Annotated in this window: 92 protein-coding genes, 4 tRNA genes and 1 pseudogene (2 of these 97 cut by a window edge); 53 read left to right on the top strand and 44 right to left on the bottom strand. The window is 64.4% G+C overall.

The features are described 5' to 3' along the window. Window positions 1-7513: the 3' portion of a BapA/Bap/LapF family large adhesin gene (locus tag GFD32_RS05790; protein WP_163575619.1), read on the top strand. It extends 1820 nt beyond the left edge of the window; only the last 7513 of its 9333 coding nucleotides appear in the window; its start codon lies off the left edge, out of view; the stop codon is at window positions 7511-7513. 90 nt (window positions 7514-7603) lie between these two features. Further along, window positions 7604-7936 (top strand): tryptophan synthase subunit beta like protein, encoded by a 333-nt coding sequence (locus GFD32_RS05795; protein ID WP_089686246.1) that lies wholly within the window; start codon window positions 7604-7606, stop codon window positions 7934-7936. A gap of 204 nt (window positions 7937-8140) precedes the next feature. Here GFD32_RS05795 and GFD32_RS05800 read toward each other — a convergent pair whose 3' ends face one another. The 4 genes from GFD32_RS05800 to GFD32_RS05815 all read right to left on the bottom strand — a co-directional run bounded on the left by GFD32_RS05800 (window position 8141) and on the right by GFD32_RS05815 (window position 13077). Next, complete coding sequence (locus GFD32_RS05800; RefSeq protein ID WP_163575620.1) at window positions 8141-10048, bottom strand: EAL domain-containing protein; 1908 nt, start codon at window positions 10046-10048, stop codon at window positions 8141-8143. 40 nt (window positions 10049-10088) lie between these two features. Beyond that, on the bottom strand, window positions 10089-10796 hold the full coding sequence (locus GFD32_RS05805) for a transglutaminase-like cysteine peptidase (RefSeq protein WP_407081071.1): 708 nt from the start codon (window positions 10794-10796) through the stop codon (window positions 10089-10091). Window positions 10797-10948: 152 nt separating this feature from the next. Continuing rightward, window positions 10949-12118 (bottom strand): 1-acyl-sn-glycerol-3-phosphate acyltransferase, encoded by a 1170-nt coding sequence (locus GFD32_RS05810; protein ID WP_163575621.1) that lies wholly within the window; start codon window positions 12116-12118, stop codon window positions 10949-10951. Then, window positions 12115-13077 (bottom strand): recombination-associated protein RdgC, encoded by a 963-nt coding sequence (locus tag GFD32_RS05815; RefSeq protein ID WP_163575622.1) that lies wholly within the window; start codon window positions 13075-13077, stop codon window positions 12115-12117. Before GFD32_RS05815 ends, GFD32_RS05810 begins: the two co-directional genes overlap by 4 nt. 250 nt (window positions 13078-13327) lie before the next feature. Here GFD32_RS05815 and GFD32_RS05820 point away from each other — a divergent pair, with 250 nt between their 5' ends. From GFD32_RS05820 to GFD32_RS05860, 9 genes are all read left to right on the top strand, one after another. Beyond that, a complete protein-coding gene (locus GFD32_RS05820; protein WP_163575623.1) occupies window positions 13328-13753 on the top strand; it encodes an acyl-CoA thioesterase in 426 nt (141 codons plus the stop codon). Window positions 13754-13866: 113 nt separating this feature from the next. After that, window positions 13867-16551 carry a DNA gyrase subunit A gene (gene gyrA, locus GFD32_RS05825; protein WP_163575624.1) on the top strand — a complete coding sequence of 895 codons (2685 nt, stop codon included), beginning with the start codon at window positions 13867-13869 and terminating at the stop codon, window positions 16549-16551. Between the two features lie 284 nt (window positions 16552-16835). Continuing rightward, a complete protein-coding gene (gene serC / locus GFD32_RS05830) occupies window positions 16836-17939 on the top strand; it encodes a 3-phosphoserine/phosphohydroxythreonine transaminase (RefSeq protein ID WP_163575625.1) in 1104 nt (367 codons plus the stop codon). Between the two features lie 3 nt (window positions 17940-17942). Continuing rightward, on the top strand, window positions 17943-19034 hold the full coding sequence (gene pheA, locus GFD32_RS05835) for a prephenate dehydratase (protein ID WP_163575626.1): 1092 nt from the start codon (window positions 17943-17945) through the stop codon (window positions 19032-19034). A 4-nt stretch (window positions 19035-19038) separates the two neighbouring features. Beyond that, window positions 19039-21306: a bifunctional prephenate dehydrogenase/3-phosphoshikimate 1-carboxyvinyltransferase gene (locus GFD32_RS05840; RefSeq protein WP_163575627.1), complete on the top strand. Its 2268-nt coding sequence runs from the start codon at window positions 19039-19041 to the stop codon at window positions 21304-21306. After that, window positions 21303-21992, top strand: a complete 690-nt coding sequence (gene cmk, locus GFD32_RS05845) for a (d)CMP kinase (RefSeq protein ID WP_163575628.1) — start codon at window positions 21303-21305, stop codon at window positions 21990-21992. The genes GFD32_RS05840 and cmk overlap by 4 nt, the downstream gene beginning before the upstream one ends. A 173-nt stretch (window positions 21993-22165) precedes the next feature. Next, window positions 22166-23842: a 30S ribosomal protein S1 gene (rpsA, locus tag GFD32_RS05850; RefSeq protein WP_163575629.1), complete on the top strand. Its 1677-nt coding sequence runs from the start codon at window positions 22166-22168 to the stop codon at window positions 23840-23842. A gap of 140 nt (window positions 23843-23982) precedes the next feature. Continuing rightward, a complete protein-coding gene (locus GFD32_RS05855; protein ID WP_163575630.1) occupies window positions 23983-24393 on the top strand; it encodes an SRPBCC family protein in 411 nt (136 codons plus the stop codon). Next, a complete protein-coding gene (locus GFD32_RS05860; RefSeq protein ID WP_240455558.1) occupies window positions 24390-25073 on the top strand; it encodes a TVP38/TMEM64 family protein in 684 nt (227 codons plus the stop codon). The genes GFD32_RS05855 and GFD32_RS05860 overlap by 4 nt, the downstream gene beginning before the upstream one ends. 207 nt (window positions 25074-25280) lie before the next feature. On the opposite strand, the gene GFD32_RS05865 is transcribed toward GFD32_RS05860, so the two are convergent. The 8 genes and pseudogenes from GFD32_RS05865 to GFD32_RS05900 all read right to left on the bottom strand — a co-directional run bounded on the left by GFD32_RS05865 (window position 25281) and on the right by GFD32_RS05900 (window position 33738). Next, window positions 25281-25517: a DUF2789 domain-containing protein gene (locus tag GFD32_RS05865; RefSeq protein ID WP_163575631.1), complete on the bottom strand. Its 237-nt coding sequence runs from the start codon at window positions 25515-25517 to the stop codon at window positions 25281-25283. A gap of 88 nt (window positions 25518-25605) precedes the next feature. Further along, on the bottom strand, window positions 25606-26652 hold the full coding sequence (locus GFD32_RS05870; RefSeq protein ID WP_163575632.1) for an asparaginase: 1047 nt from the start codon (window positions 26650-26652) through the stop codon (window positions 25606-25608). A gap of 91 nt (window positions 26653-26743) precedes the next feature. Beyond that, window positions 26744-27901: an MFS transporter gene (locus tag GFD32_RS05875; RefSeq protein WP_163576059.1), complete on the bottom strand. Its 1158-nt coding sequence runs from the start codon at window positions 27899-27901 to the stop codon at window positions 26744-26746. A 37-nt stretch (window positions 27902-27938) separates the two neighbouring features. Further along, entirely contained in the window at window positions 27939-28490 is a 552-nt protein-coding gene (locus GFD32_RS05880) for a hypothetical protein (RefSeq protein ID WP_163575633.1), read from the bottom strand. A 120-nt stretch (window positions 28491-28610) separates the two neighbouring features. Then, window positions 28611-29912, bottom strand: coding sequence for a DEAD/DEAH box helicase (locus GFD32_RS05885; protein WP_163575634.1), 1302 nt, complete (start codon window positions 29910-29912; stop codon window positions 28611-28613). A gap of 176 nt (window positions 29913-30088) precedes the next feature. After that, window positions 30089-30685 carry a PqiC family protein gene (locus GFD32_RS05890; RefSeq protein ID WP_163575635.1) on the bottom strand — a complete coding sequence of 199 codons (597 nt, stop codon included), beginning with the start codon at window positions 30683-30685 and terminating at the stop codon, window positions 30089-30091. 21 nt (window positions 30686-30706) lie between these two features. Next, window positions 30707-32344: pseudogene (pqiB, locus tag GFD32_RS05895) on the bottom strand (intermembrane transport protein PqiB). 35 nt (window positions 32345-32379) lie between these two features. Continuing rightward, window positions 32380-33738, bottom strand: a complete 1359-nt coding sequence (locus tag GFD32_RS05900; protein ID WP_407081072.1) for a PqiA/YebS family transporter subunit — start codon at window positions 33736-33738, stop codon at window positions 32380-32382. Between the two features lie 142 nt (window positions 33739-33880). Here GFD32_RS05900 and GFD32_RS05905 point away from each other — a divergent pair, with 142 nt between their 5' ends. From GFD32_RS05905 to GFD32_RS05930, 6 genes are all read left to right on the top strand, one after another. Further along, window positions 33881-34864, top strand: coding sequence for a calcium/sodium antiporter (locus GFD32_RS05905; protein ID WP_163575637.1), 984 nt, complete (start codon window positions 33881-33883; stop codon window positions 34862-34864). Between the two features lie 292 nt (window positions 34865-35156). Continuing rightward, entirely contained in the window at window positions 35157-36566 is a 1410-nt protein-coding gene (locus GFD32_RS05910; RefSeq protein WP_163575638.1) for a cytochrome ubiquinol oxidase subunit I, read from the top strand. Window positions 36567-36569: 3 nt separating this feature from the next. Continuing rightward, window positions 36570-37571: a cytochrome d ubiquinol oxidase subunit II gene (cydB, locus tag GFD32_RS05915; protein WP_163575639.1), complete on the top strand. Its 1002-nt coding sequence runs from the start codon at window positions 36570-36572 to the stop codon at window positions 37569-37571. A 4-nt stretch (window positions 37572-37575) separates the two neighbouring features. After that, window positions 37576-39252 (top strand): thiol reductant ABC exporter subunit CydD, encoded by a 1677-nt coding sequence (gene cydD, locus GFD32_RS05920; RefSeq protein WP_163575640.1) that lies wholly within the window; start codon window positions 37576-37578, stop codon window positions 39250-39252. Next, window positions 39245-41011 (top strand): thiol reductant ABC exporter subunit CydC, encoded by a 1767-nt coding sequence (gene cydC / locus GFD32_RS05925; protein WP_163575641.1) that lies wholly within the window; start codon window positions 39245-39247, stop codon window positions 41009-41011. Before cydD ends, cydC begins: the two co-directional genes overlap by 8 nt. Then, on the top strand, window positions 41004-41999 hold the full coding sequence (locus GFD32_RS05930; RefSeq protein WP_163575642.1) for an adenosine deaminase: 996 nt from the start codon (window positions 41004-41006) through the stop codon (window positions 41997-41999). Before cydC ends, GFD32_RS05930 begins: the two co-directional genes overlap by 8 nt. 78 nt (window positions 42000-42077) lie before the next feature. Here the strand turns inward: GFD32_RS05930 and GFD32_RS05935 are convergent, their stop codons facing one another. Then, entirely contained in the window at window positions 42078-43082 is a 1005-nt protein-coding gene (locus tag GFD32_RS05935) for a cytochrome-c peroxidase (protein WP_163575643.1), read from the bottom strand. A gap of 246 nt (window positions 43083-43328) precedes the next feature. Here GFD32_RS05935 and msrP point away from each other — a divergent pair, with 246 nt between their 5' ends. The 3 genes from msrP to GFD32_RS05950 all read left to right on the top strand — a co-directional run bounded on the left by msrP (window position 43329) and on the right by GFD32_RS05950 (window position 46719). Beyond that, on the top strand, window positions 43329-44294 hold the full coding sequence (gene msrP, locus GFD32_RS05940) for a protein-methionine-sulfoxide reductase catalytic subunit MsrP (RefSeq protein WP_163575644.1): 966 nt from the start codon (window positions 43329-43331) through the stop codon (window positions 44292-44294). Window positions 44295-44329: 35 nt separating this feature from the next. After that, a complete protein-coding gene (locus tag GFD32_RS05945; RefSeq protein ID WP_163575645.1) occupies window positions 44330-44929 on the top strand; it encodes a protein-methionine-sulfoxide reductase heme-binding subunit MsrQ in 600 nt (199 codons plus the stop codon). Between the two features lie 101 nt (window positions 44930-45030). Then, entirely contained in the window at window positions 45031-46719 is a 1689-nt protein-coding gene (locus GFD32_RS05950) for a sensor domain-containing diguanylate cyclase (protein ID WP_163575646.1), read from the top strand. Between the two features lie 21 nt (window positions 46720-46740). Here GFD32_RS05950 and GFD32_RS05955 read toward each other — a convergent pair whose 3' ends face one another. The 5 genes from GFD32_RS05955 to xdhA all read right to left on the bottom strand — a co-directional run bounded on the left by GFD32_RS05955 (window position 46741) and on the right by xdhA (window position 54688). After that, the gene (locus GFD32_RS05955) at window positions 46741-48108 is read right to left on the bottom strand and encodes an NCS2 family permease (protein WP_163575647.1); all 1368 of its coding nucleotides are present in this window, start codon (window positions 48106-48108) and stop codon (window positions 46741-46743) included. 295 nt (window positions 48109-48403) lie between these two features. Continuing rightward, window positions 48404-49723 (bottom strand): guanine deaminase, encoded by a 1320-nt coding sequence (guaD, locus tag GFD32_RS05960; RefSeq protein ID WP_163575648.1) that lies wholly within the window; start codon window positions 49721-49723, stop codon window positions 48404-48406. Between the two features lie 177 nt (window positions 49724-49900). After that, window positions 49901-50749, bottom strand: a complete 849-nt coding sequence (xdhC, locus tag GFD32_RS05965; protein ID WP_163575649.1) for a xanthine dehydrogenase accessory protein XdhC — start codon at window positions 50747-50749, stop codon at window positions 49901-49903. Continuing rightward, window positions 50746-53247, bottom strand: coding sequence for a xanthine dehydrogenase molybdopterin binding subunit (gene xdhB / locus GFD32_RS05970; protein WP_163575650.1), 2502 nt, complete (start codon window positions 53245-53247; stop codon window positions 50746-50748). Before xdhB ends, xdhC begins: the two co-directional genes overlap by 4 nt. After that, window positions 53231-54688, bottom strand: a complete 1458-nt coding sequence (xdhA, locus tag GFD32_RS05975) for a xanthine dehydrogenase small subunit (RefSeq protein ID WP_163575651.1) — start codon at window positions 54686-54688, stop codon at window positions 53231-53233. Before xdhA ends, xdhB begins: the two co-directional genes overlap by 17 nt. Before the next feature lie 225 nt (window positions 54689-54913). Here xdhA and GFD32_RS05980 point away from each other — a divergent pair, with 225 nt between their 5' ends. Further along, complete coding sequence (locus GFD32_RS05980) at window positions 54914-55594, top strand: TetR/AcrR family transcriptional regulator (protein WP_163575652.1); 681 nt, start codon at window positions 54914-54916, stop codon at window positions 55592-55594. A 10-nt stretch (window positions 55595-55604) separates the two neighbouring features. Then, window positions 55605-58046 (top strand): ATP-dependent helicase HrpB, encoded by a 2442-nt coding sequence (gene hrpB / locus GFD32_RS05985; RefSeq protein WP_163575653.1) that lies wholly within the window; start codon window positions 55605-55607, stop codon window positions 58044-58046. A gap of 17 nt (window positions 58047-58063) precedes the next feature. On the opposite strand, the gene GFD32_RS05990 is transcribed toward hrpB, so the two are convergent. Continuing rightward, complete coding sequence (locus GFD32_RS05990) at window positions 58064-60835, bottom strand: HAD-IC family P-type ATPase (RefSeq protein WP_163575654.1); 2772 nt, start codon at window positions 60833-60835, stop codon at window positions 58064-58066. 174 nt (window positions 60836-61009) lie between these two features. Beyond that, the gene (locus GFD32_RS05995) at window positions 61010-62356 is read right to left on the bottom strand and encodes a Na+/H+ antiporter family protein (protein ID WP_163575655.1); all 1347 of its coding nucleotides are present in this window, start codon (window positions 62354-62356) and stop codon (window positions 61010-61012) included. 320 nt (window positions 62357-62676) lie between these two features. Here GFD32_RS05995 and GFD32_RS06000 point away from each other — a divergent pair, with 320 nt between their 5' ends. Beyond that, window positions 62677-63147 carry a hypothetical protein gene (locus tag GFD32_RS06000; RefSeq protein WP_163575656.1) on the top strand — a complete coding sequence of 157 codons (471 nt, stop codon included), beginning with the start codon at window positions 62677-62679 and terminating at the stop codon, window positions 63145-63147. A gap of 151 nt (window positions 63148-63298) precedes the next feature. After that, window positions 63299-63925 carry a DUF938 domain-containing protein gene (locus GFD32_RS06005; protein WP_163575657.1) on the top strand — a complete coding sequence of 209 codons (627 nt, stop codon included), beginning with the start codon at window positions 63299-63301 and terminating at the stop codon, window positions 63923-63925. 5 nt (window positions 63926-63930) lie between these two features. On the opposite strand, the gene GFD32_RS06010 is transcribed toward GFD32_RS06005, so the two are convergent. The 4 genes from GFD32_RS06010 to GFD32_RS06025 form a co-directional block, all read right to left on the bottom strand. Continuing rightward, entirely contained in the window at window positions 63931-64125 is a 195-nt protein-coding gene (locus tag GFD32_RS06010; protein WP_163575658.1) for a hypothetical protein, read from the bottom strand. A gap of 89 nt (window positions 64126-64214) precedes the next feature. Then, complete coding sequence (locus tag GFD32_RS06015; protein WP_163575659.1) at window positions 64215-65474, bottom strand: TRAP transporter large permease; 1260 nt, start codon at window positions 65472-65474, stop codon at window positions 64215-64217. Further along, window positions 65471-65998, bottom strand: coding sequence for a TRAP transporter small permease (locus GFD32_RS06020; protein WP_163575660.1), 528 nt, complete (start codon window positions 65996-65998; stop codon window positions 65471-65473). Before GFD32_RS06020 ends, GFD32_RS06015 begins: the two co-directional genes overlap by 4 nt. Window positions 65999-66010: 12 nt before the next feature. Beyond that, the gene (locus GFD32_RS06025) at window positions 66011-67006 is read right to left on the bottom strand and encodes a TRAP transporter substrate-binding protein (RefSeq protein WP_163575661.1); all 996 of its coding nucleotides are present in this window, start codon (window positions 67004-67006) and stop codon (window positions 66011-66013) included. Between the two features lie 212 nt (window positions 67007-67218). On the opposite strand from GFD32_RS06025, the gene GFD32_RS06030 reads away from it, so the two are divergent. Beyond that, on the top strand, window positions 67219-67956 hold the full coding sequence (locus GFD32_RS06030) for a PAS domain S-box protein (protein ID WP_163575662.1): 738 nt from the start codon (window positions 67219-67221) through the stop codon (window positions 67954-67956). An 18-nt stretch (window positions 67957-67974) separates the two neighbouring features. On the opposite strand, the gene GFD32_RS06035 is transcribed toward GFD32_RS06030, so the two are convergent. From GFD32_RS06035 to GFD32_RS06065, 7 genes are all read right to left on the bottom strand, one after another. Next, window positions 67975-69081 carry a pyridoxal phosphate-dependent aminotransferase gene (locus GFD32_RS06035; protein ID WP_163575663.1) on the bottom strand — a complete coding sequence of 369 codons (1107 nt, stop codon included), beginning with the start codon at window positions 69079-69081 and terminating at the stop codon, window positions 67975-67977. A 63-nt stretch (window positions 69082-69144) separates the two neighbouring features. After that, window positions 69145-69591 (bottom strand): GNAT family N-acetyltransferase, encoded by a 447-nt coding sequence (locus GFD32_RS06040; protein WP_163575664.1) that lies wholly within the window; start codon window positions 69589-69591, stop codon window positions 69145-69147. Further along, the gene (locus tag GFD32_RS06045) at window positions 69588-70991 is read right to left on the bottom strand and encodes an FAD-binding oxidoreductase (protein ID WP_163575665.1); all 1404 of its coding nucleotides are present in this window, start codon (window positions 70989-70991) and stop codon (window positions 69588-69590) included. The genes GFD32_RS06040 and GFD32_RS06045 overlap by 4 nt, the downstream gene beginning before the upstream one ends. A 26-nt stretch (window positions 70992-71017) precedes the next feature. Continuing rightward, on the bottom strand, window positions 71018-72631 hold the full coding sequence (locus GFD32_RS06050; RefSeq protein WP_163575666.1) for an ABC transporter ATP-binding protein: 1614 nt from the start codon (window positions 72629-72631) through the stop codon (window positions 71018-71020). A gap of 20 nt (window positions 72632-72651) precedes the next feature. Next, on the bottom strand, window positions 72652-73488 hold the full coding sequence (locus GFD32_RS06055; RefSeq protein WP_163575667.1) for an ABC transporter permease: 837 nt from the start codon (window positions 73486-73488) through the stop codon (window positions 72652-72654). After that, window positions 73485-74462: an ABC transporter permease gene (locus GFD32_RS06060; RefSeq protein WP_163575668.1), complete on the bottom strand. Its 978-nt coding sequence runs from the start codon at window positions 74460-74462 to the stop codon at window positions 73485-73487. The genes GFD32_RS06055 and GFD32_RS06060 overlap by 4 nt, the downstream gene beginning before the upstream one ends. Before the next feature lie 72 nt (window positions 74463-74534). Continuing rightward, a complete protein-coding gene (locus tag GFD32_RS06065; protein ID WP_163575669.1) occupies window positions 74535-76091 on the bottom strand; it encodes an ABC transporter substrate-binding protein in 1557 nt (518 codons plus the stop codon). 195 nt (window positions 76092-76286) lie between these two features. Here GFD32_RS06065 and GFD32_RS06070 point away from each other — a divergent pair, with 195 nt between their 5' ends. The 3 genes from GFD32_RS06070 (at window position 76287) to GFD32_RS06080 (ending at window position 78931) form a co-directional block, all read left to right on the top strand. Beyond that, the gene (locus GFD32_RS06070) at window positions 76287-76979 is read left to right on the top strand and encodes a GntR family transcriptional regulator (RefSeq protein ID WP_163575670.1); all 693 of its coding nucleotides are present in this window, start codon (window positions 76287-76289) and stop codon (window positions 76977-76979) included. Between the two features lie 58 nt (window positions 76980-77037). Next, entirely contained in the window at window positions 77038-77496 is a 459-nt protein-coding gene (locus GFD32_RS06075; RefSeq protein ID WP_163575671.1) for a tellurite resistance TerB family protein, read from the top strand. A 190-nt stretch (window positions 77497-77686) separates the two neighbouring features. Further along, a complete protein-coding gene (locus tag GFD32_RS06080) occupies window positions 77687-78931 on the top strand; it encodes an NAD(P)/FAD-dependent oxidoreductase (RefSeq protein WP_163575672.1) in 1245 nt (414 codons plus the stop codon). 18 nt (window positions 78932-78949) lie between these two features. Here the strand turns inward: GFD32_RS06080 and GFD32_RS06085 are convergent, their stop codons facing one another. Continuing rightward, window positions 78950-79369, bottom strand: a complete 420-nt coding sequence (locus GFD32_RS06085; protein ID WP_163575673.1) for a hypothetical protein — start codon at window positions 79367-79369, stop codon at window positions 78950-78952. Window positions 79370-79529: 160 nt separating this feature from the next. Here GFD32_RS06085 and pyrC point away from each other — a divergent pair, with 160 nt between their 5' ends. Continuing rightward, entirely contained in the window at window positions 79530-80567 is a 1038-nt protein-coding gene (gene pyrC / locus GFD32_RS06090) for a dihydroorotase (RefSeq protein ID WP_163575674.1), read from the top strand. A 73-nt stretch (window positions 80568-80640) separates the two neighbouring features. On the opposite strand, the gene mtnN is transcribed toward pyrC, so the two are convergent. Genes mtnN through folD form a run of 3 tightly spaced genes read right to left on the bottom strand, consistent with a single transcriptional unit; the run spans window position 80641 to window position 82822 of the window. Continuing rightward, window positions 80641-81381 carry a 5'-methylthioadenosine/S-adenosylhomocysteine nucleosidase gene (mtnN, locus tag GFD32_RS06095; RefSeq protein WP_163575675.1) on the bottom strand — a complete coding sequence of 247 codons (741 nt, stop codon included), beginning with the start codon at window positions 81379-81381 and terminating at the stop codon, window positions 80641-80643. A gap of 35 nt (window positions 81382-81416) precedes the next feature. Next, window positions 81417-81890 (bottom strand): S-ribosylhomocysteine lyase, encoded by a 474-nt coding sequence (locus GFD32_RS06100; RefSeq protein ID WP_089686133.1) that lies wholly within the window; start codon window positions 81888-81890, stop codon window positions 81417-81419. Between the two features lie 59 nt (window positions 81891-81949). After that, window positions 81950-82822, bottom strand: a complete 873-nt coding sequence (gene folD, locus GFD32_RS06105; RefSeq protein WP_163575676.1) for a bifunctional methylenetetrahydrofolate dehydrogenase/methenyltetrahydrofolate cyclohydrolase FolD — start codon at window positions 82820-82822, stop codon at window positions 81950-81952. Between the two features lie 217 nt (window positions 82823-83039). On the opposite strand from folD, the gene GFD32_RS06110 reads away from it, so the two are divergent. The 11 genes from GFD32_RS06110 (at window position 83040) to GFD32_RS06160 (ending at window position 93392) form a co-directional block, all read left to right on the top strand. After that, window positions 83040-83116 (top strand) — tRNA-Pro (locus GFD32_RS06110). Between the two features lie 67 nt (window positions 83117-83183). After that, window positions 83184-83260: transfer RNA gene (locus tag GFD32_RS06115), tRNA-Arg, on the top strand. Window positions 83261-83307: 47 nt separating this feature from the next. Next, a tRNA-His gene (locus GFD32_RS06120) sits at window positions 83308-83382 on the top strand. Window positions 83383-83413: 31 nt separating this feature from the next. After that, window positions 83414-83488: transfer RNA gene (locus tag GFD32_RS06125), tRNA-His, on the top strand. Window positions 83489-83745: 257 nt separating this feature from the next. Beyond that, window positions 83746-85107: a trigger factor gene (gene tig / locus GFD32_RS06130; RefSeq protein WP_163575677.1), complete on the top strand. Its 1362-nt coding sequence runs from the start codon at window positions 83746-83748 to the stop codon at window positions 85105-85107. 81 nt (window positions 85108-85188) lie between these two features. After that, window positions 85189-85809, top strand: a complete 621-nt coding sequence (gene clpP / locus GFD32_RS06135; protein ID WP_163575678.1) for an ATP-dependent Clp endopeptidase proteolytic subunit ClpP — start codon at window positions 85189-85191, stop codon at window positions 85807-85809. Between the two features lie 74 nt (window positions 85810-85883). Beyond that, the gene (clpX, locus tag GFD32_RS06140; RefSeq protein WP_163575679.1) at window positions 85884-87167 is read left to right on the top strand and encodes an ATP-dependent Clp protease ATP-binding subunit ClpX; all 1284 of its coding nucleotides are present in this window, start codon (window positions 85884-85886) and stop codon (window positions 87165-87167) included. Between the two features lie 153 nt (window positions 87168-87320). Beyond that, a complete protein-coding gene (gene lon / locus GFD32_RS06145; protein WP_163575680.1) occupies window positions 87321-89729 on the top strand; it encodes an endopeptidase La in 2409 nt (802 codons plus the stop codon). 175 nt (window positions 89730-89904) lie between these two features. After that, window positions 89905-90177 (top strand): HU family DNA-binding protein, encoded by a 273-nt coding sequence (locus tag GFD32_RS06150; protein WP_163575681.1) that lies wholly within the window; start codon window positions 89905-89907, stop codon window positions 90175-90177. Window positions 90178-90348: 171 nt separating this feature from the next. Further along, window positions 90349-92166: a SurA N-terminal domain-containing protein gene (locus tag GFD32_RS06155; protein ID WP_163575682.1), complete on the top strand. Its 1818-nt coding sequence runs from the start codon at window positions 90349-90351 to the stop codon at window positions 92164-92166. A 188-nt stretch (window positions 92167-92354) separates the two neighbouring features. After that, window positions 92355-93392: a CobW family GTP-binding protein gene (locus GFD32_RS06160; protein ID WP_163575683.1), complete on the top strand. Its 1038-nt coding sequence runs from the start codon at window positions 92355-92357 to the stop codon at window positions 93390-93392. Between the two features lie 75 nt (window positions 93393-93467). Here the strand turns inward: GFD32_RS06160 and GFD32_RS06165 are convergent, their stop codons facing one another. Beyond that, a complete protein-coding gene (locus tag GFD32_RS06165; protein ID WP_163575684.1) occupies window positions 93468-94226 on the bottom strand; it encodes a UDP-2,3-diacylglucosamine diphosphatase in 759 nt (252 codons plus the stop codon). Window positions 94227-94309: 83 nt separating this feature from the next. Then, complete coding sequence (locus tag GFD32_RS06170; protein ID WP_163575685.1) at window positions 94310-94813, bottom strand: peptidylprolyl isomerase; 504 nt, start codon at window positions 94811-94813, stop codon at window positions 94310-94312. Window positions 94814-94976: 163 nt separating this feature from the next. Here GFD32_RS06170 and GFD32_RS06175 point away from each other — a divergent pair, with 163 nt between their 5' ends. Together GFD32_RS06175 and cysS are read left to right on the top strand one after the other, a co-directional pair. Continuing rightward, complete coding sequence (locus GFD32_RS06175; protein WP_163575686.1) at window positions 94977-96656, top strand: glutamine--tRNA ligase/YqeY domain fusion protein; 1680 nt, start codon at window positions 94977-94979, stop codon at window positions 96654-96656. Between the two features lie 14 nt (window positions 96657-96670). After that, entirely contained in the window at window positions 96671-98071 is a 1401-nt protein-coding gene (cysS, locus tag GFD32_RS06180) for a cysteine--tRNA ligase (protein ID WP_163576060.1), read from the top strand. A 17-nt stretch (window positions 98072-98088) separates the two neighbouring features. Here cysS and GFD32_RS06185 read toward each other — a convergent pair whose 3' ends face one another. After that, on the bottom strand, window positions 98089-99057 hold the full coding sequence (locus GFD32_RS06185) for a DUF1853 family protein (RefSeq protein ID WP_163575687.1): 969 nt from the start codon (window positions 99055-99057) through the stop codon (window positions 98089-98091). Between the two features lie 92 nt (window positions 99058-99149). Here GFD32_RS06185 and osmF point away from each other — a divergent pair, with 92 nt between their 5' ends. From osmF to GFD32_RS06225, 8 genes are all read left to right on the top strand, one after another. After that, a complete protein-coding gene (gene osmF / locus GFD32_RS06190) occupies window positions 99150-100067 on the top strand; it encodes a glycine betaine ABC transporter substrate-binding protein OsmF (protein ID WP_163575688.1) in 918 nt (305 codons plus the stop codon). Between the two features lie 3 nt (window positions 100068-100070). Beyond that, window positions 100071-101225 carry an ABC transporter permease gene (locus GFD32_RS06195; protein ID WP_240455559.1) on the top strand — a complete coding sequence of 385 codons (1155 nt, stop codon included), beginning with the start codon at window positions 100071-100073 and terminating at the stop codon, window positions 101223-101225. Continuing rightward, window positions 101222-102160, top strand: coding sequence for an ABC transporter ATP-binding protein (locus GFD32_RS06200; RefSeq protein WP_163575689.1), 939 nt, complete (start codon window positions 101222-101224; stop codon window positions 102158-102160). The genes GFD32_RS06195 and GFD32_RS06200 overlap by 4 nt, the downstream gene beginning before the upstream one ends. Continuing rightward, window positions 102157-102921, top strand: coding sequence for an ABC transporter permease (locus tag GFD32_RS06205; protein ID WP_240455560.1), 765 nt, complete (start codon window positions 102157-102159; stop codon window positions 102919-102921). Before GFD32_RS06200 ends, GFD32_RS06205 begins: the two co-directional genes overlap by 4 nt. Window positions 102922-103084: 163 nt before the next feature. Further along, window positions 103085-104320 carry a thiamine pyrophosphate-dependent dehydrogenase E1 component subunit alpha gene (locus GFD32_RS06210; protein WP_163575690.1) on the top strand — a complete coding sequence of 412 codons (1236 nt, stop codon included), beginning with the start codon at window positions 103085-103087 and terminating at the stop codon, window positions 104318-104320. Between the two features lies 1 nt (window position 104321). Next, window positions 104322-105299: an alpha-ketoacid dehydrogenase subunit beta gene (locus GFD32_RS06215; RefSeq protein WP_163575691.1), complete on the top strand. Its 978-nt coding sequence runs from the start codon at window positions 104322-104324 to the stop codon at window positions 105297-105299. 28 nt (window positions 105300-105327) lie between these two features. Next, entirely contained in the window at window positions 105328-106929 is a 1602-nt protein-coding gene (locus GFD32_RS06220; RefSeq protein WP_163575692.1) for a dihydrolipoyllysine-residue acetyltransferase, read from the top strand. A 9-nt stretch (window positions 106930-106938) separates the two neighbouring features. Then, window positions 106939-108795, top strand: a complete 1857-nt coding sequence (locus GFD32_RS06225; RefSeq protein WP_163575693.1) for a protein kinase domain-containing protein — start codon at window positions 106939-106941, stop codon at window positions 108793-108795. 11 nt (window positions 108796-108806) lie between these two features. On the opposite strand, the gene GFD32_RS06230 is transcribed toward GFD32_RS06225, so the two are convergent. From GFD32_RS06230 to GFD32_RS06245, 4 genes are read right to left on the bottom strand one after another with little or no spacing between them, the layout of a single operon-like run. Further along, on the bottom strand, window positions 108807-109343 hold the full coding sequence (locus GFD32_RS06230; protein WP_163575694.1) for a winged helix DNA-binding protein: 537 nt from the start codon (window positions 109341-109343) through the stop codon (window positions 108807-108809). Beyond that, window positions 109343-110641 (bottom strand): TRAP transporter large permease, encoded by a 1299-nt coding sequence (locus GFD32_RS06235; protein ID WP_163575695.1) that lies wholly within the window; start codon window positions 110639-110641, stop codon window positions 109343-109345. Before GFD32_RS06235 ends, GFD32_RS06230 begins: the two co-directional genes overlap by 1 nt. A 16-nt stretch (window positions 110642-110657) precedes the next feature. After that, window positions 110658-111209, bottom strand: coding sequence for a TRAP transporter small permease (locus GFD32_RS06240; protein WP_163575696.1), 552 nt, complete (start codon window positions 111207-111209; stop codon window positions 110658-110660). Window positions 111210-111269: 60 nt separating this feature from the next. Continuing rightward, window positions 111270-112268 carry a TRAP transporter substrate-binding protein gene (locus GFD32_RS06245; RefSeq protein WP_163575697.1) on the bottom strand — a complete coding sequence of 333 codons (999 nt, stop codon included), beginning with the start codon at window positions 112266-112268 and terminating at the stop codon, window positions 111270-111272. 182 nt (window positions 112269-112450) lie between these two features. Between GFD32_RS06245 and GFD32_RS06250 the strand changes: the two genes are divergently transcribed. The 3 genes from GFD32_RS06250 to GFD32_RS06260 are packed head-to-tail and all read left to right on the top strand — an operon-like array spanning window position 112451 to window position 114869. Next, window positions 112451-113209: a 5-oxoprolinase subunit PxpA gene (locus tag GFD32_RS06250; protein ID WP_163575698.1), complete on the top strand. Its 759-nt coding sequence runs from the start codon at window positions 112451-112453 to the stop codon at window positions 113207-113209. After that, window positions 113209-113928: a 5-oxoprolinase subunit PxpB gene (pxpB, locus tag GFD32_RS06255; RefSeq protein ID WP_163575699.1), complete on the top strand. Its 720-nt coding sequence runs from the start codon at window positions 113209-113211 to the stop codon at window positions 113926-113928. The genes GFD32_RS06250 and pxpB overlap by 1 nt, the downstream gene beginning before the upstream one ends. After that, the gene (locus GFD32_RS06260; protein ID WP_205599056.1) at window positions 113928-114869 is read left to right on the top strand and encodes a 5-oxoprolinase subunit C family protein; all 942 of its coding nucleotides are present in this window, start codon (window positions 113928-113930) and stop codon (window positions 114867-114869) included. Before pxpB ends, GFD32_RS06260 begins: the two co-directional genes overlap by 1 nt. 18 nt (window positions 114870-114887) lie before the next feature. Here the strand turns inward: GFD32_RS06260 and GFD32_RS06265 are convergent, their stop codons facing one another. After that, window positions 114888-115106, bottom strand: a complete 219-nt coding sequence (locus GFD32_RS06265; RefSeq protein WP_163575700.1) for a hypothetical protein — start codon at window positions 115104-115106, stop codon at window positions 114888-114890. A 151-nt stretch (window positions 115107-115257) separates the two neighbouring features. Next, a protein-coding gene (gene csiR / locus GFD32_RS06270) for a DNA-binding transcriptional regulator CsiR (RefSeq protein WP_163575701.1) crosses the window boundary here: on the bottom strand, window positions 115258-115343 show its end. 601 nt of this gene lie beyond the right edge of the window; 86 of the gene's 687 nt are visible here — the last part of the coding sequence; its start codon lies beyond the right edge, outside the window — the gene reads right to left on this strand; it ends in the stop codon at window positions 115258-115260.

A 115343-nucleotide genomic window follows, 5' to 3' on the forward strand; every position in this document is an offset into this window, starting at 1 on the left:
CAACGCCGGTGATGAAACGAACGCCGACGACAGCGAGGCCATCGGCTATGCCACCCTGACCGGTGACGAGTTGTTTAATATCGATGTCGATGGCGGCGCTGACGGCGAGAACGTCGGTGCTCGGAGCTTCGCCCTGAACCTGGCGCTGGGCGAAGAAGCCAGTAGCGTCGATTCCGGACTGGATGCCACTGGCGGCGGCGACATCCTGCTCTCCATGGATGGCAGCGATGTGGTGGGCCGGGACAGCGAGAGCGAGTCCGAAGTGTTCCGCATCGAGATCAATGCCGAGACCGGTGCGGTCACCGTGACTCAGTACCAGGCCATCGATCACGGCGAGGACGGCAACGATCACGATGCCGGCCTGTCCATCGATCCGGAGCTGCTCAGTGCCGAGCTGACCATTGAGGATAACGACGGCGACAGCGATAGCCAGAGCGTGGAGCTGGGCAGCCTGATCACCTTCGAGGACGACGGCCCGAGCGTCGAGGCGCAACCCGAGGCCAGGGACGACATTGACGCCCTGCAGACTGCCGATGCCCTGGTCGGCGAAGCGGACAACACCGACAGCCTGACGCTGAGCAGTCTGTTCAGTGTGGCGTCCAGCAGCTACGGCGCCGACGGCGAGGCCGGTAGTGACGCCGAGAGCTGGAGCTACAGCCTCAACCTGCTGGCTGAGGCCGGCAGCGTGGCCACCAGCCAGGCGGGTGGCAACCTGCAGAGTGGCGATGCCGACGTCCGGCTGTTCCAGCTGGCCAACGGCAGCATCGTCGGCAGCACGGCTGCCGAAGGGGCCGATGACGCAACGGTCACCGACAACCAGGTGTTCACGCTGCGCCTCGAAGACGGCGAACTGGTGCTGGAGCAGCACGCTGCGCTCGATCACAGCGACAGCGACAGCGACGACTACAGCGATGACGTGCTGAACCTGGCCGAGGAGCTGGTCGAGCTGAGCGGCACGGTCACCGTCACCGACGGTGACGGCGACACCGCCGAAGACACCACCCAGATCGATCTGGGCGGTCTGGTCGGCTTCAGCGACGACGGTCCGAGCGTCGAGGCGCAACCCGAGGCCAGGGACGACATTGACGCGCTGCAGACTGCCGATGCCCTGGTCGGCGAAGCGGACAACACCGACAGCCTGACGCTGAGCAGTCTGTTCAGTGTGGCGTCCAGCAGCTACGGCGCCGACGGCGAGGCCGGGAGTGACGCCGAGAGCTGGAGCTACAGCCTCAACCTGCTGGCTGAGGCCGGCAGCGTGGCCACGAGCCAGGCGGGTGGCAACCTGCAGAGTGGCGATGCCGACGTCCGGCTGTTCCAACTGGCCAACGGCAGCATCGTCGGTAGCACGGCTGCCGAAGACGCCGATGACGCAACGGTCACCGACAACCAGGTGTTCACGCTGCGCCTCGAAGACGGCGAACTGGTGCTGGAGCAGCACGCTGCGCTCGATCACAGCGACAGCGATAGCGACGACTACAGCGATGAAGTGCTGAACCTGGCCAAGGAGCTAGTCGAGCTGAGCGGCACGGTCACCGTCACCGACGGTGATGGCGACACTGCCGAAGACACCACCCAGATCGATCTGGGCGGTTTGGTCGGCTTCAGCGACGACGGTCCGAGCGTCGAGGCGCAACCCGAGGCCAGGGACGACATTGATGCGCTGCAGACTGCCGATGCCCTGGTCGGCGAAGCGGACAACACCGACAGCCTGACGCTGAGCAGTCTGTTCAGCGTGGCGTCCAGCAGCTACGGCGCTGACGGCGAGGCCGGGAGTGACGCCGAGAGCTGGAGCTACAGCCTCAACCTGCTGGCTGAGGCCGGCAGCGTGGCCACGAGCCAGGCGGGTGGCAACCTGCAGAGTGGCGATGCCGACGTCCGGCTGTTCCAGCTGGCCAACGGCAGCATCGTCGGTAGCACGGCCGCCGAAGACGCCGATGACGCAACGGTCACCGACAACCAGGTGTTCACGCTGCGCCTCGAAGACGGCGAACTGGTGCTGGAGCAGCACGCTGCGCTCGATCACAGCGACAGCGATAGCGACGACTACAGCGATGAAGTGCTGAACCTGGCCAAGGAGCTAGTCGAGCTGAGCGGCACGGTCACCGTCACCGACGGTGACGGCGACACCGCTGAAGACACCACCCAGATCGATCTGGGCGGTTTGGTCGGCTTCAGCGACGACGGGCCCAGCATTGAGGCTACCCAGCCTACAGGCCATGAAGTCACCATAGAAAACCTGGGTAGTTCCGAAGGCGTTGGCTACAACAATAGCTTTGGCTATTACGTCAAGGGTGAAGACGGTCAGCCGACGACAGGGCGTGTCATCTGGTCCAACGTCAAGGACGATGTGGGTGATACCCAAGTCATCGAAGGATATGCACCCGACGATATCGGCTACTTCATCATTCCGGATGGCTCCAGGCTGAACCCTGAGCTTGGCAATGACACGGAAGTGACGTTCGAGAAAGTCGACGGTGCCTGGGTTGCTACCATTGACGGCGAAAGTGTGCCGCTGGAAGGCAAGGATTCCGATGCGCCGGTTCTCTTCAGTGACCCGGCTTTGCAACCCGATGGCGCTTCTCATGTAGAGAACAATGCCGAGGATGGGCATCTCAACTGGGAGGATATCTACGGAACGGGAAGCGATCGGGATTACAACGACGTCAATGTCAACGTGGATTGGGCACCTGCCAATCTCACTGTCGATGAAGCGAACCTCGATAGTGATGCCCAGTATGACTTCTCTGGTTACTTCGATACCGATTACGGTGCCGATGGCTCGGGAAGCGCTGAATACAGCATGAGCATCGTCGAGGACGGTGCCGATACCGGCCTCGTCGACACTCAGTCGGGCGAAGCGGTTAAAGTCAAGATGGCGGGCGATGGTAGCGTTACCGGCTACTTCGAAAATGCTGGCGACGAAGTGCCTGTGTTCACCCTGTCTGTGGACGACAACGGCGTCGTGACTCTGGATCAGATCCGTGCGGTTTCCCATCCGGGGCAGGATCTCGTGGGCGAGAGCGATCCCGTCCACCTGGCCAGTGACGTTGTATTCCTCGACAAGGAAGTGTTCGATAGCGATGGCGACAGTGCAACGGCGTCGATTGACGTGGGTGGTGTCGTCTACTTCCTGGACGACGGTCCGACGGAAAACGATGACGACTCCGCAGAACTGGGTGTATCGGTCAGCGAGATTGACGATAGCTTTGTCGATGGCGACGGCGTGCCGGTAAACCAGCCAGTGTCAGCCTCTGATTCGTTTACTGCCGATTGGGGTGCCGATGGCCCAGCCGCTGAGGATGCCATTCAGTTCCAGGCCAATGGTGGCACGCTGAAAGGCTTTGCCGACGGTGCGACCGAGCTGACCATTGACGGCACCTACGGCACCTTGATGGTCACTGACGAGGGTGATGGTAACTACAGCTATACTTACACGCTGAACGCGGATGGCGGTGAGGCCCTGCTGGAAGCCGAGACTCCGGAAGACGTCTTCACCTACATGCTCACCGACGGTGACGGTGATAGCACCACTACCGAACTGACCTTCGATATCGCCGCCGAGTTGTTCGAATACGATCCTCCGTCGATCGGTGGCCTGGAAGGCGAAGGTGGCGATGCCACCGTCTACGAAGCCTTCCTGGAAGACGGTACTCAAAAAGGCCCTGCCGATGCCGGCACCACTGATGGTGGGCAGTTCACCATCACTGCTGCTGCCGGGGTGGCCAGTCTGGCCTTCAGTGGTGAGGGCTTCAGCGAGACGTTCGACATCGATGCTCTCGAAGGCGCCTCTGAGTCCGAGCCGCTGACCGTCAGCACCACCAAGGGGGAACTCAGCATCACCGATTTCACCGATGAAGGTGATGGCGAGTACAACGTCGACTACAACTACACCCTGAATGAGACGGCCGAGCACGATGAGCAGGGCCGTGATGAGCTACTCAAGGATGGCATCACGGTGACGGTCGAAGACCTGGCGGGCCGCGATGCTGCCGATAGCATCGACGTCACCATCGTGGATGACGTGCCGGAATTCGATGAAGAAGGCATTGAGGACGTTTCTCTCAGCACTGCTGAAGACAGTGAGGTCACCGGCGATCTCAACCTCGAGATCGGTGCGGACCTGGAAGGTGCGCAAATCGACGATGCCACGCTCAAGCAAGATGACGACGGCTACATCCAGGTGGAGTACCAGGAGGGAGGCGATACGCATGCCGCTTTCCTGACCTCGGGCGGTAGCAAGCTGCAATACGAGTTCGATCAGGATAGCCAGCAGTTGATTGCCTTCAAGCAGGGCGATAGCAGCAGCAACCCTGTCTTTACCATCGATTTCGATGTCGCCAACGACAGCTATGAAATCAATGTGATCGAAGAACTCGATCCGCTAACCTCTGGCTTCGACGAAACCAGTATCAGCTCGAACGGCGGTGGAACTGCCTACGCGCTCGAGCTGGGCGGTTCCGATCTCAATGCCCTGTTCACCATGCAGGGCGGTGGTAACGTCAACTGGTCCAATACTGGGATCGGCGGCTCACCCAACAACCTGATAGGCAACGGTGAAGTTCTCGAGGCCCAATTCGATCAGGTTCTCACGGAGCTGAGCTTCACGGCCAGTCGTGGAAATGGAAATCCGCAAACCGCCGAATGGGAAGTCTATCGCGACGGCCAGAAGGTCGGCGATGGCACCGGTAACAGTATCGAGGGCATCGAAGGCGGCTTCGATGAAGTGCATTTCATCGGACACGGTGGCGCCAATGATCAGTATCGCGTCAACGACTTCAGCGGCCGTTACCAAGACTCTGGTATCAACTACCAGCTGCCGGTCGAGGTAGGCGCCGTCGACGGCGATGGCGACGCTGCGGATTCTGGATTCATCATCGGTCTCGATCCCGTGCCCTCTTCCATCGACCTGCCCGATCCCGAAGATCCCGCCGCGCCTTCGATCACCGGCGGTGAAGCGTTCATCGATGAGGCCTGGCTGTCCGGCGGCACCCGCGAGGGCCAGGGAGATACGACGCAGGAGGGAAGCATCCAGTTGGATGCCGAAGGGGGCATTGCTTCCCTGACGGTTGGAGACGAGTCTCTCGACTTCGCCGCACTGCAAGAACTCGACAATAGCCCGGTATCGATACAGATCGACGGTATCGGCACGCTGAGCCTGACCGGTTTCAAGGGCTCGGTGACCGGCGGAACCCTGAGCTACGAGCTCACGCTCGATGGTCCCGTGGATCACGACGACCTTCAGGGCAGGAATGACGAAGATCTCGGCATCGACTTGGGCCTCGTCGACTTCAATGGCGAATCGGATAGCGGAACGCTGGATCTCGTCATTCAGGACGATGTGCCGGAGGAGGGCGAGTCCGACACCATTAACCTCGATGTCGTGGTCGATGAGTTCGGTATTGACGATATCGATGGAAGCTGGGTCAACGCCTCAGGCGGCAATTCTTCACCGGTAAACCATCTGGTGTCGAATGGTATCGGCATCGTCTGGGGTGGTAGCAACTTCAACGATGCCTCAGGCTACAAGTTCGAGTATGCCGGCAATCTCGATGCGGGAAACAGCGTCGTACCCGGTGACTCCGTCTCTCTCGGTACCTTCACCCATGTGAACAATCCGATCGACTCCGGTACCGCGATCGATGAGGTCACGTTGTCATTGACGGTCGATACGATGCTCAATGGAGAGACCTATTCGGTGCCGGTCGAGGTCGTGTTGGAGCATAACGAAACTCCGAATGATAAGAATCCTGATGCTCATCATAAAAATGATGATGAAATAACTATCAAGGAGTTTAATGTTGATCAGGCTGTCATAGCCCAGTTGGCGGAAGCCGGGTACGAATTCAGTATTGATGGCTTCAAGGATGAAGACGGCAATCTCGTCAACTTTGTCAGCACGACTGAGACGGAGTCCACCTCATTCGAGTTGTTCGCGTCCGTCCAGTATGTAGGCGAGCCGGTGACTGCCGAAGGCAGCATCAGCGCTGATTGGGGCGCCGATGGACCGGCTGAGGATGATCCCATTGTCGTCGAGCATGCCAATGGCGACAGCGAAGGCCTGGATTCCTCCGGACAAGCCGTGATCGAGGGCGAATACGGCACCTTGACGCTGAATGACGAGGGCAACGGCGAGTTCGCTTACTCCTTTGAGCTGAACCAGGCGGGTCGCCAGGCGTTGAAGTCGGATGGCAGCCTCACCGAGAGTTTCGGCTATACGCTCAAGGATGCCGACGGCGATGAGGTGAGTCGCGATATCACGCTCAACCTGACCGGTGTGGCCGCGCCCATCGAACTGGTGGACAGCAGCGCAGATGCCTTCATAGACATGGTTGATCATGTCAGTGATCCCGAGCCAGTCATGTCCGGTTTTGAGGAGGCAGGTAATGTAAAATTGACATTTCTTGGCTTTGTGGTGAAAGATCAAGCTAAGACTGAGCATAAGGACTTCACCTTAAATAGTGGTGAATCTGGTTTGATCAGCTTTGATGTAACTACAACCGGTAGTAGTTATGTAGTATGGAGTCTCATTGATGAGTCTGATCAGGTTGTTCACGCTGATAACAGGAACGATGATGGGCAAGTAGATATTCCTGTGCCGGAGGAAGGCGATTACCGACTGGAAGTTACTGCTGTAGGCAGTGGCTGGGGAGGGGTCTTAACGCCCGGAAAAGCTTTGGTTGGCAATATCGGGTTGGTTAAATATTCGCAGGCACCGGAGTCTCTGCCAACAGATGAGAGAAATCTTTTTGCGGAGGACGGTGTGTCACTGGGCAGCAACGACACCCAGCTCAAGGTCGAGACCGATGACGGTTTCGAGGATGTCACGGATGGCATGCAGGTGACCGGCAAGTACGGCACGCTGACCTTGGACTCGGACGGTTCCTATACCTACGAGCCCGAGGCGGATACGGAGAACCTGGGGCATATCGACCTCTTCACTTATCTGGTCGAGAACGCCCATGGCGATTCCGAAACCGCGACGCTCTCCATCCGGCTGGATAGCAATACGGAGAACGTGGAGTTCGGTACCGAGGGTGCCGATACCCTGGAGGGGACTGCCGAGGATGACATCCTGGTCGGTGGAGCCGGTGACGATATCCTGATCGGCAACGATGGAGCCGATACCTTCATGTGGAACCAAGGCGATCAGGGAGCCGAAAACGCCCCCGCCGAGGACATCGTCAAGGACTTCACCGTGGTGGGCGATACCGACGACGGCCAGTTCGGCGACGCGGGCGAGCCGAATGCCGACCGCTTGGATCTCGCCGATCTCCTGCAGGGTGAAGACGAAGACAGCATTGGCGACTACATCTTTGCCGAGGAGGAGGGCGACAACGTCGTGCTGCATATCAGCTCGGATGGCTCTCTGAATGGCGGCAGCAGCAAGGAGAATGCCGACCAGAAGATCACCCTGGAAGGCAAGTCGTTCTCCGACTTCGGTGGCGATGTCAGCGACAGTGCGGGTCTGATCCAGCAGATGATCGACAGCGGCCAGTTGAACATCGACCAATAAGCGTCGTTCGTTCGATCCGCGTTTGCCCTGTCCGGTTCGTCCGGGCAGGGCGTTTTGCTATGCTGCCCAAAACGCCGAGGAAGCGAGACCATGTACGTCAAACGCAACGAGACAGGCCAGATCGTTCAGGCGGCCCGCGAGCCTTCGGCGGAGTGCCGGGAGTTCGTACCGCCCTGTGCGCCGGATCTGCAGGCCTTCATGGCCGAGGACGAGGAGTTCGAGGGCATCGACCTCTCCAAGACCGATCTCGCCTTCATCCGCGTGCTGGAAGACCTGCTGGAGGTGCTGATGGACAAGGGGGTGATCAGCTTCACCGACCTGCCGGAACCCGCTCAGCAGAAGGTGATGGAGCGCCAGTCGCTGCGCCAGCGATTGAATAGCGTGGATTTGATGGGGGAGGAGGATGACGGCGGCATCATCTGAGAGGCCGTTTACAAACTACTGCGCTCGCCCATGCTGCGTTGGAATCAGCCTCGTGCGCGAGCCCGGTCCTTTTTTCGGCTGATTCCGCCTTGCCTGGCCATCGCTCGTGACTTTTGTAAACACCCTCTGAGCCGATAGCCATCCCCCACATGCAGACGGGCCGAGCGGACGATCGTCCGCTCGGCCCGGCTGTGTGCGGTTCCGTTAGCCTTCCTGTCGCACGCCGGGGCCCGTCACGCCGTCCATGCCGAGCTGGAAGAGCAGTTCGGCCTGCTCCTGGCGTCGTACGCCTTCGGCAATGGTGAGAATGCCCAGCGAGTGAGCGAGGGTGTTGATGCCGCGCAGCAGGCTCTGCCGATCCGGATTTCCCTCGATCTCGTGGCTGAGCGAGCCATCCACCTTGAGGTAGGCGAGCCCCAGGTCGTGCACGCTGTCGATTTCGCCGAAACGGGTCGTGACGTGCTCGAGCCCCATGCGGCAGCCCAGCGAATGGAGTTCGCGGCATAGGCTGCGGAAGCCTTCAGGGTTGTGCATGGCGATGAGCTCGGGGACTTCGAACCACAGCCGTGGCGCCAGGTCGGGCCGGGCGCGCAGGCGGGCGATCAGTTCGCTGACGAAGTTGACGTCGCGTAGCGAGCGCGGCGAGAGGTTGATGCCTACGGCCTGGCCGCTTGCCGCCGTATCCTCGAGGGCGGCGGAAACGACGGCCAGGTCCAGCTCCGGAGCCATTTCCAGGCGCGAGACCCATGGCAGGAAACGTCCCGCCGGGCGCCATTCGCCAGCCAGGTGCAGCCGCGAGGGCACCTCGTGGTGCAGCAGTTCGCCCTGGCGGTTCAGCACCGGGTAGTGGGCCAGCTGCACGCCGTCCTGCAGGGCCGCTTCCAGCGCACTGCGCCATTCGGCATGACTGGTGAACAGGGCGTCCTGCTCGGCGCTTTCGACGATGACCTGTCCGTGTTCGTCGCGATCCTCGGCGCTGGCCAGGGCGCCGTCGAGGCTGGCCAGCAGCGTTTGGCGAGTCATGCCGGGGGCGTACTCGACGAGCGCCGAGGGCAGCGTCAGAGCCGCTTCCGGATGGCGGCTGGCGAGGTCTCGTAGCCGCTGCTTCAGCTCATCGCCCAGGGCTTCCAGGTCGTGGGCGCGAGGCAGCACCAGAGCGAAGTCGCTGCCGTTGAGGCGCGCCACGCGGCCGTCGCCGTTGAGGGTGTTGAGCTGCTCGAGTTCGTTTACCAGCGCGGCCAGCAGGGCGTCGGTGGTCGGATGCCCCAGCTGCTGGTTGAGCTGCGCCAGGTCGGCGACGCGGACCAGGGCGAGCACGCCGCTGGCATCGTCGCCGTCGCTGTGTAGGTGGCCTTCCAGGCGGGCCAGGAACGGCTCCCGCTGGAGCGCATTGGTCACCGGGTCGTGCTCCAGGCGGCGGCGCAGCTGATCGAGCTTTTCGCTTTCTTGGCCCAGCATCGTGCTGACCGCCGAGGAGAGGCGGTTCATGGCCTGCACGACCTGGCGCAGCTCGAGGGTGCGAGGCTCGGGCGAGGTGACGAAGCGCCGCTCGCCGATGGCTTCGGCCTGGGAGACCACATGGTCCAGCGGGCGGCGTACCGTTCGCACGATCCACACCGCCAGCAGCAGGCTGATCAACCCTGCCACGGCGAACCAGCCGGCGAGGTTCAACGTGTTTTGCCACAGCGAACGGTAGGCGTAGCTGTGCTGACTTTCCAGAGTGAGGGTGCCGAACTGTCGCCAGCCGTCCTGGATCACGGCTTCGCCGGCGGGTACCTCGAAGCGTATCAGGTCGACGAACCAGCCCGGCACGTCTTCGATGTGCTCGCCCGCTTCACGCTGCTCGATGATGTCTCCCTCGGCATCGCGCAGTTCGATGCGCCGGTAGTGTCCGGTGTCGAACTGGGCGGCGATCAGCAGTTCCAGGGTGACCGGATCCTTTTCCAGCTGGCTCATCGACAGTGCCAGTGCGTTGGCGTTGTCGCTGTTCTTGATGCGAACTTCCTGTTCGATGTAGTGGCGGCTGGTACTCACGCTCACCGCCAGACTGCCCACGAAGGCCAGCAGCAGCACTACCACGATGGTCAGCCAGAGCTGTTTGATCAGTGACATCTCGGTGCTCCCTGGGGCATGCATGCCCATGTTCGTAACGTCAGACGAATCCGTGTTCCTGCATACGGCTGATGGCGTTCCGCCAGCGCGACAGACGGGCCACGGGGTCGGCCTGGGACTGCGTCGAACTGCCGGTCCATAGCCCGGTACTGTTGAAACTGAAGACGGGGTCGAGGTCGGTACGCTGTGAACCGGGGCGGATCGACTTGACCAGGTTGTCGAGGATGCGCGGGTCCGCGCTGGGCGTTTCGTAGTAGCCCAGCACCATGTGCGCCTGGGTGAGATTGCCGCGACCCAGGCGGGCCTTTACGTAGATCATGCGCAGCCGGTCGCCGGGCACGCCCAGTTCCTTGAGGGTGACGTACTTGGCGATGGAGTAGTCCTCGCAGTCGCCTTCGCGCTTGCCCATGGTTTCCAGCGGGGTGGCCCAGTAGTCTTCCTGGCCCCAGATGTCGATGTCGTCGAGCCAGCGCACGCGGCGGTTGAAGAAGTCGTTGACGTCGCGCAGTTGGACATTCAGGTCGGCCCCGTCGAGCCGGTCCAGCAGGTCGAACCACTCTTCCAGTGTGCTCAGGCCTCGCGAGCCGTAGAGGCGCCGCATGCTGTCGCGCAGGCGCGCACGGTCGATGCCGGCGTGCAGGCGTGGCGCGGAAATGCCGAGCCCGGCGGCGAGCAGCAGTCCGCCCAGCCCCGCCAGGAAACGGCGGCGCCCGATGAGCGGAGGTGGCTGGGCCGGCATGGCAGACATCGGTTTCCTGGCCTGACTGAATGAGCGATCACTGAAGTTTAGAAGCCAGCGATGAGGATGGCGAGAGTCGGTCGCGGTGGGGACGGACTCCTTACGCCTTTTGGCTGATGGGCATCATGCACGATCGGTCACGGAGCGCGACGTCGGCGAGTTCAGGTCAGCCGGCCCGCACGGTTGCGAACCGGATTGGCGTACTGGGCCAGCCACCACTCCTGCAGCTCGCCGGGAACCTTGGCCAGGCGCTGCTGAAAGCGGCTGCGGTCGGCATCCGTGACGTCGCTCAGGTCGACCAGCTCGGGGGCGTCGCCCAGCGCCTCGAGCGCCAGGTAGTGGCTGGGGAAGAGGTGATAGCCGTCGACGACCTGGCGGTCGATCTCTTCCGCGGCGGCTTCCGGGGTGTCGAAGCGGCTATCCAGCGCCTCGCCGAAGTGCAGTTGGACGCGCCCCTTGTGGCCGGTGATGCCGGTCACGATCGAGCCGATGTCTTCGAACTCGCTCTTCTCGTACTGACCCCGGGTGTGGATCGCATGCAGTTCCCGGGCTTTTTGCAGGTCGCAAGGGTCGTATTCGTAGCTGATCGACACGGGGACGATGCGCAACTCGGCAATGGCCTTGCCGATGGAAGCCTGGCGCTCCTCCCGGCGACGCGCCATGGTCAGCATCTTGATGATCGCCGGGTCGGTGCGGTCGATGCCGTCCTTGGCGCGCCCCTCGCGCTGGGCCATCCAGATCGAGTGATTGTCGACCAGAATCGAATGGCGGATGTACTCCGAGAGCAGTTGATAGGCGGCCAGCATGGCGCGTTTGCCGCGCAGCGCGCGCGGCACGATGAAGCTCTTGTTGAGCCGCATCAGGTCGGTGACGTAGGGCTTCTTGAGCAGGTTGTCGCCGATGGCGATGCGTACCGTGTCGCGGCCGGCGGTGTGCAAGGCGTAGTTGACGAAGGCCGGGTCCAGCGAGATGTCGCGATGGTTGCCGATGAACAGGTAGGCGGTATCCGGCGCCAGGCGTTCGAGGCCGTCGACGCGAAAGTCATCGGTGGAGGTGCGGATCATGCGTGCCATGTAGTAGGCCACGCGCTGCTGAAAGTCGCGCACGCTGTTCACGTCGCGGGTTTCGCGGCGAATGGCGAAGGCGGCCACGGCCCGCGCCAAGGGAGGCGCCAGGCGGCTGAGACGCGGCAGGCGGTAGCGTGTCAGGGCATCCAGCAGTTCGCGGTTGCCGGCAAGCCGGGCCAGCACCTCGGCCACTTCGTCATCCTGGTAGGGGCGGATGTCGGCCCAGGGATCCTGTGAGTCGATTGCCATCGCGGTGTCGGTCATTGCGGGTCTTGGTTGCCTGGGTCGGTCGTGGAAGTGGAAGAAGAGGCGGCCGCCTCGGCCTCGCCGCCGAGCCAGTTTATCAGCTGTTCGATATGTTCGCTCAGAGCCTGGGTCATGAGCAGGAAGTCGGCCTCCAGTCGCACCAGGGCATCGCCGTCGTCCTCGGTCTGGTTGGCTTCGTCGATCAGTGCATCGCCGAAGCGTAGCGATTTCAACGCCAGGTCGTCATGCAGCACGAAGCTCAGCCGTCCTTCGATTTCCACGGCCAATTTGCTGGCCTGACGGCCGCTGGCCAGGAGCTGCTGTATCTCGTCGCTGTCCAGATCGACCTGACGCGCTCGCAGTACGCCATCGTCGCCCTTGGCCTTGAGTTCCACCTGATCGCCGAGCTGCAGGTCGGCGGGGCGCTCTTGCGGTTCGGTCAGCCAGTGGGTCATGGCTCGCGGGGGCAGGGTGCGGGTGGCCAGCGGCGTGACCTTGAGGCTGCCTAGGGTGTCGCGCAGCAAGTCCAGCACTTCCTCGGCGCGCTGTCGCGAACTGGCGTTGACGCCGATCAGGCCGCGGCGGGTGTCCCACCACAGGTCGAGCCGCTGGCGGCGCACGAAGGCGCGGGGCAGCAGTTCTTCCAGCACCTGTTCCTTGAGGCTCTGCTTCTCCTGGCGGCGCAGCTTGCGACCTTCGCGGGCTTCGATGTCGGCACTGCGCTCTTCGACCTCCTCGCGAACCACGGAGGCCGGCAGCAACCGCTCCTGGCGGAGTGCCGTGACGAGACGATGGCCTTCCAGCTCATGCAGCAGGTCGACACCGGCACGGCCTGCCGGTGGACACCAGCCCAGGCGACGCGCCTCGTTGCCGCCGGGTGCGCGTGCGGCGCGCTCGGCCATGGCCGCTTCCAGGTCGGCTGCGGCGAGACGCGGAGCCCCGTGCAAGCGATACAGGTGCAAGTGCTTGAACCACATGATGCATTCTCGAGCCAAAAAAGGAGGCACATTATGGCCAAGCGGGCGGTAGGGTTCCAGTGGCCCTTCGGTCAGCCGTGACGACTCTGCATTCAAACAGTGGTTTGAATGCGGGTTGCGCCAAGCCTAGAATCGAGAGGTTTCAGGCTGTCGCAGGCGAGCATGGCAGGGAGACCTGGCCGTGGGCGTTGCCGGCGTCAAGCTCGCTGCGAGCGCCGTTGGATTTTTCATTCGATCGTTGGAGTACTGCATGGATTCCCGCCAGTCCCTTACCACGCTGCGCGTGCGCGGCTACCATCTCGATGGCTACGGCCACGTCAACAATGCGCGCTACCTGGAGTTTCTCGAGGAGGGGCGCTGGGGCTACTTCGACGACCGCCCGGAGGTGGCGTCGCTGTTCGCTTCGGGCAAGTACGCTTTCGTTGCCGTCAACCTCAACATCGACTATCGCCGCGCCGCCGTGGCCGGTGACGATCTGGAGGTGATCACCCAAGTGGCCGAGCTGGGGTCGCGCAGTGCCCGCATGCATCAAACGATTCGTCGCAGCCGTGACGGCAGGAGCGTGGCCGAGGCGGATCTCACCTTCGTGCTGCTCGATGTGGCCGCCAATCGGGCGGTGGCCATCGAGGGATCCATCCGCGAGGCGCTGCTGCCGCTGGTGATGCCCGCCGAGTGACACTCCCTGCCTTTGCTCGCCACGCGGTGGTATGATGGCAGGCTGTTGCGGCGAGCCATGCGCCCTGCGTGGTGACACGCCAACCTGTTGCAGTGCAAAGGATTCGACGACCCATGGGTGACATCGCCAGAGAGATTCTGCCAGTCAACATCGAGGACGAACTCAAGCAGTCGTATCTCGACTACGCGATGAGCGTGATCATCGGCCGGGCGCTGCCCGACGTGCGCGATGGCTTGAAGCCGGTTCACCGGCGTGTGCTGTTCGCCATGCACGAACTGGGCAATGACTGGAACAAGCCTTACAAGAAGTCCGCCCGCGTCGTGGGCGATGTCATCGGTAAGTATCACCCCCACGGTGACAGCGCCGTCTACGACACCATCGTGCGCATGGCCCAGGACTTCTCCATGCGCCACGTGCTGGTCGACGGCCAGGGCAATTTCGGCTCCATCGACGGCGACAACGCCGCGGCCATGCGTTACACCGAGGTGCGTATGGCGCGGCTTGCCCACGAGCTGCTGGCCGACCTGGAAAAGGACACCGTCGACTGGGTCGACAACTACGACGGCACCGAGCGCATCCCCGAGGTGTTGCCCACCAAGGTGCCCAACCTGCTGATCAACGGCTCCTCGGGCATTGCCGTGGGCATGGCCACCAACATTCCGCCGCATAACATGGTGGAGGTGATCGACGGCTGCCTGGCGCTGATCGACGACTACACCCTCTCCGTCGACGACCTGATGGAGTACATCCCCGGCCCGGATTTCCCCACCGGCGGCATCATCAACGGCCGTGCGGGCATCCTCGAGGCCTACCGCACCGGGCGCGGCCGCATCTACGTGCGCGCCTGCCACACCATCGAGCATGACGACAAGTCGGGCCGCGACCACATCATCGTCACCGAGCTGCCCTACCAGGTGAACAAGGCGCGGCTGATCGAGAAGATTGCCGAACTCGTCAAGGACAAGAAGATCGACGGCATCGCCGAGCTGCGCGACGAGTCCGACAAGGAAGGCCTGCGCGTGGTGATCGAGGTCAAGCGCGGCGAGTCCGGTGAGGTGGTGGTCAACAACCTGTTCGCCCAGACCCAGCTGCAGAACGTCTTCGGCATCAACATGGTGGCGCTGGAGGATGGGCAGCCGAAGATCCTCAACCTCAAGGAGGTGCTCGAGGCCTTCATTCGCCACCGTCGTGAGGTGGTCACCCGGCGTACGCTCTTCGAGCTGAAGAAGGCCCGCGAGCGTGGCCACATCCTCGAAGGTCTGGCCGTTGCCATCTCCAACATCGACGAGGTGATCGAGCTGATCAAGGCCTCGCCCAGCGCTGCCGAGGCCAAGGAGAAGCTGCTGGCACGCAGCTGGCAGCCCGGCCAGGTCACCGGCATGCTCGAGCGGGCCGGTGCCACTTCGTGCAAGCCCGAGGATCTGGAGGAGGGCTTTGGCCTGAATCAGGCCGGCAGCGAATACCGTCTGTCGCCGGCCCAGGCCCAGGCGATCCTCGAGCTGCGCCTGCATCGCCTCACCGGGCTGGAAACCGAGAAGCTGCTCAACGAATACTTGGGCATTCTCGAGAAGATCGCCGAGCTCACGGCGATTCTCGCCTCTGCCGATCGACTGCTGGAGGTGATCCGCGAAGAGCTGACGGCGGTGCGCGACCAGTTCGGCAACTCACGCAAGACCGAGATCCAGGCCAGCCATCTTGATCTCTCCATCGAGGACCTGATCGCCGAGGAGGACATGGTGGTGACGGTCTCGCGGACCGGGTATGCCAAGACCCAGCCGCTCTCCGACTACCAGGCGCAGCGCCGCGGCGGACGGGGCAAGTCGGCCACGGCCATGAAAGACGAGGACGTCATCGAGCACCTGCTGGTGGCCTCCACCCACGACACCGTGCTGTTGTTCTCCAATCGTGGCAAGGTCTACTGGCTGAAAGTCTACGAGATGCCGGTCGCCAGCCGCGGCTCGCGGGGCAAACCGCTGGTCAACATGCTGCCCCTCGACGAGGGCGAGGCGATCAACGCCATTCTGCCAGTGCGCGACTACGACGCGAACAGCTACATCCTGTTCGCCACCGCCAAGGGCACCGTCAAGCGCACCAGCCTCGAGCAGTTCTCGCGGCCGCGCAGCGTGGGCCTGATCGCCATCGACCTGGATGAGGACGACCGTTTGGTGGGGGCCGCCATCACCACCGGCACCGACCATGTGATGCTGCTGTCGTCCAACGGCAAGGCGATCCGCTTCGAGGAAACCGACGTGCGCGCCATGGGCCGCACCGCCCGCGGCGTGCGCGGCATGCGCCTGAAGAACGCTGCCGAGGTGATCAGCCTGATCATCCCCCAGAGCCAGCAGATCGATGCCGAGGCCGACAACGAGGTCGAGGGGGAAGAGAGCGCCGTGCTCGAGAACGGCAACGGCGGCCAGATCTATATCCTCACCGCCAGCGAGAACGGTTATGGCAAGCGCACGCGGCTGGAGGAGTTTCCGCTGCGCGGCCGCGGGGGTCAGGGCGTGATCGCCATGCAGACCAGCGAGCGCAACGGTGCCCTGGTGGCGGCGATGCAGGTCTATTCGACCGACGAGATGATGCTGATCACCGACCGCGGTACCCTGGTTCGTACCCGGGTCGACGAGGTCTCGATCACGTCGCGCAACACCCAGGGCGTGATGCTGATCCGTCTGGGCAACGACGAGAAGCTGGTCAAAACGGTGCGCATCGACGAGCCTGAATCTGGGAATGAGCCGCAGGAGGAACTGGACGCGGACGACAATGGCAGCGTTGACGAGACGCCGAACGACGACTGAGGCTTGCTGCCACATGCCGAGCGATGAGCGCCGGGGACGAGGTGAAGCGAGGGTCTTTTGCCAGGGGTGAGGCGGAATCAGAAGAACATGTTCTTCCCGCCGAACGGGTTGGCCATGGATGGCCAACCCAGGCCCTGCAAGCGGTGCAGGATGCAAGAGCGCCGCAGGGCAAAAATAGCGCCCAGGGATGGGTTTACAGCGCCCTCGCGAAGGCTCGTCGCCGGAACAGCTCGTCGCGTGCCGGTCCAGTAAAACGCTTGAGCTGAGACGGAACCACCACGCTGATGACACGCCACTACAATTTCTGCGCCGGCCCTGCGGCCCTGCCCACTCCGGTGCTCGAACGTGCCCGCGAAGAACTCCTCGACTACCAGGGGCTCGGCCTCTCGGTGATGGAAATGAGCCATCGCAGCCCCGAGTTCGTGGCCATTGCCGAGCGGGCCGAGTCGGACCTGCGCGAACTGCTGGCCATTCCCGACGATTATCGGGTGCTCTTCCTGCAGGGCGGGGCGAGCCTGCAGTTCGCCATGCTGCCGATGAACCTGCTGGGGAGCGGCGGCAGCGCCAACTTCCTGCATACCGGCATCTGGGCCAAGAAGGCCATCGCCGAGGCCAAGCACCTTGGCTACCCGGTGCACGTGGCGGCGAGCAGCGAGGCTAACGGGCACGTGCGCGTGCCGCGCCAGGAGGAGATCGCTCTCTCGCCCGATGCGGCCTACCTGCACTACACCGCCAACGAGACCATCGGCGGGCTCGCCTTCGACTACGTTCCCCAGGCGCGCAGACCCGATGGCAGCGAGGTGCCGCTGGTTTGCGACATGTCCTCGTCGATTCTTTCCGGCCCCATCGACGTCAGTCGCTTCGGTGTGATCTACGCCGGCGCGCAGAAGAACGTCGGTCCCGCCGGCCTGACGCTGGTCATCGTGCGCGAGGATCTGCTCGGCACGGCGGCGCCGGCTACGCCCACGCTGTTCGACTACCGAGCGCTGGCCGATGCCGGCTCCATGGTCAACACGCCGCCGACCTTCGCCTGGTACCTGGCTGGGCTCGTCTTTCAATGGCTCAAGCACGACATTGGTGGTCTCGAGGCGATGGCGGCCATCAATGGGGGCAAGGCCGGAGCGCTCTATTCGGCCATCGACGCCAGCGGCTTCTACAGCAACCCGATCGCCGTGCCCAACCGCTCGTCGATGAACGTACCCTTCGTGCTGGCCGACGAGCGGTTGAACGAGACCTTCCTCGCCGAGGCCGACCGGGCCGGATTGCTCAACCTCAAGGGCCACCGCAGCGTGGGCGGCATGCGTGCCAGCCTCTACAATGCGGTACCGGAGGCCGGTGTTGATGCTCTGGTCGACTTCATGACCGATTTCGAACACAGAAGGGGCTGACGGATGAGCGATACCCCCACCAATCTCGACGAATTGCGCGAGCGCATCGACAGTCTCGACAACGATATCCTGCGGCTGATCAGCGAGCGGGCCAGCTGTGCCCAGGAGGTTGCCGAGGTCAAGACCGAAAGGGAGCCGGGCGCCGTTTTCTATCGACCGGAACGCGAAGCTCAGGTGCTGCGTCGCATCATGGAGCTCAACCCGGGGCCACTCAACAGCGAGGAGATGGCCCGGCTGTTCCGCGAGATCATGTCGGCCTGCCTGGCCCTGGAACAGCCGGTCAAGGTGGCCTATCTGGGCCCCGAGGGGACCTTTACCCAGCAGGCGGCGCTCAAGCACTTCGGCGAGAGCGCGGTGAGCCTGCCCATGGCCGCCATCGACGAGGTGTTCCGCGAGGTGGAAGCCGGTGCGGTCAACTACGGCGTGGTGCCGGTGGAGAATTCCACCGAGGGCGTGATCAGCCATACCCTCGACTCCTTCATCGACTCGTCCATTCGCATCTGCGGCGAGGTGGTGCTGCGCATCCATCATCACCTATTGGTGGCCGATACCACCCTGCGCGACAAGATTTCGCGGGTTTACTCCCACCCCCAGTCGTTCGCCCAGTGCCGCAAGTGGCTCGATGCCCACTTTCCGCGTGCCGAGCGCGTACCGGTCTCTTCCAACGCCGAGGCGGCGCGGATGGTCAAGGGCGAGTGGCACAGCGCCGCCATTGCCGGCGACATGGCGGCCAAGCTCTACGATCTGGAGCGCGTGGCGGAAAAGATCGAGGATCGCCCCGACAACTCCACGCGCTTCCTGATCATCGGTACCCAGCACGTACCGATGTCGGGCGCCGACAAGACCTCCGTGGTGGTGGCCATGCGCAACCAGCCGGGGGCGCTGCATGAGCTTCTCGAGCCATTCCATCGTCATCAGATCGATCTGACGCGTCTCGAGACGCGCCCCTCGCGTAGCGGGGTGTGGAACTACGTCTTCTTCATCGACTTCAAGGGGCACGTCGACGAACCCAAGGTGGCGGCGGTGCTCGAAGAGGTACGGTTGCGCGCCTCCGAGCTCAAGGTGCTCGGCTCTTATCCCATCGGCGTGCTGTGACCCCATGACGTCCCGTGAAGTGAGCGAAGCGCGCCTGCTGATCGTTGGTCTGGGGCTGATCGGGGGCTCGCTGGCGGCGGCACTGCGGGCCAGTGGACATCGTGGCGAGATAGTGGCCTGCGACCCGGATGCCCGCGAGGTCGCCTGCGGTATCGAGATGGGGTTGATCGATCGCGGCGATACGCAGTTGGCACCGCTGGTCGAAGACGCTTCGCTGGTGGTTCTGGCGGTGCCGGTGTTGGCGATGGAGTCGGTGATGGCCGAGCTGGCCGAGGCCTTGCCCCAGGCCGCCGCCGACGTGGTCGTCACTGACGTGGGCAGCACCAAGGCCGCCATCCGCGAGGCAGCCATGCGCGTGTTCGGGGAGCTGCCCGCCAACCTGGTGCTGGGCCACCCCATTGCCGGTTCGGAGAAGAGCGGCGTGGCAGCGGCGAACGCCGAGCTCTACGTACGTCACAAGGTGATTCTCACGCCCACGGCGAATACCGACCCGGCTGCCGTGGCGCGAGTTCGCCGACTGTGGGCGACGTGCGGGGCCGACGTGCTGGAGATGACGGTCGAACGTCACGACCAGGTGTTGGCCAGGACCAGCCACCTGCCGCATCTGCTCGCCTTCTCGCTGGTCGATACGCTGGCGAGACAGGACGAACGGCTCGACATCTTTCGCTATGCCGCTGGCGGCTTTCGCGACTTCACTCGCATCGCCGGCAGCGACCCGGTGATGTGGCGCGACATCTTCCTCGCCAACCGCGACGCCGTGCTCGCTTCGCTGGATGACTTCGAGGCCGGCGTGGCGCGGTTGCGCCATGCAGTGGAACAAGGCGACGGCGATGGCCTGCTGGCTACCTTCGACCGTGCCAGCCACGCGCGCCATTACTTCGAATCCCTGCTCAACCAGAGCAGTTATCAGGCGGAATACCAGATGCAACAGCAAGGCAAACTGACCTTCAGGGCTGCGCCCGGTGGCCATGTCGTCGGGCGCATCCGCGTGCCCGGCGACAAGTCGATTTCCCACCGCTCCATCATGCTCGGCGCGCTCGCCGAGGGCGTCACCGAGATCAAGGGCTTCCTCGAAGGGGAAGACAGCCTGGCCACCCTGCAAGCCTTTCGCGAGATGGGCGTGGCCATCGAGGGGCCGCACCAGGGGCGGGTGACCGTGCACGGCGTGGGCATGCACGGCCTCCAGGCGCCCAGCGGACCGCTTTACGTGGGTAACGCCGGTACGGCAATGCGCCTGTTTGCCGGGCTGTTGGCCGGCCAAGCCTTCGATACCGAGCTCACCGGCGATGTCTCGCTGACCAAGCGCCCCATGGGCCGGGTGGCCGACCCCCTGCGGGAGATGGGAGCCGAGATCGACACCGCCGAGGGCGGGCGTCCTCCGCTCAGGATCAAGGGTGGTCGCCGGCTGCGCGGCATCGATTACGACATGCCCATGGCCAGTGCCCAGGTGAAATCTTGCCTGCTGCTCGCCGGCCTCTACGCCGAGGGTGAAACGCGGGTGCGCGAACCGGCGCCGACGCGCGATCACACCGAGCGCATGCTCGCCGGTTTCGGTTATCGCGTGCATCGCGAGGGCGACACCTGCTGGCTACAGGGGGGCGGCAAGCTCACTGCGGCGCCCATCGACGTGCCCAGCGATATTTCCTCGGCGGCGTTTTTCCTGGTGGCGGCGGCGATCACGCCGGGATCGGATCTCGTTCTCGAGCACGTCGGCATCAATCCCACGCGAATCGGGGTGATCAACATTCTGCAGGCCATGGGTGCCGACCTGCGCCTGGAGAACGAGCGCGAGGTGGGCGGCGAGCCGGTGGCCGACCTGCACGTGCGCTACGCGCCGCTGCACGGCATCGACATTCCCGCGGATCAGGTACCGTTGGCCATCGACGAGTTCCCGGCGCTGTTCGTTGCGGCGGCGAATGCCGAAGGAACCACTCGGCTCAGAGGGGCCGAAGAACTGCGCGTGAAGGAGTCCGACCGCTTGCAGGCCATGGCCGATGGCCTGGCTGCCATCGGGGTCGAACACGAGCTGCTGCCGGATGGTATCGACATCCTGGGTAGCGCAACGCGGGAGGCGGCCAGCTATGGCGGCGGACGCGTCGACAGTCTCGGCGACCACCGCATCGCTATGGCGTTCGCGGTAGCGGCGCTGCGTGCCAGCGACGCCATCGTCATCGACGACTGCGCCAACGTGGCGACGTCGTTCCCCGGTTTCGTGGAGCTGGCGGCGCAGGTCGGCCTGACGATATCGCAGAACGATGAGGAAGAAGGATGAGCGAGAGCGTTCCCGTCGTCACCCTCGACGGCCCCGGAGGCGCCGGCAAGGGCACCATCAGTCGCCTGATCGCCGAGCGCTTGGGCTGGCACCTGCTGGACAGCGGCGCCCTGTATCGACTCGCGGCTCTGGCCGCGCTGCGTCACGGTACGGAGCTCGACGATGCCGAAGCGTTGGCCGAACTGGCGCGTCATCTCGACGTCGCCTTTCTCGCCGAGGACGAAGCGACCCGGGTATTGCTCGAAGGCGACGACGTGAGCCGGGATATCCGTACGGAGCGAACCGGGGACGCCGCCTCTCAGGTGGCTGCCGTGCCGGCGGTGCGCGAAGCGCTGCTCCAGCGCCAGAGAGACTTCCGCAAGCCGCCCGGCCTGGTGGCCGATGGCCGCGACATGGGTACCGTGGTGTTCGCGGATGCGCCGCTCAAGGTGTTTCTCACCGCGAGTGCCGAGGAGCGGGCGCGACGGCGTTACCTTCAGTTGCAGGAATCGGGTGTGGATGCTAGTCTATCGAGTCTTTTGAAGGAGATTCAGGCACGCGATGCTCGCGACATGCAACGCAGCGTGGCTCCGCTCAAGCCGGCCGATGACGCCATCACGCTTGACACCACGCGCCTGACGATACCGGAAGTGGTGGATCGGCTGACGGAGTGGCTGACCGAACGCGGTCTGACTTCCGCCACCTGAACTCCCTTGCGGCGCTCCCGTACGGATGTCATGAGCTGATCGAGCCACACAGGGAAGCTCGGTCAGGTCGAACCAGCGTCAACATCCCCGGGGGCTTGGTGAATTAGGCCCGCACTCGCTGGTGGTGCGGAGAAGGCGGCGACGCCTCTAACCGTTGATCACGTAGGAAAATCATGAGCGAAAGCTTTGCTGAACTTTTCGAGCAGTCACTTCAGGACATCAACATGGAGCCGGGCGCCATCGTCATGGCGTCCGTCGTCGACATCGATGGTGACTGGGTCACCGTCAATGCCGGCCTGAAGTCCGAGGGTCAGATCCCCGCGGCGCAGTTCCGCGATGAAAACGGCGAGTTGACCATCGCCGTCGGCGACGAAGTCAAGGTCGCCCTGGAAGCCGTCGAGGACGGTTTCGGCGCGACACGCCTGTCCCGCGAGAAGGCCAAGCGCGCTGAGGCCTGGAAAGTGCTGGAAGCCGCCTTCGAGAAGGAAGAGATCGTCAAGGGCGTGATCAACGGCAAGGTCAAGGGTGGTTTCACCGTCGATGTCGACTCGATTCGTGCATTCCTGCCCGGTTCGCTGGTCGATGTGCGCCCGGTGCGCGACACCACGCACCTCGAGAACAAGGAACTCGACTTCAAGGTCATCAAGCTCGACCCCAAGCGCAACAACGTGGTGGTGTCGCGTCGGGCCGTGCTCGAGGCCGAGAACAGCGCCGAGCGTGAAGCGCTGCTCGCCACCCTGCAGGAAGGTCAGCAGATCGTGGGGATCGTCAAGAACCTCACCGATTACGGCGCCTTCGTCGACCTGGGCGGCGTCGATGGCCTGCTGCACATCACCGATATGGCCTGGAAGCGTATCAAGCATCCCAGCGAGATCGTTGCCGTGGGCGACGAGATCACCGTCAAGGTGCTGAAGTTCGACCGCGAGCGCAACCGCGTATCGCTGGGCCTCAAGCAGCTCGGTGAGGATCCGTGGGTCAACATCAAGGATCGCTACCCCGAGGGCACCGTGGTCACGGCCCAGGTCACCAACCTCACCGACTACGGCTGCTTTGCCGAGCTGGAAGAGGGTGTCGAGGGCTTGGTTCACGTCTCCGAGATGGACTGGACCAACAAGAACATCCATCCCTCCAAGGTCGTGCAGATCGGCGACGATGTGGAAGTCATGGTGCTCGACATCGACGAAGAGCGCCGCCGCATCTCCCTGGGTCTCAAGCAGTGCACCCCGAACCCCTGGGAAACCTTCAGCGCCACGTACAACAAGGGCGATCGCGTTTCCGGCACCATCAAGTCGATCACCGATTTCGGCATCTTCATCGGTCTGGAAGGCGGCATCGACGGTCTGGTCCACCTCTCCGACCTCTCCTGGACCGAGACCGGCGAAGAAGCCGTGCGTCGCTACAAGAAGGGCGATGAGGCGGAAGCCGTCATTCTCTCCATCGATCCGGAGCGTGAGCGTATCTCGCTGGGCATCAAGCAGCTCGATACCGATCCCGTCGCCGAGTACCTGGCCGTCAACGACAAGGGCTCCATCGTCACCGGCCGCGTGATCGAGGTCGATGCCAAGGAGGCCCAGGTCGAGCTGGCTACCGATGTGATCGCCGTGCTCAAGGCTTCCGAGATCAGCGCCGACCGCGTTGAGGATGCCCGCAACGTGCTGAGCGAAGGCGACAGCGTCGAGGCCCGCATCGTCGGCGTCGATCGCAAGAATCGTCAGATCAACCTCTCCATCAAGGCCAAGGAGCAGGACGATACGCGTCAGAACCTGAAGAAACTGCGCGAGCAGGACGTCGATGGCGGTGGCCCGACCACCATCGGCGACCTGATCAAGCAGCAAATGGGTCAGGACTGATCCAACGCCCCGGCAAGGCCGGAGTGCGAAGTCCGTCAACGCCGCCCCGCCATGGGGCGGCGTTGTCGTTTCAGGGCGGGCTGTGCCAAGCTGTCCGGCGTAGCGGGTTGCCAGCGGCCACGGAGAGCGAAACGCGAGACATGGCTACCATCGAACACAGCGCCATTCTCAAGGCGCCACCGGAGCGCGTGTTCGCCCTGCTGGAGCGGGTCGAGGACTTCGTGGACTATTCCGACCTGATTCAGGCCATCGATTCGCTGGGCGATGCCCGGTACCGGTGGTACGTCCATGCGGTGGGCATGGACTGGACCTTCGACGTGGCCATCACCGAGTGTCGGCCGCCGGAGGTGCTTGCCTGGGAGTCGTTGGAAGGGGTGCACAATCAGGGCTGCTATCGGCTGACCCCGGTCGAGGAAGGAACCCAGGTGGCTTTCACCCTCACTTATGCCATCCGCAACCGCCTGTTGGAGAAGGCCGTCACCCGCGCTGCCAGGCCGCTGGTCGGCAAGGTCAGCCGGCAGATCCTCGAACGGGTGGAGGCCAGACTGTGAAAGGCTCGATCTATCGGCGCGGAGTTGCCGTTGCAGCGGCAATGGTGATGGGGACTTACCTGTGGGTCTGGTATTCGCCAGACTTGGCCGATGTACAGCGTTGGGCGGAACAGACCTCGCATCATCCCGTGACCATCCTGGGTGTCATGTTGATCATGGCGGCGACCTTGACCTTGGGTTTGCCTGCCAGCATTGGGTTATGGCTGATTGCTCCGTTCTACCCGCCATCCGTGGCGGTGCCCATGCTGATCGTAGGTAGTCTTGGTGGTGCGCTGGGGGGATACGCGCTCGCCAGGCGGGTCGGCTTGAACTGGCGGCCAGGACGGTTGACCCGGCGCGTGGCGCACTTGCTGGAGACGCGTTGCGATGTCTTGACCCAGTGTGCGCTGCGTGTGTTGCCCGGTTTTCCCCATGCCGTGATCAACTATGCCGCCGGCTTGCGTCAGCTGCCGTTGCGTGGCTTCATCATTGCCGTCGTCGTGGGGCTGGGAGTCAAGTGGGCCGTGTATGCGAACGCCATTTATCACACCCTATCCGCGGCAGAACGCAAGCGTATCCTGACTCCCGAATTGTTGGCACCGCTAGTCGCGTTGGCCGTGCTACTGCTGATAGGGGCGGGGGCACGGCGCTTCTTCGACCGAAGCCTGGAGAGTTCCGATGAACCGACTCATCGACGGTAATGGCTGACGCCATTGCGACCGCCGTGCTTGACGTCGTACATCGCCTGGTCGAGAGGGGGAGTCGTATGCGGTGGCGCTTCACCGGGAATTGGGGCAGACGTCCTGTCCAGCGTCATGACGACTCCTGAGTAAAACGCTCGGTTTAATCTCCTATCATAGCGAATTGGCGGGCGGTGTCACTCCTTCCATGGTTTAGCCAGGTCATGCTCAACCCTTTCTCAACGACGCGTCGAGGTGGTCCACCACCTCTGCCCAGTCGGCGTCATCGTCCAGCGCTTCATGGAGGAACTCGGACTGAGCGTCGTTCCAGAAAGGAGCCTCATGCAAGGGGATCTCCTTCGGCAGCGGTGCATGGCGTTCGATGAAGGCCTTGATGGAGGTGTCGTCGGCGGGCAGGCCCAGTTGTTGAAAGAGCTCGGTGAAGGGGTGTACGGGATGTTCCATGGGTGATCTCCTGGATTGGGTGTCGTCTTCACCCTAGACGTTCGGTGCGGCGACGGCGTGCTTCGATGCGTTAGACGCTTACATGGCGTCAACGCTCACCGGCCAAGGAGGTGAGAAAGCGTCGACGGCGCTCGCCATCGTCCAATGGCATGGCCAGCAGGTGAACGAGCTTGGTGTAGGCGGCTTCTGGGGTCATGGCGTCGCCCGAGAGCACCCCCGCTTCGGCGAGCCCCATGCCCGCTGCATAGCGCCCCAGGGCCACACTGCCGGCTGGGCACTGGCTGATCGCGGCCAGTAGTTTGCCGTCGTTGCTGGCCCGGGCGAGAGCGTCGAGCAGTCGTGGTTCTTCCGGTGCGTTGCCGCCGCCCCATACCTCGAGCAGGGCGCCCTGCACGCGTCGGTCGTCCAACCAGGCTGCGACGTGCCAGGGTTGAATGCCCGGCCACAGCGCGATTCGCACCACGCTGCCGGCTGCCGCAGCAGCATAGTCGGCCAGCTCGAAGCGGCCAGCGTCGGGCGGCAGCGTGGAGGGCCCCTGGGTTGGGAAGAGAACCGCGTCGTCGCCGATCTGCTCGCCGAGCAGCGGGTAGTGGGGAGAGGCGAACGCCTCCCGGCCGGCCATCTTGCGACTGCGCACGCCGCGCAGTAGTCGGCCGCCGAAGGCCACGGCGACTTCCTGCAGTGCCGGCTTGGCGGCGAAACGCAACGCCAGCGCGACGTTGTGGAGAGCGTCGCTGCCGTCCATACCCAGCGGATGCATGGCACCGGTCACTACCACCGGGCGGTCGAGCCCCTGCAACTGGAAGGCGAGACTCGAGGCGCTCCAGGTCAGGGTGTCGGTGCCGTGCAGTACCACTACGCCGGCATGTTCGGGCAGGGCTGCGGCGATTTCGCTGCCCAGGCGCTGCCAGTCGTGGGGCGTGGCGCTGCTGGAATCGATGGGATGAGCGCTCTCGCGAACCACGAAGTCGGGCAGGCTGGCCAGGCAAGCCGGGGATAGCGTGGCCAGGGCGGTGCGCAGTCGGTGCGAGAAGTCGGCGCCGGGGGCCAGGCCGCGCGACGTTTCGACCATGCCGATGGTGCCGCCCACGTAGAGTATCAGCACGGGACGCTCGAAGGACGTGGACGAAGGCATGACGGCTCCAGTCGGCAGGGGATGAGCCGATGATATCACCCCTTGGCGGTCGGGGTTGACCGACGTCTGGCGCCCCGCTGGTGGAATGCATTCAGCGGGTGATCAGACGTCCTCGCTCGTCGACGTCGAGGCGGCGATTGCGTCCGGCAAGCAGTGCGAGGCCGGAGGCAATGGCGACGATTGCCAGCAGCACCGCGGTCAGCGTGGGCAGGGTGGCCTCGAATTCGAGCAGGATGCCGATGCCGAGCGGTCCCATGGCGGCCAGGGTGTAGCCGCCGCCCTGGGCCAGGCCGGAAAGCTTGCCCGCCAGGCGTGAGTTGGCCGTGCGCAGCACGATGAGGGTGAGCGCGAGACTGAAGCTGCCGCCCTGACCCAGGCCGAGCAGGATGACGCCGACCCAGCGCCAGGTTGCCGGGCCGAGCAGCAGCAGCCACAGGCCGCAGGCCACGCAGCCGAGCACCGCCAGCAGGGCCGGGCGCTGGTCGCGGCTCAGGCGGGCGAGCCAGGGCGCGCCCAATGCCGAAATCAGTTGCACCATCACCGACGCGCCCATCATCCAGCCGGCCTGTACGTCCGAGTAGCCGCGGGCCTGGAGCAGAGTCGGTAGCCAGCCGAAGACGATGTAGGCGATCGATGACTGAGTGCCCATCAGCAGCATCACCTGCCAGGCCAATGGTTGGCCGAGCATGTCGCGCAGCGAACCGCCGCCGGGAGTCGGAGGAGGCACGCGACGGCGCGGCATGAAACGCTGCCAGGCGAGCATGGCCGATATGGCCAGTACTGCCCAACTGATCAGTCCGAGTCGCCAGCTGCCGAACCACTCGGTCAGGGGAATGCTCAGCCCCGCACCCAGGGCGCCGCCCAGGCATAGCGCCATGGTGTAGACGCCGGTCATCAGGTCGGCGCCCGCCGGGATCTCGCGCTTGACCAGTGCCGGCAGCAGGGTGCCGGCAACGCCGATGGCCGCGCCCACCAGCAGGGTGCCGAGAAACAGCAGAGAGTCGGGAGGCAGTCCGCGCAGAACCAGGCCGATGGCCAGCACCCCCAGCGCGAAGCCGAGAGTCCGTTCGACACCCAGGCGTTTGCTGAGCCAGGGAGCCAGCGGAGCGAACAGGCCCAGGCAGAGTACCGGCAGCGTGGTGAGTGCGCCGATGGCCAGTGCCGAAAGCCCCGTTGTCGTCTGGATGCGTACCAGCAGCGGTGCCAGCGAAGAGAGAGCGGGGCGAAGATTGAGCCCCACCAGAATCATCAGCACCAGAAAGAGCGCGACGTGCTGGCGTTGTTCGCTACGGCTCGTCGTCGTCACCTGGCCACTCCCTTGACCGGTTGGAATGGGAATGCGGCGAGCGAGCATCGCCTTCCTTGGGCGTCAGCATCGGATGCTCTTCGGCACCGTAGACACCGAACTTGACGACGCCCGGATCGTGGTTGGAACGTGCCTGGCGGCGAATGTCCGAGACGTCTTCGCTGCTCAAGAGTACGGCCTGCCCACCCTGCACCTGGCGCTGCACGGTGAGCCGGCCTTCGTAGGTCCAGCAGCGTTGCGGGACCTGGGCCAGATCCCAGATGCGGCCCTGCCAGTGAGCCTTGCCGTGGGAGTCCACGGTGAGCGCTTCGAGGGGGATCAGCGCGGCAAACTGTCTGGCATTGAGAACCAGACCGTTGCTGACCATGCTGACGGCTCCCTCGAAGCGACCGGACGCGATCTGCGTCAGCACCTTGCGGCGTTTCTCTCTGGCTTCGATGCGGCCCTGACCGCACAAGTGAAGCAGGCCATCGTCGATCTGCTTGATGACCCAGACCGACACGCTTTTCTTGCCGGTCAACCACTTCAGCATGGCGATAGGGTCCGATTGTGGGGGTGCCGGTATCCGCTCATCGCTGCGCCATTCTCCTGTGGTTAAGGGAAAAGGGAGGCTTACATTGGCACACTTTTTCGCCGTGTGCCATGCATCGGCTCAGGCTTGGCGGGAACGCGTGCCGCGACGCCGCCGCGGCGCCTGGTTGGCGTTCTCTCCCTGACGCGAAGTGGGGCCCTGCCGGTCGCCGGACGCTCGGGGTTTGCGCGGCTGACCTCGGCCGCCGCCGTTGCGTCGGCCGTTTTCGATGGGTTCCGGTTTGGCGTTGGGGTCGGGTTCGAATCCCGGTTCGATGCGTTTTTCCAGGTCGCGCTTGATCAGCCGCTCGATACCGCGCAGCAAGCCGTGCTCGTCGACGCACACCAGCGAGACGGCCTGGCCGTCGCTGCCCGCCCGGCCGGTACGCCCGATGCGGTGGACGTAATCCTCGGCGACGTTGGGCAACTCGAAGTTGACCACGTGAGGCAGCTCGCTGATGTCGAGGCCACGGGCGGCGATATCGGTGGCCACCAGTACCTGAAGCTCCCCGCCCTTGAAGGCGGCCAGTGCCCGTGTGCGCGCCGATTGGCTTTTGTTGCCATGAATCGCCATGGCCGGAATGTCCTGCTTCGAGAGCTGCTCGGCCAGGCGGTTGGCGCCGTGCTTGGTGCGTGTGAACACCAGCACCTGATACCACTGATGGTGGGTGATCAAGTGGGCGAGCAGGTCGCGCTTGCGCTCACGGTCGACGCGGTACACGGCTTGGTCGATGGATTCGGCGGTGGTGTTGCGACGCGCGACTTCGATGGTTTCGGGGGCGTTCAGCAGCTTGCCGGCGAGAGCTTGGATCTCGTTGGAAAAGGTCGCCGAGAAGAGCAGGTTCTGGCGCTTGCCAGGGAGCAGACGCAGCACTTTCTTGATGTCATGGATGAACCCCATGTCGAGCATGCGGTCGGCTTCGTCGAGCACCAGGATTTCCACCGCCGACAGATCGACGTGGCCCTGCTGTTGCAGGTCGAGCAGGCGGCCCGGGGTGGCCACCAGGACGTCTAGCCCGGAGCGGAGAGCATCCACCTGGGGCTGCTGACCCACGCCGCCGAAGATCACGTGGCTGGTCAGGGTCAGGTGGCGACCGTAGTCGGAGACGCTTTCACCGACCTGGGCGGCCAACTCGCGGGTCGGGGTCAGTACCAGGGCTCGTACCTGGCGTTTCGCCGGGCGGCGACCGTCGGCCAGGCGCTGCAGCATCGGCAGGGTGAAGCCGGCGGTCTTGCCGGTGCCGGTCTGGGCACTGGCCAGTAGGTCGCCGCCTTTGAGGACGGCGGGAATGGCTTGTCGCTGGATCGGGGTCGGCGTGGTATAGCCCTGTGCCTCGACGGCACTCAGCAATTCGGCCCGCAGGCCGAGATCGGAAAAGGTCATGCGTTCTCCGGGAAACGTCTCGGCCATGCCATGCAAGGGTTTGCACGGTCAGTCCCGGACCGGGGCGTGAGAAAAGTCGGAATTGGATGCGGCAGGAGGGACCATGCAGTGCCGCTGAACGCAGTATGCCATAACCTCCAATGCAATGCAGCAGATGGCTGCCACGGTCTCGTTGCTCAGTGTCGGTCGCGAATTCTCTGGCCGATCTGGTCGGCGACCCGGTTCCAGCTCTCCCCCAGGGCACGGACCAGCGCCGGATAGCCGTCAGCGGCGAGTTCGGTGGAGGCGCGGAAATCGTCGACGATCAGTGGCTGGCCATTGGCGTCACGCAGTTGCCACTGACCTTCGCTACGCGCGGTGCCGTCAGGAAAGCCTTGAAAGCGGTCGACATCGAGGTGCAGCGTGAGGGCGTCATCGGGCGGGGGCGCGTCGTTGCGCAGCAACCGGGTATCCGGAAGAGTGACGGCCAGTCGCGCCTGGAGAGTGCGGCGCAGCTGCTGCGGAAGCGGCTCGGCCCAGACGTGTTGGCGCGCCTCGTTGAGCGTGATGTCATCGAGCTGCAGAACGATCCCTTCGGTGTCCAGGTAGCGGGCCACGCGCGGGAGGGCCACCTGGATCACGCGGGACGGCGACTCGGGCGGAGCCCCTCCTTGGGCCGGTGTGGCCGGCAAGGCATAGCGTTGAGCGGGAGGGGTCGAGCTGGCGCAGCCACCCAGTCCGATCAAGGCGAGCGTGGCGGCGATCCAGATTAGGCGTCTCTTGGTGATGACCATGTTTGCCTCTTGGGCTGCCGGCTAGGGTTGTCGCGGTGCGCGGGGCATCGGGTCGTCGACTTCCAAGCTGTCGAACAGCAGCGCGCGGGGGTTCTCGTTCAGCGTGCGGGCGACGGGCTGAAGGTCGCGCATCAGTCGTTCGATGCGAGTCAGCGTGGCGGTCAGTTCGCGGTAGGCGACGGAGTCCGGTGACAGGCCCTGCAGGGTGTCGTCCAGGGTTTCCAGAGTGGCGTTGAGGTTGCCCGCCACGTTGCGCGTTTGTGGGTCGTCGAGCAATGCCTGCAGCGAACGAGAGACCTCGCGCACTTCGTCGAGGGTGGACTCCGAGGCGGCCAGGGTGCGGTCGAGGCCGGCGATCAGCGGTTCGATCTCGAGAGCGTTGAGCTTGTCGAGCAGCGTCGTGACCTGAGCCTCGATGCGCGCGAAGCCCCCAGTGGTGGTGGGGAAGACCTGGCGTTCGGCAAAGGTTTCGGAAGCGTATTCGCCGGCCAGGTCACGCTGGAAATTGACGTCGACGAAGAGCGCACCGGTCAGTAGGTTGCCGCTCTTCAGCGAGGCACGCAATCCGTTGGTGAAGAGGCGGTCGAAGCGCTCGCGCCACTCGTTCAGCTAGACCTGCTGGTTCTCGATGCCCAGTCGCTGGGGCTCGACACGGATCAGTACGGGGATCGAGAAGCCATTGCGTGAGTCGGGTTGCGTGGCGGTGAAATTCCACGGGACAGCGGCTACGGTGCCGATGCGTACGCCGCGAAATTCCACGGGGGCGCCTTTCGAGAGCCCACGCACCGAGTCCTCGACCAGCAGCACGTATTCCAGATAGCGGTTGAACGTGCCCTGGCGGGCACTCTCTTCATCGGCATAGAGCGTGAAGGTCGTGTCGGGCTCCACGCTGCGGCCACGGGGCAGCTCTTCCGGCACGCCGAAGGTGATGCCGCCACCCAGCAGTGCTTCCAGGGATTCGACGTTGACGCGGATGCCATCGGCATCGAGACGTAGATCGATGCCGCTGGCCGACCAGAACCGTGTGCTGTCGGTGACCAGTTCGTGGTAAGGGCTTTCGATGAAGACGCGATGATGCATGCGCTGATCTTGGGTGTCGAAGTCGGCTTCTTCCACCCGGCCCACGGTATATCCCTGGTAGGTGACGGGGTCGCCGGGACGCAGTGAGTTACCCAGCTGACTGATCAGGTTGAGCCGAATGCCCGCGGCGCCGGCGGGCGCCACCGGAGGCTGGTCGCTGACCTCGAATTCGCGGGCTTGGGCGTCGGCCGTGCCGGCTTCGAGCTGAAGGTAGACGCCCGAAAGCACGGTGCCCAGGCCACTGATGCCTTCCTTGCCGATGCGCGGTTTGACCACCCAGAAACGGCTGTCGGATCGCAGCAGGGCTTCGGTGTCGGGTTCCATGCGTGCCGTGATCACGGCGTGGGAAAGGTCCTCGGCCAGTTGTACCTGCTCGACGCGTCCCACTTCCACGTTGCGTGTCTTGATCAGCGTATTGCCGGGCTCGATGCCCTCTGCATCGTTCATGATCAGGGTGATCTGCGGACCGCGGCTACGGTAGTTGTCGTAGACCAGCCAGAGGCCGATCAGGATTGCCACGATGGGTACGATCCAGATCGGCGAGAGGCGTGCCTGAGGCGTGGCGCGCGCCTGCTGCATGTCGTCGCTGGCCTTGGCATCGTGGTGAGGCTCGGTCATTGCACGTCTCTACGTTGGACTGCCGCCGGCCGGCCGCTGGCAGGAGGGGGCGAGTCCCATATCAGGCGGGGATCGAACGTCATGGCAGCCAACATGGTGAACACAACCACGCCGCCGAAGGCAAGTGCCGCGGGTCCGGGCGTGATGGACATCAGCGTGCCGGCACGGATCAATGCCACCAGGATGGCGACCACGAAGACATCGACCATGGACCAGCGACCGATGAATTCGGTGAGCCGATAGAGACGAGTTCGCGCGCCGGCATTGAGTTCGTTGCTGCGGGCCACCACCAGACACAGCCAGGCCAGGGCCACCAGCTTGCCGACCGGCACGATGACGCTGGCGACGAAGATGACCGTGGCCACCGGCCAGGAGCCCATCTGGATCAGCTCCACCACGCCGCCGATGATGGTAGACGGTGAGGCGTGGCCGAGGCTGGTGGTGGTCATGATCGGGTAGACATTGGCCGGCACGTACAGCACGGCGGCCGCCGCCAGCAGGGCCCAGGTGCGCTGCAGACTGTGCGGATGGCGCGTGTGGAGCGCTTCGCCACAGCGTCGGCACTGGCCGTGTCCCCCGCTGGAAAGTCGGTTGATCAAGCCGCAGGTGGGGCAGCCAGTGAGCCCCTGGGGAGCGGCCGTGGTTCCGGTTCGAGTGCCGGCGGGAGCCCGGGGTTCACCGGCGAGGGAAAACCACAGCCAGTCGGCATCCACGGACTGCGTGGTCACCAGCAGCAGCACCGCGAAGATGCAGAAAGCCCAGAAGGCAACGCCCAGTTCTAGCTCGGCCATGCCGGATATCTTGATGAGGCTCACCAGGGCGCCGACGATGAAAACGTCCGCCATCATCCAGGGATGAAGATGTGATAGCGAGCGGGCGATGCTGCGCCCCATGGGCAGGGATGAGCCGCGCAGAAGGCCGAACTGCAGCCAGATGACGCCGAGCAGGTAGACGGCAGGCAGTACCACGATGGTCAGTATCACGCCGATGGCGACGATGGGTTGGTGAAAGCCGATCAGTGTGGTGGCCGTCTCGGTCAGCTCGATTCGGTTGCCGATGCCGCCGACGGTGAAGCTCACGAAGGGCAGGGTAACGGCGGCAATCAGCGCGATCAGCGCCGATATCGCCAACGCCATGCTGCGCTGGGCAGGATAGCGATGTCGGGTGACCAGGGTATGGCCGCAGCGCGGGCAGTCGGCCTTCTCCCCCGGGCTCAATGGCGGTAACGTGACCAGCCAGTCGCACTGGTGGCAGGCACGTAGACGTCGACGCGCACGGTCCGCCTCGGGTGGCGGGCGATCGGCCAGAGTGGCACCTGGCGGCAGCGCTGGGATGGAAAGAGGAAACCTTGGCACCGACGATGACGACCTGAAGATGAGCGAAAGGCACCGGACGGCGCCTGCCGGGCCGGGCGTGTCCGACGGGCAAAGTGTGGCATGTTGACGCCGGGCGTACCATAGACAAACATTCGTTGGCGAATGTGAACCAGGAGCTGACATGATCCTTCCCGCCGTGGCCATCGTTGCCGGACTCGTCCTGCTGGTGTGGAGTGCCGAGCGTTTCGTGGATGGCGCCGCGTCGACCTCGCAGCGCCTGGGGCTGTCGCCGCTGCTCATCGGCATGCTGGTCATCGGTTTCGGTACCTCGGCACCGGAACTCATGGTTTCCGCCCTGGCTGCCGGTCAGGGAAATCCCGGCCTGGCACTGGGCAATGCCTATGGTTCCAACATCGCCAACATCGGTTTGATTCTGGGGCTGGTGGCTTTACTGGCACCGCTGTCGGTGCACTCCAGCGTGGTGCGTCGCGAGCTGCCCGTGCTGGGAGCGGTGACGCTGCTCTCGGCGCTGCTGATGTGGGGAGGCGTGATCGCACGTGGCGAGGGGGTGCTGTTGCTGGTGCTGTTGGCAGGCTTCATCGGCTACTCCATCGTCGTGGCGCGCCGCGCCGGCAAGGATTCGCTGGCCGGTGAAACCGAGGAAAGCCTGGCAACGCATCCCATGTCGCTGCGTGCGGGACTGACCTGGACGCTGATCGGTCTGGTGTTGCTGATCGCCAGCTCGCGCTTGCTGGTATGGGGAGCCGTGGCGATTGCCGAGGGGGTCGGCGTCAGCGATCTGATCGTCGGGCTCACGGTGGTGGCGGTGGGTACGTCGCTGCCCGAACTGGCCTCCTCTATCAGTGCCCTGCGGCGTCGTGAGCATGACCTGGTGCTGGGTAACGTGGTGGGCTCGAACCTGTTCAATACGCTCGGGGTCGTGGGAGTGGCGGGGCTCATTGCGCCCATCGAGGTGGCCAACGAAGTGCTGCTGCGCGACTGGACGATGATGACGGCCATGACCGCGCTCATGGCCGTGTTCGCCCTGGGCTGGCGAGGGCGGCCGGGACAGATCAATCGCTTGGAAGGGCTGACACTGTTGGCACTGTTCGTGGGCTATACGGTGTTCATGATCCAGTTGGTGATCGGCTCCGCCTCGGCCTGAGGCACGGGGCTGCGACAACGCGACACGGCGGGGCGTCTAAACTTTGGCTTCGTGATAAGGTCAAGAAGAGTATCATGATGAGGAATCTTGGCATAAGCTTATTCCCAGTAGTGCTTTGAGAGGCGATAACAGCAATCCACGTCGGGGTTAGGCTCGTGCCGGGCGGAGTGTCCAAGCGGAATGCGCCACGATGTCGCTGCCGGCGAGCGATGTCCGAAGCATAAATCGCATCGGCGCGAAAACGCATCCCTTGCGACGGCCTTGAATCATCCTGCGTTCCGAGGCAAGCGTCATGGAGTTGGATCCCCTGCTGCTATCGCGATTGCAGTTCGCTTTCGTGGTTTCCTTTCACGCCATCTTCCCGGTGTTCACCATCGGTCTGGCTTCCTATATTGCCCTGCTGCATGGGCTCTTCTATGGCACCGCCAATCCGGTGTGGGACCGCCTTGCGCAGTTCTGGACGCGCGTGTTTGCCGTGGTGTTCGGCATGGGGGTGGTATCGGGCATCGTCATGTCCTTTCAGTTCGGCACCAACTGGAGCCACTTTTCCCAGGCTGCGGCCAACTTCCTGGGGCCGATGCTCAGTTACGAAGTGGTCACGGCGTTCTTTCTCGAGGCTGCCTTTCTTGGCGTGCTGCTGTTTGGAAGGGACAAGGTCCCCCAGGGCGTGCACCTCTTCGCGGCCCTCATGGTGGCGCTGGGGACGTTCATCTCCTCGTTCTGGATTCTGGCCGCCAATAGCTGGATGCAGACGCCGGCCGGAGCGGTACTGATCGATGGCCAGTTCCGTGTCACCGATTGGTTTGCGGCTATCTTCAATCCCTCGTTTCCCTGGCGCTTCGCTCACATGGTGATGGCGTCGTTCCTGACCGGCGGATTCGTGGTGGCTGGGGTGAGCGCCTGGTATCTGCTGATCGGCCGCGATGTGCAAGCCAATCGACGGGCGCTTTCCATGTGTTTGTGGCTGCTGCTGGTGCTGGCACCCGCCCAGGCCGTGGTGGGCGACTTCCACGGCCTCAACACCCTGGAGCACCAGCCCACCAAAGTGGCCGCCATGGAAGGCAACTGGGAGCGGGGTTCCCATGTTCCCCTGCTGCTGTTCGCCATTCCCGACCAGCAGGCGCAGACCAATCGTCTGGAAGTGGGCATCCCGAGTCTGGCCAGCGTGATTCTCGCTCACGACCCCGCTGGGGAGGTGCCGGGCATCAGCGAGGTCTCTCCCGAGGAGCAGCCGCCGGTATGGCTGGTGTTCTGGTCTTTCCGGGTGATGGTCGGGCTCGGCTTGCTGATGATTGCCGTCGTCGTGGCCGGGCTGTGGCTGCGCCGGGGCGGGCGGCTCTACACCCACCGCGGCTTTCTCCAGGTCATGCGGCTGATGAGCGTGGCACCCTTCGTTGCCGTGTTGGCGGGCTGGATCGTCACCGAATCGGGGCGCGCGCCGTGGCTCGTCTACGAGATGATGACTCATGCCGAAGGCGTCACTCCCTCGCTGACCGGCGGGATGGCGCTGTTCACTCTGGTGGGATACGTGGCGGTCTACGCCGTGGTCTTCTGGGCTGGGGTGTATTACCTGACCCGCGTGGTGCGTCAGGGCATGTTGCCTGAAGACTCGGAACCCGCCTCGGTAGAGCATGCGAAACGGCCGCTGTCGGCGGCTCATGCCACTTTCGACCGCGATGCGTCGCCGACCTGGAAGGAGTGAACCATGGAGCTCTTCGATCTCTCCGTCATCTGGGCATTGATCATCGGTTTCGGCGTGATCATGTACGTGCTGATGGATGGTTTCGATCTGGGGCTGGGGATTCTCTACCCCTTCGCGCCCGATGAGACCGCGCGCGATGTGATGATGAATTCGGTGGCGCCGGTGTGGGACGGCAACGAGACCTGGCTGGTGCTCGGCGGTGCCGGGCTGCTCGGGGCCTTTCCCCTGGTGTATTCGGTATTCCTGCCGGCGCTGTACATTGGCGTATTCCTGATGCTGGCCGGGCTGATCTTTCGCGGCATCGCTTTCGAGTTTCGCTTCAAGGCGCAGCGCAGTCGTCGCTGGTGGAATCGCGCCTTCTGCTGGGGCTCCGCCTTGGCGGCCTTCGCCCAGGGTGCCGTGGTCGGGGCCTATATACAGGGTTTCGCCGTGGAGGACTTCACCTACGTGGGCGGTGCTCTCGATTGGCTGACGCCGTTCACGGTGCTGACCGGGTTGGGGCTGATGATCGGCTATGCACTGCTCGGTACCACCTGGCTGATTCTCAAGAGCGAGGGCCACGTACAGGCATGGGCCTTTCGCATCGCGCCACCTCTGCTGGTCGGCGTGCTGGCGGTGTTCGCCGTCATCAGTCTATGGACGCCCTTCGTCGATGCCGCGGTGCGCGGTCGCTGGTTCGACCACTTCGAGGTGATCTGGGTGTTGCCCGCCCTGGCGCTGGTTTGTGCGTTGTGGTTGTGGCGAGCCGTTCGCCAACGTCAGGAAGGGCAGCCCTTCGTGGCGACTCTGGGCTTGTTCATCTTCACCTATCTCGGGCTGGTGGCCAGCAAGTGGCCGGTGATCGTGCCGCCCGATTACACCATCTGGGATGCCGCCTCGGCGCCGGGTTCGCAGCTCTTCCTGCTGATCGGCGTGCTGTTCGTGATCCCCGTCGTGCTGGCCTACACGGCCTGGACCTACTGGGTCTTCCGCGGCAAGGTGCGGCCAGGCGACGGTTATCATTGACGCCATGCCCCGGGCTCCGGACGCGCAACGCTGGCTGTTTCGCCATGCCGCTGGGCAGCGTGGCTGGCTGTCGCTCGCCGTGGCCGCGGGCCTTGCCGCCAGCGCGTCGACCCTGGTGCAACTCGGGTTGCTGGCATGGATCGTCAGCCAGCTGCTGGCGGCCGATGCCGAGCTGGCATCGTTGACGCCAGCCTTTCTCGCCCTGGCTGGCTGCCTCGTGCTGCGCGCCCTGGCTCAATGGGGGCAGGAGGTGGCGGGGCAGGAAGCGAGCCTGCGCATTCGCACTCGTGTGCGCGCCGAGTTGCTCGATCATCTGGCCGCGCTGGGGCCGGTGCGAGGCGCTGAGCATGCTGCGGGTGGGGTGGCAAGCCAGCTCGTGGAACAGGTCGAGGCGCTCGACGGCTATTTTGCCCGTTTTCTGCCGCAGTGCATCCTGGCATTGGCGGTGCCGATGGCGATTCTCTCGATAGTGGCGTGGCTCGATTGGCTGGCAGCGATCTTCCTGCTGCTGGCGGCGCCTCTGATTCCTCTGTTCATGGCGCTGGTGGGGGTTGGGGCCGAACGGGTCAATCGCGACCAGTTCGCCGCCGTGACGCGGTTGGCCGGGCATTTCTTGGACCGCGTGCGGGGGTTGACCACGCTGCAACTGTTCGGCCGTACGGTCGAGGCGACTTGCGAGGTGGAAGCGGCGGCCGACCGTTACCGGCAGCTCAGCCTGCGGCCGCTGCGATTGGCGTTTCTCTCCTCGGCGGTGCTGGAGTTCTTCGCCTCGGTGGCCATCGCCATGGTGGCCGTCTACGTCGGTTTCGGTCTGCTCGGCTACATCGGCTATGGGCCGTCGTCCGAACTGACCCTGTTCAGTGGTCTTCTGATACTGCTGCTGGCACCGGAGTTCTTCCAGCCGCTGCGCAGCCTGGCCCAGCACTATCACGACCGTGCCGCCGCCCTGGGGGCCGCCGGAGGCATGTTCACGCTGCTCTCCGAGCGGCCGCATCCCCAGCGTGGCAAGGCGCCGCCCAGGCCGGACGCCCCTGCTCTGGTGAGCCTGGTCGGTGTCACGCTGATTCACCCCCGGCGTGGACGGGTTCTCGGACCGCTGGACATGGCCGTGCTGCCCGGCGAAACGGTGGCTATCACCGGTCCATCGGGCGGCGGCAAGTCATCGCTGTTGCATGTGCTGGCCGGCTTCGTAGGGCCGGATTCGGGCCAGCGCTGCGCCAGGGACGGCCTGCGGCTGGCCTGGATGGATCAGCGCCCGTGGTTGGTTCAGGGCACCTTGGCAGACAACCTGCGTTTGACGGCGCCCACGGCCAGCGATGCAGACCTCGAGGCGGCGTTGTCGAAAGCGGGGCTGGCTGAGCTATTGGCGAGCTTGCCCCAGGGGCTGGATACGCCCCTCGGTGAACGAGGCAGCGGAATCTCGGGCGGTCAGGCCCAGCGAGTGGCGTTGGCACGGCTGTTTCTCAGCGACGCCGACCTGCTGCTGCTCGACGAACCCACCGCCAATCTCGACGAGGTCAGCGAAGCACGGATCGTGGCGGCCTTGCAGTCTCTGGCCGGCGAAGGGCGCGCTCTGGTCATCGCCACGCACCATCCGGCACTGATGCGTCTCGCCTCGCAATGCCGGTACATTGCCGACGGGCGTCTCGGCGAATCCCCGGGGGAGGAGAGCGATGGGTGATGGGCTGGGTGTCGGGGCCCTGCGGCCCTGGTTGCGCCTGCTGGTGCGGCGCCGACGGCGCCTGTGGGTTGGCGCCGGGCTGCTGGGGTTGACGCTGATGGCCGCCATTGGCTTGCTGGCGCTTTCGGGTTGGTTCATCACCGCCAGTGCCTTGACCGGGATGGCGGTCATGGCGAGCCTGGACGTTCACGTGCCCGGAGGCGGCATCCGTGCCTTTGCCGTGACCCGGACCGTGGCGCGTTACCTGGAGCGGCTCTACAACCACGATACCGTGTTGCGCCTGCTGGCGGACCTGCGCGGCTCGCTGTTTGCCGTGCTGTCGCGGCTGGATGGGGCCACCCTGGCGCAGCAGCGGGCCAGTGATTGGCTGACCCGTCTCACCGCCGATATCGATACCCTGGACGGTCTCTACCTGCGCTTGCTGGCCCCGCCAGCGGTGTCTCTGGCGTTGATCGGCTTGCTGGCGGCGTTTCTCGGGCTGTGGCTGCCGACGCTCGCGTGGTGGGTGGCTATCGGCCTGGTGCTGGCCTGGCTGTGGTTGACCCTCGGTCAGGCGTGGCTCGGCATGGCGGCCAGTCGGGCCCAGGTTGGGTACCGCCAGCGGTTGCGCAGTCTGGCCGTCGAACACCTGCAGGGCTTGGCGGAGCTCGAGGCTCACGACTGCACGGAGCGCCATCGCCGTCGGCTCCAGGGGTGCCAGCGACGTCTGCATGCCGCACAGCGCAGGCTTGCCGGGGTGACTGCCCTGGGAACGGCAGTGGTGGGCCTGGCGGTTGGGCTTGCCATGCTGGCAACCCTGTGGTTGGCCGCTGCCGCCTGGCAGCGCGAGGCCGTGAGTGGCGCAGTGATGGTGATGCTGCCGCTGGCGGTGCTGGCCATCGGCGAAGCCCTGGCCTTGTTGCCCAACGCCTTCACGTCACTGGGGACGACCAGGGCCGCCGCCGAGCGCCTCAACGCTCTGGTTGCGGCCGAGCAGCGCGCTCCTTCGGGACGTTGCCGACGGCTTGGCGACGGGCCCCTTGCGCTGTCGCTGAGCGGGGTGAGTCTGCGTTATCCGGGCGTCTGGCAGCTCGCACTGGAAACGGTGAGTCTGTCCCTGAATGGTGGAGAACGCCTGGCATTGACGGGAAGCTCGGGTGCCGGTAAGAGCAGCATCGCTGCGCTGTTGACCCGCCAACTCTTGCCCACTGCCGGCGACATTCGTCTGGGGGGCGTCCCGTTGGCGGAGATCGACGAGACCTCCCTGCGTGAGCGCGTCGGCCTGCTGGGCCAACGCATCGATCTTTTCGAGGGCAGCCTGGCCGACAATCTGCGCATTGCCGATCCCGCGGCATCCGATGAACGACTGTGGCGGGCGCTCGACTGGGTGACCCTGGCCGACTGGGTCGAGACATTGTCGGAGGGGCTGGCGACGCCGGTGGGAGAGGGCGGGCGTGCGCTGTCCGGCGGTCAGGCACGGCGACTGGCACTGGCCCGATTGTGGCTTCGCGATCCGGGCCTGGTCATTCTCGACGAGCCGTTTGCCGGACTCGATCGAGAAACCGTCGAGTCGCTCGTGCCCAGGCTAGATGCGTGGCTGCAAGGGCGAACGGTGCTGTTTCTGGTTCACCAGTTGGATGACGGCTCCACCGTGCCACCCGGTGTGACGCACCATGCCCACCTGGTGGCTGGGCAACTGACTGGCTTTGCACGACATTGTGCGATCGGTCAGGATGTCGGGAAAGCGACAACAATGCCCAACGAGGTGCGCAATGGATGATTTTCTCAAGCGGTTGCCGAAAGCCGAGCTTCACCTGCACATCGAGGGAACTCTCGAACCCGAGTTGATGTTCGCGCTCGCTCGGCGCAATGGGGTCACGCTGCCCTACGCCGATGTGGAAGCGGTGCGCGCGGCCTACGATTTCGCCGACCTGCCGTCGTTTCTCGGCCTCTACTATCAGGGCATGAGCGTGCTGCGCACCGCCGAGGATTTCCACGATCTGGCCATGGATTATTTCCGCCGCGCCCATGCCGAGGGCGTCGTGCACGTGGAAATGCACTTCGATCCGCAGGCCCATCAGGCCCGTGGCGTAGAGCTGGCAACGGTGATGGAAGGGCTCGGCACGGCGCGGCGTGAGGCCGAGCGTGAACTGGGGCTGTCCACGGCGATGATCATGGCCTTCCTGCGTGACCGCCCGGCCGTGGAAGCGATGCAGCTTCTCGAGCGCGCCGCCCCCTACTGGGAGACGCTGGATGCCGTGGGGTTGGATAGTGCCGAGCGGGGCCATCCACCGTCGAAGTTCCGCGAGGTCTTCGAGCGGGCGCGGATGCTCGGCATCCCACGGGTGGCGCATGCCGGCGAGGAGGGGCCGCCCGAGTACATTCGCGAGGCGCTCGACCAGTTGGACGTCTGCCGCATCGATCATGGGGTGCGCTGTCTCGAAGATCCTGAGTTGGTCCAGCGGCTCTGCGACGAGGACGTGGTGTTGACCGTCTGTCCGCTTTCCAACGTGCGTCTCAAGGTGGTCGAGCGGATCGAGGATCACCCGCTGCCGCGCCTGCTCGATGCCGGTCTTCGGCTGACGCTCAATTCCGACGATCCGGCGTATTTCGGCGGCGGCATGCTCGACAACTTTCGTGCCTGCCAGCAGGCGTTCGGCTGGTCTCGCGAGATCTTCGCTCAGTTGGCGGAAACCGCGATCGACTCTGCCTTCATGAGCGAGGCGCGACGTCATGATCTGCGACGCCGGCTCGCCGACTGTCGCTGAGAGCGCCGCGGCGGCGAGCGGAAACGCAAAACCCCCGGCGAACCGGGGGCGTATGCGTCCTGTCTCGTCGTCGAGCGGTTACGGCAGCGCTGGAACCTCGAACTCGGGCATTTCGCCGGTGAGAGAATGCAGGAAGGCGGTGATGTCGGCGATAGTCTCGTCGTCGAATTCGCGATTCAGCATCTCTTCACCCATGATGGCCACGGCTTCCTCGAGGGTTTCGGTGGCACCGTTGTTCATGTAGGGATAGGTGACGGCCACGTTGCGCAGTGTCGGGGTGCGGAACTTGTGGCGATCCGCTTCGTCGCCGGTGACGTCGAAGCGACCCACGTCGGTGGAGCCCGGCACCTGGATGGCGTGGAAGTTGCTGTCGGTGAGCGCCGGGCCACGGTGGCAGGCGATACAGCCGTTGTCCACGAAGGCGACCATGCCGTCTTTCTGCTGTTGGCTGAGCGCTTCCAGGTCGCCGCGCAGGTAGCGGTCGAACGGCGAGTCGGGCGTGTTGAGGGTACGCTCGAAGCTGGCGATGGCCTTGGCCAGGTTGTCGGCACTGATGGGATCGTCGGCATCCGGGTAGGCCGCGGCGAATTTGTCCTGATAGACGTCGAAGCCTTCCAGACGCTCCAGGGCCTGCTCGAGGTCCATGGCCATTTCCACGTCGGCTTCGATCGGCCCCAGTGCCTGTCCTTCCAGGTCGGGTTCGCGGCCGTCCCAGAACTGGGAACCGAGGAAACCGGAGTTGAGCACGGTGGGCGTGTTGCGTGCGCCGATCTGGCCGTCATGGCCGGTGGCGCGCGGAATGCGATCGCTCCAGCCGAGCGCCGGGTTGTGGCAGGTGGCACAGCTGATCACACCGCTGGAGGAGATGCGCGGCTCGAAGAACAGCATGCTGCCGAGTTCGATCTTCTCTTCCGTCAATGAGTTGTCAGCGGGAATCGGCGGCAGGTGGGGCAGCGGCTCGAAGCGGTCGCGGTAATCGCCGAGTCCGTCGTCGGCCACGGCGGTGCCGGCGATGGCGAGGGTGCTGCCGAGGGCGACGGCGGCGGCGAGGCGGGCCGGTTTCAGCATGGCGGCATGGATCATGATCGTTCTCCCTGATGGTCGATGGTCACGGCGCTTTGGTCTTTTTTCCCCAGTGATTGGTGGGGTTGCATCGTGTGCCGAAGACAGGTTATTGCTCGTACTTGACCATTATCAACCAAGCGTAATACTCGGATAACGATGCACCTTGCTCTACGTCAAGTTTTTACCCGAGTCGTCGACGGAACGCTGGACAGTTTCTGTACAAGGTGGTGACACTGCCCGCTCCAGGGGCCCTCAGGAGGTTTCATGTCACGCTATCGCTATCCGGCCTTGTCGGAATCCGAGGTGACGCCCAAGGCGCTATTCGATGCGCGGCGTCGCTTCCTGCGCCGCGGCTTCGCCCTGGGCGCAGCGGCAGCGGCGCCGGGACTGCTGTGGCCGCGTGATGCCGCGGCCTGGCGGGAGGCCTTGCGAGGCCGGCTGGGCGGCGATTTGCCCACTCAGCGACTGGCGGGCGGCGAGACGACGACCGACTACGAAGACGTTACGACCTACAACAACTTCTATGAGCTCGGCACTCGCAAGAGCGACCCCGAGGTCTACGCTCACAAGCTCGTCACCGACCCTTGGTCGCTGACCGTCGAGGGGGAAGTGGACAAGCCCGGCACGCTGGCCCTGGAGGACGTGCTCAGCAGAGAGGCGCTGGAAGAGCGTATCTATCGCCTGCGCTGCGTGGAGGCCTGGTCCATGGTCATTCCGTGGGTCGGTTTCCCGCTACGCGATCTGTTGAAGCGGCATGAGCCCACATCGCGGGCCAAGTACGTGCTGTTCGAGGCGATCCACGATCCCGACAACTTGCGTGGACAGCGCCGCTCCATCCTCGACTGGCCCTACCGTGAGGCGCTGCGCATCGACGAGGCGATGCATCCTTTGACGTTGCTGGCCGTGGGCATGTATGGCGAGGTCATGCCCAACCAGAACGGTGCCCCGATCCGGCTCGTGGTGCCCTGGAAGTATGGCTTCAAGAGCATCAAGTCGGTGGTGAGAATCGTGTTGACGGAACAGCGCCCCACCCCGTCCTGGGTGGCGCAGAACCCCGAGGAGTACGGCTTCTTTGCCAACGTCAACCCGCAAGTCGACCATCCCCGCTGGACCCAGGCTCGCGAGCGTCGCATCGGCGAGGGCGGCAAGCGCGAGACGCTGATGTTCAACGGCTATGGTGAAGAAGTCGCCGACCTCTACGCCGGCATGGACCTCGATCGCCATTATTGAACCGGGTTTGCAACCCGGCGATGCAAGGAGAAGGGATGCTCAGCGCTCGAGCCCGCATTACTGCTTTTCGCCTGCTGGTACTGGCTGGCTGTATCGCACCGGCCATCTGGATCGCCTGGCAGTGGTTCTGGGGCGATCTCGGCGCGGTGCCTAGCGAGGCCGTCGTTCACTTTGCGGGGCGTACCGGGCTGATCCTGCTGTTGACGACCATTGCCTTCGGTCCGGCTTTCCGGCTCACCGGCTGGGTCGGTTTCATGATAGCGCGCCGTCAGATCGGCCTATGGGCATTCTTCTGGCTGCTGGCTCACATGTTGAGCTGGATGGGGCTGGATCAGTACTGGGACTGGCCGTGGATCGCCAAGGACATGGTCGATCTCCCTTACGTTCGCTATGGGGCCGCGGGTCTGTTGTTGCTGGTTCCCCTTGCCGTTACCTCTTTCCGGAGAGTGCGGTCGGCCATGGGGGAGCGCGCCTGGCACTGGCTGCATCGCCTCGTTTATGTCTCGGCCGCGCTGGGAGTGGCTCACCTGTGGATCCTGACCCGGGCCGATTACCTCATGCCCAGTCTCTTCCTGGCCGTGCTGCTGTTCTTGGTCGTATTCCGCATCGTCGATGCGGTCATTCACCGTCAATGATCTGTCGCTTTGCGGTGACACACGGATGTATTCCCTGTCGCGTTGCGGTTTAATGCGTTACACGATGTGACTTTTCGCAGCCGACCAGGGAGGGTTGCCCCTTGAGCCTCAAGACCCGCTTCCTGCTGCTGGCCGCCGGCCTGGTGATCCTTGCCTCGGTGGCTGCCTGGAACGTCTTCCACCGCGTCACCGAGGCGATCATAGCGCAGTGGGGCGAGCGTGTGGCGACCATTCAGGTCCAGTACGACAGCGGTCGGCTGCTACAGCCGATGGAGCGCGAGATCGCCCTGGCTCAGCAGATGGCCGACTCGCGGGTGCTGCAGCGCTGGGCCAAGGAGCCGGGCGATGCGCAGCGACGCGCCCAGGCCTATGCCGAGATGGAGAGCTTCCGGCGCAATTTTCGTGATCGCAGCTATTTCGTCGCCCTCGAGTCCAATGGCGCTTACTACCATAACAATGCAGACAACGCGTATGCCGAGAACCCCTTCCGCTACCATCTGCGCGAGGGACGACCGGCGGACGCCTGGTTCTACCGGCTGATCGAGGAAGGGCGGGATTTCCACCTCAACGTCAATCCCGACGTCGAGCTCGGTGTCACCAAGCTGTGGATCGACGTGCTGATGCGCGACGAGAGCGGCGAGATCCTCGGGGTGGTGGGGACCGGCATGGAACTCGAGGGGTTTCTCGAAGAGATCATCGATATCGAGCAGCCGGGCATCACGACGATGTTCGTGGACTACAGCGGCGCCATCCAACTCTATCGCGACCGTCGGCTCATCGATTATGCCAGCTTCGTCAAGCCCGAAGGCCAGAAGCGCACCCTGGACCTGCTCGTCGATCTGCCCGAGGATGCCGCAGCCCTCGAGTCTCTGATGCGCGAGCTGCGCGATGCGCCGGAACAGGGCCCCAAGGTACGGACCGCTTTCGTGACCGTGGAAGGCAAGCGTCAGCTTGCCGGTGTGGCCTACTTGCCTAGCATCGGCTGGTTCGAGGTGACGCTTCTCGACTTGGATACCCTGATGCCGCTGTCGAGCTTCACGCCGGTGGCGGTGGTGTTCGTGCTGACGTTGCTGGTGACGCTGCTGGTCGTCTATCTGGCACTACGTCATCAGCTGCTGGCACCGATGGCGGCGCTGGAGCGTGCGATGGCCCAGGTCCGCGATGGCCATTTCACGTTCTCTCGCCTGCCTCTGGGGCGCGGGGAGATGGGGCGTCTCATCCAGCACTTTCAGGCCATGGCCGATGCGATTCGCAACCACACCGAGCAACTGGAGCAGCGGGTCCGTGAGCGTACCGAGGAGCTCGAGCACGTCGCCAGCCGTGATGTGCTGACTGGCTTGATCAATCGCCGGGGCATGCAGGCGCTGCTGGAAGAGGTGATCGAACGTACTCGGAGGGAAGGGACAACGTTCGGCTTGCTGTGGCTCGACCTCGACCGCTTCAAGCAGATCAATGATACCCAAGGGCATGCGGTCGGTGATCGGGCGCTGCAGGCGGTAGCGGACGTGCTGCATGCGGAACTTCGCCCCTACGACAAGGCCTCTCGCTGGGGCGGGGACGAGTTCCTGGTATTGCTGTCGCCTTGCGATGCGGATGCCCTCGACCGGATTGCGGAACGACTGCGGCGTGGGGTCGAGGAGCTGGAGATGGCAGGGGAGTCGATCACCGTGAGCATCGGCGCCTGCCTGGCCGCTCCCGGCGAGAGCCTCGACAGCCTTCTCCAGCGGGCCGACGAGGCGCTCTACCGGGCCAAGGCGGAGGGACGCAACGCCGCCCACGTGGTCGTTTGATGCGTACACGTGGGCGAGTGGCTACTGAGTCGTGATCAGCAGCACCACGCTGAGTGCCGCCGAGATCCACATGGCCGGTTTGATGGCGGCCACACGCCCGATGCACAGCTGGATCATCACGAAGCTCAAGAAGCCGAAAGCGATGCCGAGAGTGATCGAGTAGGTCAGCGGCATCAGGATGATGGCCAGGAAGGCCGGAAACGCCTGCTCGAAGCGCGACCACTCTATCTTGCCGATCGGGGCCATCATGAACAGCCCCACCAGCACCAGCGCCGGCGCCGTCGCGATGCTGGGTACCAGAGACAGCAGCGGCGACAGGAACAGGAAGGGCAGGAAGAGCAGGGCGATGACCACGGCGACCAGTCCGGTGCGACCGCCCTGGGCGACCCCGGCGCCGGATTCGATGAAGGTCTGGGCGGCGCTGGTGCCGAGCGGGGCGGCGATCATCGAAGCGAAAGCATCCACGGTCATGGAGCGCTTTAGGTTGCGCGGGTTGCCGTCCTTGTCCTTGAGGTCGGCCGACTCGGAGAGCGCCATGAAGCACGACAGCGCATCGAAGAAGTTGGTGAACAGCATCACGAAGATGAACGGCAGGTAGGCGACCTTGAGTGCTCCCCAGATGTCCACCTGCATCACTGCGCCGAAGTCGGGCCAGGCGGCCAGACCGCTCCATTCGACCACGACATCTCCGCCCCATAGCCGCCCCATGGGCGTTGCCAGCAGCGTGGTCAGGGCGATGCCCAGGATCAGCGCGCCGTTGAAGCGCAGGATCACGAGGATCGCCGTGGCCATCATGCCGATGAAGAAGGTGATCAGGGAGGGCTCGAAGCTGCCCAGTGTCACCAGGGTGGCGTCGCTGCCGACGATGAAGCCAGCGTTCTTGAAGCCGATGAAGGTGATGAACAGGCCAATGCCGCAGGTGATGGCGTAGCGCAGCGAGGCGGGAATCGCCTCGATGATGGCCTTGCGCACGTTGAACACCGCCAGCGTCGCAAACAGCACTCCGGACCAGAAGACGCAGCCGAGAGCCACCTCCCAGGAGAGGCCGGCGCCGAGCACCAGGGTGTAGGTGAACAGGGCATTCATGCCCATGCCCGGGGCCACCAGGATCGGGTTTCGTGCATAGAGCCCCATGGCCAGGCTGCTCATGAAACTGATCAGCACGGTGGCGGAGAGGGCCGCCGAGAAGGGGATGCCGGCATCGGAAAGAATCGCCGGGTTCACCACGATGATGTACATCGAGGCCAGGAAAGTGGCTATGCCGGCGAGTATCTCGGTGCGCAGCGACGAGCCGCGACGGGTCACGCCGAAGTAGCGGTCCAACCAGTGGGTATCGGAGGGACGGGAGGCTGTGCTCTGATCGGCAAGGGGAGTCGAGGTTGGTTCCATAGAGGGGATCCCTTGTTGTTGGAGTGGGAGTGCCGTAAGCGCCTTGCATTGACCGAATGGTCAGAAGGCTTGGGCACAGCCTAGCTGGGTATTGACCGTTTGGACAGGTATGCTACGACCAATGTGGTATACGCGACTTCAACGCCGTGGATACAGAGAGATTCTTGACGATCGTTCCATTCTGTGTGGATTTTAACCACGCTATAGACACAGGAAGACGAGTCGCCGCTTGTCGAAGAGCGCGACTCGGTGGATCTCAGCCACCGTTGCAGAATTTTTTGTATACGAAATTTTCTCAGCCGGCGCGGCGGTGTTGGCAGATGCCCCCCGCCCAGGCCTCGGCCACGCTGCGGTCGTCGCCCAGCATCATCAACGCGAAGAGGGTTTCGCCGAGGTTCCGGCAGCGTGACGTGCGTCGGGCGAGCAGTGGGGTGGCCTGCGGGTCGAGCACCACGAAGTCGGCGTCCATCCCCTTGGCCAGACGGCCGATGCGGTCGTCCAGCGACAGCGCTCGGGCGTTGCCCAGCGTGAGCCCGTAGAAGCCCTGCCAGGCAGTCAGCGGCTGGCCGCGCAGTTGGCCTACCTGATAAGCCGTCTTGAGCGTGGCCAGTCCCGAGAGATCGGTGCCGCCGCCCACGTCGCTGGCATAGCTGACGTTGAGGTCGGCCTCGCGGGCGGCCAGGCGGTCGAAGAGGCCGCTGCCCAGGAAGAGATTGGAACTGGGGCAGAAGGCCAGGTTGGCACCGCGGTTGGCGAGTCGTTCGCGCATCGCGCGGTCGAGGTGGATGCCGTGGGCGAAGGTACTGCGCGGCCCCACCAGACCGGACCGTTCGTAGACCTCGAGGTAGTCGCGACTCTCGGGGAACAGTTCCGCCACCCAGTCCAGCTCGCCGGTGTTTTCGGCGAGGTGGGTTTGCAGCCACAGGGTCGCGTCGTTGCGCAACAGCCCTCCGGCGGCATCGAGCTGCCCACGGGTGGAGGTCGGGGCGAAGCGCGGTGTCACGCTGTAGCCGAGGCGTTCCCTGCCGTGCCAGTCGGCGATCAGGCGTTCGGTGTCGCGGATGCCACCTTGGGTGTCGTCGGTGAGCGCCTCCGGCGCATGGCGGTCCATCAGCACCTTGCCGGCGAGCATGCACAGGCCGCGGCGCTGGCTCGCCGTGAAGAAGGCATCTACGGAAACCGGATGGCTGGAGCAGAATACCTGGGCGGTGGTGGTGCCGACCCGCAGCATCTCGTCGAGGAAGGCGTCGGCCAGGCGCTCGGCATGCTCCCGTTCGGCGAAGCGGCACTCCTCGGGAAAGGTGTACTCGTTGAGCCAATCGAGCAGCTGTCGACCGTAGGAGGCCATGACCTCCAGCTGCACGTAGTGTACGTGGCTGTCGATGAAACCGGGGGCGATCAGTTTGCCCCGGTGGTCGGTGACTTCGATGCCTTCGGGCAGCTCGGGTGCCAGGCGGGCATAGTCGTCGACGGCACGGATGCGGCCGTCCTGGATCCATAGGGCGCCGTCCGGGATGTGGCGCACGCTGCCTTCAGCCGGCGTGTCATTCTCGCCGGGGTCGGCGTCGAAACTCAGCAGTTCGGCGCGCAGCACGCGCGTATCGTGGGTCGTCATGAGGTCAGGCTCGTTGTCGATAGAATCTTACGCTTGCATGAGCATGGAACCGGAGCGGCCGGGGTCAGGTCGCAGCGAAGGTCATTTGCCATGGATGGCAACTGTAGCGCCCAAGGATGGGTTTACAGCGCCTTCGCGAAGGCCTGGCCGCGGCATAGCTCCTGTCTAAAGAAGCCGCTAGCCTAATATCTGGCGCAGTTCAGCTGGATCGAGTCCGCGCTGGTCGGCGCGTTCGCCATTGCCCACCAGCGGCAGCAGCTCGGCGAGGGCGGCCAGCGCGATGGCGTAGGGCGTCTTGTCACCCCCGGTGCCACCCGCCGCCGTGCCGATGGGGCAACGCACCCTTGCCAGTGCCACTTCGTCGTGGCCGGCATCGGTCAGCCGCGAGCGGAAGCTCGCCCACTTGCTTTGCGAACCGATCAGGCCGATGGACGCCATGTTGCCGCGATTCAGCAGGGCGTCCACCAGCTCGCGGTCTTCGGCATGATCGTGGGTCAGCACCAGAGTGTGGCAGCCGGCCGGCAGGGCCGCCACGGCGGCCTCGGGGTCGGGGCAGACCCGGCACTCGAGGCGCGGTTGATCGGCGGCCCAGTCGGGGAAGGCGTCGTCCCGACTGTCGTGCCAGAGTACCCGCCACGGCAGCGGCGCGGTCAGACGCACGATCTCTTGGCCGACGTGGCCGGCCCCGAACACGGCCAGGTCAGTCTGGCTACCGGGGAAGACCTCCAGCAGGACGTTGACGAAGCCGCCACAGCACTGGCCGCTGCGTCCGCCGAGCGAGAAGGCCTCGAGGCTCATGCCAACCTCGCCGCCCGCCAGCCGTTCGCGGGCCGCCGCGATGGTCTGCCACTCGAAGTTGCCGCCGCCCAGGGTATCGAAGGCGGCGTCCGCGGTGATCACCATGCGTGCACCGGGCTCGCGGGGCGTGGAGCCGGCGCTGGTCACCTGGGTGGCCAGCACGTGGGGCAGGCCTTCGTGCTGCAGGCGGTGCAATGCGGCGTGCCAGGGTTCGGGTCGGTCGCTCATGGCGCCTTCTCCTGCGACGTCATCCCCGGGGCATGGCGTGCGCGCAGCGTCTCGGCGGCGAGCAGCACTCGCTCAGGCGTGGCCGGGGTGTCGAGGCGCGGCGATTCGCGGTAGTCGGCGAGGCTCGCCAGCGCATCGCGCAACGCCGACCAAACCGAGATCGCCAGCATGAAGGGCGGCTCGCCCACCGCCTTGGAGCGGTAGATGCTAGCCATGGAGTTGGGGTGGCCTTCCAGGAGCTCGACGTTGAACACCGGCGGCAGGTCGCCGAAGGTGGGGATCTTGTAAGTGGCCGGGCCGTCGGAAATCAGCTGGCCGGCGTCGTTCCATTTCAGCTCTTCACTGGTTAGCCAGCCCATTCCCTGGATGAATCCACCCTCCACCTGGCCGATGTCGATGGCCGGATTCAGCGAATCGCCGACGTCGTGGAGGATGTCGACCCGGTCCACCTGATATTCGCCGGTCAGGGTGTCGACGCTGACCTCCGCCACGGCGGCGCCGAAGGCGTAGTAGTAGAAGGGACGGCCCTGGCCGACGTTGCGGTCGTAGTGAATCAGCGGCGTGGCGTAGAAACCCTTCTCGGAGAGCGAGATACGCCCCAGGTAGGCGGACTGGACCAGCTCGCCCCAGGGAATGCGCCGTTCGCTCTCGCCCTGGCCTGCTACCAGGTGGCCGGCTTCCAGGCGCATGGTCTCGCGTTCCAGCCCTTGTTCCGTATGAAGGAAATCGTGGGCAAAGTCGAACAGTCGCTCCTTGAGCCTGACGCAGGCATCGCGAGCCGCCTGGCCGTTCAGGTCGGCGCCGCTCGACGCTGCGGTGGGCGAGGTGTTGGGCACCTTGTCGGTGCGCGTGGCGGTGATGCGCACCCTGTCGGTGTCGAGTCCCAGCTCGCGAGCCACCACCTGACAGATCTTGGTGTGCAGGCCCTGGCCCATCTCGGTGCCGCCGTGGTTGATCTGCACGCTGCCGTCGGTATAGACGTGCAGCAGCGCGCCGGCCTGGTTGAGGTGCTTGGCGGTGAAGGAGATGCCGAATTTCACCGGGGTGAGCGCCAGGCCGCGCTTGATGACGGGGCTCTCGGCGTTGAAGTCGGCGATCGCGCGGCGTCGCGTCCAGTAGTCGCTGCTGGCTTCGAGCCGTTCGACGAGCTCGTGCAGCAGGTCGATCTGGTCGACCTGTTGGCCATAGTGAGTCATCTGGCGGTCGACGCGATACAGGTTGCGTTTGCGGACCGTCAGTGGATCTTCGCCGATACGCCGAGCGATGTCGTCCATCGCTGCTTCGATCGCCATCATGCCCTGGGGGCCGCCGAAACCGCGGAAGGCAGTGTTGGACGCAGTGTGGGTGCGGGCACGATGGCCGGTGACGCGGGCTTCGCCCAGCGAGTAGGCGTTGTCGCTGTGGAACATGGCGCGATCGACGATGGCCTCGGAGAGGTCCGGCGAGTAGCCGCAGTCGCCGATCACGGTGATCTCGCCGCCCTGGATGACGCCTGCCTCATCGATGCCCAGCCGATAGCGGTTGTTGAAGGGGTGACGCTTGCCGGTGACGCGCATGTCCTCGGCGCGCGGCAGGCGGATGCGGGTGGTGCGACCGGTACGCCGGGCGATCAGTGCGGCGATGCAGGCCCAGGGCGAGGCCTGGGTCTCCTTGCCACCGAAGCCACCGCCCATGCGACGGACCTCCACGGTGACGGCATGGAAGGGGATGCCCAGCACCTCGGCGACCAGCTTCTGGGTCTCGCTGGGATGCTGATTCGAGGTGTGGACGATGACGCCCTCGTCTTCGGTGGGCTGTACCAGGCAGGCCTGGCCTTCGAGATAGAAGTGCTCCTGACCGCCGACGAACTGCTCGGCCTCGATGACATGGGCGGCATCGGCCAGTGCTCGCTCCCAGTCGCCGCTCTGCTGGACATGGGTGGGGCGCACGAACTCGCCGCGCTCGGCGGCGACGACCGGATCGAGGCTCGCCGGTCGTTCGTCGATCTCGGCGATCCTCTGGGCCAGAGCTGCGCTCACCGCCTCGCGGGCGGCACGATGGCTCTCGGCGGCCACGGCGAAGAGCACCTGGCCGGCGTAGCTGATCTCCTCCTCGACGAAGATCGGATCGCCGGGGAAGACCGGGCCGATATCGGTGTGACCGGGTACGTCGGCAAAGCCGACCGCGTCGACCACGCCCGGCATGGCCCGGACCTTCGCCAGATCGAGCCGGGTCAGCCGGCCATGGGCCACCGGCGAGAGAGCGAGTGCCAGATGCAGGCAGTCTGCCGGTGCCTTGAGATCGTCGATGTAGGCGGCACGGCCGGTGACGTGCTTGACGGCACTCTCGTGGGCTTGGGCGTGCCGGTGCGAGACGCTGGCTTGGGATTCGGCTGCCCGTGCCTGCGGACCGTCGCCCTCGATGCGTCCCCGCTGCGTTTCGCGGCTGCGTGCCGACGTTGGGTCGAGGTCGGCCGTCTCGCTGGCCGCCAGGTCGTCCAGCTTAGTGAGCGTACGCATGGAGCATCACCTCCCGGGGGCTGTCGGTTTCGCCCTGCATGATCGTCAGGCGCAGGCGTTCGAGCAGATTGGTGGCCGACAGCTGCCGATACTGGGCGCTGCCACGGACGTCGGACATTGGCTGGAAGTCATCGCCCAGGGCCAGGCGCGCCGTCTCGAAGGCAGCGCGGGTCGGCGCCTGGCATTCCAGAGCGGCCTCGGTGGCGCGGGCACGCTTGGGAGTTGCCGCCATGCCGCCGAAGGCGAGTCGTACGTCGCGCATCACGCCGTCCTCGAGTCGCCAGCTGAAGGCGCCCAGCACCGCGGATATATCATCCTCTCGCCGCTTGGACAGCTTCCATACCGCGAGGTGTCGCTGCGGATCCGGGTGCGGCAGGAAAATGGCGCGGATCACCTCGCCCTCGCGCAGTGCCGTCTGCTTGTAGCCGAGAAAGAAGTCGTCGAGCGGCAGCTCGCGTTCGCCGTCGGGTCCGGCCAGCCACAGGCGCGAGCCGAGCGTCAGCAACACCGGGGGCGTGTCGCCGATGGGCGAAGCGTTGGCGATATTGCCGCCTAGGGTGCCGCGGTTGCGAATCTGTGCCGAGCCCAGCCGGTGCAGCAGGTGGGCAAAGGGCTCGAAGCGTTCCTCCAGAAGCGGTTCGAGGCGGGAGTAGGTGACGGATGCGCCGATCCACCAGCCGTGGCGGCCGTCGCCGAGGGTCGTTGCCTCGATGGCGTTCAGTTCGGCGACGCGGGTCACGTCGATCAGTCGCTCGAAGCGCGTGAGTCGCTGGGTGACCTCGAGCCACAGGTCGGTGGCGCCGGCCACCAGGCGAGCCTCGGGATGGCGGCGCCGCAGTTCGACCAGCTCGGCCAGGGTCTCGGGCTGCGCGAAAGGCGCATCGGAAGACGAAGCGGTGGGTTGCGGTGCCGCGGCGTCGAGCCACTGGGGGCGCCGTTCGGGATGCTCGCTCATGGTCAGGGCGGCATCGCGGATCGGCCGGTAGCCGGTACAGCGGCACAGGTTTCCGCCGAGCGCCGCCTCGAGCCGCTGCGGGGTGAGCGGCGAGGGTATCTGGCGTTCGCCGCGCTGCGCCTCATGCAGGGTGAACAGCGACATCACGATGCCCGGCGTGCAGAAGCCGCACTGGCTGCCGTGACAGGCCACCATCGCTGCCTGAGCGGGATGCAGGGCGTCACCCTGGGCCAGGCCCTCGACGGTGACCAACTGCCGCCCCTGCAACTGGTGGGCGGGCGTGATGCAAGCATTGGTGCTGTGGTAGTTCACCTGGCCTTCGGGGCCGGTCTCGCCGATGGCGACGGTGCAGGCACCGCAGTCGCCGGAGGCGCAGCCCTCCTTGGTGCCGGTCTGGCCGAGGGTGTCGCGTAGCAGCTCCAGCACGCTGGTGTCGGGTGAAACCGCACACTGGCGGCGTTGCCCGTTGAGCAGGAAGTCGATCATCACCGTCTCTTCTTGTCAGGCTTGTGGTGGAACGTCGTGGGTCGACGGAGTCAGGGTCGCTTGTCGTCATGTGTTGACCGAATGGTCAGGATGTTTTCAGCATGGGTCAGACTGCCGCACTTTGCAAGAGGTGCGGGGTGTCGAGGCATCCGGAGCGTGACTGGCGATTGCAGGACGCCGGACCGTCAGGCACTCTCTTGCCTTCCAGGTAAGCGGGGACGGCCGATGTCCGAGACCGAGTCGACAGAAATCGTAACGCTCAAGCGGCCACGAGAGGTCGGGGCCGGCAACGGCGCCACACGGGCGCGCAACGAGCAAGAGATTCTCGCCGCCGCCGAGCGAGTCTTCGCCCGTCACGGCTATCGGGGTGCCAGCGTGCAGGCCATCGCCGAGGCGGCAGGGCTTCCCAAGTCCAACGTGCTCTATTACATGGGCAGCAAGCGCGGGCTCTACGTGCGCTTGCTCGAGCGCATGATGGCACGCTGGAATGCGCTGCTCGACGACATCTCGGTGGAGGACGACCCGGCGCAAGTCCTCGAGGCGTTCATCCGTAGCAAGATGCAGCTCTCCCGTCGTCATCCGGAAGGCTCGCGGCTGTTTGCAGCGGAGATTCTCGGTGGCGCTCCCTTCCTGCAGGGGTACCTGCGCGGCGAACTGCGTGATTGGGTGCAGGCGCGGGCGCGCATCTTCGAGCAGTGGGCCGAACGCGGCTTGATGGATCCCGTCGATCCGGTATGGCTGATCTTTCTGATCTGGTCGGCGACCCAGCACTACGCCGACTTCGAAGCCCAGGTGCACGGCATCACCGGTAAAGATGAACTTAGCGATGCCGACGTCGAGGAGATCACCGCCTTCCTCACCCGGGTGATTCTCAAAGGGTGCGGGGTTCGGCCGTGCGAGCCATGACACTCACGGCATGACAGCGACGCCACTTCCGATCGATGCGCGTATTGGCGCCCTCCGCGAGGCTCTGGTCGCCCATTCCCGCGCGTTGCTGATTGCCGAGCCGGGCGCCGGCAAGACCACTCGCGTGCCGCTGGCGCTGCTCGACGAGCCCTGGTGTCGCGGCGGCAAGCTGCTGCTGCTGGAGCCGCGGCGCGTGGCGGCGCGGCTAGCCGCTGGGTTCATGGCGGAAAGCCTGGGAGAGCCGATCGGCAAGACCGTGGGCTACCGCATGCGCGGCGAAAGCCGCACAGGGCCTTGCACACGGCTGGAAGTGGTCACCCAGGGCGTGCTGACGCGAATGCTCCAGGATGACCCGCTGCTCGAGGGCGTGACCGGGCTCGTGTTCGACGAGTTTCACGAGCGTAGCCTGGAAGCCGACCTGGGGCTCGCTCTGGCACTCGACGTTCAGTCGGTGCGCGACGACCTGCGCCTGCTGGTGATGTCGGCCACCCTGGACGTCGCGGCCCTGACCGAGACGCTGGGCCGAGACGTCCCGGTGGTCGACTGCCCGGGGCGCACCTTTCCCGTGGAGACCCGCTACCGTGCCTTGAACGGCCGGTTGGATGCCGCCCCTCAGCAGGCCGTTGCCGTGTGCGACGCCCTCGAGACGCAACCGGGCGATGCCCTGGTGATTCTGCCCGGCGTGGCCGAAATCCGTCGGCTGAGCCGGGAGTTGAAGGCGCGGGCTGGTGGTTTGGCGATTCGCGAGCTGCATGGGCGGCTGTCGCTGGACGTTCAGCGACAGGCGTTACGTACCGACCCGGAGGGGCGGCGGCGGGTGGTGCTGGCCACTGCCATTGCGGAATCCAGCGTCACCGTCGAGGGCGTGCACATCGTCGTGGATGCCGGCCTGGAACGGGTGCCGGTGTTTCAGCCGCGCAGCGGGCTGTCGCGCCTCGAGACTCGCCGCGTCAATCGTGCCAGCGCCGATCAGCGCCGCGGTCGAGCGGGGCGCCAGGGTCCGGGACTCTGCGTACGCCTGTGGGCCGAGGATCAGCCGCTGGTGGCGCATGGCGAGCCGGAAATTCGTCAGGCCGACTTGGCGCCGCTGGCCTTCGAGCTGGCGCGCTGGGGCATCGTCGATGCCGGCCAGCTCGACTGGGTGACTCCGCCGCCCGCTGCAGGGCTGGCCGCCGGTCGTGATCTGCTGCAGCGGCTCGGGGTGCTCGATGCCGACTGTCATCTGACCCGTCTGGGACAGGCTTGCGCCCGCTGGCCCACCCATCCGCGTCTGGCGGTGATGCTCGAGCGGGCCGCCGAGTTCGAGGCACGACCGCTGGCCTGTGCCCTGGTTGCGCTGCTGGAAGGACGCGATGCCGACGCCGAGCGTGACCTGGAGGCCTCGCTTCATGCGCGGTTGGCAGCGCCGCGCGATCATCGCCAGTGGCAGCGTGATGTCAGCCGCCTGACGGCTATCGCCGGTTGTCGGCTCGACGTGACGAGCCTCGCTCCGCTGGGCGAGCTGCTGGCGTTGGCCTATCCCGAGCGCATCGCCCAGCGCCTGGAGCCGGGACGCTTCCGTCTGGCAAGCGGCGGTCTGGCCGTGTTGCCCGAGTCCCATGCCTTGGCCCATGCCGAATGGCTGGTTGCTGCCGAGCTCGATGGCCAGCCCAGCGGAGCGCGAATCTTTCGCGGCGTGACGCTCTCGGCCGAGCGTCTCGCGGCGCTCTATCCCGAAATCCGCGACTGGCAGTCGCGGATCGAGTGGTCCGAAGCGCAGGGACGGTTGGTCGGCGAACGGGTGCGTGCCCTGGGGGCGGTGGTACTGGCACGCAAGCCGTTGACCAAGCTGCCGGAGGAAGCGGTGCGCGGGGCACTGCTGGATGCCCTGCGTCGTCGTGGGGTACTGCCCTTTGGCGAGGCGGCCGACCAACTGCGCGGACGGTTGGCGCTGATGCGTCGCGAGTTCGGCGAGGCGTGGCCGGACTGGTCGATGGCGGCCCTGCTCGAGCGGCTCGAAGACTGGCTGGGGCCGTATCTGGACGGGATCACCCGGCTGGATGCCATCGACACGCTGCCGCTGGAGCGTTATCTGCTCGACACCCTCGACTGGCCGCTGCGTCGTCGTCTCGAAGCGCTGGCTCCCGAACGGCTGGCGGTGCCTAGCGGCTCGCACGTGCGTCTCGACTATACGCCCTGCCTGGAGGGCAACGCGCCGGTGCTGGCCGTCAAGCTGCAGGAGACGTTCGGCTGGCGGAGTTCGCCGCGCATCGCCGATGGCCGCGTGTCGGTGCTGCTACATCTGCTCTCGCCGGCGCGGCGGCCGCTGCAGGTCACCGCCGACCTGGCGAGCTTCTGGGCCAACGGCTACCCGCAGGTGCGCAAGGAGATGCGCGGCCGCTACCCCAAGCACCCCTGGCCGGAGGATCCGCTCACCGCTGAAGCCACCGAGCGAACCAAACGCAGAAGGTAGCGGCATGCAATCCCGCCTTAGTGCGTCTTGGCGTGCTCATCGCTTGGTCCGCGATGCTCGACGCTCCCGCTCCTGGTGGGGAGGCGCTGGCGCAGCACCCGTTTTTCCAGCTCCACGACCAGATAGATCGCCACGCTACCGGCGAGTATCGCCAGCCAGTGGTCGAGGCTGAGTGCCGCGCTGCCGAATATCAGCTGCATGAAGGGCAGGTAGGTCCAGGCCAGCTGCAGGGCCATCACCAGGCCGATGGCGAGCCATACCGGCCGGCTGCCGAAGAGGCCATGCCAGGAGAGCGTGCTGCCGAGCAGAAAGCGGCTGTTGATCAGGTAAGTGGCGCTGCCCGCTACCAGCATGTTGACGGCGCCGGAGCGGGCCAGCTCGAGGCTGCCGCCCTGGTGGTCGCCGATCCACGAGAAGATGCCGAACACGCCGATCAGCAGCAGGATCGAGACGAAGACCACCCGCCACAGCAGGAAGAGATCGAGCAGAGGGGCGCCGGGGTCGCGGGGGGCGCGCTGCATCAGGTTGCGCTCCCCGGCTTCGAAGGCCAGGGCGAGCCCCAGCGTTACCGCCACTACCATATTGACCCACAATGCCTGCAGCGGCGTCACCGGTAGCTCGCCTCCGGCCAGCACGGCGAGCATGATGGCCAGTCCCTGGCCGCCGTTGGTGGGCAGCAGGAAGGTGATGGTCTTGCGAATGTTGTCGTAGACCTTGCGGCCCTCCCGGATGGCGCCGACGATGGTGGCGAAGTTATCGTCGGCGAGCACCATCTCGGCGGCTTCCTTCGCCGCTTCGGTACCCTGGATGCCCATGGCCACGCCGACATCGGCGCGCTTGAGCGCCGGGCCGTCGTTGACGCCGTCGCCGGTCATGGCGCAGATGCCGCCGTGGGCCTGCATCGCCTGGACCAGGCGCAGCTTGTGTTCCGGTGCCGCTCGGGCGAAGACGTCCACCTCGAGAATGCACGCTTCCAGCTCCGCGTCGGACATGGCTTCCACCTCGCGGCCGGTCAGGGCGCGCTCGGTATGGGCGAAACCGAGCTGGCGGGCGATGGCCAGGGCAGTGACGGCATGGTCGCCGGTGACCATTACCGGGCGAATGCCGGCGCTCAAGCATTGCGCTACCGCTTCGATGACCTCTTCACGGGGCGGGTCGAGCAGGCCGATCAGGCCCAGCAGGACCAGTCCCTCTTCGGCGTGGGCGTCGGTCAGTTCGGTGATGTCGTCGAGCGGCTTTTCGGCCAGTGCCAGAACGCGCAGGCCACGCGCGGAGAGCGCATGGATATGCGCCTCCCACGCCTCGCGATCGAGATCGGCTTTGCCGCTTTCGGTACGCACCCGATGGCACATCTCCAGCAGCCGGTCCGGAGCGCCCTTGACCAGCAGTCGTCTCTCGTTGCCTTCCTCGTGCAGGGTGGCCATGTACTGGCGCTGCGACTCGAAAGGAATGGCGTCGTGGCGGTCATGGTCGCCACGCAGGGTGGCCGCGTCGAGGCCTGCCTTGGCGGCGGCCACCACCAGAGCGCCTTCGGTCGGGTCGCCATGGATGATCCAGCGGCCGTCGTCCCGGGCCAGCTCGGCGTCATTGCATAGCACGCCCACCTTGAGGAAGTGGCGCAGCGCATGGTGCGCGTCGAGGTCGAGCGCTGGCGTCTCGGGCTCGCCGTCGCGGGCCATGTGGAAGCGGCCTTCCGGGGCGAAGCCGATGCCGGAGATGTGCACTTCGCCTTCCGGCAGCCGGATTGCCTGGGCCGTCATCTCGTTGCGGGTCAGCGTGCCAGTCTTGTCGCTGAAGATGGTGGAAATCGAGCCCAGTGTTTCGACGGCGGGCAGACGCCGGATGATGGCGTTGCGCCGTGCCATGGTCTGAACCCCGAGCGCCAGACCGATGGTGACGATGGCCGGCAGTCCCTCGGGAATGGCGGCTACGGCGAGACCCACGGCGGCCATGAACATCGCCGTGACCGGTTCGCCATGGACCAGGACGCCGAACAGCGCGGTGACGGCGGCTGCCGCCAGAATGCACAAGGCCAGCACGCGGCCTGCCCGGTCGAGTTGCTGGAGCAGCGGGGTCTTGAGTTTATCGACCTGGCGCAGCATCTCCGAGATGCGGCCCAGCTCGGTCGTCTCGCCGGTTGCCACCACCAGTCCGCGGGCCATGCCCTGCACGACCAGGGTGCCGGCATAGGCCATGCCGGCACGATCTCCCAGTTCGGCATCCTCGGGCACGGCATCGATGCTCTTGTCGACGGGTGTCGACTCGCCGGTCAGCGCCGCTTCCTCGGTGCGCAGGCGTTTGGCTTCGAGCAGGCGTAGGTCGGCAGGCACTTTGTCCCCGCTCTCCATCAGCACCACGTCGCCCGGTACCAATGACTCGGCGGGAATCACGTGGCGTCTGCCGTCACGCAGCACCTTCGCTTGCGGCGAGAGCATGTTGCGGATGCTCTCCAGCGCTCGTTCGGCCTTGCCTTCCTGGATGAAGCCGATCAGCGCGATGATCATGACCACGCCGAGGATGGCGGCAGCGTCCAGGGCGTGACCCAGCCCGAGGCTAGCCAGAGCGGCGGCGATCAGGATCAGTATCAGCAGGTTGTTCAACTGCGCGAGCAGGCGTTGCCACCATGGGCGTGCCCGCTGCTGCTGCAAGCGATTGGGGCCGACCTCGTCCAATCGGGATGTGGCCTGGTTTGCGCTGAGGCCTTCTCTGCGGCTGTCGAGCCGCTCCAGGGCAGCGTCGCCCGAGAGAGCGTGCCAGGCGGTACGGGAGGAGTCGTAGCGTTCGGGCATCCCTTGTCTCCAGTCACGGGAGTCGGCGACCAACAGTATCGCCTACTATGCTGCACTGCAGTGATGAAGGGCAAGGTCTGCGTGTTGACGGCAGTCAAGCAAGGCGTCGTGCCGAGAGAAGCGGCGGGCAGTCGCCCACCGCGGGCTGGATCGATTCTCGTCGTGCCTGCCGGATTATAGGATCATGGCCGCCAGCCAGCCGAAGGCGATCAGCGGAATGTTGTAGTGCAGGAAGGTGGGCACCACGCTGTCCCAGATGTGATCGTGCTGGCCGTCGGCGTTGAGGCCGGCGGTGGGGCCGAGCGTCGAATCGGAGGCCGGCGAACCCGCGTCGCCCAGCGCCGCGGCGGTGCCCACCAGGGCAATGGTGGCCATGGGCGAGAAGCCGAAGTTCAGCGCCAGAGGGACGTAGAGCGAGGCGATGATGGGGATGGTCGAGAAGGACGAGCCGATGCCCATGGTGATGAACAGCCCCACCAGCAGCATGATCAAGGCGGCCAGTCCTTGGTTGTCGCCGATCACAGCTGCGGAGCTGGTCACCAGGGTTTCGACTTCGCCACTGGCCTGCATCACGCTGGCAAAGCCTGCCGCCGAGATCATGATGAAACCCACCAGGGTCATCAGCCGCATGCCTTCGGTGAAGATGCCATCCTGCTCGTGCCAGCGGAACACCCCGCTCACCGAAAGCAGGGCGAAGCCGAACAGCCCGCCGAGCAGCATCGAACCGGAGAGCAGCTGCACCGCTACCGTGCCTATCAGAGCCGCGCCGATCGTCAGTTTCTGCCAGCCGGCCAGGTGGCGTGCTGCCTCAGCTGGCGTTTCGTCGCCGTGGGAGAGGTCGCGGTCCTCGTAGCGGCGAGGCCGGCGGTAGCTCCACAGCACAGCCACGGAGAGGCCGACCAGCATGCCGCCGATGGGAATGAGCATGGCCATTGGCACCATGGCTCGGGTGACCTCGAGACCGAGTTCAGCGCCACTCTCGTTGAGGTTGGCGAGCAGCAGGTCGTTGAGGAAGATCGCACCGAAGCCGACTGGCAGCAGCATGTAGGGGGCGGTGATACCGAAGGTGATCACGCAGGCGACCACGCGACGATCGAGATCGAGATGGTTCATCAGCTTGAGCAGCGGCGGCACCAATACCGGAATGAAAGCGATGTGTACCGGAACGAGGTTCTGCGAGCTGATGGCGGCGGCGAGCAGGGCCCCGAGCAGGGAGTAGACGACGAGCCGCTGGCTTTGCCCGTTGTCGTCGAGACCCAGGCGACGTATGGCGCGCTGAGCCAGCAATTCGGTGATGCCCGAGCGTGACAGCGCCACGGCGAAGGCGCCGAGTACGGCGTAGGAGAGGGCGATGGTGGCCCCGTTGCCGAGCCCATCGTTGAAGGCGTCGAGAACCTCGCCGAGCGGCATGCCGGCATACAGCCCACCAACGAGGCTGGCGACCATCAGCGCAAACACCACGGAGACGCGGGCAAGACTCAGGGAGACCATGACCAGGATGGCCAGAACGACGGCATTCATAGCAAACTCGAACGGTGGGTGAATGGGCGATGGGGCGGCCGGCAGCAGGCGCGGAATGGCGCATACTACCTGAAGAGTCGCTTTGTGTCAGTGAGTTGGCGGAATTTCCAAGGAGGCTGCGCGGGGGGCGAGAAAGGCCGGGATGATTGAAAGACCCGGCGGGGCGGTTCGGTGAACGCTGGCGTCATGACATTGTCGCAGGTGGGGATTGGCGATCAGGGGGTTGATCGTGCCGCGGAGCATGCCATCGTGTGCGTGGCGGCCAGGTTCCCAGCCGGTTTCCCCGTTCGCCATCTTGACGTTTCAACAATGGAGTTTTCATGTCCGTAAGCCAGTCTCTCGCCGTTTCCGCCTTGACCGTAGCGCTCGTCGCCCCCGCCATCGCCACTGCGCAACAGGCGATGCCTCAGCAGCAGCCGCCCAGTGCACAGGATCAGGTCAGCCAGCTCGATGAACTGGTCGACCTGGACGCGTCACAGGAGCAGGAGCTGTTGGCTCTGCTGGAAAATACTCAGCGTCGTCTCCAGGAGCTGGAAAGCGAGGCTCGGACGATTCAGACGCAGCTGCAGGAACAGGTCGGGGCCGATTACGATGAGGCCAGCATTCGGCGCGATGCCGATCGCCTGGGCGATCTCACCGGGGAAATGAGCGCCGAAAGCGTGCTGATGCAGGCTCGGCTCCAGGAGACCTTGACTCAACAGCAGCGTGATGAGCTCGAAAGCCAGATGCAGGCGCAACAGGAGCAGATGCGCCAGATGCAGGAGCAGATGCAACAACAGCAACAGCAGTAACGATCGGGCTAGCCGACAACCGGCCTGCCAAGGTCCATGGGCCAGGTGCCCATGGGCTTGCCAAACGACACCGGCCATGGTTTGGGCCGGTGTCGTTTGGCATGGAAACGATTGGGTAGGATAACGCCGACCATTCAGCGATGGACATTGCATGGCCGATCATCGTCAGCGGGTTCCGGCAGCGGCCCGCAACCGCCAGCCGATTTGCGACGTGCTGCAGCGGTTGCTTCCGGCCCAGGCTCACGTTCTGGAAGTGGCCAGCGGCAGTGGCGAGCATGCCGTGCACTGTGCCAGGGCCCTGCCGGGCTGGCAGTGGCAGCCCAGCGATACGCAGGCGGCGGCCCTGGCCTCCATAGAGGCCTGGCGGACGCATAGCGGCCTGGACAATCTGGCCGCACCGATACGTTTGGATATCACGGAAACCCGCGCTTGGCCGGCGGGCCCCTTCGACGCCATCGTGGCGATCAACCTGGTACACATTTCGCCATGGCGGGTGACCGAGGCGTTGATGGCGATGGCCGCTGAGCGGCTGGTGTCGGGTGGCCTGCTCTATCTCTACGGCCCTTATCGGCGCAACGGCGAGCATACCGCGCTTAGCAACGCGGCTTTCGATGCCGATCTCCAACGTCGCGACCCGCGCTGGGGCGTACGCGATCTGGAAGCGGTCGCTGCCGAGGCGCAACGCCACGGTCTGCAACTGGAGTCGGTGGTGGAGATGCCGGCCAATAATCTCAGCGTGGTGTTCCGCTTCCCAGACATGGACGACCGCCGGAGTTAGGGGGGTCACTGGTTTTCCGGGATCTCGCCCGGCTCGCGGTAGCGAGGCGGCTGGGATTCGCGCTCTTCCTGAGTCATGGTTTCGTCTTCTGCCGGCACGCCCCATACCGTCTCACGGTGGCCGTCTTCGAAGGTATAGGTCGTGCAACCGGCGAGCAGGGAGATCGCCAGCGCGGCCATGGGGAGCATAGATCGATGCATGATGTGTCCTTCCTGAGAAGAGCGGTTTCCATCGGATGACGTCGATGCCGCCATGATGGCGCGTCGGCATGGCGGGAGACAAGCGTTGGTCATCCTGACAGGCCGAGCAGGATGGGTACGTAGACCACCAGCAGCAGCACGCTGATCAACCCTAGCAGGTAGGGTAGGATGGCTCGCGTGATTCGTTCCAGAGGCAACTGGGTCACCGATGAGGCGACGTATAGGTTGATCGCTACCGGCGGTGTGATCATGCCGATGGCCAGTCCTACCACGATGATCAGTCCGAAATGGATGGGATCGATGCCCAATTGAGTCACCAGCGGCAGCAGCACCGGGGTGAGAATGATGAGTGCGCTGGCCGTTTCGATGAACACCCCGGTGAGCAGGATGACGGCGACGACCAGCAGCATGATGACGTAGGGGTCGGTGGAAAGCGACAGCACTGCCTGGGCGATGGCGCCCGGTACTTGCCAGCTCGATAGCGTCCAGCTCAACACTGCCGAGGTGGCGATGACTAGCATGATCACCGAGGTGGTGATCGCCGAGCGGATCAGGATGCGGTAGACGTCGCCAAGGCTCAGGTCGCGATAGACGAACAGCGATACCAGTAGTGCGTAGTTCACCGCCACCACGGCCGCCTCGCTGGGAGTGAACACCCCCGAAAAGATGCCGCCGAGGATGATCACCGGCGTCGCGAGGCCCCAGCTGGCGCTCTTGAAGGTGTGCCAGACCGTGGCGGCCGACAGTGCGGTTCCTCGCGGATAGTTGCGCCGGTAGGCCTGGACGATGGCGATGGCGGCAAGCCCCAGGCCCATGACGAGGCCGGGCAGGATGCCGCTCAAGAACAGCGTCGATACCGATTGCTGGGCAATCACCGCGTAGATGATCATCGGCACCGAGGGTGGAATGACCACGCCGATGGTACCGCTGGCGGCAATCAGGCTGGCCGCCGATGCCGGGTCGTAGCCCTTCTTGCGCAGCTCGGGAACCAGTGTCGAGCCCACCGCTGCCGTGGTGGCGGCACCGGAACCGGAGATGGCGGCGAAGAACATGCCGGCTCCCACCGAGACGATGGAGAGCCCGCCCTTGAGAAAACCGAACAGCGAGTCGGCGAAGTTCACTAGTCGTTCGCTGACCTTGCCCTGGGCCATCAGGTCGCCGGTCAGGATGAACATGGGCACTGCCACCAGGGCGAAGGAATTGATGCCCTGGAACATCTGCTGAGTGACCACCATCAGCGGCACGCCCTGGGCGCTGAGGGCGACCAGCGTGCTGGCGCCGATGGCCAGGGCGATGGGGACTCCCAGCAGCATCAGCGCAAAAAAGAGCGCAAAGAGCAGGGCGGTCATGACGGGGGATCCTCGGTTCTGTCAACGCCGCCGGAAACCGGCGACTCCCCGGCCAGCAGGCGAACGATGTCGATCACGGCGTATCCGCTCATCACGACCGCGCTGAGCGGGATCACGGCATAGACCCAGGTCATGGACAGGCGCAGCGAGGCAGACTTCTGGAAGCTCTGCGCTTGCATGTAGCGCTGGCCGATCACGGCCAGGGCGATGAGGAACGCCAGCCCCGCCAACACGGCGAGAACACGCGCCGCTCGCTGGAGATGAGCGGGCAGCGCGTCGACCACGAACGTCACGGCGATGTGGCGGCCGCGCTGGAAGGCCAGAGTCGCTGCCAGGAAGGTGATCCAGACCAGCAGGAAGCGCGCCACCTCCTCGGTCCAGCCGACGGCGGAGAAGAACACGCGCGAGACGATTTGCAGAGTGATCACCGCGATCAACGCCGCCATGGCCGCGAAGACCGCAGGCTGAATGACGGCGTCGATGCCACGCTCCACACGTTCCAGCAGATTCAGCAACCTATGCATGGAGCGTGACGCTCATTCCAGTGCCTCGCGGATGCGTGGCAGGTAGTCGCCGAATTGTGCTCCGTACTGGTCATAGACCGGTGCGACGGCCTCCTGGAAGGCCTGGAGGTCGGGTTCCTCGACGATCTGCATGCCGGCTTCGCGCAGTTCGTCCAGCTGCGCAGCTTCCATCTCGGCGTTGACCTGGCGTTCGTGCTCGGCGGCCTCCTGGGCGGCCTGCGCCATCACCTCCTGGGCGGCTTGCGGCAGTTCGCTCCATACGCTCATGCCCATGACGAAGATGGCAGGGGCATAGGTATGCCGCGACAGCGTCATGTGGTCCTGGGTTTCGTACAGCTTGAAGGAGTGAATGACGTTGACCGGGTTTTCCTGGCCATCGATGGTGCCTTGCTGCATGGCAGTGAGCGCTTCGGTCCAGGCCATGGGAATGGCGTTGGCGCCGAGTTCGCGGAAGGTGTCGGTATACACGGGATTTTCCATGACCCGAATGCGCAGGCCGTCGAGGTCTTCCGGGGATTCCACCGGACGTTCGCTGTTGGTCAGGTTGCGGAAGCCGCGCTCGGCATAGGCCAGGCCCTTGAGGTTGACTTCGCTGAGCCTGTCGAGCAGCTCCTGACCGATGGGCCCATCGAGTACCTGGTAGGCGGCTTCCGATGAGGGGAACAGGAAGGGCAGTTCGAAGACCGCCATTTCCTCGACGAAGTTGGCTACCGGACCATTGGTGATCACCCCCATGTCCACGGTGCCGATCTGCATGCCTTCGAGCAGCGTTCTTTCGTCGCCGAGAGAGGCATTGGGATAGATCTCGATGTCCACCTTGCCTGCGGTGCGCTCTTCCACCAGCTCTTCGAACCGGGTGGCGGCGATATGGAAACCGTCCTGCTCGTTGACGACGTGGGCCAGGCGCAGTGTGACCGGCTCCATGTCGGCGAATTCCGAGGCGTTGGCGTTGGCGGCGAAGGCGAGGGAGACGCCGATGGCCAGCGTGCTGCGTGCAAAACCTTTCATTATCGTTTTTCCTCTGTCAGGTCAGTCTCTTGAGGTCAGTCGAGAATGCCGTAGCCGCTCGGCGGGGTCAACTCGCTGCATGCCGGGTGGGGGACGTGAGCGCTGCGGATGGTGATAACAGGGCATGGAGCGGGGAAGGCGTTGCGGTAGGATGGCCGAAAAACCCTGACGTGAATCATCTATGCCGATCAGCCTCATGCGCTTGTCGCTACGTGGCCAATGGCGCCAAGGCACGTACCTGTGCAGTGCTGGCGGCGGTGATCGTCTCGCTGGCCATCAGCGGCATGCATTACGTGGCCATGGCGGCCGTCTGGTTCGCCCCCGATGCGGCCATCGACCCCATGGCAACCCGTCATCATGAGCACGCCGTCTGGCTGGTCTATCTGGTCAGCGCCAGTGCCACGGCCATCGTGTTGCTGACCCTGTTGGGAACGCATTTCCAGCGGCGTCTGCGGGTTAGCGAGCAGTCTCAGAGCATGACGCGTGCCCGGCTGCTAGAGGTGATCTCGGCGTTGCAGGATGGCATCGTGCTGTTCGATGACCGGGCGCGAATTCGGCTCTGCAACGCGGCCTTCGAGCGTATGGTCGGCATCTCTTCCGAGGCGTTGTCGGGTGTGTCGGCCTGGAGGCTGGACTATGCCGAGGGTGCGGCGACCCTCAATGAACGCATTCAGGCGGCGCTCAATCGCGATGGTGCCTGGCGCGGTACCATCGAAGCACGTCACCGCGACGGCACGACCTTTCCAGCGAGGCTCGGCATCAGCCGCGTCAACTATGCCGATGAAACGACGCGTGACTACGTGGCCATGCTGACCGATATCAGTGCCGAAGTCCGAACACGGCAGCACATTCAGCATCTCGCCTACCATGATAGCCTGACCGGATTGCCCAACCGGCGAGCCCTGCAGGAGCGCCTCGATGAGTTGCTGGATGACATGCGGCAGCGTTGAGCGTCGCCGCCCGAGCCATTAAACGCCGGCCAACGACCGTTCCAGGATGGCAAAGCGACCAGGTTCCAAGGCGTCGGCCACGGCAGTGATGCGCAGGATATGGCCGAGATCCGGGTGCGCGGGCCGGGCGATCAGGCGTCCCGCTTCCAGCAGTTCGCCGTGGAGTCGGCTCGCCAGCTCGGCGTCGGGCAGTCGCAACGCGATGAAGTTGGTGGCGCTGGGCAGCACTTCGGCGCCCAGGTTGCGGAAGTGGCCGGCAAGCCGTTCGCGGCGCTCCTTCACCGTGCTCACGTGTTCGCGCACCTCGTCATTGTGATCCAGCACCGTTTCCGCAGCGGCCTGCGTCAGGGTCGACACGGCGTAGTGGATGCGTACCTTCATCATCATCGCCAGGGTGTCGGGCTCGGCCAGGGCATAGCCGATGCGCAGACCGGCCATGCCGTGGGCCTTGGAGAGCGTGCGCAGGCGAATCACGCCGGGTATCACTTCGCGGCTGAAAGGCGCCTCGGCGTCGTCGCGAAAATCGTGGTAGGCCTCGTCGAGCAGCAGCCAGCAGTCGTCGGGCAGGTCCCGGCGCAGCCGGCGAATGGCGTCGTCGCCGTGGAGGTGGCCGCTGGGATTGTCGGGGTTGGCCAGGTAGACCAGCCGAGCCTGGCGCTCGTGGGCCGTCTCGAGAAGGGCGTCGAGGTCGGGAGCGAGTAGGCCGGGTCGCTCTACATAGGGCAGTTCCTGCAGGCGGCAGCCCTGCCCTTGGGCGAAATAGCCGAAGGTAGGGTAGGTACCTGCAGCACTCACCACCGTGCAATCGGGCGTGCAGGTGGTGCGCAATGCCAGGGCGATCAGACTGTCGGCGCCAGCATCCACCAGAGTGGCATCCAGCGGGTAGCCGTGCAGCTCGCACAATCGCTGGCGAACGCCGAGCGCTTCGGCATCGCCGTAGCAGTAGGCATGCTTCACCATGGCATCTCCAAAGCGTTCGCGCAGGGCTCGGTGGGGCATGTCGAGGCCCTCGTTGGAGCCCAGGCGATGGGGAATCTCGCGGCCGATGCGGCGCTCCAGTACCTTGATGCCCGGGAAGGGATTGCTGGGGCCTTGGCCGGTCAGGTGGTCGGGGAAGCGAGGCATGGCAGTCTCCCGGTGTCGTTGGTAAGGGGGATGGTGAGCGGAGGAGTCGGATCCGGCAACGGTTCAGGTTTCCAGCTGATAGGTCTGCCAGTCGGTGTGGGTGGCCCAGCGGTCGTAGACGGCGCGTGCCCGGTAGTTCTGCTCGCGGGTGATCCAGCGTACGAAGGGCCAGCCGAGGTGACGGGCTTCGGCGGTGAGCCCTTCGAGCATGGCGTCCACGACACCGCTGCCGCGATGGCCCGGGTCGACGAAGAGGTCGTCCAGAAAGCCGACCCGGGTGCCGCGCAGCGGTGAAGGCATGGCGCGGAAGTGCATCAGCCCCACGGCTTCGCCGTCTGGTGTGACTGCCAAGCGACAGTGGAAGGGCTCCTCGGCATCGTGAATCCAGTGCCAGACCGTATCCAGGGTGCTTTGGGAGGCGGGCAGCCCGTAGTAGTCGGCATAGCCACGGAAGAGCCGCTCCCAATGGGGGCGGTCGGCCAGCGTGGGCGTGGTGAGAGTGACGCTCATGGGGTGTCCTCCGGCGCAGGGGGTAGAATCTTGTGGCGGTTGAGCAGGTGGTGGGGGTCGAGCGCCCGCTTGAGGGTGCGCATCAGCGCGATCTCTTCGGGGCTGCGCGACAGTGACAAGTAATCGCGCTTTTCCAGGCCGATGCCGTGTTCGGCGGATATCGAGCCTCCCAACTGGGCGAGCGGGGCGTAGACGAGGCGCTCCACGGCGCAGCGAACCTCATGGCTGACGCTGCCGACGCTGACCGAAACGTGCAGATTGCCGTCGCCCAGGTGGCCGAACACCACCAGGCGGCCCTTCGGCCATTCGTGGGCCAGGGCCGTCTCGAGTCCTTCGACGTAGGTCGCCATCTCGGCAATGGGCAGGCTGATGTCGAAAGTGAAAAGGGGGGCGAGCGTTTGGAGCAAGCCTTCGATGTCTTCGCGTATGGCCCACAGGGCATCGCGCTGGGTCGTCGACTGAGCCAGAACGGCATCGCCGATCAGTCCGTCATTCAGTGCCGCTTCCAGGGCGTCGCTGAACTGGGCGGCGTTGCGTTCCGGGTCGAGCCCGAGGGATTCGACCAGCACATAGAAGGGTGCGCCGAGTGGCAGGGGCGGTGCGTGGCGGCCGCTCTCTTCGGTCAGCAGCCGATAGTGGTTGTCCCACATGACCTCGAAAGTGCCCAGAGCGCCGCCCAAACGATGGCCGAGGTGGCGCAGCAGAGCGGTGAGAGCGTCGAAGTCGGGGCAGGCCACCAGGGCGGTCCGTTCGCTGGGCAGGCGCGGCTGCAGCTTGAGCACGGCACGCGTGACGATACCCAATGTCCCCTCGCTGCCGATGAACAACTGCTTGAGGTCGTAGCCGGCGTTGTTCTTGAGCATGCGACTGAGCGAGCTGACCACGGTGCCGTCGGCCAGCACTGCCTCGAGGCCCAGGACCTGCTGGCGCATCATGCCGTAGCGGATCACTCGCACGCCGCCGGCGTTGGTGGCGATATTGCCGCCGATGGTGCATGAGCCTCGGGCGCCCAGGTCGAGGGGGAACTGCAGTTCTTCGGTGGCGGCCGTTTCCTGCACGCTCTGCAGCGGCACGCCGGCCTGTACGGTCAGGGTGCCGCCGATGGGGTCGAGGGCCTCGATGGCGGTCATCCGCTCCAGCGAGATCGCGAGCTCTTCGGGGCTGGCCTCGCCGCCATGCACCAGTCCCGTGAGGCCGCCATGGGTGACCACCGGCTGGCGGGCGGCATGGCAGAGGCGCATCACCGCCGCCACTTCGTCGGTATCGGCAGGGCGCACGATGGCACCGGCGCGGCAAGGCTCGCCGCTCATCCAGTCGACGCGGCGGGCCGACACGTCGCTGCCGGTGAGCACGTTACCGGGGCCGACGACGGTGGCGATGTCTGTGAGGAGGGCGTCCATTCGGTCTCCTTGAAGCGGGGCGGGCATCAGGCGCTGGCCAGCACGGCATCGCGCCCGGGGATAGCGGCCAGAAGCTCTTGGGTGTAGGTGGCCTGAGGCGTGCGGAAGATGGCCTCGGCGGTGCCGTGCTCGACGATGCGACCGTGCTGCATGACGATCAGCCGGTCACAGATCTGGGCTGCCACTCGCAGGTCGTGGGTGATGAACAGCAATGACAGCGAGAGTGTCTTCTGCAAGTGTTCGAGCAACTCGAGGATCTGTGCCTGGATGGAGACGTCGAGTGCGGAGACCGCTTCGTCGGCGACGATCAGCTCCGGCTCGAGTGCCAGGGCGCGGGCGATGCCGATTCGCTGGCGCTGGCCGCCGGAGAATTCGTGAGGATACCGGTCGGCCACGCCGCCCAGACCCACCAGCTCCAGCAGTTCGTCGGCCTTGGCCAGGGCCTGATCGCGAGGCACGCCGTTGGCGATGGGGCCCTGGGCGATGGCCAGGCCGACCCGGGTGCGAGGATTCAGCGAGGCATAGGGATCCTGGAATATCATTTGCACCCGGCGACGCCCGCGACGCAGGGGTTCGCCCTTGAGGGTGGTGAAATCGACCCCGTCGAGCAACAGTTGTCCGCTATCCGGTCGTTCCAGACGCACCACGCAGCGACCCAGCGTCGACTTGCCGGAGCCCGACTCGCCAACGATGCCCAGGGTCTCGCCTCGGCTCAGAGTGAAGCTGATATCGTCGAGGGCGTGGACTTCCCGGCTGGGTTTGAACATCCCGCCACGCGATCGGAATACCTTGTCCAGGTGGCGTACCTCGAGGAGTGGCTGCGCTTCGGCAGCGTGGTGACGGTTGGGAACGGCATCGTTGGGGATGGCATCGATCAGTGCCCGGGTATAGTCGTGCCGGGGATGGTCCAGCACCTCCCGGGCCTCGCCCAGTTCGACGATCTCGCCTTCGCGCATCACGCACACCCGGGTGGCGACTTCGGCGACCACGCCGAAGTCATGGGTGATGAACATCACTGCCATGCCGCGTCGCTGCTGAAGATCACGGATCAACTGCAGAATCTGCGCCTGGGTGGTGACATCGAGTGCCGTGGTGGGCTCATCGGCGATCAGCAATTCCGGCTCCAGCGCCAGCGCCATGGCGATCATCACCCGTTGACGCTGGCCACCGGAGAGCTGGAACGGGTAGGCGCGAATGGCGCGCTCGGGCTGGGGAATGCCGACCTCCTCGAGCAGAGCGAGGGCCCGTGCCTGGCGCTCCTTGGGGGTATGGCGGCCGTGGGCTTCGAACACCTCGGCGATCTGGGCTCCCACGCGCATCAGCGGATTCAGTGCGGTCATCGGTTCCTGGAAGATCATGCCGATGCGCAGGCCGCGCAAGCTGCGGTGGGCTCGTTCGTCGAGGGTCAAAAGGTTCTGGCCACCGAACCATATTTCACCGCCGGTGGCGTGCACTCCCTTGGGCAGCAGCCCCATTACGGCGTTGGCGGCCATCGACTTGCCGGAGCCGGATTCTCCGACGACGCAGAGGATTTCGCCCTCGCTCACATCATAGCTGACGTGCTCCACGGCGAAGGCCCGGTCGGCACCCTTGGGCAGAGCGAGGGTCAGGTCGCGAATGCTCAATACGGTCTCAGTCATGACGTTCTCCTGCGTGCAGCTCATGAGCGTTCGCGAGCGAGCTTGGGGTTGAGGGCGTCATCGAGCCCTTCGCCGACCAGGTTGAGGGCGAGCACGGTGAGCAAGATCGCCACCCCGGGAAAGAAGCTCAACCACCATGCCTGACGAATCACGGTGCGAGCCGCGCCGATCATGTAACCCCATGACATGACGTTGGGATCGCCGAGACCGAGGAAGGAGAGGGCGGATTCCAGCAGGATCGCCGTGGCCACCATCAGCGAGGCGAGCACGATGATGGGCGACAGGGTGTTGGGCAGGATCTGGCGCAGGATGATGGTGGCGTTGCCCTGGCCTACCAGGCGGGCGGCTTCCACGTACTCGCGATGGCGCAGCGACAGGAATTCGGCCCGCACCAGGCGTGCTACCGGCGGCCAGCTCACCAGAGCGATGGCCAGTACGATGGAGGTCACGCTGGGCTGCATGATGGCCACCAGCACGATGGCCAGGGCGAAGTTGGGAATGGTCTGGAAGAACTCGGTGAAGCGCATCAGGCCGTCGTCGATCAGCCCGCCGTAATAGCCGGCCACGGCGCCGAGTGGAACGCCGATGAGCAGGGCGACGCTGGTCGAGACGAAACCGATGAGCAGTGATACCCAGGCGCCGTGCATCAGACCGGCAGCGACGTTGCGGCCCATGGTGTCGGTGCCCAACGGGAAGCCGTTCATTTCCAGCGGTGGGAGGAACGGGCGCTGTACCATGCGCCAGGGCGATTCAGGGTAGAGAAACGGTGCCAGGGCCGCCATGGCGACGATCACTGCGAGGATGATCAGACCGATCAGGGCGCCACGGTTCTGGGCGAAGCGGGCGAAGAAGCTCATGGGGCCTCCTTGATGCGCGGGTCGGCCAGGCGATAGACGAGGTCGGTGACGATGTTGAAGAGAATCACTAGCGCCGCCGAGAAGAAGAAGATGCCGAGTAGCAGGTTGTAGTCGCGTTGCTGCAGCGCTTCGAACATCAGCCGGCCGATTCCGGGCCAGGCGAACACCGTCTCGGTGAGAATGGCACCGCCCACCATCTGTCCCGCCTGGAGGCCGGCCAGGGTGATGATCGGCAACAGTGCATTGCGCAGGATATGACGTCGCTGGATGACGCCGTTGCTGAGTCCCTTGGCGCGGGCCGTCTTGACGTAGTCCTGCTGCGACGCCTCGATCATCGAGGCGCGGGTCATGCGCGTGTAGATCGCCATGAAGAACAGGGCGAGGGTCGTGGCGGGCAGGATGAGGTGCTTGCCCACGTCCAGCGCCAGGGCCAGCCCGGTATGCCCGGCACCGACGGTGAACATGCCGTAGGCGGGGAGCCATTCCAGGTAGACCGAGAACAGCACCACGGCCATGAGCGCGACCCAGAACAGCGGCGTGGCGTAGAAGAGCAGGGCCAGTGCCATGATCAGCGAGCCGGAGGGCTTCTTGACACGGGCGGCAGCCAGGGAGCCGGCGAGGATGCCCAGGCCCAGAGAGAGCACGAAGGCGGTGCCGGTGAGCAGCAGCGTGGCGGGAAGGCGCGCCAGGATCAGGTCGAGCACCGGCATCTGCTGACGATAGGAGAAGCCGAAATCCAGCGTGGCGATGCCCGAGACGTAATGCCAGAGCTGCACGTATACCGGCTGGTCGAGCCCGAAACGTTCGCGTAGCTGGTTCAGGAACGCCTCGTCGGTGGCACCGGCTTCGCCGGCCAGAATGGCAGCCGGATCACCCGGGGCGAGCTGGATGAGGACGAAGTTGAAGATGATGATCAGGAAGAGCACGACCACGGCCTTGACGAGCCGTGAAGCGATCAGTCGGGCGTAGAGCATGCGAGTGCCTCGGACGACGTACGTGGCGTGAAGGACGGCGTCTGCCGCCCTTCACCGATCATGGGCTGGCCATCAGCGATCGAGCCAGGCGTCCTTGAACCCATCGTTGACCCCGACGCCGGAAGTCACCAGGTTCTTGACGTCGCAGCGATAGATCGTCGGGAAACCGAGCTCCAGCAGCCAGCCTACCGGCACGTCCTCCTGAAGAATTTCCTGCACCTCGTGGTAGAGCGCCTCGCGCTCTTCGTCGGGGAAGGCCGTGGCGGCTGCATTGAACAGCTCGTCGACCCGCTCGTTCTCGTAGCCCTCGACGTTGTTCCAGGGCGAGCCTTTCTCGATGTTGTCGGACAGGTAGGTGCGCGAGATGCCCAGGGCGGGATCGCCGTACTGGTAGAGGTAGGTGAAGGCGAGGTCGTAATCCCAGTCACCCAGTCGCTGGTTCCAGCCGCCCACGTCGGTGGCCTCGGTACGCACCTCGATGCCCACTTCCTTCAGGTTCTGCTGCACGGCTTCGGCCCAGCGCGTCCAGGTCTCGCCGTAGGGCAGCGGCAGCAGGCGCACCTCCTCGCCGTCATAACCCATCTCGTCGAGCAGCTCGCGAGCGCGCTCGGGATCATGATCGAAAGGCTGGAGATCGTCGTTCTGGAACCTGGCATTGGAGCCGAAGGCGCCCAGTGGCACCTGCCCCAGGCCATTCCACAGCACGTCGCGGGCGAACTCGCGATCCATGGCGTACATCACCGCCTGGCGGAAGCGCTTGTCGGCGGTAGGGCCTTCGCGATTGTTCATCCACAGCATGGCGAAGGGGCTGAAGTATTCGTGCCCCTTGTCGGTCACACAGGTATTGTCCATCTCGGTGAGACGGGGAATATCGAAATTTTCGACCGTGCCGTAGGGCAGCACGTCCACCGTGCCGTTCTCGTACGCCACGGCCCGCGAGGCGCCGTCGGGAATGATGTGCCAGTTGATGCCGTCGAGATACGGCAGGTCGTCCTCGTAGTAGTCTTCGTTCTTGACCAGTTGGATCACGGTACCGCGATCCCAGCTGTCGAACTTGAATGGGCCGGTGCCGATGGGGTGATTGTTGGCCTCGTTGTCGCGGAACTCGGTGCCCGCGTAGATGTGCTCGGGCACCATGGTGAAGGTGCCGGCCTCGAAGGAGATCAGGAAGGGGCCGAAGGGCTTCTCGAGAGTGAATTCGACGGTGTGCTCGTCGAGGGCTTCGATGGATTCGATGTGCTGCAGCACCGCGCGGGCGCTGGGGTTGAGTTCGCGATGGAAGACGTCGGCGGAGAACACCACGTCCTCGGCGGTGAAGGCCTCGCCATCGTGCCAGGTGACGTCGTCACGCAGATGGAAAGTATAAGTCAGCCCATCGTCACTGATCTCCCACGATTCGGCCAGCTGCGGCATGGGTTCCAGATCGGTGTCGTAGCGCAGCAGGCCTTCGTAGATGTTGCCCGCCACCGTGCGGGTGGGGGCGTTCTGGATCATGCCCAGTACCAGGCCCGGCGGTTCCGGTTGAATGATGGTATCGATCACGCCGCCGGACTTGGGCTCGTCGGCCGTGATGGCGGTGGTGCCAAGAGATGCCGCAGCGGCGACGGCAATGGCGAGAGGTGTCTTCATCGTCCTGCTCCAGTCTTGTTGATGCTGTTGTCGAGCGGATGTGTGGAATGTCGCGCCCGGTGTTGTTGATGGAGTGTCCGGGTACCGTTTGAACATAGCAGCGTCGGCAAATACTGTCGACAGTCGTCAATCGACGGTCGACAAACAGGGTATGTCGTTCATACTGTAGCCAGGTATCCTTCGAGTCGAGCCGCCATGTCAGCGCTATCTTCCGACGCTCCTCTGCCCGCGTCTTTCATTCAACAGCGTAACTTGGTCGAACAGGTCGCCGACTACCTGACTCAGGCCATCATCAGTCAGCATTTTGCGCCTGGAGAGCGTCTCTCCGAGGTTCAGCTGGCGCGTGACCTCGGGGTGAGTCGGGCGCCGGTGCGCGAGGCGGCACGGTTGCTCGAAAGTCGCGGGCTTCTGGTGTCCCAGCCGCGTCGTGGGTTCTTCGTGCGCGCCTTGGATGCTAACGAATTGGGCGATGTCTTCGATCTGCGACTGTGTCTGGAGCGGCATGCCATGGAGCGGCTCATGGCGCGTTACGATTCGGCGGCCGAGCGGGCGCTCTTCCAGCAAGTCGAGCGCATGTGCGAGGCGGCGGCCGGCGATAGCGAGAGCCGCAAGATCGAGGAGGATCTGGCCTTTCACCGGCAGATGATCGAGCTGGCCGGCAACCGGCGCCTGCTCAAGGCCTTCGATGGACTGTCCCATGAGTTGCGTCTGTGCATTGCCTTGATCGGCAAGACACATGCCGAGCCGGACAGTATCGCCACCTCTCACTGGGGGCTGCTCGAAGCCCTGGCGAGCGGTGAATCCCGCCGCTGTCGCGAAGCGGTCGACTACCACATCGGCGTGGCTCGCGACTATGTGGTTCAGGGCATTGCCGATGCGCTGGGATGACGGCCGGGAACATGGCCAGGAGTCGCCTGTCCTACCGTCGTACCGCAAGGAGCCCGACATGCTCGACAAGATTCAGCAATTCTTCCAGCAGGCCCTCGCCGAGCCCGGCGACGTGGCCGCTTCTTCCATCCCGACTCTGGAGCTGGCGACGGCTGCCCTACTGTTCGAGGTGGCTCGAGCCGATTATCATCTCGATGAACGCGAGCTGGCGCTGCTACGCGAGCAGTTGAGGCAACGCTTCTCTCTCGACGCGGCCGACCTCGATGAGCTGATGCAACTGGCGGGTGAAGAAGCCGAGCAGGCGGTCGACCACTATCAGTTCGTCAGCCTCATCAAGCAGCACTACGGTTATGACAGTCGCTGCGAACTGATACGCATGATGTGGATCCTGGCTCTTGTCGACGGCGAGGCGCACCACCTCGAGGAGCACCGCATTCGTCGGCTCGCCGACCTGCTTCACGTCAGCCACTCCGATTTCATCCGCACCAAGCTTCAGGCCCAGGAAGCTGCCTCCTAGGGCTGAATGTCGTTCCGCCGCGGCTCGGCGCCGTTCGTACGGCCTGCTAGAATGGCGCTTCACCGCTGCAGGTCCTCGTAGACCTGTCGACGGATCGGCCCCGAGAGACATGGCGAACTGCGATAGTCCTTTTCATCGCCGCTCCAGCGGTTGCTGGCGGGGTCACCGTTCGTTCATCCGGAGGAGAAGCATGTCTCGCGAAACCATCGTTCTGGGAGCCGGCATGGTCGGCGTGTCCATTGCCTGGCACCTGGCACGGAGAGGGCACTCGGTGACGCTGGTGGACCGTCGCTCTCCGGGGCGGGAAACCTCCTTCGGCAACGGTGGGCTGATCCAGCGCGAGGCGGTTCGGCCCTATCCGTTTCCGCGCTCGCTTGGCAAGCTGCTGGCCGTTTTGCCCAACCGCCGGGCGGACATCCGCTATAGCTGGCGCGGCATGCTCGAGTCTGCCGGCCCGCTGTTCGATTACTGGCGCTACTCTGGGCGGCACCGCTATGCCCGCATCGTTCCCGAATATGCGTCGCTGATCATGCATGCGACCGAAGCGCATGCACCGATGATCGAGGCGGCGAATGCCGATCACCTGGTGCGCAAGGATGGCTGGCTGGAGGTCTACCGCGATTCGGCCGGACTCGACGTGCGAACCCGGGAGGCCGACGAAGCCGCCGAACGGTTCGGGGTGACGCACGAGGTGCTCGACGCCGGTGCGCTTCAGCGTCGCGAGCCAGCCTTGTCCGATTCGCTGGCGGGAGCCATTCACTGGACCAACTCCTGGGGCGTGGTCGACCCCGGCGCTCTGGTCGGGGCCTATGCCGATGCCTTTCGGCGCGAAGGAGGGCGTTATCTCGAAGCCTCGTTACTGGGACTGACCCAGACCGACCGTGGCTGGCGGGTCGAGACGGATGCCGGCACCGAGGAGGCTCAGGATGTGGTGGTCGCGCTCGGCCCCTGGTCGGGGTCGTGGCTGAGAACCCTCGGCTATCGTCTGCCCACCTTCGTCAAGCGCGGCTACCACATGCATTTCGGCAGCGGCCGAGAGGCTCGACTGGCCCACTGGGTGGCCGATGTCGAAGTCGGCTACATTCTGGCGCCCATGCAAGCCGGCACTCGCTTGACGACCGGTGCCGAGCTCGAACCTCTCGACGCCCCACCGCGCCATGGCCAACTGGCCACCGCCGAGGCCCGGGCGCGGCAACTCTATCCGGGGCTCGGCGCGCGCCTCGATGACGAGCCATGGAAAGGCGCTCGGCCCTGCTTGCCGGACATGAAGCCGGTGATCGGCCCGGCACCGCGTCACGCTGGACTTTGGTTCGCCTTCGGGCATGGACATCAGGGTTTCACCCTCGGCCCGGTTACCGGTCGCGTGCTGGCGGAGATGATGGAGGGAGAAACGCCGGTGGTGGACATGGCCCCTTTCCGCGCCGACCGCTTCTAGGCCATTGACGCCACGCTTTCAATCGCGACGACGCTGACGAAACTGGTGGAACACGAACTTGACCACCAGCGTCATGACATAGACGACCCAGCCGGCGGTGGCCAGCACGTTGAACAGCAGCATCTTCTGCTGGCCGCTGAGCGGAGCGATCAACATTTCCAGTATGACCCCCAGCAGCAAAGCCAGCAGCATGGGTAGCGCCAGAATGTGCATCCACATTTCCGTGCGTCGCTTGCGTACGTGGTAGCGGCTCAGGTGAATGCGGATGGGGCGGTGCACGAAACTCAGCAGAATCATGGTGCCGAGCAGCAGCAGGGCGGCCAGTACCGGTTCCATGCTGTCCAGGTGCGCTGAGATGCTCACCGACCAGAAAACCAGGATCCACATCAGGCCGGCCAGGATGGCGACGATGTCGGCGTAGTGGCGGACTCTGGGCATGGCGATGACTCTCCGACTGGCAAACGGCGACGATGATACGGCAAAACGCATGGCGTTGCTGCCACTCTCGGGTCGACGACGCCAGCTTCCCGACGCTGCCGTACGGTATACTCGTCACCCCACAACGCACCGCGAATTCATGCCGACCACAGGAGTGACCGTGAACGCCATTACCTTGACGCGACCCGACGACTGGCACCTGCATCTGCGCGACGGCGCGGCGCTTCCGGCCGTCGTGCCCGCCTCGGCCCGCCAGATGGGGCGGGCGATCATCATGCCCAACCTGAAGCCGCCCGTCACCACCACCGAGCAGGCTCTGGCCTACCGCGCGCGCATTCTCGCCGCGCGGCCCGAAGGTAGCGCCTTCGAGCCGCTGATGACGCTCTACCTCACCGACAACACCTCGGCCGAAGAGATCGAACGTGCCCACGCCAGCGGCATCGTGCACGCTGTGAAGCTCTATCCGGCGGGAGCGACCACCAACTCGGACTCCGGTGTCACCGATACGGCCAGGTGCGATGCGGCCATTGCCGCCATGGCACGGCTGGGCATGCCGCTGCTGGTGCACGGTGAGGTGACCGACAGCGACATCGACATCTTCGATCGCGAAGCGGTGTTCATCGAGCGCGTGCTGAAGCCGCTGACCGAACGTCATCCCGATCTGAAAGTGGTGTGCGAGCACATCACCACCGCCGATGCCGCTCGGTTCGTCAGTGAGACGCCGGACACCATCGCCGCGACCATCACCGCTCACCACCTGCTGTTCAACCGCAATCACATGCTGGTGGGCGGGATACGCCCCCACTATTATTGCTTGCCGATCCTCAAACGCGAGCGCCACCGCGAGGCGCTGCTCGCTGCGGCCACTTCGGGCACTCCCAAGTTCTTCCTGGGCACTGACAGCGCACCCCATGCCCAAGGGGACAAGGAATCGGCCTGCGGTTGTGCCGGCGCCTACACGGCCCCGGCAGCGATCGAGTTGTATGCCACGGCCTTCGAACAGGCCGGTGCCCTGGATCGCCTGGAAGGGTTCGCCAGCCATTTCGGGCCCGACTTCTATGGTCTGCCGCGCAACCGCGACAACGTCACCTTGGTGCGTGAGCCATGGGCGCTTCCAGCATCGCTGCCGTATGCCGACGGCCAGCGCATCGTTCCGCTGCTGGCGGGCGAATCCTTGGCGTGGCGGTTGCGCGGCTGAGGGCGTCAGCGTTTGCCGTGAACGGACACGGCCGCCTCCAGGGCGGCCGTGTCCGTTTCCGAGAGCGACGCGTTCAGCCAGCGACGGGTTCGGCGTCCGACTGAGGAGCGGGGGTGGCCAGGCGGGCCACCATGGCTTCGACCATGCGTGCGGAATGGTCGGCGGCTTGGTCGAGGAACTGGGCGAAGGAGAGGTGGTTGTCGCTACCGCCGGCAATGTCCGACAGGGCGCGGATGACCACGAACGGGCAGCCGTAGAGATGGCAGGTCTGGGCGATCGCCGCGGCTTCCATCTCGGCGGCGAGCATGGTGGGAAAGCGCGTGCGCGTCTGGGCCACCCGCTCGGGGCAGGCCATGAAGACGTCGCCCGTGGCGATGAGCCCTTCCGTCACGCGCACTTCGCCGAGCGCCTCGACGCATTGGCGCGCGATTCGTACCAGCCTTGCATCGGGAAGATAGGCTGCCGGCATGTCCGGTACCTGGCCGTGCTCGTAACCGAACACCACGGCGTCGACGTCGTGATGGCGCACTTCGCTGGAAACCACGATATCGCCGACTTCCAGCCCCTCGCCGAAGCCACCGGCCGAGCCGGTGTTGATGATCGCCTCCGGCTGATAGACGTCGAGCAGTAACGTCGTGCCGATGGCAGCATTCACCTTGCCGATGCCCGATTGCAGGATGATCACGTCCACGCCATGCAGGCGACCGTGGTGAAAAGTGCAGCCAACATGGGTGCGGGTACGGCGGTCTTGCAGCAGAGAAGTGAGGTGGGCCACTTCCTGGGCCATGGCGCCGATGATACCGATGCGTTTCATCTGTCCGTGAGCTCCGGCGAGGTCAAAGGGTACCGTCAGTGCGGCTCGGCGAAGACCTGGGTCCATTCATCGCGCTTGGCAAGAAAACCGCGGGCAATGTCCTTGGCACCCTCGAGGCTGTGACTGGCCGCCCAGCCGCATTGCATCTCGTTACAGGCCGGTACCGAATCGGCGGCCAGAACGTCCTCGAGCGTGTTCTGCAAGAGGCGTAGCACGTCGTCGTAGTCATCGTGGTTGATCATGGCGACGTAGAAGCCGGTCTGGCAGCCCATGGGGCTGATGTCGACGACCTTGTCGGAATGATTGCGCGACAGTTCGGCCATCAGGTGTTCCAGGGAGTGCAGGGCGGGCATCTCCATGTGGTCCCGATTGGGCTGGCAGATGCGCATGTCGTACTTGTGAATGCGGTCACCGTTCACGCCGGCCTTGATGTCGGCCAGGCGTACGTAGGGTGCTTTCACCTTGGTATGATCGAGATTGAAGCTTTCGACGTTCATCTTGTCGCTCATGGACGAGCTCCGGCTGGTGGCGGAAGAGCGCGACATTTTAGACGATGCGCCCGCGGCTGTCAGGCGCTGGTGAGAGCCATGGCGTCGTGCAGTTCGGCGGCGAACAAGGTGTTCTCGAGCAGCGAGGCCACCGTCATGGGGCCGACGCCACCCGGTACGGGAGTGATCCAGCCGGCGCGTTCGGCGGCGGGAGCGAATGCCACGTCGCCCACCAGGCGTCCGTCTTCCTCACGGTTGATGCCCACGTCGATGACGATGGCGCCGTCGCGCACCCATTCGCCCTTGACGATGCCCGGTTTGCCCACCGCCACTACCAGCAGTTCCGCGCGGCGCACGTGCGACTCGAGGTTGCGGGTGAAGCGGTGGCACACCGTGGTGGTGCAGCCAGCCAGCATCAGCTCCAGCGCCATGGGGCGGCCGACGATGTTGGAAGCGCCGACCACGGTGGCGTCCAGGCCGCGCACCTCGAGACCGCTGGCCGAGAGTAGGGTCATGACGCCTTTCGGCGTGCATGGGCGGAGTAGGGGGAGGCGCTGGGCGAGGCGGCCCAGGTTGTAAGGGTGGAAGCCATCGACGTCCTTGTGCGGAAGGATGCGTTCCAGCAGCGGGCGATCGTCCAGGTGGTCGGGAAGTGGCAGCTGCAGCAGGATGCCATCGATGCGCGAATCGGCGTTGAGTTCGTCGATGAGCGCTTCCAGTGCCTGCTGCGTGATGTCGGTGGGCAGCGAATGGCGAAACGAGAGCACGCCGGCCTGCTCGCAGGCGCGGTGCTTGTTGCTGACGTACACATGGGATGCCGGATCGTCGCCCACGACGATGACGGCTAGGCCGGGCGTGCGATTGCCTTCGGCATGGCGCGCGTCGACTCGGCGCGCGACCCGCTGGCGAACCTCGGCGGCTATGGCCTTGCCATCGATGCGTTGAGCGGTCATCGTCTCTCCCCCGTGTGGTGGTGACAGGTGCGAATGTCGGCTGGCGTGGGTCGGTGGGCCGACACCGGAAGGGCGCAGATTTTCGCACGGCCTGACTCTTAGGCAAAGCGCTAAAGCCCTGCCAGGTCAGGTGGCTATTGACCGCAAGGGATTCTCGCGTAGAATACGCAGCGCTCGATGAGGCCCGATGGCGGCATCGAGGCCGTGCTGAGGCCGGCGGGGTGTAGCGCAGTCTGGTAGCGCGCCTGCTTTGGGAGCAGGATGTCGGGGGTTCGAATCCCTCCACCCCGACCACAACTTCCTGTTTGGATTGATGAAATTCATGACAAGGGTTGCGGTCAGGCGTCATTGAACATAGAATGCGCCCATAGCTCAACCGGATAGAGCAACGGCCTTCTAAGCCGTAGGTTGCAGGTTCGAGTCCTGCTGGGCGCGCCATGTCGTGCGCATGCAGGAATGCCGACGGTTCGAGCAGCAGTCGAATGGTGGATGTAGCTCAGTGGTAGAGCCCCGGATTGTGGCTCCGGTGGTCGTGGGTTCGATCCCCATCATCCACCCCATATCGACGTTTCTGTTGTGGCTAGTGCAGTGGTGGATGTAGCTCAGTGGTAGAGCCCCGGATTGTGGCTCCGGTGGTCGTGGGTTCGATCCCCATCATCCACCCCATTGCACCCGTTTTCCCGTTTCTGCGCTCCTTTCCGCTATCCCGCATGCCAGCTTCCCGGGCCTAGCCTCGTCTCTGTCGGCCGTTCGTCCGAGCTTCGCTGCGGTCGAGACCATGCTCGACGATATGACCCTTGCAATATGCCGAGCTGCCCCCACTTCTAGCCAGGGTGCTTGCCACCACGGTGCGGGCTTCTTAAAATCTGCTTTTTACCCATCCACGCATTCAACACAACGCCCCAGGCGGTAGAGGACTATTCATGCAAGTTTCCGTCGAAGCGACCTCCCAGATCGAGCGCCGAGTCACGTTCCAGGTGCCGGCGGCCGAGGTCGATGAAGCCGTCGAGGCTCGCCTCAAGGATACCGCGAAGAACGTGCGCCTGAACGGCTTCCGCAAGGGCCATGTGCCCATGTCCGTGGTACGCCAGCGTTACGGCAGCGGGTTGCGCGACGAGGTGGTGGGCGAAGTGATGCGCGAGCGTTACGTCAAGGCCATCACCGATGAAAACCTCAATCCGGCGGGGTATCCGAACATCGAGGCGCAGGTCAATGAAACCGGCAAGGATCTCGAGTTCGTCGCCTCTCTCGAGGTCTATCCGGAAATCGAGCTGGCTTCCATCGAAGGTACCGAAGTCGAGCGCCCGGTGGTCGAAGTGACCGAGGCCGATGTCGATGAGATGATCGAAACCCTGCGCAAGCAGAATGCTTCCTGGGAAGACGTCGAGCGTGCCGCCGAAGACGGCGACCAGCTGACCATCGACTTTCAGGGTTTCCTGGGCGACGAGCCGTTCGAAGGCGGCAGCGCCGAGGGGCATGACCTGGTGCTGGGCTCCGGCAGCTTCATCCCCGGGTTCGAAGACCATCTGGTCGGGGCCCAGGCCGGCGACGAGAAGGAAGTGACCGTCACCTTCCCCGAGGACTATCAAGCCGAGCACCTGGCCGGCAAGGAAGCGACCTTCAAGGTCACGGTGCACAAGGTCAGCGCTCAGCAGTTGCCGGAAGTCGACGCTGAATTCATTCAGCGTTTCGGCGTCGAAGAAGGAGGCGTCGAGGCCTTCCGGGCCGAGGTCAAGAAGAACATGACCCGTGAGGCCAGGCAGGCCGTCGACAATCGTGTCAAGCAGCAGGTGCTCGAGGCCTTGAAGGCAGCCAACGAGGTGGCGGTGCCGCAGTCGCTGATCCAGCAGGAGACCGATGCGCTCAAGCGCCAGGCGGCCCAGCAGTTTGGGCTCGGCGAGGATTTCGACGTTTCTCAGTTGCCCAACGAGCTGTTTGCCGAGCAGGCCAAGGGGCGCGTGCAGGTCGGGTTGCTGCTGGCAGAGGTGATCAAGGCGAACGAGCTCGATGCCAACGATGACGAGATCAGGGCGCGTGTTGAAGAGCTTGCCGAGCAGTACCAGGAGCCTCAGCAGGTCGTCGACTACTATATGGGTAACGATCAGCTCAAGACTCAGGTCAAGTCGGCGCTTCTCGAGGAGAAGGCCGTCGAGCACCTGCTCGAGCAAGCCACCGTCAAGGATGTGGAAATGAGTTACCAGGAAGCGCTGGCAGCGGCTCAGCAACAGCCCGAGCAGGGCGGCGAAGACGACGACGCTGCGGAAGGCGACGACGGCAAGGCCTGAGATGCCGGCCGACGGTCCTGTCGTCGACGGCAGGATCGGTTTGTGTCGCTTCCATTCATCGGATGCAAGGACATCATACAGATGAGCAACGAGTTCGATATCCACAACGCCGGCGGATTGGTGCCGATGGTGGTCGAGCAGAACGCTCGTGGCGAGCGGGCATACGACATCTACTCCCGCCTGCTCAAAGAGCGCGTGATCTTCCTGATCGGTCCCGTGGAAGATTACATGGCCAACCTGGTGGTGGCCCAGCTGCTGTTCCTTGAATCCGAGAACCCGGACAAGGACATCCATCTGTACATCAACTCGCCGGGGGGTGGCGTGACCGCCGGCATGGCGATCTACGATACCATGCAGTTCATCACTCCGGACGTGTCGACGGTGTGCATCGGTCAGGCTGCCAGCATGGGGGCGTTGTTGCTGGCCGGCGGAGCGGCCGGCAAGCGCTACTGCCTGCCCAATTCGCGGATGATGATCCATCAGCCTTTGGGCGGTTACCAGGGGCAGGCCGCTGACATCGAGATCCACACCCGTGAGATTCTGGGTATCCGCGACAAGCTCAACCGCATCCTGGCGCATCATACCGGTCAGGACATCGATACCATCGCGCGGGATACCGATCGCGACAATTTCATGAGCGGCAGCCAGGCCGCCGAGTATGGCCTGATCGATGCCGTGCTGGATAAGCGGCCGACATCCTGATAGCGTGATTTGAACACGCTTCACTTACGTGATCACCGGCGGCACCGCGCCGCCGAAGCGACAGAGGTACGCGAATGGCCGACGGCAAAGGCAAGGACGAAGGCGGCAAACTGCTCTACTGCTCGTTCTGCGGCAAGAACCAGAACGAAGTACGCAAGCTGATTGCCGGCCCGTCCGTGTATATCTGCGACGAGTGTGTCGACCTGTGCAACGACATCATTCGCGAAGAAGTTCTCGATGCCGATGCCGAGAGCGATGATGAGCGTCTGCCCGTTCCGCGCGAGATCCGTCACACGCTGGATGACTACGTCATCGGGCAGGACCGTGCCAAGACGGTGTTGTCAGTGGCTGTCTACAACCACTACAAGCGGTTGCGTGCGGGCGTGGGCGTGAAGGGCGACGACGTCGAGCTGGGCAAATCCAATATCCTGCTCATCGGCCCCACGGGGAGCGGCAAGACGCTGCTGGCCGAGACGATGGCACGATTGCTCAACGTGCCCTTTACCATCGCCGATGCCACGACGCTCACCGAAGCGGGCTACGTCGGCGAGGACGTCGAGAACATCATCCAGAAGTTGCTGCAGAAGTGCGACTACGACGTCGAGAAGGCGCAGCGCGGTATCGTCTACATCGACGAAATCGACAAGATCTCGCGCAAGTCGGACAACCCTTCCATCACCCGGGACGTGTCGGGGGAAGGGGTGCAGCAGGCGCTGCTCAAGTTGATCGAGGGCACGACCGCATCCGTGCCTCCGCAAGGGGGGCGTAAGCATCCTCAGCAGGAGTTCCTGCAGGTCGATACCGCCAACATCCTGTTCATCGTCGGCGGTGCCTTTGCCGGTCTCGACAAGGTGATTCGCGACCGTGCCGAGAAAGGCGGCATCGGCTTCAATGCCACGGTGAAGAGCAAGGACGAGTCCAAGGGTGTGGGTGATCTGCTGCTCGACGTGGAACCCGAGGACCTGGTCAAGTTCGGGCTCATCCCGGAGTTCGTCGGACGCTTGCCGGTCATCGCCACGCTCACCGAGCTCACCGAAGATGCTCTCATCCAGATTCTCACCGAGCCGAAGAATTCGCTGGTCAAGCAGTACGAGCGTCTCTTCGACATGGAAGGGGTCGAGCTCGAGTTCCGCGAGGATGCCTTGCGTGCCGTGGCCCAGAAGGCCATGGCGCGCAAGACCGGCGCCCGGGGGCTGCGCTCCATTCTCGAGTCGGTGCTACTCGATACCATGTATGAAATACCTTCCATGGAAGGCGTGACCAAGGTGGTCATCGATGCCTCGGTGATTACCGGCGAGAGCGATCCGCTGCTCATCTACTCCCAGCAAGAGCAGCGTGTCGACGGCACCGACGGCTGATAGGGCTCAACGTCCCTGCCGAGTCTGCACGCATGCAAGGGGCCGCCGTGGCGGCCCCTTTGTTCGTGCTCCTTGCCCGCGGGCCCTTGCAACGCCCGTATCATGCCCCCACACCTTGTGTATTCACCCGATTTCGTTTGAGGAATGTCTGCGATGCAGCAGAACGCCGAACAGGCCCTGAGTCTGCCCCTCTTGCCGCTGCGCGATGTGGTCGTTTATCCGCAGATGGTGATACCGCTGTTCGTCGGTCGCGAGAAGTCGATTCAGGCTCTCGATGCCGCCATGGCAGCGGACAAGCGCGTGCTGCTGGTGGCCCAGCGGGAAGCGGGTCACGACGATCCGGGAACCGATGATCTTTTCACCATCGGCACCGTTGCCGAGATCATGCAGTTGCTGAAGTTGCCCGATGGGACGGTCAAGGTGTTGATCGAAGGAACGTCCCGTGCCGATCTGCGTGCCGTTCACCACGCCGACGGCGGCTATAGCCTGGCTGATGCGGTGTTGCGCGACAGCCAGCCCCTTAGCGAGCGTGAGCAGGAGGCGCTGGTACGCGTCCTGCTCAATCAGTTCGAGCAGTACGTCAAGCTTTCCAAGAAGGTTCCCAACGAGGTGCTCAATTCGCTGTCGGGCATCGAGGATCCCAGTCGGCTGGTGGACACCATTTGTGCCCACCTGTCGCTCAAGATCGGTGACAAGCAGCAATTGCTCGAGATGGATCGCGTCCGCGACCGCATCGAACACCTCATGGCCCTCATCGAATCCGAGATCGATCTGTTGCAGGTCGAGAAGCGGATCCGTTCGCGCGTCAAGGACCAGATGGAGAAGTCGCAGCGCGAGTACTACCTCAACGAGCAGATGAAGGCCATCCAGAAGGAGATGGGCGAGCTCGAGAACGTGCCCAACGAGGCCGAGAAGTACGAGAAGGCCATCGAAGAGTCCGGCATGCCCAGCGAGGCCCGCGAGAAGGCCACGCAGGAGCTGGGCAAGCTCAAGATGATGTCGCCCAGCTCGGCCGAGGCCACGGTGGTGCGCTCCTATCTCGACTGGCTGGTTTCCGTACCGTGGAAGAAGCGCACTCGCGTCAAGCACGACCTGGTGCGCGCCCACAGGATTCTCGACGAGGATCACTATGGCCTCGAGGAGGTCAAGGAGCGCATCCTCGAGTATCTCGCCGTGCACAAGCGGGTCAAGAAGCTCAAGGGGCCGGTGCTCTGCCTCGTCGGGCCTCCCGGTGTCGGCAAGACGTCGCTGGGCCAGTCGATCGCTCGGGCCACCAACCGCAAGTACGTGCGTCTGGCGTTGGGCGGCATTCGCGACGAGTCCGAGATCCGTGGCCATCGCCGAACTTACATCGGTTCGCTGCCTGGCAAGCTGATCCAGCGCATGGCCAAGGCTGGGGTGAAGAATCCGCTGTTCCTGCTCGACGAGGTGGACAAGATCGGCATGGACCACCGCGGTGATCCGGCCTCGGCTTTGCTCGAAGTGCTCGATCCGGAGCAGAACGACAAGTTCAACGACCACTACCTGGAGCTGGACTACGATCTCTCCGAAACGCTGTTCATCTGCACGGCCAACTCGATGAACATTCCCGGTCCGTTGCTCGACCGCATGGAGGTGATACGCCTGCCCGGCTACACCGAGGACGAGAAGCTGGCCATCGCCAAACGCTACCTGGTGCCCAAGCAGCTCAAGGCCAACGGTTTCAAGGATGAGGAACTGTCGTTCTCGGACGAGGCGCTGCTCGAATTGATCCGCTACTACACTCGCGAGGCGGGAGTCCGGGAACTCGAGCGCCAGATCGCCAAGGTGTGCCGCAAGGTGCTGCGTCAACGCCTGGAAGGCGAAGGCCGGGAGGGGGCCCAGGCCGCAGTCACCCTCTCGGCAGCAGACATCGAGGAGCACGCCGGCGTGCGTCGTTACAGCTACGGGCTTGCCGATCAGCAGGATCAGGTAGGGCGTGTCACCGGGCTGGCATGGACCTCGGTGGGCGGTGAGCTGCTCAATATCGAGTCGGTGGTCACCCCGGGCAAGGGGCGCATCAACAAGACCGGCTCGCTGGGCGATGTCATGAAGGAGTCGGTGAGCGCCGCACAGACCGTGGTGAGGGCGCGGGCGCTGAACCTGGGGATCGACCCCGAGCGCTTCGAGAAAGAGGACCTGCACATCCACGTGCCGGAGGGAGCCACACCCAAGGATGGGCCCAGCGCGGGCATCGCCATGGTCACGGCGATGGTGTCGGCCTACACGGGGCGGCCGGTGCGTTGCGACGTGGCGATGACCGGTGAGGTGAATCTACGCGGCGAGGTGATGCCGATCGGCGGTTTGAAGGAGAAATTGCTGGCCGCGCGTCGCGGTGGTATAAAGTCTGTGCTCATTCCGGAAGAGAATCGCCGTGACCTCAAAGAGGTTCCGGACAACATCAAAGATGCTTTGGATATCCGGCCAGTGCGTTGGATAGACGAGGTTCTGGAAGCTGCACTGACAGAAAGCACCGAAGCGAAAGTAGAGGATTCCCGGACTGAGGAATCGCCGGCTTCGGCATCAATGATCAGCACGCATTGATCATTTTTTGGCGCCATATCGGTTTCGAGATGCCGGTATGGCGCGGTTTGGCGCCTAAGGTCGCTTGACACGTCTTTTGCGGCATTGCTATAAAATCCAGCCATGCCGTGATCGCATTGTTGGCCGAAAGTTGCGCTGATTAGAGCCATTATCTGAAACAGTCAAGGGGTGAAGTGTGAACAAATCCGAGCTGATCGAAGCCATCGCTGCTTCTGCCGATATTCCCAAGGCGGCCGCAACGCGCGCGCTGGATGCCATGGTGGATAGCGTCACCGAGAGTCTCAAGAGCGGTGATACCGTTTCTCTGGTGGGGTTCGGCACGTTCTCCGTCAAGGAGCGCGCCGCGCGCACCGGCCGTAATCCGCAGACCGGCGCACCGATCCAGATCAGCGCTGCCAAGGTGCCGACCTTCAAGGCGGGCAAGGCGCTCAAGGACTCCGTCAACTGAGTGACGACGAGGCCAGCTGTACTACCGTTGCAGTGCCATCGCCAGCCCGCTCGGTAAGACGACAGAAAGGCGCATCGCTATCGCGATGCGCCTTTTTCACGCTCATGGTCGGGAGGCCAGGGCCATGCGTATAATGGGCGAGATTTCCGTTACTTAATCACCGAGGCCTGCATGCTGCAAAGTATTCGTGACCGCTCCCGAAGTTGGGGAGCCAAGATCCTCGTCGGTGCCGTAGTGGCGGCGCTTGCCCTGTTCGGCATCGAGTCGTTGGTGGGGCTCATCGGCAACGATGGCGATGATGTCGCCAAGGTCAACGGCGAGACGATCACTCGCCAACAGCTGGAAATGGAGGTTCAGCGCGCCATACGCTCGGGCCAGGTACCTCCGGAGCAGGAGCGTGCCCTGCGCGGTGAGGTGCTGGATAGCCTGATCGGCGAGCAGCTGATGACGGGCTATGCCGAAGACGGTGGGCTTCATCTGTCTGAGGACCAGATCGATCAGGTCATCGTGAACCTGTCGGAGTTTCAGGATCAGGATGGACGTTTCTCGCAGGAGCTGTTCCGCAATCGGCTGGCCAGCGCCGGGTTCACGCCGGTGTCGTTCCGTGCGGCGCTTCGCGCTGACATGGTGCGTCAGCAGTTGCAGCAAGGCGTGGCGATGAGCGATTTCACGCTGGAGAGCGAACGCGAGCGTCTCGCCGCTTTGCAGCGTCAGACGCGCAGTTTCCGATACCACGAATTGACCACTGAGGATCTGTCGCAGCCGGTCGAGGTCAGCGAGTCCGAAATCCAGGACTACTACGCGGCCAATGCTGACCGGTATCGGCGTGCCGAGCAGGTACGTCTCGAGTACGTGATCCTCGACCGCGAGGCCATGGCGGAAAATCGCCAGGTGAGCGACGAAGCCGTTCGTGACGCCTGGGAAGCGCGTAGCCGCGATTCGGATCGTCGCGTTTCCCACATCATGGTCGGCTTCGATGGCGAACGTAGCCGCGAGGACGCGCGTGCTCGGTTGGAGGCCGTTCGCGAGCGGTTGGCAGAGGGGGATTCGTTCTCGGAGCTGGCCCAGGAATTCTCCGATGATGCCACGACGGCTGATCAGGGGGGGGATCTGGGATTCATCAGCCCCGGATTCTTTGGCGAGGCCTTCGACGATGCAGCTTTTGGCATCGGTGTCGGGCAGATATCGGAGATCGTGGAAACGGACAATGGCTTGCATCTGGTCAAGGTCACCGAGCTCGATCTTCCGTCGCTGGACGAGATGCGTGACGAGCTGGAGCGCGAAGTGGCCCTGGAAGAGGTCAGCGATGCCTTCAATCGCCGCGTTCAGGCGCTGATCGACGAAAGCTTTGCGGCGGAAGATCTCGTCAGCGTGGCCGAGAGTCTCGACCTGGAGCTTCAGGAGAGCGACTGGGTCTCGCGCGAAGAGGCGAGTGGCGTGTTGGGTGAGCCCGGAGTGATGAGCGAGGCCTTCAGTGACGACGTTCTGGAGGACGGGTTCAACAGCGAGGTCATCGAGCTCGACGCCGACCGTCGAATGGTGTTGCGAGTCGCCGACCATCGCGAAGCGGCAACGCGTCCGCTCGATGAAGTCCGAGACGAGGTGAGGGCGGCCGTGGAAAGCCGCAAAGCGCAGGAAGCATTGCTCGAGGTGGCCAGGTCGCGGGTCGAGCGGCTGCGCGACGGCGACTCCCTGGATCTTGAGTGGCTGCGCGCCGAGGGAGTTGCGCGGCGAAGCGGCGAAGCGCCTGGCTTCGTCGTGGAGACGGCGTTTCGTCTGCCGTCGCCCGATGGCGACCAGCCGGTCTACGGACAGGCCAGTGACAGCCAGCGGGTCGTGCTCATTGCGCTGGAGGACGTCACCGACGGCGAGCCGGATGCGCAGACGGAAGCGTTCGTGGCGCGCATGGCCGAACAGTTGAGAGGCCAGGCTGCCATCCAGGCGTTGCGGGCTCATCTGCGTGACACCGCCGAGATCGAGCGTTACTGAAACCCGTCGACGTCGTGATGCTCAGGGGCACCCGAAGGTGCCCCTTTTCATTGCTGGTCGGGATGATTTTTATACCGTTATCTTTCATTGAGCCAACCCTGCATGAACCCTACATGCTAGGCATGGGCTCAACAGCACCCGAGGAATATGTTATACAGTAACAATTGATTGGAGCAGCGGAGTCGAACGTGTCCCAAGAACCCGTGGCAAACGTGCCGGTGCATCTGGTGACCGGCTTTTTGGGCAGCGGCAAGAGCAGCCTGATCCGCGGTCTCATACGTCAGAAACCGGAGCAGGAAAACTGGGCCGTGCTGGTCAACGAATTCGGCCAGGTGGGTATCGATCAGGCCATGTTCGAGCCGCAGGACGGGGTGACGGTGAAAGGATTGCCGGGAGGCTGTCTGTGCTGCCAACTGGCCTTCGTTTTGCAGGCCGCTCTGGTCAATCTTCTGTATCGACATCGTCCCGATCGCTTGCTGATCGAGCCTTCCGGTTTGGGCCATCCCGCCGGGTTACTGGACGTGCTGCGTGGCGAGGCATTCCACGGCGTGCTAGACGTCCATGACATCATCGCCGTGCTCGATCCGCGTCGGCTGGACGATCCCCGTTCGCGAGAGCACGAGACCTTTGGCGACCAGTTGTCCATGGCCGATGCCGTGGCCTTGACCATGACCGACCTGTCCACCCCCGACCAACTGGCCGCCGCTCAGGTCTGGCTGGATGCCTGCTGGCCACGCAAGAAGTGGATACGCAAAGCTCCTCACGGCGCACTCGATGTGTCGCTGCTGAGTGGTGGGGGCGCGCATGCCGAGTCGCACCAGCGGCCGTTTCCCGAGAGTGAGGCGCACCAGCGACTGCGCAGGCGAGCGGTGGGCAGCCTCGAGCTGGAGGGGATGAACGCCTCGGCGCCAACGCCCGGGCATCCCATCCGCGAGCAGGGAGTCGCCCTGGGCTATGCGACACTCGGCTGGCGCTGGCACCCCGACGATGTCTTCGTGCTGGATCGCGTCTCGGCGTTGCTGGGCGATATGACGGGTCGACTGCGGGTCAAGGGGGTACTGCATACCAATACCGGATGGAGACGCTACGACCGCTCGGTGGGCACGGTGAGTCTCGAGCCGGTTGCTTGGCGCCAGGACTCCCGCCTCGAGATCATCGCCGAAGCGGGTGCATTGCCGGATGCCGATGGGCTGGAAGCCCGGCTCAACGAGTGCCTGGGCGGCTAGGCGAATCGTCGCCAGCCGTTCGCCCTCTTCGTGCGCTCGTACGGTGAAGTGGGCGTCGTGACGTTGCCGCGGCTGCTAGTCGAGCGGAAAGGCTCTGAGTTCGGGCTGGCCCGCCCGGTCGACTTCGATTTCCCAGCCCTGGCCGGGCTGCCAGTCGCCCAGCACGAGGCGACGGGCTGGCTGGCCATCGATCTCCAGTTCGTGCACGGCAGGGCGATGCGTATGCCCATGAATCAGGGTGAGCACACCGTAGTCTTGCATGATGCGGACCACTTCGTCCGGCGTGACGTCCATGATGGCTTCGGCCTTGTTCGACGTCGCCTCGCCGGACTGTTCGCGCAGCGAGCGTGCCAACGTCAGACGTTCGGGAATGGGCAGGGACAGAATCTGACGTTGCCACTGGTCATCGCGGGCTTGCACTCGAAAGGCCTGATAGGCTTCGTCACCGGTGCATAGGCTGTCACCGTGCATCAACAGGACGGGCTGACCTCCCAGACTGACTACGCTAGGGTCGTCCAGTAATGTGGCGCCGGCAGCGCTGGCAAAGCGCTGGCCGATCAGAAAGTCCCGGTTGCCATGCATGATGTACAGGGCCGTACCGTCATCGCTGAGGTCGCGCAGGGCATCGGCCACTTGCCGGGCCAGTCGGGCATGGCCCGTCGGTTCGTCATCCAGGTCGAGGAGATCGTCACCGATCCAGGCATCGAAAAAATCGCCCAGGATGAAAAGTGCTTCGCTCCCCCTGGCGCGGGTGTCGAGCCACTCGAGAAACCGACGGGAAAGTTCGGGGGCGCCGGGATATAAATGAAGATCGGAAATCAGCAGGGTGCTCATGGACCTCGTCTCGCAGAGCTGTCGTCAACGGCGGTGCGGGAGCTTGCGCAGGCGCCCGCCGAGTGGCGGGCGCGAGGATCGGCTCAGCGGGTGGCGTCTGCCACGAAGGCACGCTGGATGACGACATCCTCTGCGGGTACGTCGGCATGCATGCCGCGACGTGTGGTGGGCACGGCCTTGATCTTCTCGACGACGTCCATGCCGGCGATCACGCGCCCGAACACGCAGTAGCCCCAGCCCTGGAGCGACTTGCCGGTGTGATTGAGAAAGTCGTTTTCGGCCACGTTGATGAAGAACTGGGCGGTGGCCGAATGCGGGTCCTGAGTGCGTGCCATGGCCAGGGTTCCGACGCCGTTCTTGAGACCGTTGTCGGCTTCGTTCTCGATCGGGTCATGGGTGGGCTTCTGGTTGAAGTCGGTGTCGAAACCGCCGCCCTGGACCATGAAACCGTCGATCACGCGGTGGAACAGGGTATCGTCGTAGAAGCCCTCGCGGACGTACTGTTCGAAGTTCGCGGCCGTTTTCGGCGCCTTGTCGTGGTCGAGTTCGACGTGGATGTCGCCGAAATTGGTCTGTAAAACGATCATTGCGATTTTCCCTGGTTCGGAAACGGGTGCGCCTTGGCGCCATGCATGGGCGTAGCGCTATAATAGCTGTTTTGCTTCGATGCGCGAAGCGACGGCGGGCGAATCCGGCTTGCCGGAGCCGTCCGCCAAGCCTGCATTTCAACCAGAGGTTGCTTTTCCAACCATGACCACCGATACCACCAGCGCGCCGAATTTCATTCGTAACCAGGTCCAGGAGGAGATCGAGGCCGGTCGCAGCGGCAAGATCGTGACCCGGTTCCCGCCGGAGCCCAACGGTTTTCTGCACATCGGTCATGCCAAGTCGATCTGCCTGAATTTCGGCCTGGCCGAACAGTTCGCTGGCGACTGTCACCTGCGCTTCGACGACACCAACCCGGCGAAGGAGGAGCAGGGGTATATCGATGCCATCAAGGAAGACGTCAGCTGGCTGGGATTCGAGTGGGCAGGCCCGGTACGCTTCGCGTCGGACTATTTCGATCGCTTCTATGCCTGGGCCCAGCACCTGGTGCGCGAGGGCAAGGCCTATGTGGACGACCTCTCGCCCGACGAGATCCGCGAGTATCGCGGCACGTTGATCGAGCCCGGCAGGCCGAGCCCCTATCGCGAGCGTGGCGTCGAGGAGAATCTCGACCTTCTCGAGCGCATGCGCGTCGGCGAATTCGCCGAGGGCGAGAAGGTTCTGCGTGCCAAGATCGACATGGCTGCGCCCAACATCAACCTGCGCGACCCCATCCTGTACCGCATCCGTCATGCCAGTCACCACCAGACGGGCGACGAATGGAAGATCTACCCTTCCTATGACTTCGCTCACGGCCAGTCGGACGCCATCGAGGGAGTTACCCACTCCATCTGCACGCTGGAGTTCGAGGATCACCGCCCGCTCTACGAGTGGTTTCTCGACAACCTGCCGGTGCCGGCCAAGCCGCGTCAGATCGAGTTTGCGCGGCTCAACATGAACTATACCCTGACCTCCAAGCGAAAGCTCAAGCTGCTGGTGGATCGCGGCATCGTGGACGGCTGGGACGACCCGCGGATGCCGACCATCTCCGGCATGCGTCGGCGCGGCTATACGCCGGCTTCGATCCGCAAGTTTTGCGAGATGATCGGGGTCACTCGCGCGGATGGCGGGCTCGTCGACATCGCCATGCTCTATCACGCCATTCGCTCCGATCTGGAGGACAATGCGCCGCGCGCCATGGCCGTGCTCAAGCCCCTCAAGGTGGTACTGACCAACGTGCCGGAGAATCACGAGGAGGTGTACGAGGTGCCTGGCCATCCGGCACGTGACGACATGGCCGTGCGCAAGATCCCCTTTACCCGGGAGATCTATATCGACCGTGACGATTTCATGGAGGAGCCACCCAAGAAATTCTTCCGTCTGGCGCCTGGCAAGGAAGTTCGCCTGCGCAACAGCTACGTGATCCGCTGTGACGAGGTGGTCAAGGGGGCTGCGGGCGAGATCGAGGCGCTCCACTGCTCGGTGGATTTCGAGACGCTGGGCAAGAACCCGGAAGGGCGCAAGGTGAAAGGGGTGATCCACTGGGTCAGCGCGGCCCATGGCGTGCCTCTGCAGGTGCGCCTCTACGACAACCTCTTCCTCGAGGAGCAGCCGGACAAGGACAAGGACGCCGACTTTCTCGAGCACCTCAATCCCGAGTCGCTGGTCACGGTGCAGGCCATCGGCGAACCCAGCCTGGCCAGCGCGGTGCCCGAGTCGCGGTTCCAGTTCGAGCGGGTGGGCTATTTCTGCGCCGACCGGCATGCCTGCCGGCCGGGCGAGCTGGTGTTCAATCGCACCGTCGGCTTGAAGGATACCTGGGCCAAGATCAAGAAGAAGGGGTGAATGTGAGCGGGGACCTGCTGATCTACAACACGCTGACGCGCCGCAAGGAGCGTTTTACGCCCATCGAGCCCGGACGAGTACGGATGTACGTGTGCGGCATGACCGTGTACGACTATTGCCACCTGGGGCATGCCCGGGTGATGGTGGCGTTCGATGTCATTACGCGCTATTTACGCTGGCGTGGTTACGATGTCGACTACGTACGCAACATCACCGACATCGACGACAAGATCCTGCGCCGCGCCGAGGAGAACGGCGAGTCGATCGCTGCGCTCACCGAGCGCATGATCGCTGCCATGCGCGAGGACGAAGCGCGTCTCAAGGTGCTGCGCCCCGATCACGAGCCGCGTGCCACGCGTCACGTTAGCGACATCATTGCCATGGTCGAGACGCTGATCGGCAAGGGCTATGCCTATGCGGCGGACAACGGCGACGTCTACTACCGGGTGAGGAAGTTCGAGAGCTATGGCAAGCTCAACAATCGCGCCCCGGACGAGATGCGTTCGGGGGCGCGCATCGAGGTGGGAGAATACAAGGAAGACCCTCTGGATTTCGTGCTGTGGAAGGCGGCCAAGCCGGGGGAGGCGAGCTGGTCCTCGCCTTGGGGTGAGGGGCGTCCCGGCTGGCACATCGAGTGCTCTGCCATGTCCAAGTGCTGCCTGGGGGAAACCTTCGACATCCATGGTGGCGGCCCCGATCTCACCTTCCCCCACCATGAGAACGAGATCGCCCAGAGCGAGGCAGCCAACGACAAGCCGTTCGTGCATACCTGGATGCACGCCGGTGCCGTGCGCGTGAACCACGAGAAGATGTCCAAGTCCCTGGGCAACTTCTTCACCATCCGCGAGGTGCTCGAGCACCACGACCCGGAGGTGGTGCGCTACCTGCTGGTGGCAAGCCATTATCGCAGCCCCATCAACTACGCGCCGGAGTCATTGAGCGAGGCACGCCGTTCGCTGGAGCGCTTCTACAACGCGCTCGACGGCGTCACGCCGGCGGCGGGGGAAGTGGCTGGCCGTTTCGCCGAGCGCTTCATCGCCGCCATGGATGACGATTTCAATACGCCCGAGGCGCTCTCGGTACTGTTCGAGTTGGCACGTGAGCTCAACCGGGCCAAGCAGGAAACCCCTGAACAGGCTCCGGCGCTGGCTTCCGAACTCAGGCAGCTGGGCGATGTGCTGGGACTGCTCGACCAAGACCCGTCCTATTTCCTGCGTGGTGGAGAGGCGACACTGCCCTTGCCGGAAGCTGAGATCGAGGCCCGAATCGCCGCGCGTACCGAAGCCAAGCAGGCCCGCGATTTCGCCACCGCGGACGCCATTCGCGATGAGTTGGCCGCACTCGGAATCCTGCTCAAGGATTCCCGGGAAGGCACTCGCTGGGTGTACGAGCCGTCCCCCGGAACCAGCGAATGACCTGACGGGGCGGATCGTCACGGTCGCGGCGGCAGGGGGATCTGCCGCGGCCAGCTGTCGTCGACCAGGAACAAGCGCTGGGGGGCAGCGTCGGTGATGAGCGCTATCTGCACCGGCGTTGCCGGACCGGTAAAGTGGTCGGCCAGCTGCGTTTCGAGGTTGGTGAGCGCCGTGAAGGCGCTGTTACGTGGCGGTGCCAGCCAGTGAGGTCTGGCGAGCCAGGCCCCTCGGGTCCGGCGCGGCAGGCCGTCGCGAAAGTCGCGCCATTCTCCCCAGTGCAGCCAGCGCCCGCGCCAGTGGTTCGCACAGCTGCCGCGCGGCACGGGCAGTGGTTGGCGCCAAGGCTGGAACAGCATTCCCGGCATGGCCAGGCGGCGTTCGATGAACCGGCCGACCAGCGGTCCTCGTCGCAGGCCGGCCAGTGCTTGGCGAATCACCTCGCGCGTTTCGGGTCGGTCGCTCAACGACAGCTGGTGACGGCGCAGATGGGTGAGCTTGCTGGCCAGGCTGTCGGCGCCGCCGGGGCCGATCCAGCGCGCTGGGTCGGCGGCGTCGCCGGGGCCTGACGGCAGGCCCAGGTAGAACTTGATCGCCACTTCCAGGTGGATCACTGTCGGTGCGGCGTTACGCTGATAGAGGAGGTCGATCTCCCCGAGAGTCACCTTGCCACGGAACACCCGCAGGTTATGAGCGAGCAAGCGCGTGCCCGGCGCCCGATCGAGCAGAAACTGCCACAGCGCTTCATGATAGAGTCCCATGCGTCCGTCGAGCGTGTTGCCGACACGCCTTTCGAGCGCTTCGGGCGAGGCCTCCAGCTCGTGCAGGAAGTGATCGAGCTGGGCATCGTCGGCCAATCCCATCTCGTCGCGTCCCGGGCGCGGTGGCCAGCCGTCGCCGACCAGATCGGGGCAGTTCAGCAGCCATGCCAGATCCCTCACCATTGGATGATGGTAGCCATCGAGGAGGGTGGTCTCGGCGTCCGGCATGGCAGTGCTATTCCCCGTTGAGATTGCCGTCTGACAGACAAACTGTACACGCCTTATACTCTGCGTACATTCACAACGAACGGGTGGTGACCATGAACCGCTCCTTGACCAGCCTGGCTGGGCTGGCTGCTGGCTCCCTGCTGATGCTCTCCAGCGCCCACGCCGACGACCCCGTGGTCGTCGCTTCCAAGATCGACACCGAAGGGTCGGTGCTCGGACAGTTGATCCTGCAGCGGCTCGAGGCGGCCGGGATCGAAACCGATAACCGACTGCAGCTGGGAGGCACCAGCATCGTGCGAGAAGCGTTGCTGGCGGGTGAGATCGACATCTATCCGGAGTACACCGGCAATGGTGCCTTCTTCTTCGACATGGCCGACAGCGATGTATGGAAGGATGCCGAGCAGGCCTATGCAACGGTGCGCGAGCGCGATGCCCAGAACGGCCTGGTCTGGTTGGCGCCGGCCGATGCCAACAACACCTGGGCCATGAGCGTTCGGGAAGATCTGGCCGAGGCCGAGGGGCTCGAGACGCTAGAGGATCTTGCCGACTACCTGGCCGACGGCGGCGAGTTCAAGTTCGCGGCCAGCGCCGAGTTCGTCGAGTCCGAGCAGGCCCTGCCGGCTTTCCAGGAGGCTTATGGCTTCGAACTCGATGCCGATCAGTTGCTCGTGCTGTCCGGGGGCAACACCGCTGCCACGATGCGCGCCGCTGCTCAGCAGACGAGTGGTGTGAATGCTGCCATGACTTACGGTACCGATGGCGGGCTGGGCGCCCTGGGACTGGTCGTGCTGCAAGATACGCTGGGCGTGCAACCCGTCTATCAACCGGCACCGGTGATCCGCGAGACGGTACTCGAGGCGCATCCCGAGATCGAAACGCTGCTCGAGCCGGTCTTTTCCGCCCTGGATATGGAGACTCTGCAGCGGCTCAATGGCCAGGTGGCCGTGAACGGCGTCGCTCCAGAGCAGGTGGCAGAGGACTTCCTGACCGGTATCGAGGCAACGGAGTAGGGAGTGGACCGAGCGAGACCGTTTCCCAATGTCGTCTTGATCGTGCTGATGCTCGGCGGTGCCGTCGCCTGGCTGACCCTGCCGGCCATCAGCGTGGCTCCCAACCGGATCGTTCAGGGAACGCCACAGCATGCCGTGGCGGCGCTGGGGTGGGGGCCCACGCTGCTCGTCCTCATGCCGATGCTCGCCATGGCAGTTCTGGCCTGGCGGCCGACACCGCGGCGTCTGCCGGGTGTCCTGGCGCTGGTCATCGTCTTGCTGATCGCAATACCGCTGTGGTTGTCGGGCGTGGCGGCCAGTATGGAACCTACGGCGAGATTGGGCATTGGCAGCGCGCTTTGGTGCCTGCTCTTCATCGGCCTGCTGGCGTTGATCGAGCTGCGGTCTCGCTTGGCGTTGTCGCGTCCGCTGGGCTGGGCGTTGCTGGTGCCGGTGGTGCTCGTCTGGTGGGGGTGTCTGACGCAGTGGTTGGCCCCGCTCGCTCTTTATCGCGAGTATCAGGGGCGCAGTGATCAGTTCTACGCAGCGTTGGCTCAGCATCTCATGCTCGTTGGGGCCGCTGTGTCGGCTGCGATCGTGTTGGGTGCGGGGCTGGCGCTGGCCATGCGCCGACACTCGAGGCTGCGCCGTGCCGGTTTCGGCGTGCTCAACGTGCTTCAGACCATACCCAGCATCGCCCTGTTCGGTCTGCTGCTGGCGCCATTGGCCTGGCTCTCTGCGCGCTTCGATTGGCTGGCGGACCTGGGAGTGAGCGGCATCGGTTGGGCGCCGGCCTGGCTGGCGCTGCTTGGCTACAGTCTGTTGCCCATGGTGCGCAATATTTTCGTGGCGCTCGATGAGGTCGATCCGGCGGTCATCGAGTCCGCGCGAGGCATGGGCATGAGCCGTCGTCAGGTGTTTCTCCAGGTGCGCTTGCCGTTGGCACTGCCGGTCGTGCTCGAAGGCGTGCGCATCACCACCGTGCAGGCCATCGGCCTCACCGCGGTGGCGGCGCTGATCGGTGCCGGGGGGCTCGGCACTTTCGTCTTCCAGGGCTTGGGGCAGGCAGCGATGGATCTGGTGTTGCTCGGTGCGCTGCCGATCATCGCCCTGGCGTTGATCGCAGATGCGCTGCTCAGTGCGCTTACCGATGTCCTGCGTCAGGGAGGAACGACGTGATCGAGCTGTTCGGTGTGACCAAGCGCTTCGGCGAAGAGGTGGCCGTCGACGATATCTCGCTGAGGGTGGCAAAGGGTGAGCTCTGCGCATTGGTCGGTACCTCTGGCTGTGGCAAGTCCACGACGCTGCGCATGATCAATCGGCTCATCGAACATACCGAGGGCGAGATACATCTCGACGGTCAGCCGGTACGTACCTTCGATGAGGTGGCGCTGCGTCGGCGCATTGGCTACGTGATACAGAATACCGGACTCTTTCCCCACTGGACGGTGGCGCGCAATATCGGCCTGGTGCCTCGCCTGCTCAAATGGCCGCGACAACGTGTCCGGGAACGCGTGGAAGAACTGATGGTGCTGCTGGGACTACCGATGGCCGAGTTCGCCGGCAAGTACCCCCACCAGCTCTCGGGGGGGCAGGCTCAGCGAGTGGGTGTGGCCCGCGCACTGGCGGCTGATCCGGAAATTCTGCTGATGGATGAGCCGTTCGGTGCGCTCGATCCCATTACCCGCGAGTCGCTGCAGCTCGAACTGCTCGATCTGCAGGCGCGCCTGCACAAGACCATTGTGTTCGTCACCCACGACATGGACGAGGCCCTGCGCTTGGCCGATCGGCTGGTAGTGATGCGTCAGGGGCGTATCGTTCAGCAGGGTTCACCCGTCGAGCTGCTGCATGACCCCGTCGATGACTTCGTCGCTTCCCTGCTGGGCGGGCAATCCAGGGGCCTCAAGGAGGCGGCACTGACGCGCGTGCGTGACCGCATGCTGCCGCTGGGGCCGCGTCTGCTCGCGCATGAGCGCGTTGCCGTCGATGCGCCGCTCAGCCAGGCGCTATCGCTGATGCTGTGGCATCGTGTCGATCGTCTCACCGTGGTGGACGACAACGATATTCCGATTGGCGAACTGTCGTTGCGGCGGCTGGTGGGGAGCAAGGCATGAGGGGGAATGCCGCTGCTGCCCTGCGCTGGTCCCGACGAGTTGGTTGGTGGAAGCCGCTGGCCTGGCTGGGTCTGCTGTTGGCGCTCTGCCTGGGCATGGGGGGGCTCGAAGGGCTGTTTCGCTGGCTCGAGCCCGACAGCCGCCAGGTGCTTTATGCGCGCTCCAGCTTCCTGGTGTTGCTCGGTCAACACGTCATGGTGGTGGGGCTGGCGTCGCTGGCCGCCGTGATACTGGGGGTTGGCGGGGCGGTAGCAGTGACGCGCCCCTTCGGCCGCGACTTCCTTCCGCTGGTGAGTCAACTGGCCTCCATCGGTCAGACGTTTCCACCGGTAGCGGTGCTGGCGCTGGCGGTTCCCGTGCTGGGCTTCGGCACTCTGCCGATCATCGTGGCGCTGTTGCTCTACGGTCTCCTGCCCATCGTGCGCAATACCCTTGCCGGCATTCAGGGCATCGATCCTGGCGTGCACGAGGCGGCACGCGGCATGGGCATGACCCGCGGCCAGATCCTGCGTCAGGTCGAGTTGCCGCTGGCCGCGCCGGTCATGCTCGCTGGGGTGCGGACCTCAGTGACCATCAACGTGGCGACGGCGGCCATCGGCGCCACCGTTGGGGCCACCAATCTCGGCGATCCGATCATCTCCGGCATCGTCAACGGCAATACCGCCTACGTGCTGCAGGGCGCACTGCTCATAGGGATACTGGCCATCACCGTGGACAGCACATTCGAGCGCGTGCAGAGCTGGCTGGTGCAGCGAGACTGAAACCTCGCTTTCCTCGGGGTGCCTTTGCGAGCCGTTTTACGTTAACGTCAACTGTCGTATCATCGCGCTACGTTGGAGCGAACCTCTGGCGTATCGCTATAGTTAAGACAACACTGCCCTCACGAGGGGCGGTATTTCCTGCCACCACCCAAGGACCAGGAAGATGACAACAACAGAAGACGTCCATGCGCTGGCTTTCATGACCGGCGACGAGTTTCATATCCCGACCTACCGGCTCCTGCGGCAGGACGGCTCACTGTTCGACGGTGCCGACGTTCCCGACCTCGACGAAGACCAGCAAAAGGCGCTACGCCTGTACCGCGCCATGCTCGTCACACGGGTGCTCGACGAGCGCATGATGGCGGCTCAGCGCCAGGGGCGGCTCTCTTTCTACATGCAGTGCACCGGTGAAGAGGCCGCGGTGATCGGTGCCACGGCGGCGCTGGACGACGCCGACATGATCATGGCGCAGTACCGTGAGCAGGGCGCGCTGGCCTATCGCGGTTTCACCTACGACGAGTTCATGAACCAACTGTTCGGCAATGAACTCGACTACGGCAAGGGACGTCAGATGCCGATCCACTACGGGTCGCGCAAGCTGCACTACATGACCATCTCCTCGCCGCTGGCGACGCAAATTCCCCAGGCGACGGGCTACGCCTACGGCCAGAAATTGGCCGGCGAGGGCCACTGCACCATCACCTTCTTCGGTGAGGGAGCCGCCTCGGAAGGCGACTTTCACGCCGCGCTCAACATGGCGGCGGTGCACGAGGTGCCGGTGATCTTCTTCTGCCGCAACAACGGCTATGCCATCTCCACGCCGGCGCATGAGCAGTTCGCCGCCGACGGGATCGCGCCGCGCGCCTTCGGCTATCGCATGCACGCCATCCGTGTCGACGGCAACGACGTTCTCGCCGTCTACCGTGCCACCCAAGCGGCACGCTCCATCGCCGTAGAGAAGAATCAGCCGGTGCTGATCGAGGCGATGACCTACCGGCTCGCCGCCCACTCGTCGTCCGACGACCCTTCCGGTTATCGCTCACGCAAGGAGGAGGATGCCTGGCGCGAGAAGGATCCCATCCTGCGCATGCGCCGCTGGTTGAATGGCAAGGGCTGGTGGAGCGACGACGAAGAAAAGGCTCTCCAGGAGAACCTGCGCCGCGAGGTGCTGGAGACCATGAAACGCGCCGAGAAGCGTCCGCCGCCGCCGCTCGACAGCTTGGTCACCGATGTCTATGCCGATGTCACTCCGACCCTGCAGCGTCAGCTCGATGACCTCAAGCGCCATATCCGTCGCTATCCCGACGATTACCCCAAGGGAGCCCTTTCGCTGGATCCGGACGTGCACGCCGAGGCTGCCGTCGGCAAGTCGGTCGATGATGAGCAGGGAGGAGCCTGAGATGCCGACCATGAACATGCTGCAGGCGATCAACAATGCCCTGGACATCGCCATGGCCGAGGATGAGCGAGTGATCTGCTTCGGCGAGGACGTGGGCGTCTTCGGCGGGGTCTTCCGCGCCACCAGCCATCTTCAGGAACGCTATGGAAAGGCGCGCTGCTTCAATACGCCGCTGGTGGAGCAAGGCATCATCGGTTTCGCCAACGGCCTGGCCGCCCAGGGGTCGGTGCCGGTGGCCGAGATCCAGTTCGCCGACTACATCTTTCCGGCCTTCGACCAGATCGTCAACGAAACGGCCAAGTTCCGCTTCCGTTCCGGCGATCTCTTCAACGTCGGCGGCTTGACCATCCGCACGCCCTACGGCGGCGGAATCTCCGGCGGCCTCTATCACTCCCAGTCTCCCGAGGCCTACTTCGCGCATACCCCCGGGCTCAAGGTCGTGATACCGCGCAATCCCTACCAGGCCAAGGGCCTGCTGCTCTCGGCGATCCGCGATCCCGACCCGGTGCTCTTCTTCGAGCCGAAGCGGCTCTACCGCGCTTCCACCGGCGAGGTACCGGACGACGACTACCAGTTGCCCATCGGCGAGGCCGAGGTGACCAAGGAGGGCACCGACATCACCGTGCTCGGCTGGGGCGCCCAGATGGAAGTCATCGACCGCGCCGTCGAGCAGGCAGAAAAATCGGGGATTTCCTGCGAGGTGATCGACCTGCGTTCCATCCTGCCCTGGGACGAGGACACCGTGGCGGAGTCCGTGCTCAAGACCGGCCGACTGCTGGTCAGTCACGAGGCGCCGCGTACCGGCGGCTTTGCTGGCGAGATCGCCGCAGCCATTCAGGAGCGTTGCTTCCTGTACCTGGAATCGCCCATCGCGCGGGTGACCGGCCTGGATACTCCCTTCCCGCTCACGCTGGAGAAGGAGTACATGCCGGACCACCTCAAGGTTTTCGAAGCCATCCGCGCCAGCGTGGAATTCTGAGCACCGATATCAGGACAGGAGACGCAAGATGAGTGATTTCATGCTGCCCGATATCGGCGAAGGTATCGTGGAATGCGAGATCGTCGAATGGCGTGTCGCGGAAGGCGACGTCATCGAGGAGGACCAGCCCGTGGTCGAGGTGATGACCGACAAGGCGCTGGTCGAGATCACGGCTCCGGAGGCAGGGCGCATCACCAAGCTTTACGTGCCCAAGGGCGAGGTGGCCAAGGTGCACGCGCCGCTGTTCGCCTACGAACCGGCGGACGGCAATGGCGAGGCAGCGGCAAGTGCCCCGGCGGCCGAGCCGGCATTGGCCCCGGAGTCCGAAGCGACGTCGGCTGCCGGCGCGTCGGACGCACCGGCCAAGGACTTCATCCTCCCCGATATCGGCGAGGGCATCGTCGAATGCGAGGTGGTGGAGTGGCGGATCGCGGAGGGCGAACGTATCGCCGAGGATCAACCCGTGGTCGATGTCATGACCGACAAGGCGCTGGTGGAGATCACCGCTCCGGAAAGTGGCCGGGTGAGCCAGCTGCACGTGCCTCAGGGCCAGGTGGCCAGGGTGCATGCGCCGCTGTTCGCCTATGTGCCGGACAGCGCCGCCGACGAGCCGGCGAGTACGGCCTCGCCGCAGCGTACGGCAGAGCCAGCGGAGAGCGTTCCGGCCCAGCGCCAGCCGATCGAACCGCGCCCTGAGGCTGCGGGGTACGGGCCCTATGGGCGTATCCCCGCCGCTCCTGCGGTACGCCGTTTGTTGCGCGAGCACGGCCTGGCACTCGGGGAGGTACCCGGTACCGGCAAGCAGGGGCGCGTGCTCAAGGAGGACGTGCTGCGCTATCTGGAGGAAGGCGCGGCACAGGGGCTAACGGCAGAGCGCGCCGAGGCCACGGCTCCCGTCGCGGCGTCCGGCGAGAGCGAGGTCGGCGAGGTGCGCGTGGAGCCGTTGCGCGGCGTGCGGGCGGTGATGGCCAGGCGCATGGTGGAGGCTGCCAGCACGATCCCTCACTTCCAGTATGGCGAGGAGATCGACGTCACCGAGCTGCTGGCCCTGCGCGAGCGTTTGAAGCCCCAGGCCGAAGCGAAAGGTACCCGGCTCACGTTGATGCCCTTCTTCATGAAGGCGATGGCACTGGCGATCGACGAGGCGCCGATCCTCAACGCGCGACTCGATGGCGACGCCAGTGAGATCCACTACCTCTCGACAGTCAATGTGGGCATGGCGGTAGATAGCCGGGCCGGCCTGCTGGTACCCAACGTCAAGCACGTGGAACGGCGCACGCTGCTCGACGTGGCCCGCGAGGTCGAGCGGTTGACCGCGGCCGCTCGCGAGGGGCGTGTCGATCAGGCCGACCTCAAGGGCGGCACGATCAGCGTTTCCAACATCGGGGCGCTGGGGGGCACCTACGCGGCTCCGATCATCAATGCGCCCGAACTGGCGATCGTCGCTATCGGCAAGATCCAGTGGCTGCCGCGTTTCGATGTGGAAGATCGGGTGGTCAAGCGGGCGATCATGACCGTAACCTGGGCCGGCGACCACCGGGTCATCGACGGCGGCACCATTGCACGCTTCTGCAATGCCTGGAAGGGCTATCTGGAGGCGCCCGAGACGATGCTCCTGCACCTCGGTTAGGGAGGGGCCATGACCCAGGCGTCCCTGCAGCAGTTCTATATTCCGGAAGAGCAGTCGATCTACCTGCTCAGTCACGATGACGCTCGCAAGCTCAAGGAGTGGGTGGCGCTGTGCCAGGCCCAGCTGGAGCAGCTGGGCTACCGGGACATCGAGCTGATCGGCAAGGGCGCCTATGGTTTCGTCTTCGCCGGCGTCACCGCTCACGGGGAGGAGTACGTCTTCAAGTTCACCCGGGTCAACCTGCCCCAGCACCTTCAGGACCGCCTGGAGGAAGAGGCCTTCATGCTGGAGCAGGTCGATCATCCGCGGGTGCCCAGACTGATCGCTTTCCAGCGGGTGCGTAGCCAATCCATTCTGGCGATGGAACGCGCGCCGGGGCTGAATCTCGAGGAGGTTTCGCTCCAGGAGGGGCGCCTCTCGCCGCGGCTGATCGTGCGTATCGCCGCTCAGATCGCCGATATCCTGTGTGCCCTGCGCCGTGAATCCGGCCCCGCCGGCAAGCCCATCGTCCACGGTGACATCAAGCCCTCCAATCTGGTTTTCGACACCCGGCGCGAGACGGTGGCGTTGATCGACTGGGGGTCCTCGGTGTTCGCCCAACTGGACGCCAACCTGCAGTTCGTGTCCGCCAGCGTCATGGAACTGATGTCGGACAATCTGCAGCAGACCAATGCGCGGCTGGGCGACGTCTATTTCATCGGCGAGGAGCAGCTGAATGGTGCGCTTTCGTCGCCGCGTTTCGATGAGCAGGGCACCGCCGGTACCCTCTATGCGCTCGCCTCGGCTCAATCGTGTCGCTTCGGGTGTCGGGCGATTCCGGCCACCTCGCTGGGCCTGCCCAGGGAATTCGCGCGCATGCTCGACGGTATGCTCGATTCCGATCCCGACACCCGGCGTCGGGCTGGCGATCATTTCGTCAGCGAAATGCCGCGCATCGCCCGGACGGTGATGATCGACCTTCCGGAGCCCCCGGAAGCACCGCTGGTACCGGCCTGGGTGCGTCCTTCGAGTCGCGAGATCGATACCGTGGTCTACAGCTCGCGCAAGGCCTTCCTGCGCGAGGAGGGCGGCGAAGAGACGCTCAACGACGTCAACGACGTCCAGCTCGACCGCTACTACAAGAACTTCATGCAGGGCATGGGCGAAACCGAGAAGGCCTTTCTGGCGGCCGTCAGCCGACTCGGTAAGTATCCCGTCGTTGGGGGACTTGCCGTGCGCTGGGAAGCCGAAGGCGTCTATATCGACACCTCGCTCAATCTACACGACCCGGCGCTCAAGCCGGCATTCGTGGCGGCGGTGAACAACATGGTCAACCTGGCGCGTGCCATCTACCGTCAGGGGATCTTCAAGAGCTGCCTGTTCAACGCCCGCGATACCCTTCACCTGGATCGTGACGGCCCTGACGAGCCGTTCTGTCTCGAGTCGGGCATGCGGCTGCGCTACGAGGTGAGTGCGGTACCGGAACTGGAAGACCGTTCGCGGCTGCACAGCTATTTCGAGGACGGGCCCGATCCCGAAGAGTTTCTGGTGCTGCCTGAGGCCATCATCGCATCGCTGGAAGCGCTCAACGAGATCCACCATACCGGCATGATCATCTTCGAGGCGCTGCCTCAGCATCTCAAGATCCACAGCTATTATCGCCTGCTCGACCCATCGCGAGAGGCGGAATTTCGTCGTCGCCTGGATGACATTCTGGCTGCCGTAGACCAGATCACCGGGCTGGGCGTTTCCGGCTTCATGAAGATGCCCTACAAGGACACCCGTTTCTTTGCCCACGTGCAGCGTCTGCCCGAGAGATTCTATCCCCGTGACCCGCGTGCGGCACTGGCCGGCAAGTCTCCCACGTCATCAGCGGCCAGCCGCTGACCCCGGGAGGCTCATAGCGATGCCGCCGCACGTGCGGCCTGGTCGTAAAGCCCCGACATGGCGCGCAGCATGCCGGCGATGCGGTGCGTCTCCTCGGGTTCGATGCCCAGCGAGGCCAGTGAGTCCACCAGGCAGGCCTCGCGAATCTCGGCATAGCGGGTGCAGGCGTCGCGTCCTTTCGCCGTGGTGCGAAAGAAGGTCTCCTTGCCGTGCTTTTCACCACCCACCAGCTCCAGCTTGGCCAGCTTCTTGAGTGCATAGGTCACGGTATGCGTGTCTTCCACGTTCAGGACCAGACAGATGTCGGCCTGGCGCTTGGCACGTTCGCGGTGATTGACGCCATGCAGCACCAGTACGTCCAGCGAGCCCAGCTCCGGATAACCGGTGGCGGTCATGCAGCGCACCATCCAGCGGTTGAAGGCGTGGCCGGCGATGATCAAGCCGAATTCGAATTCCGACTGCTCCTGAGCGCTGCGTGACAGGTGTTCGGAGGAGACGATGGGACTTCGGGCCGGACGGCGCGTTCTATCGAGCGTATCCAGGGTCATCAGCGGTTCCCCATGGCTTCGGGCAGGAAGGTGACGATCTGCGGAAACAGGGTGATGAGGATGACACCCAGCATCATCAGCAGGAAGAAAGGCATGGCCGCCCAGGCGATGCTGAGGATGTCGCGCCCCGTCATGCCTTGCAGGACGAAGAGATTGAACCCGACTGGCGGGGTGATCTGCGACATTTCGACGACGATCACCAGAAAAATGCCGAACCAGATCAGGTCGATGCCGGCGGCCTCGACCATCGGCAGCATGATCGATGTGGTCAGTACGACCACGGAGATGCCATCCAGGAAGCAGCCGAGCACGATGAAGAACAGAGTCAGTGCAGCGAGCAGCATCCACGGCGAGAGCTCCATGGCTGCGATCCAGGCGGCCAGGTCACGCGGCAGCCCGGTAAAGCCCATCGCGGCCGTCAGGAAGGAGGCGCCGGCCAGAATGAAAGCAATCATGATCGAGGTGCGCACGGCCCCGAGCAAGGCATCGCGGAATACGGGGCCGTTCATGCTGCCCTGCACGCGAGCCAGCAGTAGCGACAGCACCACGCCGACGGCGGCGGCTTCGGTCGGGGAAGCCAGCCCGGCATAGATGGAACCGATGACTCCCACGATCAGGGCCAGCATGGGAACGAGCCGCCGCGAGCGACGCAGCTTCTCGCCTAGTGGGACGCCCGGCTCCGCCGCAGGGACACGGTAGGGGAAGCGCCAGGCCCAGATCATGATATAGATGGCGAACAGGCCGATCAGCATCAACCCCGGAAAGACGCCGGCAATGAACAGGCGAGCGATCGATTGGTCGGTGGCCACCGCGAATACGATCAGGATGATCGACGGGGGAATCAGCAGGCCCAGCGTGGCCGACCCGGCGAGGCTGCCGATGACGAGGCGCTCGTCGTAGCCGCGACGCGTCAGCTCGGGTAGGGTCATCTTGCCCATGGTGGCGCAGGTGGCCGCCGATGATCCCGAGACGGCGGCGAACAGACCGCAGCCCACCACATTGGTGTGCAGCAGGCGCCCGGGAATGCGTTGCATCCAGGGAGACAGGCCGGTGAACATGTCGTCGGCGAGACGCGAGCGGAAGAGGATTTCGCCCATCCAGATGAACATGGGCAGGGCGGTCAGTTCCCAGCTGTAGCTGGAGCCCCAAACGTTCGAGGCCATCACGTTGCCGGTGGGAATGCTGGTGAACTGGGAGAGGCCGATCCAGCCCAGTGCCATCAGCGAGAAGGCGACCCATACGCCGCTGCCGAGGAGCAACAGCAGGATCACGAACAGAACGAGCATCATCGTCAGCATGGTAACGTCTCCCGGCTCACTCGTGGCCCGTGTCGTCGATGGTGAAACTGGCAGGGTGGGTCACCGCGGTGATCAGCGTGGCCACCCAGGTCTCGATCAAGGCCAGGCAGAGCAGGAGCACGCCAGTCAGCATGACCGACTGGGGAATCCACAGCGGGATATTGATCAGGCCATATGACGTTTCGTTGAAAGCGATACTGTCGGCCAGTAGCCAATAGAGGTTCCAGGCGAGGTACAGGGACAACGCCATCGCAACGCTGAGGCAGAACACCTCGAAGAAGACGCGTAGCCTGGGGCGAAGCCGACCGATGAGCAGGGTCACCCGGATGTGGCTGCCATTGATGAACGCATAGGCCAGCCCCATGAAACTGGCTCCCACCAGCAGATAGCCCGAGATTTGGGCGAGCCCCGGGATCGACAGGCCGATGCGCCCGCCACCCAGCTCGATGGCGATGCGGTCGATGATACGACCTGCGATCTGTGCCGTGATCAGGGCGCAGATCAGGCACAGGCAGGTGGCAGAAAGATAACCGCCCAGGTTGTAGAGCGGTCTGAGTCGATAGCGCATGGCAAAGTTACCGTGAGGGTCGGTCGGCTCGGTCCCGGGGGAGCCCGGGACCGGAGCGGATTACTGGCGAGCGGCTTCGTAGGCGTCCAGGATGGTTTGGCCCTGGTCGCCGGCACGTTCAACCCATTCGCGGGTCATGGTCTCGCCGATTTCGCCGAGCAACTCGGCCAATTGCGGCGTGGGTTCGCTCACCTGAATGCCATTCTCTTCGAGTACGGCGATGGCTTCGTCGGTTTCCTGGCGGCTCATCTCCCAGCCTCTCGCCTCGGCTTCTTCCGCCGCTTCGAGAACGGCCTGCCGGGTGGTTTCATCGAGGCGTGAGAAGGCCTGCTCGCTGACGATCACCATGTTCTTGGGCAACCACAGCTGAGCATGATTGAAGTGGCTCAGATAGTCCCAGGCCTTGGTGTCGGCGCCAGTGGCAGGTGAGGTGATCATGGCGTCCACTCGGCCGGTGCTGAAGGCGGTGGGGATGTCCGGGACCTCGACCTGGGTGGGTACGGCATCCGCCAACTGGGCGAGACGCTCGCTGGCAGCGTTGTAGGCGCGCATGCTCAGGTTGCGCAGGTCGTCGGGGCCGGTGAGTTCCTGCTGGGTATAGATACCCTGCGGTGGCCAGGGAACTGCGAATAGAATGCGCAGGCCCTGTTCGCTGAGTTCCTCGCTGATGACCTCGCGGGAGGCCTCCCAGAGCGCCTCCGCCTCATCGTAGCTGGCGGCCAGGTAGGGAACGGAGTCGACCTCGAAGATGGGGTTCTCGTTGGCCAGCCGCGACATGATCAGCTCACCGATCGGCACGGTGCCGCGTCTTACCGAATTCTTGATTTCGGGATGTCCGATCAGCGAGCCATTGGAATGAACGGTGATGTCCAGCTCGCCATCGGTGCGTTCACGAACATCATCGGCGAACTCGCGGATATTCACGGTATGGAAGGTACGGTCACCGTAGGGGGTGGGCATGTCCCACTCCGTGGCGGCCTGGGCAGTGGTCACGGAGGTGGCTAGGCTGACACAGAGGGCAGCTGCAGTACCGGCCCACAGCGGTGTCTTTGCGATCATCGGTGAATCCTCTTTGACGGTGTTGTTGTCGATTCGCACATCGTGGCGGTTAGAGCATAGCGCCGCACGGCCGAGATGCCATGTCACGCGCATACGATGCCTCAACGTTTTTTATCCTATTTGATCATGCTTTATTGTCAAATTATTGATAAATTGAGGTTGTGGCACACTGGGAGATGACGATGCCGAAATTGCAACTCAATGCCGACATGGGCGAGAGCTTCGGCCCCTGGACGATGGGGATGGATCATGAGGTGATGCCCCATATCGACCTGGCCAATGTCGCCTGCGGGTTCCATGCCTCCGATCCCGACGTGATCCGAATGACTCTGCGCCTGGCGCGCAAGCATGGTGTCAGGGTCGGCGCGCATCCGGCCTATCCCGATCTAGTCGGATTCGGGCGCCGTTCGATGGCCTGCTCGGCCGAGGAGATCGAGAACCTAGTGCTTTATCAGCTCGGCGCTCTGGCGGGGCTGTGCCGTGCGGAGGGAATCGAAGTCGGCTACGTGAAGCCGCATGGAGCACTCTATAACGACATGGCGCGGGACCCGGAGATCATGAGTGCGGTGATGCGGGCGATCTTGGCTTTCGATCCGGCGTTGCCGTTGATGACCATGGCAACTCGCGATACTTCCCCGCCTAGCGACATGGCACAGCGACACGGTGTCACCCTATGGTTCGAGGCATTCGCTGACCGCGCCTATGACGGCGAAGGCCGGCTGGTGTCGCGACGCGAACCCAGAGCGGTGCATCACGATCCGCAAGTGATCGTGGATCAGGCACTGCGTATCGCGCGCGGCCAGCCGCTTTCGGCCAGCGATGGCAGTGAGCTGGTGCTGATGGCCGATACGCTGTGCGTGCATGGCGACAACCCCGAGTCGATCGCCGCGGTCAAGTCGATTCGACAAGCGCTCGAGGCGCTGGACGAGAGCGCCTCGTGATGGTCGAGTCGAAACTGCCGCGCATCGAGTCGGCCGGTCTGGATGGCTGGTTGGTGCGCGTGTTCGAACGTATCGACGAACGCAACCTGCTGTGGTTGACCGCATTGTCGCGTCGCTGCGAAGCGGCATTCGGACGGGCGCTGGTGGACCTGGTGCCTTCCTATACCACGCTGCTGGTGGTTTTCGATCCGTTGCAGCTGTCACCTTCGCAAGCCCGCCATCGCCTGGTCGAGCTGCTGCAGGAGTTGACGCCCGACGAGGAGGGCGACGGCGGCCAGGTTAGCGATCTGCCCACCTGGTACGACACCTGTGTGGGTCCGGATCTCCCACGAGTGGCGGACCATGCGGGCCTGTCCATCGATCAGGTGATCGAGTGTCATGCAGGTACCACCTATCGGGTATTTGCTCTGGGGTTCGCGCCGGGATTCGCCTTCATGGGGCTGCTGGACGAGCGTCTCGAGGTGCCGCGACTCGAGACGCCTCGCCAGCGGGTGCCGATGAACAGCGTCGCCATCGCCGGGCGCCAGACGGCAGCCTATCCGGCCGTCACGCCCGGCGGCTGGAACCTGCTGGGGCGCACCACGGCGAGGCTGTTCGATCGCCATCGCGACGGTTTCAGTCTGCTGCAGGTGGGTGACCGAGTGCGGTTCGTCCCCGTGGACGAGGAAACCTTCGAGAGCCAGGGCGGTGATGTCACTCCGATGCGGGAGGACGCCTGATGGGCAATGAATATACCGTTATCGGACTACATGTCATCCGCTCCGGTCCTCTGGCTCTACTGCAAGACGCGGGGCGTTTCGGCGTACGGCGGCTCGGGGTGACGCAGGGTGGTCCGGCTGACGTGCATGCCTGGGCCTGGGCCAATCACCTCGCTGGCAACCCCTGGGGGACGGCCGCCTTGGAAATCACTTTCGGCGGTCTGTCGCTGGCCGTGAGTCGCGATCTGACGTTGGCCGTGGCGGGTGCCGACCTTGGCGCCACCCTGGATGGCGAGCCCTTGCCCCTGTGGCAGCGTGTCAGAGTCCGCGAAGGCCAGCGCTTGACATTCGATACGCCTCGCTGCGGCCTGCGTGCCTATCTGGCCGTGGCCGGCGGTTTCGCTGCCGAGCCGGTTTTGGGTAGCTGCGCATGCGTGGTGCGTGAGGGGATCGGCGGTCATGACGGTCATGGTCATCGCCTGGCAGAAGGAGACGACCTTCGGGTTTCGCCGAGGACACCCGATGTTCCCGCACCGCATGTGCCCGATGAGGCACGGCCTGACTATGCGGCGGTAAGCCGCCTGGCACTGCTCCCCGGTGCGCAGATCGCCGACTTTCATGCAGCCAGCCTGCACGCGGCCTTCAATGCCGAATGGCGTGTCGATGACCGGGCCGATCGCATGGGCGTGCGTTTGAGAGGTCCGACATTGCGCTGCCGAATCGACACGATGATTTCGGAAGGACTGGGGCTCGGTGCCGTTCAGGTACCGCCGGATGGCCAGCCGATCGCCTTGCTCAACGACCGGCAGACCATCGGTGGCTATCCCCGGCTTGGAGCTCTGACGCCGCTGGCGGCGGCACGCCTCGCTCAGTACGTGCCGGGGCAGACGGTGCACCTCGTTGCCCGCTCGGCCGAGCGCGCCCTGAGTGACTACCGTCGCTTTCGCCGCCGGTTCTCATGAAGCCATCAGTCGAGTGAATCAGGCTCCGAGGCCGCTCTCGCGCAGCACCTGATCGAGGGTGGGCGCATTCGACAGGCGGGGCTGAGAAGCGCCTTCCAGAAGCAGCGGCGCCTCGAGTTCGGCCAGGCCCATGGTGACACAGCGCTCAATCAGCTCTGCCTTGCTCAAACCGGTCCGTTGGCTCAGCCGTTCGAGGCGGGTTTCGAGTTCCCGGGAAAACCGCAGTAAGTGGGGCATGTCGTCGTCTCCGTTGGGCGAGACCGGTTAGCGAAGCGGTCGGTCCATACCCATAAGATATGGAGCCTAACCTGACTTGTCACCTTGCAGTCTCCTCGAAGTCGGTGACGGTCTCGTGACATGCCGGTGGATGGCGTTGGTGGGGCTGGCCTCAGGCGATGCCCTGGCGCTGCATGACTTCGGTAATGATCGGTACCGGCGTCATGAGGTGATCGCGCATCATGCGCGCGGCCCCGT

This window comes from Halomonas faecis, from assembly GCF_010993975.1.
Lineage (GTDB): Bacteria > Pseudomonadota > Gammaproteobacteria > Pseudomonadales > Halomonadaceae > Halomonas > Halomonas faecis.

Coding starts and splice junctions, on each gene's coding strand:
- GFD32_RS06260 (WP_205599056.1), top strand. CDS start 113,928: ATGGGCAATGAATATACCGTTATCGGACTACATGTCATCCGCTCCGGT.
- GFD32_RS05945 (WP_163575645.1), top strand. CDS start 44,330: ATGCTCAGCGCTCGAGCCCGCATTACTGCTTTTCGCCTGCTGGTACTG.
- GFD32_RS06210 (WP_163575690.1), top strand. CDS start 103,085: ATGACAACAACAGAAGACGTCCATGCGCTGGCTTTCATGACCGGCGAC.
- GFD32_RS05930 (WP_163575642.1), top strand. CDS start 41,004: ATGGATGATTTTCTCAAGCGGTTGCCGAAAGCCGAGCTTCACCTGCAC.
- GFD32_RS05875 (WP_163576059.1), bottom strand. CDS start 27,901: ATGATTCTGGTGGGGCTCAATCTTCGCCCCGCTCTCTCTTCGCTGGCA.
- GFD32_RS06055 (WP_163575667.1), bottom strand. CDS start 73,488: ATGAGCTTCTTCGCCCGCTTCGCCCAGAACCGTGGCGCCCTGATCGGT.
- xdhB (WP_163575650.1), bottom strand. CDS start 53,247: ATGCGTACGCTCACTAAGCTGGACGACCTGGCGGCCAGCGAGACGGCC.
- GFD32_RS06020 (WP_163575660.1), bottom strand. CDS start 65,998: ATGCATAGGTTGCTGAATCTGCTGGAACGTGTGGAGCGTGGCATCGAC.
- pxpB (WP_163575699.1), top strand. CDS start 113,209: ATGGTCGAGTCGAAACTGCCGCGCATCGAGTCGGCCGGTCTGGATGGC.
- GFD32_RS06005 (WP_163575657.1), top strand. CDS start 63,299: ATGGCCGATCATCGTCAGCGGGTTCCGGCAGCGGCCCGCAACCGCCAG.
- lon (WP_163575680.1), top strand. CDS start 87,321: ATGCAGCAGAACGCCGAACAGGCCCTGAGTCTGCCCCTCTTGCCGCTG.
- guaD (WP_163575648.1), bottom strand. CDS start 49,723: ATGACGACCCACGATACGCGCGTGCTGCGCGCCGAACTGCTGAGTTTC.
- GFD32_RS05795 (WP_089686246.1), top strand. CDS start 7,604: ATGTACGTCAAACGCAACGAGACAGGCCAGATCGTTCAGGCGGCCCGC.
- GFD32_RS06045 (WP_163575665.1), bottom strand. CDS start 70,991: ATGGACGCCCTCCTCACAGACATCGCCACCGTCGTCGGCCCCGGTAAC.
- GFD32_RS05870 (WP_163575632.1), bottom strand. CDS start 26,652: ATGCCTTCGTCCACGTCCTTCGAGCGTCCCGTGCTGATACTCTACGTG.
- folD (WP_163575676.1), bottom strand. CDS start 82,822: ATGACCGCTCAACGCATCGATGGCAAGGCCATAGCCGCCGAGGTTCGC.
- GFD32_RS05990 (WP_163575654.1), bottom strand. CDS start 60,835: ATGCCCGAACGCTACGACTCCTCCCGTACCGCCTGGCACGCTCTCTCG.
- cydB (WP_163575639.1), top strand. CDS start 36,570: ATGGAGCTCTTCGATCTCTCCGTCATCTGGGCATTGATCATCGGTTTC.
- GFD32_RS06050 (WP_163575666.1), bottom strand. CDS start 72,631: ATGACTGAGACCGTATTGAGCATTCGCGACCTGACCCTCGCTCTGCCC.
- GFD32_RS06170 (WP_163575685.1), bottom strand. CDS start 94,813: ATGATCGTTTTACAGACCAATTTCGGCGACATCCACGTCGAACTCGAC.
- xdhA (WP_163575651.1), bottom strand. CDS start 54,688: ATGATCGACTTCCTGCTCAACGGGCAACGCCGCCAGTGTGCGGTTTCA.
- GFD32_RS06015 (WP_163575659.1), bottom strand. CDS start 65,474: ATGACCGCCCTGCTCTTTGCGCTCTTTTTTGCGCTGATGCTGCTGGGA.
- cmk (WP_163575628.1), top strand. CDS start 21,303: ATGAGCGAGAGCGTTCCCGTCGTCACCCTCGACGGCCCCGGAGGCGCC.
- GFD32_RS06220 (WP_163575692.1), top strand. CDS start 105,328: ATGAGTGATTTCATGCTGCCCGATATCGGCGAAGGTATCGTGGAATGC.
- GFD32_RS06000 (WP_163575656.1), top strand. CDS start 62,677: ATGTCCGTAAGCCAGTCTCTCGCCGTTTCCGCCTTGACCGTAGCGCTC.
- tig (WP_163575677.1), top strand. CDS start 83,746: ATGCAAGTTTCCGTCGAAGCGACCTCCCAGATCGAGCGCCGAGTCACG.
- GFD32_RS05865 (WP_163575631.1), bottom strand. CDS start 25,517: ATGGAACATCCCGTACACCCCTTCACCGAGCTCTTTCAACAACTGGGC.
- serC (WP_163575625.1), top strand. CDS start 16,836: ATGACACGCCACTACAATTTCTGCGCCGGCCCTGCGGCCCTGCCCACT.
- GFD32_RS06230 (WP_163575694.1), bottom strand. CDS start 109,343: ATGACCCTGGATACGCTCGATAGAACGCGCCGTCCGGCCCGAAGTCCC.
- GFD32_RS05910 (WP_163575638.1), top strand. CDS start 35,157: ATGGAGTTGGATCCCCTGCTGCTATCGCGATTGCAGTTCGCTTTCGTG.
- GFD32_RS06215 (WP_163575691.1), top strand. CDS start 104,322: ATGCCGACCATGAACATGCTGCAGGCGATCAACAATGCCCTGGACATC.
- GFD32_RS06070 (WP_163575670.1), top strand. CDS start 76,287: ATGTCAGCGCTATCTTCCGACGCTCCTCTGCCCGCGTCTTTCATTCAA.
- GFD32_RS06010 (WP_163575658.1), bottom strand. CDS start 64,125: ATGCATCGATCTATGCTCCCCATGGCCGCGCTGGCGATCTCCCTGCTC.
- GFD32_RS05905 (WP_163575637.1), top strand. CDS start 33,881: ATGATCCTTCCCGCCGTGGCCATCGTTGCCGGACTCGTCCTGCTGGTG.
- GFD32_RS06075 (WP_163575671.1), top strand. CDS start 77,038: ATGCTCGACAAGATTCAGCAATTCTTCCAGCAGGCCCTCGCCGAGCCC.
- GFD32_RS06250 (WP_163575698.1), top strand. CDS start 112,451: ATGCCGAAATTGCAACTCAATGCCGACATGGGCGAGAGCTTCGGCCCC.
- GFD32_RS06245 (WP_163575697.1), bottom strand. CDS start 112,268: ATGATCGCAAAGACACCGCTGTGGGCCGGTACTGCAGCTGCCCTCTGT.
- GFD32_RS05800 (WP_163575620.1), bottom strand. CDS start 10,048: ATGTCACTGATCAAACAGCTCTGGCTGACCATCGTGGTAGTGCTGCTG.
- GFD32_RS06100 (WP_089686133.1), bottom strand. CDS start 81,890: ATGAGCGACAAGATGAACGTCGAAAGCTTCAATCTCGATCATACCAAG.
- GFD32_RS06205 (WP_240455560.1), top strand. CDS start 102,157: ATGAGGGGGAATGCCGCTGCTGCCCTGCGCTGGTCCCGACGAGTTGGT.
- GFD32_RS06085 (WP_163575673.1), bottom strand. CDS start 79,369: ATGCCCAGAGTCCGCCACTACGCCGACATCGTCGCCATCCTGGCCGGC.
- GFD32_RS06065 (WP_163575669.1), bottom strand. CDS start 76,091: ATGAAGACACCTCTCGCCATTGCCGTCGCCGCTGCGGCATCTCTTGGC.
- GFD32_RS06240 (WP_163575696.1), bottom strand. CDS start 111,209: ATGCGCTATCGACTCAGACCGCTCTACAACCTGGGCGGTTATCTTTCT.
- pheA (WP_163575626.1), top strand. CDS start 17,943: ATGAGCGATACCCCCACCAATCTCGACGAATTGCGCGAGCGCATCGAC.
- GFD32_RS06265 (WP_163575700.1), bottom strand. CDS start 115,106: ATGCCCCACTTACTGCGGTTTTCCCGGGAACTCGAAACCCGCCTCGAA.
- GFD32_RS05805 (WP_407081071.1), bottom strand. CDS start 10,796: ATGTCTGCCATGCCGGCCCAGCCACCTCCGCTCATCGGGCGCCGCCGT.
- clpX (WP_163575679.1), top strand. CDS start 85,884: ATGGCCGACGGCAAAGGCAAGGACGAAGGCGGCAAACTGCTCTACTGC.
- osmF (WP_163575688.1), top strand. CDS start 99,150: ATGAACCGCTCCTTGACCAGCCTGGCTGGGCTGGCTGCTGGCTCCCTG.
- GFD32_RS06225 (WP_163575693.1), top strand. CDS start 106,939: ATGACCCAGGCGTCCCTGCAGCAGTTCTATATTCCGGAAGAGCAGTCG.
- GFD32_RS05880 (WP_163575633.1), bottom strand. CDS start 28,490: ATGCTGAAGTGGTTGACCGGCAAGAAAAGCGTGTCGGTCTGGGTCATC.
- clpP (WP_163575678.1), top strand. CDS start 85,189: ATGAGCAACGAGTTCGATATCCACAACGCCGGCGGATTGGTGCCGATG.
- cydD (WP_163575640.1), top strand. CDS start 37,576: ATGCCCCGGGCTCCGGACGCGCAACGCTGGCTGTTTCGCCATGCCGCT.
- GFD32_RS05855 (WP_163575630.1), top strand. CDS start 23,983: ATGGCTACCATCGAACACAGCGCCATTCTCAAGGCGCCACCGGAGCGC.
- GFD32_RS06175 (WP_163575686.1), top strand. CDS start 94,977: ATGACCACCGATACCACCAGCGCGCCGAATTTCATTCGTAACCAGGTC.
- GFD32_RS05995 (WP_163575655.1), bottom strand. CDS start 62,356: ATGAATGCCGTCGTTCTGGCCATCCTGGTCATGGTCTCCCTGAGTCTT.
- GFD32_RS05955 (WP_163575647.1), bottom strand. CDS start 48,108: ATGGAACCAACCTCGACTCCCCTTGCCGATCAGAGCACAGCCTCCCGT.
- GFD32_RS06025 (WP_163575661.1), bottom strand. CDS start 67,006: ATGAAAGGTTTTGCACGCAGCACGCTGGCCATCGGCGTCTCCCTCGCC.
- GFD32_RS06035 (WP_163575663.1), bottom strand. CDS start 69,081: ATGCCTCGCTTCCCCGACCACCTGACCGGCCAAGGCCCCAGCAATCCC.
- GFD32_RS06235 (WP_163575695.1), bottom strand. CDS start 110,641: ATGCTGACGATGATGCTCGTTCTGTTCGTGATCCTGCTGTTGCTCCTC.
- GFD32_RS05840 (WP_163575627.1), top strand. CDS start 19,039: ATGACGTCCCGTGAAGTGAGCGAAGCGCGCCTGCTGATCGTTGGTCTG.
- GFD32_RS06040 (WP_163575664.1), bottom strand. CDS start 69,591: ATGAGCGTCACTCTCACCACGCCCACGCTGGCCGACCGCCCCCATTGG.
- GFD32_RS05885 (WP_163575634.1), bottom strand. CDS start 29,912: ATGACCTTTTCCGATCTCGGCCTGCGGGCCGAATTGCTGAGTGCCGTC.
- GFD32_RS05890 (WP_163575635.1), bottom strand. CDS start 30,685: ATGGTCATCACCAAGAGACGCCTAATCTGGATCGCCGCCACGCTCGCC.
- GFD32_RS05820 (WP_163575623.1), top strand. CDS start 13,328: ATGGATTCCCGCCAGTCCCTTACCACGCTGCGCGTGCGCGGCTACCAT.
- GFD32_RS06155 (WP_163575682.1), top strand. CDS start 90,349: ATGCTGCAAAGTATTCGTGACCGCTCCCGAAGTTGGGGAGCCAAGATC.
- cydC (WP_163575641.1), top strand. CDS start 39,245: ATGGGTGATGGGCTGGGTGTCGGGGCCCTGCGGCCCTGGTTGCGCCTG.
- gyrA (WP_163575624.1), top strand. CDS start 13,867: ATGGGTGACATCGCCAGAGAGATTCTGCCAGTCAACATCGAGGACGAA.
- GFD32_RS06165 (WP_163575684.1), bottom strand. CDS start 94,226: ATGAGCACCCTGCTGATTTCCGATCTTCATTTATATCCCGGCGCCCCC.
- xdhC (WP_163575649.1), bottom strand. CDS start 50,749: ATGAGCGACCGACCCGAACCCTGGCACGCCGCATTGCACCGCCTGCAG.
- GFD32_RS06080 (WP_163575672.1), top strand. CDS start 77,687: ATGTCTCGCGAAACCATCGTTCTGGGAGCCGGCATGGTCGGCGTGTCC.
- GFD32_RS05810 (WP_163575621.1), bottom strand. CDS start 12,118: ATGACCGACACCGCGATGGCAATCGACTCACAGGATCCCTGGGCCGAC.
- GFD32_RS06185 (WP_163575687.1), bottom strand. CDS start 99,057: ATGCCGGACGCCGAGACCACCCTCCTCGATGGCTACCATCATCCAATG.
- rpsA (WP_163575629.1), top strand. CDS start 22,166: ATGAGCGAAAGCTTTGCTGAACTTTTCGAGCAGTCACTTCAGGACATC.
- mtnN (WP_163575675.1), bottom strand. CDS start 81,381: ATGAAACGCATCGGTATCATCGGCGCCATGGCCCAGGAAGTGGCCCAC.
- GFD32_RS05980 (WP_163575652.1), top strand. CDS start 54,914: ATGTCCGAGACCGAGTCGACAGAAATCGTAACGCTCAAGCGGCCACGA.
- GFD32_RS05935 (WP_163575643.1), bottom strand. CDS start 43,082: ATGATCCATGCCGCCATGCTGAAACCGGCCCGCCTCGCCGCCGCCGTC.
- hrpB (WP_163575653.1), top strand. CDS start 55,605: ATGACAGCGACGCCACTTCCGATCGATGCGCGTATTGGCGCCCTCCGC.
- GFD32_RS05815 (WP_163575622.1), bottom strand. CDS start 13,077: ATGTGGTTCAAGCACTTGCACCTGTATCGCTTGCACGGGGCTCCGCGT.
- GFD32_RS06060 (WP_163575668.1), bottom strand. CDS start 74,462: ATGCTCTACGCCCGACTGATCGCTTCACGGCTCGTCAAGGCCGTGGTC.
- msrP (WP_163575644.1), top strand. CDS start 43,329: ATGTCACGCTATCGCTATCCGGCCTTGTCGGAATCCGAGGTGACGCCC.